A 112,613-nucleotide genomic window follows, 5' to 3' on the forward strand; every position below is an offset into this window, starting at 1 on the left:
GGGTTGGTGGTGCGGGCGAAGGTGGCGCCGATGCCACCGGTCGCCAGGATCACCCGCGGGGCGCGGTGCAGCACCCAACCCTCCGGATGGCAGGCCAGCAGGCCGCAGACCCGTCCGTTGCGCAGCACGAGGTCGACGGCGAAGGCGTCGGTCTCCACCCGCACCGACGGGGTGGCGCGCAGGCGCTCGGCCAGGGCGGTGACCAGGGTGCGGCCGGTGGCGTCGCCGCCGGCATGGACGATGCGGGCGGCGCCGTGGGCGGCCTCGCGGCCCAGCAGCGGCGAGCCGTCGGGCGCGCGGTCGAAGGGCAGGCCGTCGTCGAGCAGCCGGCGGACCAGCGCGGCGCCGTCGCGGGTCAGCAGGGCCGCCATCGCCGCATCGACCAGCCCGGCCCCGGCGGCGACGGTATCGGCGGCATGGTCCTCCGGCCGGTCGCCGGGACCGACGGCGGCGGCGATGCCGCCCTGGGCATAGAGGCTGGAGCCGCCGGGCAGGTTGGCGGTCTTGGTGATGAGCGTGACGGCGCGGGGTGCCAGTTGCAGGGCCGCGGTCATCCCGGCAAGGCCGGAACCGACGACGATCACCTCGGCATCGCGGACATCGTAAGGCGTGCTGGAGGTCATGGGGGGACTCCTACACAACGCAATCAGATCCCTTCTCCCCCCTGGGGAGAAGGTTAGGATGAGGGGGTTCGGCGCAGCCGAAGAGATCCTCGAAGCGGGTCCCCCTCACCCCGACCCTCTCCCCGGGGGGGAGAGGGGGGTTACTTCGGCTTCACCGCCAGCATGCGTTCCACCGAGCGGCGGGCGCGGGCGGCCAGCGCGTCGGGGATCTCCACGCGCGGTTCCAGGGTCTGCAGCGACTCCAGGATGCTGGACAGCGTCACCGTCTTCATGTGAGGGCAGAGGTTGCAGGGCCGCACGAACTCCGTCTCGGGCGAGGCGGCGGCGACGTTGTCGCTCATCGAGCATTCGGTGACCATCAGCACCCGCGGCGGCTTTTCCGAGCCGACAAAGTCGATCATCCGGGCGGTGGAGCCGACGAAATCGGCCGCCTTCAGCACGTCGGGCGGGCATTCGGGGTGGGCGATCACGGTCAGCCGGTCGAAACGGCGGCGGAAATCCTCGATCTCGGCGCCGGTGAAGCGCTCGTGCACCTCGCAATGGCCCTTCCAGGCGATGATCTCGACCTTGGTCTGGGTGGCGACGTATTTCGCCAGATACTCGTCGGGCAGGAAGATCACTCGGTCGACGCCCAGCGATTCCACCACCTCCACCGCGTTGCCGGAGGTGCAGCAGATGTCGACCTCCGCCTTCACCTCGGCCGAGGTGTTGACATAGGCGACCACCGGCACGCCGGGGTGCGCTTCGCGCAGGAGCCGGACATCGGCGGCGTTGATGCTGTCGGCCAGCGAGCAGCCGGCGTTGCGGCTGGGGATCAGCACCGTCTTGGCCGGATTCAACAGCTTCGCCGTCTCCGCCATGAAATGCACGCCGGCCAGCACGATGACATCGGCGTCGGTCTGGGTCGCCTTGGCGGCCAGCGCCAGGCTGTCGCCGACGATGTCGGCCACGCCGTGGAAGATCTCCGGCGTCTGGTAGTTGTGCGCCAGGATGACGGCGTTGCGCTCGCGCTTCAGCTCGTTGATGGCGTGGACCAGCGGCGCGTGAAAGGGCCATTCGATGGCCGGGACGACGCGCTTCATGCGGTCGTAGATCGGCGCGGTCGCCGCGGCGACGGCGGGGGTGTAGGCGAGTTCGGCGACCTCGGGCATCATGTGCTCCGCTCTATGCTCGTTCTGAGCAAAACCATATGTGCTCGATTGGAGCATATCAAGCGGAAAAGATCGGAGGGAAACATTCCGGCTCGGGCAGCGTTGTGGGTGGCGTGGGCGGAGCCGGCAGCGCGGCTTCGTTCCGGTCAGCGCTGTCCGGAGATTTGCCGATGAAAGCCTTCCTCGCCGCGCTTGTCGCCATCCTCGTCCTGGCGGGTGGCGCCTGGGCGATCCTGCCGAGCCTGTTCGCCCGCAGCGCCGACGAGACCTACGCCTCGGTGGGCGCGCGGGTGGGGGAGGAGGCGTCGGTCGAACACCGAAACCTCTCCGGCCGTCCGCAGGCCGACCATAAGGAGTGAACTCTTCCCCGAAAAATGGGATGACCCCAGCAGGATAACCCCGACCGGGTAAGGCAACCTTTGGTCTTGCCCGGCGTTGTCCATGTTCGGGCAAGTCATGGCTTTCGACCGGTCATGGCTTTTGAAGAGAGTTCCGGAGCGGCTTGCGGGAGTGTGATGACGGTTCATGATCCGGAAAGCGGCGCGGATGGATTGCGCGCCGACGTCTACCGGCTGCTGGCGCTGACTCTGGCCGCCCCGCCGGGCGCCGATCTGCTGGCGCTGCTGGGCGGCCTCACCGGCGATGCGACGCCGATCGGCCGCGCCTTCGACGATCTGGCCGCCCGCGCCCGCGCCACCGACGCCCAAGCGGCGGAACGCGAGTTCAACGCGCTGTTCATCGGCGTCGTCCAGGGCGAGCTGGTCCCCTACGCCTCCTATTACCGCACCGGCTTCCTGACCGACCGTCCGCTGTCGGCCCTGCGCGCCGACCTGCAGGCGCTGGGGCTGGAGCGCGCGCCCGACGTTTCGGAGCCGGAGGACCATATCGCCGCACTCTGCGACGTGATGGCGGTGCTGATCCGCGAGGGGGCCGACCCGGCGGTGCAGCGCCACATGCTGGACAGCCACCTGACGCCCTGGGCGGACCGCTTCTTCGCCGACCTGGAAGGGGCGGAGGCGGCTGGCCTCTACCGCCCGGTCGGCACCATCGGCCGCCTGTTCCTGGAGATCGAACGGGAAGCACTCAACCGACAGACCGACTGGCGACAGACCGACCAGCTGGAGGAGGCCGACATATGAAGACGCCGCGAGAACCCGCGCGCAATCCCCTGCAGCGCCGCGACATCCTGAAGACGCTGGGCCTGGGTGCGGCCGGCGCCGCCGCGGCCACAATGCTGCCGGCGGGAGACGAGGCGCGGGCGGAGGAAGCGCCGCAGGAGCAGGTGAAGACCCGCTACCGCGAAACCGAACACGTCAAGCGCTTCTACGCGCTGAACCGCCTGTAGGGCGATCCGGAGGGTGTCCATGCTGGTCAAACGCAGCTCGGCGAAAACGACAGGCAACAAGCGCACCGGTCTGGTCGCCGCGCTGGCCGACAGCCTGGAGTCGGGCGTCAGCCGCCGCGGCTTCCTGCGCCGCTCCGGCCTTGCCGCGGGCGGCATCGCCGCCGTCGGCGCGCTGCCGGGCGCGATGATCCGCAAGGCCGAAGCCGGCCCGATCCTGCCGAATGTCGAGGTGGTGACGCGCAAGAACGTCTGCACCCACTGCTCGGTCGGCTGCACGGTGATCGCCGAGGTGCAGAACGGCGTCTGGGTCGGGCAGGAGCCGGGCTGGGAAAGCCCGATCAACCAGGGCACCCACTGCGCCAAGGGCGCCTCGGTGCGCGAACTGACCAAGGGCACCCGCCGGGTCAAATACCCCCTCAAGCTGGTGGACGGCGTTTGGCAGCGCATCGGCTGGGACCAGGCGATCGACGAGATCGGCAACCAGTTGCTGGACATCCGCAAGGCGTCCGGCCCCGACGCGGTGTTCTGGCTGGGCTCGGCGAAATTCTCCAACGAGGGCGCTTATCTCTACCGCAAGCTGGCGGCCTTCTGGGGCACCAACAACGTCGATCATCAGGCGCGCATCTGCCACTCCACCACGGTCGCCGGCGTGGCGAACACGTGGGGCTACGGCGCCATGACCAACAGCTACAACGACATCCAGAACTCCAAGGCGCTGCTGATCGTCGGCGGCAACCCGGCGGAGGCGCACCCGGTGTCGATGCAGCACATGCTGCGCGGCAAGGAGCACAACCGCGCGCCCTTCATCGTCATCGACCCGCGCTTCACCCGCACCGCCGCGCACGCCACCGAATATGTCCGCATCCGTCCCGGCACCGACATCCCGATCGCCTGGGGCCTGCTGTGGCACATCTTCGAGAACGGCTGGGAGGACAAGGAGTATATCCGCCAGCGCGTCTACGGCATGGACGAGATCCGGGCCGAGGTGAAGAAGTGGACGCCCGAGGAGGTCGAGCGGGTGACCGGCGTTCCCGGCCCCCAGCTGCGCCGGGTGGCGGAGGTGATGGCGAAGAACAAGCCCAGCACGGTGATCTGGTGCATGGGCGTTACCCAGCACACGGTCGGCACGGCCAACGTCCGCGCGCTGTCGATCCTGCAGCTGGCGCTGGGCAACATCGGCGTGGCCGGCGGCGGCGCCAACATCTATCGCGGCCACTGCAACGTGCAGGGCGCCACCGACTTCGGCCTCGACGTCAGCACGCTGCCCGCCTATTACGGGCTGGCCGAAGGAGCGTGGAAGCATTTCTCGCGCGCCTGGGACGTCGAATACGACTACATGAAGAGCCGGTTCGCCTCCAAGGAGCTGATGGAGACGAAGGGCATCCCGACCACCCGCTGGTTCGACGCGGTGCTGGCCAAGCCGGGCGACATCGACCAGCCCAGCCCCCTGCGCGCCATGATGTGCTTCGGCCATGGCGGCAACACCGTCACCCGCATGCCGGACATGGTGAAGGGGCTGGAGAAGCTGAGCCTTCTGGTCATCGCCGACCCGCACCCGACCACCTTCGCCGCGATCAAGCAACGGCGCAACGGCACCTATATCCTGCCGGCCTGCACCCAGTTCGAGACCGACGGGTCGCGCACCTGCTCCAACCGCTCGATGCAGTGGGGGGAGAAGGTGGTGGAGCCGATCTTCGAATCGAAGGACGACTACACCATCATGTACAAGCTGGCGCGCAAGCTGGGCTTCGCCGACCAGATGTTCAAGCACATCACGGTGGAGGAAGACCGGCCGGTGCCGGAGGACATCCTGCGCGAGATGAACCGCAGCTGCCTGTCCATCGGCGCCACCGGCCAGTCGCCGGAACGGCTGAAGATGCACATGAAGCATCAGGCCGATTTCGACAAGATCAGCATGCGGGCCTCCTCCGGCCCCTGTGCCGGCGATTATTACGGCCTGCCCTGGCCGGTCTGGGGCCATCCGGAGATCAAGCATCCGGGATCGGCGGTGCTCTATGATACCTCCCGCCATGTGATGGACGGCGGCGGCGTCTTCCGCGCCCGCTTCGGGGTGGAGCGCAACGGCGTCTCGCTGCTGGCCGATGGCTCCTATTCGAAGGGGTCGGAGATCGAGGACGGCTATCCCGAATTCACCATGGCCGTGCTGAAGAAGCTGGGCTGGGACAAGGACCTGACGCCCGACGAGATGCGCGTCATCCAGGCCATCGGCGGCGCCAACGTCGACAGCGTCAGCTGGCAGACCGACCTGTCGATGGGCATCATCCGCGTGGCGCTGAAGCATGGCTGCGTGCCGCACGGCAACGCCAAGGCGCGCGCCGTCGCCTGGAACCTGCCCGACCCGGTGCCGATCCACCGCGAGCCGATCTATTCCCCGCGCCCCGATCTGGTGAAGACCTTCCCGGCCATCGAGGACCGGCGCGACTTCCGTCTGGTCCAGCTTGCCCGCTCGCTCCAGTTCAAGGTGGCGGACAGCGACCTGCGCCAGCGCTTCCCGATGATCCTCACCTCCGGCCGGCTGGTCGAGTATGAGGGCGGCGGCGAGGAAACCCGGTCCAACCCCTGGCTGGCCGAACTGCAGCAGTCGATGTTCGCGGAGATCAACACCAAGGACGCCGAAGGGCTGGGCATCCGGGACGGATCCTGGATCTGGGTCCATGGACCGGAGGACGGCAGCAAGGCCAAGGTGCGGGCGCTGGTCACCGACCGCATCGGCAGCGGCACGGTGTTCCTGCCCTTCCACTTCTCCGGTTTCTGGCAAGGCGAGTCCCTGCGCGGCAACTACCCGCCCGATACCGACCCGATCGTGCTGGGCGAGCCGGCCAACGGGGTGACGACCTACGGCTACGACCCCGTCACCTTCATGCAGGAAACCAAGGTCACCCTCTGCCGGGTCGAACCGGCATGACGTGCGGGAGCTGATCAGACATGGCCCGGATGAAGTTCCTGTGCGATTCGGAACGCTGCATCGAATGCAACGCCTGCGTCACCGCCTGCAAGAACGAGCATGAGATCCCCTGGGGCATCAACCGCCGCCGGCTGGTCACGCTGAACGACGGCAAGCCGGGCGAGCGGTCGATCTCCATGGCCTGCATGCACTGCAACGACCCGCCCTGCGCCGCGGTGTGCCCGGTCGACTGCTTCCTGCAGACGGAGGATGGGGTGGTTCTGCACAGCAAGGACCTGTGCATCGGCTGCGGCTACTGCTTCTACGCCTGCCCGTTCGGCGCGCCGCAATACCCGCGCACCACCGACTTCGGCAGCCGCGGCAAGATGGACAAATGCACCTTCTGCGCCGGTGGCCCCGAACCGGACGGCAGCGTCGAGGAGTACCAGAAATACGGCGCCAACCGGCTGGCCGAGGGCAAGCTGCCGCTCTGCGCGGAGATGTGCTCCACCCGCGCGCTGATGGCCGGCGACGGGGCGATCCTGGCCGACATCTATCAGGAACGGTCGGTGCGGCGTGGCTACGGCTCCGGTGCGCCGGGCTGGTCCACCGCCTATGGGCGGAATGAGCGCGGCTCCCCCTATGCGCCCGGCGGGCCGGGGACGGGAGGGGCGTGAGAGGTCCTGAGCGAGTGCGACGTTAGACCCCCACCTAACCTCCCCCACTGGGTGGGGGAGGGACTGCCGCCACTCTCCCGCACAAGCACTCGCTCCCTCCCCCGCCCAGCGGGGGAGGGTTGGGGTGGGGGCAAGTAAGGCGCCAATTCGTCAATTGGGAGACCACCATGCGCCCCCTGCACGCCCTGCTGCTGATCGCCCTGCTGGCCGTTTCCGGTCTGGCCGCTCCGACTTTCGCACAAGCGCAGCTCACCCAGGTGCCCGGCCCCAACTCGCCGACCACCAAGGAGCAGGTGCCGCTCTATGTCCCGCAGGACGACAAGGTCGTCGGCCGCGTCAGCATCCCGGACGAGAAGCTGGCGGTTCTGGTCCAGCCGGAAGGGCGGGAGTGGCGGGAATGGCGCACCCACACGCTGCGGCTGGCCATCGGCGGGCTGGCCGTCGGCATGATCGTCGTGCTGGCGGGCTTCTTCCTCTATCGCGGTACGATCCGCATCCATGGCGGCAAGTCGGGGCGGCTGGTGCTGCGATTCAACGAACTGGACCGCTTCGCCCATTGGACGACGGCGGTCAGCTTCCTGACCATGGCGCTGACCGGGGTGATCATGACCTTCGGCCGGCCGCTGCTGATCCCGCTGATCGGCCATCAGGCCTTCACACCGTTGGCGGAATATTCCAAGTCGATCCACAACTTCGTCAGCGTGCCCTTCGTCGTCGGGCTGGTGATGATCGTCGCGCTTTGGCTGCGCGACAACATCCCGGAGAAGGCCGACTGGACCTGGATCAGGACGGCCGGCGGACTCTTCTCCAAGGCCGGCGGCCATCATCCGGAAGCCGGACGCTTCAATGCCGGGCAGAAGCTGGTGTTCTGGAGCATCGTGCTTGGCGGCGTCGCAATGGCGGCCACCGGCTATCTGCTGATGGTGCCCTTCGCCGTCACCGGGATCGGCGGGATGCAGACCATCCACGTCATCCACGGGCTGGTGGCGGCGGCGCTGATCGCCGCGGTGATCGGTCACATCTACATCGGCACCATCGGCATGGAAGGCGCCTTCGACGCCATGGGCTCCGGCGAGGTCGACGAGAACTGGGCGATGGAGCACCACCGCCGCTGGTATCAGGAGCAACTGCGCAAGGGCTATGTCGAAGGGCGTCAGCCGGCGGAGTGAAGCGCCCGGGAGATCCTGTCATTGGGTGAACCGTCATTGGGTGGGACACGAACAATCCCACCCCCGCACCGTCTCCTTCCATAGTACAATTTACCCTGCACCTCTCAGAGTGGCTGAATGGCCCCGACAAACGCGTTGGACCGGAGACCTGACCGGTTCACCACACTGAGAGGAACGGCCCAAATGCTCCACCAGGCTCTCGAAACGCTCCAGAAGCAGATCGCGCTCCGCCCCCGCTACGACAACTTTATCGGCGGCCAGTGGGTGGCGCCGGTGGACGGCCAATACTTCACCAACCTGACCCCGATTACCGGCAAGCCGCTGTGCGAGATCGCCCGTTCCCAGGCCGCCGACGTGGAGCTGGCGCTGGACGCCGCCCACAAGGCCAAGGACGCCTGGGGCCGCACCTCGCCGACCGAGCGCTCGAACATCCTGCTGAAGATCGCCGACCGCATGGAAGAGCGGCTGGAGATCATCGCGCTGGCCGAGACGCTGGACAACGGCAAGCCGATCCGCGAGACCCGCGCCGCCGACGTTCCGCTGGCCATCGACCACTTCCGCTATTACGCCGGCTGCATCCGCGCCCAGGAAGGCTCGATCGCCGAGATCGACCACACCACCTACGCCTACCACTTCCATGAGCCGCTGGGCGTCGTCGGCCAGATCATTCCCTGGAACTTCCCGCTGCTGATGGCCGCCTGGAAGCTGGCCCCGGCGCTGGCCGCCGGCAACTGCATCGTGCTGAAGCCGGCCGAGCAGACCCCGATGGCGATCATGGTCCTGATGGAGATGATCGGCGATCTGCTGCCGCCGGGCGTCATCAACGTCGTCAACGGCTTCGGCATCGAGGCCGGCAAGCCGCTCGCCACCAACAAGCGCATCTCGAAGATCGCCTTCACCGGCGAGACCTCGACCGGCCGCCTGATCCTGCAGTACGCCTCCGAGAACATCATCCCGTCGACCGTCGAGCTGGGCGGCAAGTCGCCGAACATCTTCTTCGAAGACGTGATGGCGTCCGACGACGAGTTCCTGGACAAGGCGCTGGAAGGCTTCGCGATGTTCGCGCTGAACCAGGGCGAGGTCTGCACCTGCCCGAGCCGCGTCCTGATCCAGAAGTCGATCTATGACCGCTTCATCAAGCTGGCGGTGGAACGCGTCAACAAGATCGCCCAGGGCCATCCGCTGGACGGCGGCACGATGATCGGTGCCCAGGCGTCGCAGGAGCAGATGGAGAAGATCCTCTCCTACATCGAGATCGGCAAGGCCGAGGGCGCCAAGGTTCTGGCCGGTGGCGGCCGTGCCCATCTGGGCGGCGAGCTGGAGGGCGGCTACTACGTCCAGCCGACCATCCTGGAAGGCCACAATAAGATGCGCATCTTCCAGGAGGAGATCTTCGGCCCGGTCGTCGCCGTGACGACCTTCGAGACCGAGGAAGAGGCGCTGGCCATCGCCAACGACAGCGAGTTCGGCCTTGGCGCCGGTGTCTGGACCCGCGACGGCAACCGCGCCTTCCGCATGGGCCGCGGCATCCAGGCCGGCCGCGTGTGGACCAACTGCTACCACCTGTACCCGGCGCACGCCGCCTTCGGTGGTTACAAGAAGTCCGGCATCGGCCGCGAGACGCACAAGATGATGCTCGACCACTACCAGCAGACCAAGAACCTGCTGGTCAGCTACAGCCCGAAAGCGCTCGGCTTCTTCTGAGCCCTGCTCCTCCCTATCGGGCAAACCTGGGCCGGGGGCGCGTCCCCCGGCCTTTTTTCTTTCCCCGCGTGGTTCCGTGATAAAGGAACGTCCCATGCCCACCGCCCCCGCGCCGACAGGCCGCGTTGCAGCCACCCCCGAAGCCATCGCCCTGCTGGACCGCCTTGCCGCGAAGCACGGGCCGCTGATGCTGCATCTGTCGGGCGGCTGCTGCGACGGGTCGGCGCCGCTCTGCCTGCCGAAGGGGGAGTTCCGCATGGGCGGGCGCGACATCTGCATCGGCCGGATTGGCGACACGCCTTTCTGCATGTCCGACGATACCTTTCAATGGTGGCGCAACACCCAGGTCATCCTGGACGTTATCCAGGCGCGCGGCGGCGGTTTTTCCATCGAGGCGCCGGACGGCGTCCGCTTTACCGCCAAGGCCCGTCTGTTCACCGACGAGGAACTGGCGGGCTTGCCGGAGCCGCAGCCGGCTGAGACTGTCTAGGCCGAGCATCTTCAGGAGCCGCCCCGCATCATGTCCTCCTTCACCGGTCCGCGGATTGGTCTTGCCCGCCGCCATCCCTGGAGTACCCTTGCCGGATCGCATCCGCGCACCGAGAGGGAGGCGCAGGCGGCATCGATGTCCACAGGCGAGATCTCCGCAGACAACCCCTCCGCAAACGGCCCGGTGACGACCGCGTCCGGCGACGGCATGCCGCGCGCCGTGACCCATGCCGAACGCCCCGAAGAGGCGGCGCGGGAGTTGCGCGCCGGACTGGGCGAGGCGGCGCTGGAGCTGGTGGTGGTGTTCTGCGCCCCCAGCTACGACCGCGACGCCCTGGCCGACGCGCTGGCGCGCGAGTTCGGCATGGTGCCGGTCATCGGCTGCACCACGGCGGGGGAGATCGGTCCCGGCGGCTACACCACCAACGCCCTGGTGGCGGTGGGCTTCCCAAGCGAGGATTTCTGCATCGTCACCGCGCTGGTCGACCATGTCGACCGCTTCGAGATCGCCGACAGCACCGCCATCGCGCGCTCGCTGCTGTCGCGCCGCGACCGGGCGATGGCGAGCCGGCCGGTGCCGCTGGGCGAGGATGCCCGCAGCTTCGCCATGCTGCTGATCGACGGCCTGTCGATGAGCGAGGAGACGGTGGTCAGCGCGCTGCACAACGCGCTGATCGACATCCCGCTGTTCGGCGCCTCGGCCGGCGACGACCTGCATTTCGAGCGCACCTTCGTCCTGCACGAAGGCGCCTTCCATCCCAATGCGGCGGTGGTGACGCTGTTCACCACCAACCGGCCCTTCACCGTCTTCCGCACCCAGCATTTCGTCAGCTCCGACCGCAAGATGGTGGTCACCGGCGCCGACCCGCAGCACCGCATCGTCCACGAGATCAATGCCGAGCCGGCCGGCCGCGAGTACGCCCGGCTGGTCGGTCTGGAGGGCGAGCCGCTGACCCCGATGATCTTCGCCTCCCACCCGGTCGTGGTGCGGGTCGGCGGCCAGTATCATGTCCGCTCGATCCAGAAAGTGAATGACGACGAGAGCCTGACCTTCTTCTGCGCCATCGACGAGGGCATCGTCCTGACGGTGGCGGAGGGGGTCGATCCGGTCTCCAACTTCGACGGGCTGATCGCGGGCATCGAGGAGGAGGTCGGCGCTCCCGACCTGATCCTCGGCTGCGACTGCATCCTGCGCCGGCTGGAGATGGAGCAGCGGCAATTGAATGCCGTCATGTCGGAACGGCTGGCGCGCAACCGGGTTGTCGGATTCTGCGCCTACGGCGAACAGGTGAACGGCATGCACGTCAACCAGACCTTCACGGGCGTCGCCATCGGAGGGCGCTAAGCCATGGCCGGCATCCAAACCCGCAGCTGGACTCTCGATCCCGCCGACCGCATCGCCGAGCTTGAGCGCGAGAACGCCAAGCTGCAGCGCATCAACAAGGTGCTGATGGACCGGGTCGAGCGGTCGATGGACTTCCAGGGCGGCGCCTTCTCGCTGTTCCAGACCGCCATCGTGCTGGAGCAGAAGATCCGCGAGCGCACGCTGGAGCTGGAACGTGCCCTGCACAAGCTGGAGGACAGCAACCGCGACCTCGCCCGCGCCAAGGAACTGGCGGACACCATGCGGACTCGGCTGTTCGAGGCCATCGAGTCGGTGAACGAGGGCTTCGCCCTGTTCGACTCGTCCGACCGGCTGGTGCTGTGCAACCGCAAATACCTGTCCTACTGGCCGTCGGTGGCGGGGCGCATCCAGGCCGGCATCCGCTTCAACGATCTGGTGGCGATGGTCGCCGCCGCCGGTGCGGTCAGCGAACCGCCGCCCGACGTCTGGCTGCGCGAGCGGATGGAACACCGCCACGACCTGAAGGGCGTATTCCTGAACCGGCTGTCGGACGGCCGATGGATCCAGGTGAACGAGCGGCGGACCCGCGACGGCGGCATCGTCGGCGTTTACACAGACATCACCGTCATCAAGCATGAGGAGGAGCGGCGGCGCGAATCCGAGCAGGCGGAGAAATCCGCGCTGATGACGCTGAACGACCAGCTTCAGCAGGCGAAATCCCAGGCCGATCAGGCCAATCTGTCGAAGACCCGCTTCATCGCCGCCGCCAGTCACGATCTGCTGCAGCCCTTGAACGCCGCGCGCCTGTTCGTCTCGGCGCTGGCCGACCTGGAGCAGCCGGCCGGCAATGCCGAGCTGGTGGACAACATCGACGTCGCGCTGGCGTCGGTCGAGGATCTGCTGTCGGCGCTGCTCGACATTTCCAAGCTCGACGCCGGGGCGGTGACGCCGGAGGTCAGCGACTTCCCGCTGCGCGGCATCCTGGCGCCGCTCGCCACCGAATATGCCGCGGTGGCGGCGGAGCGCGGCATCGATTTGAAGGTGGTGGGATCGGGGGCGGTGGTGCGCAGCGACATGCGGCTGCTGCGCCGGATCGTGCAGAATTTCCTGTCCAACGCGTTGCGCTATGTCCAGGGCGGCCGGGTGGTGGTCGGCTGCCGCCGGACCGGCGACGGCAGCATCCGGATCGAGGTGTGGGACAACGGTCCCGGCATTCCGCGCGACAAGATCACCGAGATCTTCCAGGAGTTTCGCCGCCTCGACACCCCCGTCACCAAGGGGCGCGACCGCGGCATGGGGCTTGGCCTCGCCATCGTCGACCGCGTCGCGCGGATGCTGGGCCACCCGATCACCGTGCGGTCGGAGCCGGGCAAGGGTTCGGTCTTCGCCGTCACCGTGCCGCGCGGGACCGAACGCCGCGCGGCGCGCCCGGCCAGCATCGCCGCCCGGCCGATGACCAACCGGCTGGCCGGCACCTCGGTGCTGGTGCTGGACAACGAGCCGGCGGTGGTGGCGGGGATGGAGGCGCTGCTGCGCGGCTGGGCCTGCGACGTGGTGTCGGCCACCAACGGCGACGAGGCGCTGGCCCTGCTGTCCGGCATGCCGCAGCCGCCGGACCTGCTGATCGCCGACTATCACCTCGACGACGGGGCGCTGGGCGTCAACGAGGTGGCGCGGCTGCGCGCCGCCTGCGGCCGCATCCTGCCCGCCGTGATCGTCACCGCCAACCGCACGCCGGAACTGGCGGACGAGGCCAAGGCGGCCGGCTGTCTGGTGCTGAACAAGCCGGTGAAGCCGGCGCAGCTGCGCGCGGTGATGTCGGGGCTGGTGGGGTAGGGCGGAGCCTGATGATTTACCGGTAACGCCTTACCGGTTCGGCTGTTGTCGGTTCTCATGACCGACCCCGCTGCGTTGCGCGACAAGGCGCTCGAAATCCACCGGCTGCTGTGCACCGTCTATGGCTGCCCGGTCGCCTATTTCCACAGCCTCGACCCGCTGAGCGAGCTGGTGTCGTCGCTGCTGTCGCACCGCACCCGCAATGCCGCCTCGGGCGCCGCCTTCAAGGCGCTGCGGCGGCGCTGGCCGGATTGGGAAGCGGTACGCGACGCCCCGGTCGCGGAGGTGGAGGCGACCATCGCCGGCGTCACCTGGCCGGAGCAGAAGGCCCCGCGCATCCAGGCCATCCTGCGCCGCATCACCGAACGGGTCGGCAGCCTGTCGCTCGACCTGCTGTCCGGCATGACCGTGCCGGAGGCGCGTTCGTGGCTGGAGGAACTGCCGGGGGTGGGGCCGAAGACCAGTGCGGCGGTGCTGAGCTTCTCCACCCTGCGGCAGGCGGCCTTGCCGGTGGACAGCCATCACCACCGCGTCGCCGTGCGCACCGGCCTGATCCCCGCCAGCCTCGCCGTCGGCCCGTCGCATGCGGTTCTGTCAGCGCAGCTGCCGGCGGACTGGGACGCCCAGCAGGTCTACGACAACCACGAGGTCATGATGCTGCATGGCCAGCGCTGCTGTTACCATCAGGCGCCGGCCTGCGACCGCTGCGTGCTGCTGCGGCTGTGTCCGACGGGACAGGCTCTGCGTCCGTCGGAGGATGAGCGGGAGAGGGCGTGAGGGTGGGACGGCCGGGCGGTGAGGATGCCGGATTGACCTGATCCTGCTATAATGTACCGTCGTCAGGTACATGTTGCCGAAAGAGAGGTCGCCATGGGCTATGCTGAGCTGATCAAGAAGCTGCAGGCTTTGCCCGAAGACAAGCAGGCCGAAGTTTTTGATTTCGTCGAATTCCTGGCTGCCCGCTTCGCTGCTTCCAAGGATGCAGGAAGGGACGAGTGGTCCGGTAATCAATTCGCAGAGTTCAGCATGGAACAGGCGATGCGGGGGATGGAGGATGACCCCGTTACCTACAGCCGTGGCGATCTGCGGGAAGTCTGGCGATGAAACAGGCTGGTCAGATTGCGTTGGTGCCGTTCCCGTTCACGGATCTGAACGGGAGCAAGCTGCGGCCGGTATTGATGATCCGACAGGCATCGTCCCAGTTCGATGATTGGCTTGTCTGTATGGTTTCATCACAGGTCCGGCAAGCTGAACCCGATCTTGATGAAATTCTCACTCCCGAAGATCCCGATTTCAATGACACAGGCCTGAAGGTGACCAGCGTAGTGCGGTTGGGTCGGCTCGCTGTGATCGATGGAGCGCTGTTGAGCGGTCGAATTGGGGAGATTGGCACTGAGCGATTGGTTCGCCTACGCCATCGACTGGCCGCATGGTTGACCGATGCGCCGAAATCTCCGGATTGACGGAGCCACCTGCGTCGTTTTGTGCATTGCAACACGCAGCCATTCCCAGAATGCAGGACCGATCACCGGCAGCCGGGCGCATATAAGATCGTGAGGGCGACGAAGACGCCGCTCCGATCTTCATAAGACGAGGCCTGAGGTGATACACAAGATTCTGGACGCGATCGATGCCATCGTCGCGGAAAAACGTCAGAACGGTCAGCTTGAGGACTGGCTCAAGAGCGGGGCCGCAAAGCGTTTCTGCGAGAAGATTTCGTCCGAGCGCAAGCACTATTATCCCGCCTTGCTTCTCTACTTGGAGCGCAATGGCGGACAGCATGTCTGACCGGTACAGGTAACGGGAACGGGCCGCGGCATTCCGCGGCCCGCCCGTTTTTGAGGGCCCCTATCCGGCCGCCAGCGGCGTCGGCATCATGCTGCCGGTCTGCTGGAAGCGGGTGTGCCAGGCGAAGGCTTCCTCCAGCAGGTGGGGGGTGTGGCCGCCGCGCTGGAGCGCCCGGCGCTGATAGTCCGTCGCCAACTCGCGGTAGCTGGGATGGACGCAGTTGCGGATGATGGTCTCCGCCCGCTCGCGCGGTGCCAGACCGCGCAGGTCGGCCAGACCGACCTCGGTCACCAGGACGTCGACGTCATGTTCGTTGTGGTCGACATGGGTGACCATCGGCACGACGCTGGAGATGGCGCCGCCCTTGGCCAGCGACTTGGTGACGAAGATGGCGAGGTGGCTGTTGCGGGCGAAGTCGCCGGAGCCGCCGATGCCGTTCATCATCTGCGTGCCGTTGACGTGGGTGGAGTTGACGTTGCCATAGATGTCGCACTCCAGTGCCGTGTTGATGCCGATGACGCCAAGGCGGCGGATCACCTCCGGATGGTTGGAGATCTCCTGCGGACGCAGCAGCAGCCGGCCCTTGTAGGAGCCGATCTTCGGCAGCACTTCGGCATATTTGCCGGCGCTGAGCGTGATCGATGAGCCCGACGCGAAGTTCAGCTTGCCGGCGTCGAACAGCTCGAAGGTGCTGTCCTGCAACACCTCGCTGTACATGGTCAGGTCGTGGAACGGCCCGTCGATCAGCCCGTGCAGCACCGCGTTGGCGATGGTGCCGATGCCGGCCTGCAGCGGCGCCAGCGAGCGGCCCATCCGGCCCAGCTTCACCTCGCGGCCGAGGAACTCGATCAGGTGGCCGGCGATGGCGTTGGTCTCGTCGTCCGGCGGCAGGATGCTGGCGGAGCTGTCCTGTTTGCGGGTCACCACGATGGCGGCGATCTTCGACGGGTCGATCGGGATATAGGGCAGGCCGGCGCGGCTTTCCGCCGTCACCACCGGGATCGGCTCGCGGAAGGGGCGGCGGGTCGGAATGTAGACGTCGTGCATCCCCTCCAGATCCAGCGGCTGGGTCAGGTTCAGCTCGATGATGATCTTCTCGGCCAGGATGGCGAAGGTCGCCGAGTTGCCGATGGAGGTGGTCGGCACGATCCCGCCGTTTTCGGTGATGGCGCAGGCCTCGATCACCGCGACATCGACCGGCCCCATCTGGCGCGAGCGCAGCAGTTCCACCGTTTCCGAGAGATGCTGGTCGACGAACATCACCTCGCCGCGGTTGATTGCCTTGCGCAGAACCGGGTCGGCCTGGAAGGGCAGGCGGCGCGACAGCACCCCCGCCTCGGTCAGGATGCGGTCCACGTCGTTGCCCAGCGAGGCGCCGGTCATCAGCGTGATCTTCAGCTTTTCCGACGCGGCGCGCTCGGCCAGCGCCAGCGGAACCGCCTTGGCGTCGCCGGCGCGGGTGAAGCCGCTCATGCCCACGGTCATGCCGTCCTTGATGAGGAAGGCGGCCTCTTCCGCCGGAACCACCTTGCCCCACAGGGATTTCAGGCGGATGCGATCTCGGTACATCGGGCGTTCCTTTTATGAGTGCTTTTCGGCGAATGGCGAACGATCCGTGCCTTGGCGGTCGTATTTCTTGTTTGAAAATACTCATAAGGAGGCGCTGTCCGGCGCCGCAATTGTTCGTCCGGAATATCAGGCAACGCTCAAGTGAATGGGTGGGCGAATATCGGCTGACCGGTGCGCACTGCGGACGTCGACTTGGAGCGATGCCGTGGTAATTTACTGAAACTCAGTTTCGCGTTCTGGTATTTGTGGCGGCCGGCCGGTCCCGCACCTGTGCGCAGCTGTGTCTGTACGCGCCGGGGAGGAGGGCGTAGCATCGGCCCACCGAACCAACAGCAGGAGTCCGCCGGCGTGGCGTCCCCGCATCGGCCGACCGTCAGCACCCGCAGTTACGACGGGCATGAACGGCGGCACGCCCATGACCATCACCAGATCGTGCTGCCGGTCGCCGGGACCCTCGACATGGAGGTCGGCGGCGCCTGCGGGCGGGTGGGCGACGGGCGCGGGGTGCTGGTGGCCGACGGCGTGCCGCACAGCTTCCGCAGCGGCGGGACCAACCGCTTCGTCGTGCTGGACGTGCCGGCCGCCGGGTTGGTGCCGGAGGCGGCTGTCCGCGCCTGCGACGCCTTCTTCGCCATCGACAGCGCGCTGGACGGGCTGGTGCGCTATCTGGCGGCGGAGGCAGCCGACCGGCCGCTCGACCCGGTGCTGGCCCATCATGCGGCGGGGCTTCTGCTGCGCGCACTGGAGGCCCGTCAGCCGACGCCGGTATCGAGCGATCCCATCGACCGGGCCCTTGCCCTGATGGCGGAACGCTGCGGCGAGCCGCTTACCGTGGCGGAACTGGCCGAGGCGGCCGGTCTGGCGCCCAGCCGCTTCCATGAGCGCTTCCGTGCCCGCACCGGCAGCACCCCCGCCGCCATGCTGGCCGACCTGCGGCTGGACCGGGCGGAGGCGCTGCTGCGGGAGGGCCGGCTGCCGCTGGCCGAGGTGGCGCTGGCGGTGGGCTTCTCCGACCAGAGCGCCCTGACCCGCAGCCTGCGCCACCGCCGCGGCACCACGCCGGGGGCGGTGCGGAGGTCTAGATAGCGCGGGCCGCTTCGACGATCACCGCCGCCACCGCGTCCGGGCGCGACAGGTGGGGGGCGTGGCCGCTGTCGACCTCCACCGTCCGGGCGCCGATGCGCGACGCGGTGGCGCGCAGGAAGTCCGGCGGCAGCATGCGGTCGTTGGTGGCGACGACATACCAGGAGGGCCTGGTCTTCCAGGCGGCGGCGCTGACCTTGGTCGCGAAGCAGGTGGCGGCGACCGGCCCCTGGGTCGCGGCCAGCAGGGCGGCATCCTCCGCCGGCAGATCCTGGGCGAAGTTGCGGGCCATGCCCTCCGGCTTCAGGGTCAGGAAACGGTCCTTGTCCACCGACACGCCGGACAGGCCGGCCGAGGGCGGGAAGGGCTTCAGCGTGTCGTTCGGCGACTGCCCGGCGTCGGGAGCGAAGGCGGCGACGTAGACCAGCGATTTCACCCGTTCCTGATCGCCGATCTGGGTGATGACGGCCCCGCCCCAGGAATGGCCGACCAGCACCACCGGCCCCTTGGTCCGGTCGATGGCGCGCTGGACATGGGCGACATCGTCGTCGAGCGAGACCAGCGGGTTCTGCACCGCGACCGCCGCGAACCCTTCCGCCTGCAGGCGGGGAATCACCCGGCCCCAGGAGGAGCCGTCGGCGAAGGCGCCATGGACGAGGATGATGGTGGGGGTGGAACTCATGAGAAGGCGCTCCCGCTGGCGGTCGGATCGGCCAGTCAGAGCATGGCCGCGCCGCCGCCGTCCAGCCGGGGCTGGGAGCTTTTTCTCAGGATGGAAAAGGGTTTGTCCCTCAGTTTATTAAGGTATGATGAAAATCGCATGAAAACGGTGCGACTTACCAGCATGCAAAATGCAAATAACTTCCCGTATCGCATGAAATAGTTATCATCTAATTTTCTTTAATACAACCACACCATTCTTATTGCTCTCTACTTTATAGCCGCTATACAGAGTTTTGAGAATGCCGACCCCACCTGCGGCAACAGCAAGGCTGATTGCGAAGGCCGTTGTGGACGCACCAAGTATACTAACAGCAGCTCCTCCACCGATTGCGCTGGCAGCAAAATTTGCACCGCCAGTTACTGGAGCGGTGGCGGGCGCACTAATCAGCGCATAAGCAGACAGTCCAATGGCGCCAATTGCCACTAACCAAGCAACCTTTCCTGTTGCTTTTATTTTTAAAATCTTTTTTGCCAAGTCTCCTTCAATGGATATTGTGTCTTGTCCCTTATTAATTGCATCTTTCAATTCGGAATTTGACGATATAGGCATTGGTGGGCAATCTCCGGTTCAGTTTGGAAAGTTTTTGATTTGAATACAAATGTAACGCTAATCTATTCTATTAGAACTGACAGAAGTTATCAAATAAAAATACCACGGCTATTCTGCCGGCTGCCCACCCATTCGCCGGCCGAAAGTCGCGACGCGGTAGACGTACCAGATGGCGATGCCGGCGGCGACGATGTTGGACACCGGGTTCAGCCAGCCGGCGACCTGCTGATAGCGGTCCTCCAGCAGATAGCCGGCGCTGGCGAGGAAGGTCGTCCAGATCGCCGTGCCGACCGTGGTGTAGAGCAGGAACGGGGCCAGCGGCATCTCCGACACCCCGGCGGGAATCGAGATGAGCGTGCGCACCGCCGGGATCATCCGGCCGATCAGCACCGAGCGGCCGCCATGCTCGCGGAAGCGGACGGCGGCCTGATCGACCTCCTCCGGCGCGATGGTCAGCCAGCGGCCATGGCGCCCGGCCCAGCGCTTCAGCCGGCGGCAGCCGACCCAGCGGCCGATCAGATACCAGAACAGCGCCCCCAGCACGGCGCCGCCCGTGCCCGAGACGATGACCATCACCAGCCCCAGCTCGCCGCGCGCGGCGGTGAAGCCGGCCAGCGGCAGGATCAGCTCCGACGGGATGGGGGGAAACAGGTTCTCGGCGAACATCAGCAGAGCGACGCCGACATAGCCGGTGTGCTCCACCATACCGACGATCCAATCGAACACGACCATTCTCCCACACTTGGCGCCCAACCCCACCGTCGGACCAACACCGGGAAGGGTGGATTGGTTGCATGGAGGGGCTCGCACCGGCGGGCGGCTCTGCTTATGTTTGCAGATGTAACGATTGGATGGACGGAGGAGGGGGAAGACGCAGATGGCGGCGATCAAGCTCGACCGGCATGAGAAGGGCATCCTGACGGCCCTGCAGGAGAACGCCCGCCTGACCATGCAGGAGCTGGGCGACACCGTCGGCCTGTCGGCCTCGCCCTGCTGGCGCCGGGTGCGGTCGATGGAGGACATCGGCGTCATCCGCCGCTACACGGTGCAGCTCGACCCGCGCAAGCTGGGGCTCGGCGAATGCGTCTTCGCCCATGTCACGCTGGAACGCCACAAGGAGAATGCGGTCGAACAGTTCGAGACCGCCATCGCCGACATGCCGGAAGTGCTGGAATGCTTCGCCGTCACCGGCGACGCCGATTACCTGCTGCGCATCGTCGTGCCGACGACGGAGGATTACGGCCGCTTCCTCAGCGAACGCATCTTCTCCATCCCGGCGGTGTCGCACGTCAAATCGAGCGTGACCCTGAAGGAGGTCAAATTCGAGACCCGGCTGCCGCTGGATCATCTGGAGTGAGGGGGTCGGCGCCACAGCATCGCGAAGACCTGAGTCGGCCGTCATTCCCGCGAAGGCGGGAATCCAACCACATCAGGAGCTTATGCGCGGAGCTTCCTGGATCCCCGCCTTCGCGGGGATGACGGTTGAATGAGGCACCTTTCAGCTCCGGTCGAACTCATGCCCCGCCTGTTGCAGCTCCGCCGCCAAGGCCGGCGCCAGATCGCCGCCGCCGGTCATCGTTACCCGCTCCAGCCCCAGCCAGCCGGCCAGACGGCGCAGTTCCGCCGCAAGAGGAGGGGCGACGGCTTCGTGGCTGGCGTGGGATTCGGTGTGGGCGGCTTGGACCAGCAGGGCGGAGGCCTTGCGGTCGGACTTCAGGTCGACGCGGGCGGCGATGCGCTCGTCCATCAGGAAGGGCAGGACGTAATAGCCATGCTCCCGCTTGTGGGCGGGGGTGTAGATCTCCAGCCGGATGCGGGCGCCGAACAGACGTTCGGTGCGCTGCCGCTCCCAGATCAGCGAATCGAAGGGGGAGAGCAGGGCGCGGGCCGGGGCCTTGCGCGGAATGCGCAGGTCGGGGGTGACGTAGGCGGCACGCTCCCAACCCTCCACCGTCACCGGGATCAAGTCGCCGGCCTCCACCAACTCGGCGATGCGCAGGCGGGCGTCGGCGACCTCCAGCCGGTGATAGTCGCGCAGGTCGCGTTCGGTCGCCACGCCATGGGCGCGGGCGGCGATGCGCAGGAGGGCGCGCTGGGCTTCGTCCTCGTCCGGGGTGGGGGTGTCCAGGACGGTGGATGGCAGTACCCGCTCCGGCAGGTCGTAGAGACGCTCGAAACCGCGGCGGCCGGCGGTGGTGACCAGACCGGCCCAGAACAGGAACTCCACGGCCCGCTTGCCGTCGCTCCACCCCCACCAGCCGCCGGCCCCGCGCCCGGCCTCGGACAGTTCCGAGGCGCCCAGCGGCCCGCGCGCCGCCACTTCGGCCAGGACCGAGTCGATGTACGGGCGGCGCTCGGCGGCGAAGCGCGCCAACTCGCCATAGATGCCCTCGCCGCGTTCGGCCCGCGCCATGCGCCAGCGGAACAGCGGCTGCTGTTCAACCGGGATCAGCGACGCCTCGTGGCCCCAATATTCGAACAGCGCCCGCCGCTTGCCGCCATAGGCCAGCCGGTCGAGCAGCGCCGCCTCGTACGGCCCCAGCCGCGAGAACAGCGGCAGGTAATGGGAGCGCACCAGCACATTGACCGAATCGATCTGCACCAGCCCCAACCGCCCGATCAGGCGCCGGGCATGGCGAGCCTCGACCGGATCGGCGTCGGGGGGCGTGTTGGGGAAGCCATTTGGGAAGCCTTGCGCCGCGATGGCGACGCGGCGGGCCTCGTGCAGGGACAGGCTGTCGGGACGGGGCATGGACCTGAAAGGAAAGGAAGCGGGGGAGCAGCTTGCGAATGCGTTTGATTTTCGTCAAGGCGGCACGGGGGCGGGGGGCGCAGGCTGACGGTCAATCCTGCACTGCAGCACCCGTTTTGCGGAGTCCCCCTTCATGTCCTCCCCCAGTCTTGCCGGCCGCGACGACGGCCCCGCCATCCCGATCCTGTTCCAGTATGGCTTCCGATTCTTCTTCCTGTTCAGCGGCGTGGCCGCCGTCGGGCTGCTCGGCGCTTGGCTGGGCGTGCTGGTGACCGGGGAATGGCCGGAGCATGCGGTGGGCGCCAGCGCCTGGCATGCCCATGAGATGCTGTTCGGCACGGTGGTGGCCGCCGTCGCCGGCTTCCTGCTGACCGCGGTGCCGAGCTGGACCGGAACCAAGGCGGTGTCCGGCGCGCCGCTGATGGCGCTCGCGGCCTTGTGGATCGCCGGCCGCGTCGCCGTCTTCCCCTGGACCGGCATGCCGGAGCCGGTGGCGGCGGTGATCGACATCGCCTTCCTGCCGGGCCTGGGGCTGGCGCTCGCCCGGCCGCTGGTGGCGGCGGGCAAGTGGCGGAACAGCGCCTTCCTGATCCTGATCGGGCTGCTGACGGCGGCCAACCTGCTGATCCATCTGGACTGGCTGGAGATGCTGGACGGCGGGGCGGATGCCGGCTTCGCGCTGGGCCTGGGCGTCGTGCTGATGATGGTGACGGTGCTCGGCGGGCGCATCCTGCCGGCCTTCACGCGCAACGGGCTGGGCAAGGCGGGGATCGGCGTGCGGTCCTGGCCGATGGTGGAGCGGCCGGTGCTGGTGCTGACGCTGGCGCTGATCCCGGCGGCGATGGTGGCGCCGGACTCCATGGTCACCGGGCTGATCGCGCTCGCCGCCGCGCTGGCCCATGCGGTGCGGCTGGCCGGCTGGCAGGGCTGGAAAGCCTGGCGCTCGCCGATCCTGTGGATCCTGCATGTGGGGTATCTGTGGGTGCCGGTGGCGCTGGGCTTGCGCGGGCTGCATGCCCTGGCCGGACTGCCCGCGGCGGCGGGGACCCATGCGATGACGGTCGGCGCCTTCGCCACCCTGATCCTGGCGGTGATGAGCCGCGCCTCGCTCGGCCACACCGGCCGGCCGCTGGTGGTGTCGCGGCCGACTGTCGCCGCCTATGTGCTGCTGACGGTCGCGGCGGTCGCCCGCACCGCCTCGCCGATCCTGCCGGTCGAGTGGGTCTGGGCGGCGCTGCAATGGTCGGGCTATGCCTGGGTCGCGGCCTTCGCCCTGTACCTCGCCGCCTATGCCCCGGTCCTGCTGTCTCCGCGCGTCGACGGGCGGCCGGGCTGATTGATGTCAGGCCGCGCCGCGGAAATAGCGGTCGATGGCGTCGGTCATCTCGACCTCGCGGAAGGGCTTGGTCAGGACAGGGCGGTCCTGATGGCTCTGCGGCAGGCCGGCGGCGCCATGGCCGGTGGTGAAGACGAAGGGGATGCCCCGGGCGCTCAGAGCGTCGGCGACGCTGTCGACGCGCTCCCCGCGCAGGGTGACGTCCAGCAGGGCGGCGTCGATGCCGCCCTTGGCGATCAGCTCCAGCGCCTCCGCCACCGTACCGGCGGGGCCGACGACGCCGACATTCTGGACTTCCAGCGAATCCTCGATGGCCATGGCCACCAGCGGCTCGTCCTCGACGAGCAGGATGCGCAAGGGCTTCGATCGGTCGGCTTCCATGGACAATCGGCTCGCTGCTGGTCGGGTCTGTCGTCGGCCGTCAGATGGGGGGCTTGATCCCATATGACAACTGGCGTGAGCTTTTCCGTTCAGCCGTCCGTTTGTCCACTCCGACCTTGGTCATCGCCCATTGGGCCATCCGCGAGCTATGGCTTGACTATCACCCCAGATCATCAAGCGCCTGTTGGAGGGACGGATAAAGCGCCTCCACCAACGACCCGTCCGGCCGCACCGGCGACGGCAGGGTGTCGGCCCCTTCCAGCGCCCGGAACAGCGGCAGGCCGCCGACCTCGACGAAGCCGCCGCGTTCGCCATACTGGCCGACGATCCAATCCTTGACCGCCGGGTCGCCGTCCAGCGCGTTGTTGTGCGAAATCAATGCATGGGTGCCGTCGTCGGACCGGCGATACCAGGCACGGCAGCCGTCGCCGAGATCCATCGGCGTGAAGCCGGCCTCGGCCATCGCCCGCCGCACTGCCGGGCGCACCCGGTCGGTCCGCAAGCCGTTCCGTTGGTCGGTCCGGTGTTCGAGATCGTCCGCAAGGTCGGTCATTTCGCCTCTCTGGTCATGGTCCTGAAGGGACAACGCATCAGGGAGGCTTTTGTGCCGGGCGGGCCTGTCCGAATGTGGAGGGAGCGGCTGCCTGTTGGTGGCTGTCGGGCCGCCGCCTATCCGTTCAGACGTTTAGCGGCTTGCGGGTGCGGAGTGCGGCAAGGGAGCGGTCGAGCAGGTCGCGCAACCGGTCCTCCTGCTCCAGAACCGCCGAGGATGGGGCATGTTCCAGCTCCTTCGCCAATCGGCCGAGGGCGGCGGCGCCGAGATTCAGCGAGGTGCCCTTCAGCGTGTGGGCGGTGCGGTTGTGCGGCTCCCCGGCGCGGGCCTGGGCGACCATGCCGTCGATGGTCTTCTGCCCGTTGTCGGTGAATCCGGCGACGGAGGCGGTCCAGTCGTCGGCCGTCAGCACCTCCAGCAGCAAGGACACCTGCTCCTCATCCAGCAGGTCGGAGTCCGCAGCGGCAGGCGGATCGGCTGGCAGAACGGTCATGACGGCCTCCGGATCGGCGGGTACGGGTGCGGGGGGCGCAGCAACGTCATTGCCCAGCACGGATGCCATTTCGGCAAAGAGCAGGGCGGCACGCAAGGGCTTGGTGACGAAGCCGTTCATCCCCGCCGACAGACATTCCGGCCGCGAGCTGCCCGACGCATGGGCGGTCAGTGCCAGGATGGGGACGTTGCCCGTCGGGCCGGGCAGTTCGCGGACGCGGCGGGTGGCGGTCAAACCATCCATGCCCGGCATCTGGATGTCCATCAGCACGAGGTCGAAGGGCTGGTCGCGCACCATGCGCACCGCCTCCCCGCCGCTGGCGGCCAGCGCCACGCTGTGGCCGGCGCGTTCCAGGATGCCGCGGACGATGTCGCGGTTCACCTCGATGTCGTCGACCGCCAGCACGCGCAGCGGCGGCAAGGCCGCGGCGCGCGCCGCCTCGCCGACGCTGGTGCCGTGACCGTGCTCGATGCGGCGCAGGGCCGACGGGTCGCCGGGGCGGGCGACGACGGTGAAGCGGAAGACGCTGCCGCGGCCGGGGGCGGTGTCCACCGCGATGCTGCCGCCCATCAGCAGGCAGAGGTCGCGGCAGATCGCCAGCCCCAGACCGGTGCCGCCATAGCGCCGGGTGATGGAGCTGTCGGCCTGGGTGAAGCGGTCGAACAGGGTCGCCACCGAACCCGGCGCGATGCCGATGCCGGTGTCCTCGACCTCGAATTCCAGCAGGAAGGAGTCGGGGTGGCCATAGCCGATGAGGTCGGCGGGGGCGCGGTCCAGCCGGCGCACCCGCACGGCGACATGGCCCTCCTCGGTGAACTTCACCGCGTTGCCGACCAGATTGAACAGGATCTGGCGCAGGCGGGCCGGGTCGGTGACGATCACCTCCGGCACCGACGGCATCAGCCGGGCCGACAGCTCCAACCCCTTGTCGGTGGCGTTCGGGCGCAGCACCTCCAGCACGCCGTCGATCAGCTGGGGCAGGGCGCAGTCCGCCTCCTCCAGGTCGATGCGGCGGGCCTCCAGCTTCGACAGGTCGAGGATGTCGTCCAGCAGCCGCAGCAGCGTCTCGGCCGAGCGGCGGGCGACGTCGGCCAGCCGCTTTTCCTCCATCGGCAGGGAGGCGTCGGCCAGCAGGGTCAGGTTGCCCAGCACGCCGTTCATCGGGGTGCGCAGCTCGTGGCTGACGGTCGCCAGGAACTCGGTCTTCGACCGGCTGGCGGCCTCCGCCTTCTCCTTCGCCTGAAGGAGCTGCTCGGCCGCCTGTCGCGGCTCGGTCACGTCGATGCACAGCCACAGCTTGCCGATGGCGGATCCCGCCGCGTTGCGCACCGGCACATTGTGCCAGCTGACGATGCGGCCGTCGGTCAGCGTCATCTCGCGCCGCTCGTCGCCGTCTATCGCCGACAGCAGGGTGTAGTCGGTATCGCGCGGGGCGTTGCCGGCATTGGCCAGCGTCTCGTCCAGCCGGTCGCCGACCGGCGCCCCGGCGATCTCGAACAGGGCGGAGAAGGCCGGGTTGGCGTAGGCGATGCGCCCGTCGCCGCCGACGAACAGCACGCCGAAATCCATCGCCGACAGCAGTGCGGACAGGCGCGCGCGTTCCTGCTCCACGTCGCGGGCCAGCGCCTCCTGTTCGTCGAGCGCGACGGTCAACTGGTCGACGCGCTCCTTGATGGCGTGGGACATGGTGTTGAAGGCGGCACCCAGCCGGCCGATGTCGTCGTCGCCCTCCGCCAGTTCGGGCGGGCTGTAGTCGCCGGCCGCCACCCGTTCGCTGGCCCGCGCCAGCGCCGCCAGATGGCGGGTCAGCCACAGGCCAAGCAGGGTCAAGAGGCCGGCCGACAGCAGGATCTCCGACAGGGCGATTGCGATGCCCTGGGTCAGCAGGTCGCGCCGCGCCTGGACGATGTGCAGCAGGTCGAGACCGAACTGCACCGCGCCCAGCTTCTGCCCGGCCAGCGACACCGGCACCGCCACGTCGTAGCGGGCGATGCCGTCCTTGGCGTCCAGCGTCAGGGCGGGGTCCGGATCAGGCAGCGCGCGGTCCTGCGGCCAGCCGCTGGTCGCGACCAGCCGGCCGCTGCTGTCGCTGACGGCGAGATAGACGACCCCGCCGGTGGAGCGGCTTTCGTCCAGCACCGCCTGCAGCGTCGCATAGTCGCGCTGGGCCAGCGGCGCCACCAGCGCGGCGTTCAGCACCGGCGCTACCTGCCCGGCATGCAGCCTTGCCTGCTCGGCGAGGCTGCCATAGAGCAGGCGCACGCTGTTGGCGACCAGCAGGGTCAGCATGATCGCCTCGACCGCCATTGCGGCCACCAGCATGCGCCCGCGCAGGGTCTTCCAGGGCGCCAGACGCCGGAGGATCATTTGCCGGCCTTCAGGACGTTCCGGACCTCGTCGGACAGCGGCTCCATCGCCTCCAGCTCCTCATCGGTGACGAGGCGGTAGCCGTCGAGCTGGTTGGCCTCGAAATAGGTCTTGCCCTCCGCCGTCTCGCCGAAGGCGAACAAGGCCTTTCGCAGCGGCTCAGCCAGGGCTGCCTGCCTGCCGTTCAGCATATAGACGCGGCCGGCCATCGGTCGGCTTTCGGCAATGGTGGACAGCTGGGCCTGCACCTCCGGCGCCAGCTTGGCGCGGTTGGCGAGCGACATGAAACCGGCCGACGCATCGCCGGCCAGGATCAACTGGGCCACGCTGTCGGCGGCGCTGACATAGCGGATCTGGATGCCGGGCAGCTTCTGGCCGGCGAGCCAGTGCTGGCCCCACAGCGTCACCAGCGAGGACGGGCTGAGCCCCAGGACGGTGGTGCCGGCGAGCGACGCCGCCGTCTGGTGCGGTCCTTTGGCGGCGGTCACCACCACGGCGCGGAAGTCGGCCTTGTAGGTCAGCAGCGGCAGATAGCCGGCATCCTTGCGCAGCATCTCCGCCTGATGGCCGGTGGTAACGGCGATGTCGTATTCCTGGTCCATCGCCCGGCGGGCGAAGGCGGTAAAGTCTGGGGCCGTCACGATCTCCACCGGCCGGCCCAGCGCCGCCTCCACCGCGCGGCGGACGGGCTGGTACTGTTCGATGATGACGCGGGCGCTGGTGTGCGGGGCGATGCCGATGCGGAACGCCTGCTCCGCCGCGAGGGCCTGAGCGGGAGTCGCCAGCCCGCACAGCAGGGCGGAGCAGAGCGCGGCAAGGCCGGCCAACAGACGCTTTGTCATGGGTTTCGGATCCCTACGTTGTGCAGGCGTGAAATGCCGGCGCATGAACGGACAGCATTCGTGACGGCGACGGCCCAGCCAGGATGTAGGACGAAAGATATAACATTCGATAAATGCCGCAGGTAGGGACAAGAGCGCGCAGGGAGGCCCGTTTCGCGTACGTCACGGCCGGTTTCGCGCGATCCGGAAAGTCCGTGGAACTTTGACCATTCCTGTTCGCATCAATCTGCCGGCCTTGCGCAACTTTGAAACGGGAGTTGGGAAGGATTCGGTGGCCGTCCAAGAAAGATCACGCTTTGGTTGCGGGGTGGTCCGTTATGTGTCGGGCGTGCCCTATCGCCGCAAAGGACCTTCACAGTGCCGGAACGAGCCCGCAACCCGCAGTCCTCCACCTGCCGCGCCATCCGCCTGCTGCGCGACCACAGTCGTGGCTGCGACAGCATCGAAACCCGGCGCCTGCTGATCCACACCGAACGCTGGCTGGTCTGGATGCTCCGCCGCGAAGAGGGCGAGGACCTGCCGGCGCCGGCGGAACTGGCGGGGTGATCCGGCCCAAACGAAAACAGGCCCCCTCCCGGTCGGGAAGGGGCCTGTTTCGTCTACGGTTCCCGACGCGGCGTCAGGTCGTGCTGCGCATCTGCTCCGCGCGGCTGGAGCGGGAGGCCGCATAGTGGTCCGTCGCCAGCAGGGTGTAGACCGCCGGCAGGACGAACAGCGTGAACAGCGTGCCGATCAGCATGCCGGACACGATCACCAGGCCGATGGAGAAGCGGCTGGCCGCACCGGCCCCCGCCGCGGTCAGCAGCGGCAGCAGGCCGACCACCATCGCCGCGGTGGTCATCAGGATCGGGCGCAGGCGGACGCGGGCCGCGTGCTCGATCGCGGTGCGGCGGTCCACGCCTTCGTTGATCTGCATCTCGCGGGCGAATTCCACCAGCAGGATGCCGTGCTTGGAGATCAGGCCGATCAGGGTCACCAGACCGACCTGGGTGTAGATGTTCATGGTGGCGGCGCCGAAGAACAGCGGCAGCAGCGCGCCGCAGATCGACATCGGCACCGACACCAGGATCACCAGCGGGTCGCGCAGCGATTCGAACTGCGCCGCCAGCACCAGATAAATCACGATCAGCGCGAAGGCGAAGGTGACCATCAGCTGGTTGCCCTCCGTCACGAACTGGCGCGATTCCGACAGGTAGGCGTGGTTGAAGCCGGCCGGCAGCTGGGTGCGCGCCTGCTCCTCAAGGAAGTCGACGACCTGCCCCATCGAGACGCCCGGCATCGGCACGGCGGAGAAGGTGGCCGAGGGAAGCTGGTTGTACTTGTTCAGCGCGTTCGGCTCCACCGCCGTATCCACCGACACCACGGTGGACAGCGGGATCTGGGCGCCCGATCCGGAGGTGACGTAATAGTTCGTCAGCGATTCCGGCGTCAGGCGGTCGGCCCGCGGCACCTGGGGAATGACCTCGTAGGAGCGGCCGTTCAGGTTGAAGCGGTTGACGTAGTTGCCGCCGACCAGCACCGCCAGCGTGTCGCCCACCGACTTCATCGACAGGCCGAGGTCGGCCGCCTTGGCGCGGTCGATCTTCAGCCGGACGACCGGGCTGTCATATTGCAGGTCGGTGTCGGTGACGATGAACATTCCGCTCTTGGTGGCGGCGTCCTTGATCCGCTCGATGGCGTCGAAGATGGTGCGGTAATCGCCGGGGCTGGAGATCACCATCTGCACCGGCAGGCCGCCGGTGGAGCCGGGCAGGGCCGGCGGCGACACCAGGAACACGTTGATGCCCGTCACCTTGCCCAACTCCGCCTGGGCCAGCGGCTGCAGTTCCTTGGCCGACCGCTTGCGTTCGTCCCAGGGCTTCAGGATCATGCCGGCGAAACCCTGGTTCAGGGTCGGCATGCCGGTCAGCACGAAGCGGGTGTCGGTCTCCGGAAACTTGGCGAAGGTGTCGTCGATCTGCTTTCCGAAGCTGTCGATATAGTCGAGGTTGGCGTATTGCGGCGCCTTGGAGATGCCGAACAGGATGCCCTGATCCTCTTCCGGCGCCAGTTCCGACATGGTGTTGGCGAACAGGTAGCCGACCGACAGCAGGATCCCCAGCGCGAACAGCAGCGTCGCGGCGCGATAGTCCAGCATGCCGTCCAGCCGCCGCTCGTACCAGCCGGCCAGCCGTTCGAACTGGCGGTCGAGGAAGGCGGCGAAACGGCCCGGCTTTCCCTCCTTCAGGATGACGGAGCACATCATCGGCGACAGCGTCAGCGCCACGACGCCCGACACGATCACCGACGCGGCCAGCGTGAAGGCGAATTCGCGGAACAGCGCGCCGGTCAGGCCGCCCAGCAGGCCGATCGGGGCATAGACCGCCGCCAGCGTGATGGTCATCGAGATGACCGGCCCGATGATCTCGCGCGCACCGATCAGCGACGCCGCGACCGCCGATTTTCCGTGCTCTATGTGCCGGTGGATGTTCTCCACCACCACGATGGCATCGTCCACCACCAGACCGATGGCGAGCACCATCGCCAGCAGCGTCAGCAGGTTCAGCGAGAATCCCAGCGCCAGCATGAAGGTGGCCGCACCCACGATGGACAGTGGGATGGTGACCACCGGGATCAGCACCGACCGGAGGGATCCCAGGAACAGGAAGATGACGACGATGACGATGGCCACCGCCTCGAGCAGCGTCTTCACCACCTCGTCGATGGAGGCCTGGATGAAGCGGGTGCTGTCATAGACGATCTCCATCTTCATGCCGGGCGGCAGGTTGCGCCGCAGCTCCGGCTCCATCTTGCGGATGTCCTCGACGATGTTCAGCGGGTTGCCGGTCGGGGTGGAATCGACGCCGATGAAGACCGCCTGCTGCCCGTTCATCGACACGCTGGCGTTGAAGCTCTTGGAGCTGAGTTCGACGGTGGCGATGTCGCGCATCCGCACCAGCGCCCCGTCCTTCGCCTTCACCACCATGTCGCGGAACTGCTCCACGTCGGTCAGGCCGGTGTTGGCTGTGACGTTGGAGATGACGAAGACGCCCTTGGTCTGGCCGGGAGCCGACTGGTAGTTGTTGGCGGCGATGGCCGCCGACACGTCGGCCGGCGAGATGTTGCGCGCCGCCATCTTCGTCGGGTCCAGCCACAGCCGCATGGCGAAGGTCTGGCCGCCCAGGATCTGGGCCTGCGCAACGCCGTTCACGGTGGACAGCACCGGCTGCACCACGCGCGTCAGGTAATCGGAGATCGCGGCTTCCGACAGGTCGGGGCTGGAGAAGCCCATATAGAGGATCGACGTCGTCTCGCCGGTCGATTTCAGGATGACCGGGTCGTTGGCCTCGCGCGGGAGCTGGTATTTGACCTGCTGCACCTTGGCCATCACGTCGGTCATCGCGACGTTCGGGTCGAAGTTCAGCCGGACATAGGCGGTGACGACGCTCTGCCCCTGGGTGGAGGAGGAGGTGAGATAGTCGAGACCCTCGGCCGTCGCCACCGCCTGTTCGATCGGCGTCGCGATGAAGCCCTGCATCAGCTCCGGCGAGGCGCCCGGATAGCTGGTGGTGACGGTGATGACCGTGTTCTGCAACTGCGGATACTGCCGGATCGGCAGCTCCAGCATCGAGCGGAGGCCGACCAGCAGGATCAGCAGGCTGACCACGACCGACAGAACGGGCCGGCGGATGAAGATGTCGGTGAAACTGCCCATGGCATCGGCCTCAGTTCTGCGGCAGGGTCTGCGGCGGCGTGAGCGGATTGCTCTGCGCCTCGACGACCGCGGCGCCGTTGTCCAGCTTCAGCTGGCCGGACACCACGACGCGGTCGCCGGGATTAAGGCCGCTGCGGATCTCGACCCGGTTGGCGAGGCGGTCGCCGGTCTTCACCGCCTTGCGCTCCACCACCATCTGCTCCTTGCCGTCCTCGGTCTTCTTCTGCGTCGCGACGAAGACGGAATCGCCGTAGACCGTGTAGTCGACCGCGGTTTCCGGCACCGTCAGCGTGTTGGGCTGCGGCGGCAGGACGACGCGGACGCTGGCGAACATGCCCGGCCGCAGCTGGCGTTCGCGGTTGTCCATGGTCGCCTGCACCTTCACCGCGCGGGTGTCGGCGCTGACCTGCGGTTCGATGGTGGTGATCTTCGCCTCGAAATCGCGGCCGGGCAGGGCGTCGACGTTGATCAGCACGCCCTGGCCGACCGACAGCTTCGGCAGCGCCTGCTCGGGCAAAGTGAAGTTGATGTAGAGCTGCGACAGGTCGGTCAGGGTGACGATGGTGGCGCCGGGATTGACGTAGTCGCCGACATTGACCTGCCGGATGCCGAGTTCGCCGTCGAACGGCGCCTTGATCAGCTTCTGGCCGATCAGCGCCGTCGTGCGCTTCATGTTCGCGTTGATCTCGTCGAGCTGCGCCTGATACTGGTCGACGTTGCTCTGGGGCGTGGCCTGGCTGCGGCGCAGGTCGCGGTAGCGCTCCAGGTTCAGCTCGGCCAGACGCGCCTGGGCGCGCTGGGCCAGCAGGTCGGCCTGCTCGGTGGCGTCGTTCAGCTGCACCAGCGGGTCGCCGGCCTTGACGCGGGACCCCGATTCGAAGGGGATGCGCTCCACCCGGCCGGCGACCTCGGGGGCCACCGTGACCTGACGGGCCGCCTGCAGCGTGCCGATGGCCGGCAGATATTTCGGGATGGTCTGCACCGTCGCCTCGGCCAGAGCCACCGGGGTGGGCGGCGGCTTGTTGTTGGCGAAGAAGTCGGCGATGGCCTTGGCGCGGAAGCTGTTGAAGCCGTACAGCCCGGCCCCCAGCAGTCCGAGGATCACCAGCGTGATGACGATGCGCAGGGTCAGCCGCCCGCGCGTCACCGGCTTGCGCGGCGGCGGAGGGGGAGGCGTCCCGCGGCCCGGCTCGGACGCCGGGTGGCCGAATGACGTCTCGGTCTTTGGCGAATGGTCCAGGGTCACGATCGGCTACTCCGGTCTCTCGGGTGTGGGGTTGTCGTTCTTGGAGCCGCACTCGCGGGCGGCAATGATGTCGTCGCGCAGGCCGAGGCCGCGCAGGATGAACCAGACGGTCTGGCGGGCAAGCTCCGGCCGGCCGCAGGGATAGGGCACCACCGTCCCGCCGGACAGGCAGACGGTCGCCATCATTCCGCACAGATGCTCGGCGAGCCAGAGCCCGTTCTCCGCATCGATCGGCCCCGGCGCAAGGTCGCCGCAGGCGACGGCGGCGGCGATGGATGCGGCGAAACAGGGCAGGAAGCGGCTGCGGATGCCCTCATAGACCTGCCGCATGAACTCGCCGTCCTCAAGCAGGCTGATGATCGACAGACGGTGGCGCGCCCGCTCGTCGGGATCGGACGGCACCTCGATCACGAAGTAGTTCACCAGCCCCTGGATCATCTGCACCAGCGTGCCGGTGCCCGGCGGCAGGGCGACCAGCCGCTCATATTCCGGGTCGCCGTCGATGCAGCTGAGGAAGATCGCTTCGTACAGCGAGGCCTTGGACGGGAAATGCTTGAAGATCAGCGCCTCCGACACGCCGGCGGCCTGCGCGATCTCGCGTGTGGTGGTCGCGGCGAAGCCCTTGCGCGCGAACAGCGGCAAGGCGGCGTCGAGGATCGCCCGCTTGCGGGCGCCGCTGTCCAGGCGTGGGGCCATCGGGGGCTTTGAATCAGTCGCTAGTGATAAGTGAGTGCTTACTCACCTTTGCTGGCGGAGGTATAGCTTGGGTGCGGCATTCTGTCCATGGGGTTTGGTAGGACCAGCGCGGGTCTCCTGCCACTTCCCCTGCCAACCTCCGATCTTTCGTCATTTTTTGAAGCTGTTGGGACGGACGAATGGTTTTCCGCACCCGCACACTCGCCGTACAGTCAAGCCATCGATCTCGACCGGAAGGAGCGTGCGCGCGATGGAGCCCATCCTGTGGGAATGGATCAACGCCCTGGCGCGGTGGCTGCACGTCATCACCGCCATCGCCTGGATCGGATCGTCCTTCTACTTCATCCATCTCGACGCCTCGCTGCGCAAGCGGACCGGGGCGCCGGCCGGGACGGCGGGGGATGCCTGGCAAATCCACGGCGGCGGCTTCTACCACATGACCAAATACATGGTCGCGCCGCCGCAGCTGCCGGAGGATCTCACCTGGTTCAAGTGGGAATCCTACGCGACGTGGCTCAGCGGCTTCTTCCTGATGTGCGTGCTGTATTACCGCGGCGCCGACCTGTTCCTGATCGACCAGGACGTGATGGCGCTCAGTCACTGGCAGGCGGTGGCGATCAGCGTCGGGGCGCTGGTGGCGGGCTGGGTCGCCTATGACCTGATGTGCAAGTCGCCGCTGGGCCGCAACGACGGGGCGTTGGCGATTGCCGGGTTCGTGATGCTGGTGGCGACGGCCTGGGCGATGACCAGGGTCTTCAGCGGGCGCGGCGCCATGCTGCAGGTCGGCGCCCTGATGGCGACGATGATGGCCTGCAACGTCTTCATGCTGATCATCCCCAACCAGCGCAAGACGGTGGCCGCCATGCTGCGCGGCGAGACGCCGGACCCGTCGCTGGGCAAGAAGGCGAAGCAGCGGTCGCTGCACAACAACTACCTGACCCTGCCGGTCGTTTTCCTGATGCTGTCCAACCATTATCCGCTGGTCAGCTCCACCCGCTACAACTGGGTGATGGTGGCGCTGGTTCTGGTGGTCGGCACGGCGATCCGCCACTTCTTCAACAGCCGCCATGCCGGCAAGCCGACGCCCTGGTGGACCTGGGGAGTGGCCGCCGCCGGCATGCTGGCCTGTGCGTGGCTCAGCACCATGGGCCCGGCGAATGGCGATACGGCTGCGGCTGTGCCGGTCAAGGTCGGCTTCAATCAGGTCGAGGAGATCGTCTCCACCCGCTGCAGCATGTGCCATGCCGCCCAACCGGTGTGGGAGGGCATCGCCACCCCGCCGCGCGGCGTCGTGCTGGAGGGCGACGGCATCCGCCGCCATGCCGAGCAGATACGCCTTCAGGCCGGCTTCAGCAGCGCAATGCCGCCCGCCAACGTCACCGGAATCACCCCGCAGGAACGCGCGGTGTTGGCGGCGTGGTCGGGCGACATTAAGTAACCGCCCGCTCCAACCCTCTCCCGGGGCGGGAGAGGGTATGTGTTGTCCCTAACTGAACCGGATCTCCATGCCCGATCACCCCATTTCCGCCGCCATCCGTGGGCGCCTTCTCAGTTTCCATCGCGCGCCGGCCGGGCCGGGGGACTTCGATTGCCTGACCTATCACGAGGATGGGCTGCTGCTGGTCGGGGCCGACGGGCGGATTCTGGAGGTCGGAGACTGGGCCGATCTGCGCGGCCGGGTGCCGGAGGGGGTGGCGGTCGACGATCATAGCGGCAAGCTGGTGCTGCCGGGCTTCATCGACACCCACATCCATTTCCCGCAGACCCAGGTGATCGCCTCCTATGGCGCCCAGCTGCTCGACTGGCTGGAGAAATACACCTTCATCGAGGAGCAGCGCTTCGCCGATCCGGCCCACGCTGCCGCCAATGCCGCCTTCTTCATGGACGAGCTGCTGCGCAACGGCACGACGACGGCGGTGGTCTATGGTTCGGTCCATCCGCAGTCGGTCGACGCCCTGTTCGCGGAGGCCGAGGCGCGCGGCGCCGGGATGATCGCCGGCAAGGTGATGATGGACCGCCACGCTCCCGCCGCCCTGACCGACACCGCCGACAGCAGCTATCGCGACAGCAAGGATCTGATCGGCCGCTGGCACGGCACCGGGCGCCAGCGCTACGCGGTGACGCCGCGCTTCGCCATCACCTCGACCGAGGCGCAGCTGGAGGCGGCCGGCGCGCTGCTGCGCGAGCACCCCGGCGTCCATATGCAGACCCACCTGTCGGAAAACACCGACGAGATCGCCGAGGTGGGTCGCCTGTTCCCCGGTGCCCGCGACTATACCGACGTCTATGACCGCTTCGGGCTGCTGGGGCCGACCTCGCTGTTCGGCCACTGCATCCACCTGTCGGAGGCGGAGATGGAACGGCTGTCAGAAAGCGGGTCGGTCGCCGTCTTCTGCCCGACCAGCAACCTGTTCATCGGCAGCGGCCTGTTCGACCTCGACGCCCTGTCGAAGCCGGAACGGCCGGTGCGCACCGCCATCGCCACCGATGTCGGCGGCGGCACCAGCTATTCCATGCTGCGCACGGCGGCGGAGGCCTACAAGGTGCTGCAGTTGCGGCGCCAGAACCTGCCGGCGCTCGCCGCCCTGCATTGGATGACCCGCGGCAATGCCGAGGCGCTGGGCATGGCGGACGAGATCGGCAGCCTGGAGCCCGGCCGCTGGGCCGACCTCGTCGTGCTCGACCCCGCCGCCACGCCGGCTATGCGACATCGCATGAAGGCGGTGGATGGGGATCTGGAGGAAGAGCTGTTCATCCAGGTGACGCTGGGCGACGACCGTTCGGTGGCCGCCACCTATCTGCGCGGGCGCAATTCGCACCTGCGGCAATCGGGCGCTTGACCCAAGCCCCTAGTCCTTGTAGGAGTTCCCCCGTCATTGGGGAGTAGCCACCCGCCGGCGGTGATCCGGTGGGGTTCGCGTCAACAGACTTGGACGGTTCCGGCCTCCGGCCGCTACCGCCATGGCGCGCACGGCGGCCAGAGGGCCGACCCGGCGAGACCAGTGGATCGGGCATCTCCGCGGCCAGCCGGAGTCCGTCCGATTCCACTGTGTTGTCTGGCCCGGGAATAGCCATGATCGCCACGTCCCTAGCGCTCGCCTTCAGCCTTTCGATGGATAGCTTCGCCGCCGCTCTCGGCCGCGGGGCCTGCTCGCGCCGGTCCGGCCTGCCCGAGGCGGTGCGCGTGGGCGCGGCCTTCGGCGCCTGCCAGTTCGCCATGCCGCTGGTCGGCTGGGGCGTCGGCATCGCCTTCGCCAGCCTCGTGGAATCGGTCGATCACTGGATCGCCTTCGGCCTGCTGCTGGCGGTCGGCGGCGCGATGCTGCGGAACGCCATCATGGACGGCGAGGAGGAGGGCGAGGAGGATTGCGGCCCGGTGCGCAGCGTGCGGGCCGAATGGCTGGCCCTGCTGACCACCGCCGTCGCCACCAGCATCGACGCCGCCGCCGTCGGCGCGGGTCTGGCGCTGGTCGACGTGGACATGGTCACGACCTCGGCACTGATCGGCGTGGTGACCTTCGCGGTGGCCTTCGGCGGCGTGCTGATCGGCAAGGCCGCGGGCAACCATCTGGGCCGCTGGGCGGAAATGGCCGGCGGCGTGGTGCTGATCGGCCTGGGCGCGAAGATCCTGCTGGAGCATACGCTGGGGTGAGTGCTACGGCGTTTGCAGATCACCACGCGACGCCAAGTCTCTGGAATCAAAGCTGCCTCCCGTCATCCCCGCGGAGGCGGGGATCCAGAGCTTCCCCTGTAAGGGCTTGTAAAGGCTGGATTCCCGCCTTCGCGGGAATGACGGTCAGGGGGAAGCGCCAGCATACATCAAGAGCCGGGGCGACGCATCGCCCCGGCTCTTTCAGTTATTACTCCGCCGCGATGGTCTCGCGTACGGGTTCCTCGGCCGGGACCGTGCGGATCAGGTGGTCGAAGGCGGCGAGCGCCGCTTTGGCCCCTTCACCCATGGCGATGACGATCTGCTTGAAGGGCACCGTCGTCGCGTCGCCGGCGGCGAACACGCCGGGCAGCGAGGTCTGGCCGCGGTTGTCCACCTCGATCTCGCCGCGCGGGGTCAGCGCCAGCGTGCCCTTCAGCCATTCGGTGTTCGGCACCAGACCGATCTGCACGAAGATGCCTTCCAGATCGACCCGCTTCAGTTCGCCGCCGTTCCGGTCCTTGTAGGACAGGCCGACGACCTTGTTGCCGTCGCCATGCACCTCGGTGGTCTGGGCCGACAGGAGAACGGTGACGTTGGGCAGGCTGTGCAGCTTGCGCTGCAGCACCGCGTCGGCGCGCAGCTGGCTGTCGAACTCGATCAGCGTGACGTGCGAGACGATGCCGGCGAGGTCGATGGCCGCTTCCACACCGGAATTGCCGCCGCCGATCACCGCCACGCGCTTGCCCTTGAACAGCGGGCCGTCGCAGTGCGGGCAATAGGCGACGCCCTTGTTGCGGTATTCCGCCTCGCCCGGAACATTCATCGAGCGCCAGCGGGCGCCGGTCGACAGCACCACCGTGCGGGACTTCAGCGAGGCGCCGCTGGCCAGCTTCACCTCGATCAGCCCGCCTTCCTGCGCGGCCGGCACCAGGGCGGTGGCGGTCTGCAGGTTCATCACGTCGACCTCATAGTCCTTGACGTGCTGCTCCAGCGCCGCGGCCAGCTTCGGTCCCTCGGTGTGCGAGACCGAGATGAAGTTCTCGATCGCCATGGTGTCGAGCACCTGACCGCCGAACCGCTCGGCCGCCACGCCGGTGCGGATGCCCTTGCGGGCGGCGTAGATGGCCGCCGCGGCGCCGGCGGGGCCGCCGCCGATCACCAGCACCTCGAACGGGGCCTTGGCCTTGATCTTCTCGGCGGCGCGGGCGACGGCGCCGGTGTCGAGCTTGGCGACGATCTGCGCCACGTCCATGCGGCCCTGGGCGAAGGGCTCGCCGTTCAGGAAGACGGTGGGAACCGCCATCACCTGCCGCTGCTCGACCTCCTGCTGGAACAGCGCGCCGTCGATGGCGACATGCTTGATCCGCGGGTTCAGCGCGCTCATCAGGTTCAGCGCCTGCACCACGTCCGGGCAGTTCTGGCAGGACAGCGAGAAATAGGTCTCGAAGCGGAAATCGCCGTCAAGATTGCGGATCTGCTCCAGCAGTTCCTCCGACTCCTTGGACGGATGGCCGCCGACCTGCAGCAGGGCCAGGACCAGCGAGTTGAATTCGTGACCCATCGGCAGGCCGGCGAAGGTGACGCCGATGTCGGTGCCGTCGCGCTTGATGGCGAAGGAAGGCCGGCGCTCGTCGGCGCCGCTGCGGTCCAGCGTGATCTTGTCCGACAGCGAGGCGATGTCTTCCAGCAGGCCGAGCATTTCCTGCGACTTCGCACCGTCGTCCAGCGACGCCACCAGCGTGATCGGATTGGTGATGCGCTCCAGATAGGCCTTCAACTGCGTCTTCAGATTGGCGTCCAGCATGGCTTTCGTTCCCAACGTTTCGTGTCCGGGCCGGATCGCCTGCGCGTAATCGCGGCGGTCCGGGCGGAGAAAATGGTGGCCCTAGGCGGAAGAGCCGGTCGGGCGGGCGGTCTGGTTTTGAAACAGTGAAGAGGTCGGAATGTCATCGTCCTCCCCGCGCAGGCGGGGATCCAGGCTTTGAAAGGACTGCGACAAAACGCGCGCCTGGGTTCCTGCCTTCGCGGGGATGGGGAAACCGATGACGGACCTGATGGCGGGGAGGCTTCGAAAGCCGGCCCGCAAAAACATGCCCTAGCGACCGACGGGCCGATCAAGGGTACTGGTGCTCATTCCCGCCGGAGCGGGGTGGGAGCCGGCCGAAGCCGGCCCCCGATCCTTAGGATTTCCCTTTACAGGGAAACCTTAGATCTTGCCGACGAGGTCGAGCGACGGGGCGAGGGTCTTCTCGCCTTCCTGCCACTTGGCCGGGCAGACCTCGCCCGGGTGGGCGGCGACGTACTGGACGGCCTTGACCTTGCGCAGCAGTTCCTTGGCGTCACGGCCGACGCCGCCGGCGGTGATCTCGACGATCTGGATCTTGCCGTCCGGATCGACGACGAAGGTGCCGCGGTCGGCCAGACCGACTTCCTCGATCAGGACCTCGAAGTTGCGGCTGATCGCCAGCGTCGGGTCGCCGATCATGGTGTACTGGATCTTGCCGATGGCCGGCGAGGTGTCGTGCCAGGCCTTGTGGCAGAAGTGGGTGTCGGTCGAGACGCTGTAGATCTCGACGCCCAGCTTCTGGAACTCGGCGTAGTTGTCGGCCAGATCCTCCAGCTCCGTCGGGCAGACGAAGGTGAAATCGGCCGGATAGAAGAACACGACCGACCACTTGCCCTTCAGGTCGGCGTCGGTCACGTCGATGAACTTGCCGTTCTTGAACGCGGTCGCCTTGAAGGGCTTAATCTCGCTGTTGATCAAAGACATTTGTGTTCTCCGATGGATGCGATGAATGGTTGTCGCCTCGATCTCCGGCCGGAGGCCGTGACCTGCCCGACTTAGTGCGGCGCACCGGGTCGAACAAGAGGGCCTGCCTTGTGGCCAGGGGAGGGGGCGATGTTCCCGTGTCCCGTTGACCCGTGGAGGAATACGGGAAATCTGTTATCAAGAGAAGTAGAAAATACCAATTGGATTGATCGATAAAACCGATTATATAACCCGGCATGAAACCGCTCCCCACCCTGCGCCAGCTCCGCTATCTCGTCGCCGTCGTCGACCGCTGCCATTTCGGGCAGGCGGCGGAGGCCTGCCTCGTCAGCCAGTCGACGCTGAGCGCCGGCTTGCAGGAGCTGGAGGATCTGCTGGGCGCCACGCTGGTGGAGCGCACGCGCCGCTCCGTCCTGCCGACGCCGCTCGGCCGCGAGATCGCGGAGCGGGCGCGGCAACTGCTGAAGGGGGCGGAGGAGCTGGTGGACATCACCCGCTCGGCCGCCGATCCGATGTCGGGCGCGCTGCATCTGGGAGTGATTCCGACCATCGGCCCCTTCCTGATCCCCCGCGTGATGCCGGCCCTGCGCGAGGCCTTCCCGCGCCTGCGTCTCTATCTGCGGGAGGATCAGACGGCGCGGCTTCTGGAGCAGCTGAATGCCGGAAAGCTGGATGCGGCGCTGCTGGCCTTGCCCTATCCGATGGGCGATCTGGAGACGGAGGACATCGCGGAGGACCGCTTCTCCTTCGTCTGCCCGACCGGCCACCGGCTGAACGCCGGCGATCCGGCCGAGCCGGTGACGGTTCCGTCGGAGGATCTGCTGCTGCTGGAGGACGGCCACTGCCTGCGCGACCATGCCATGGCCGCGTGCGCGCTGGACGCCACGCCGCACAACACCGCCTTCGAGGGCACCAGCCTGCACACGCTGGTGCAGATGGTGGCGAACGGGCTGGGCGTGACGCTGCTGCCGCAGATGGCGGTCGATTCGGGCATCCTGCGCGGGCTGGATCTGGCGGTGCGCCCGCTGGCCGGCGGCCGGCCGGGGCGGCGGATCGCGCTGGCCTGGCGCCGCACGTCCGGCCGGAAGGAGACCTTCCAGCGGCTGGCCGAAGCGCTGCGGGCGGAGATGACGCGGAAGGACGGCTGAGGGCGACGGCTTAGGAGAGGGCCGCGCTCAAAGTATCGCTTGGTCCGGCGGGCGCGAGGTGGTTTAAACGGGACGGTTTTTCGCCCGTTCACTCCGCTTTCGGGACACCCCGCGTCATGTCCATCACCGACACCGTTCCCGCTCCTGGCCCCCTGTTCGACCGCGTCGCCATCATCGGCATCGGTCTGATCGGCTCCTCCCTGGCACGGGCGCTGGCGGAGTATGGGATCGCGCGGCAGGTGGTCTGCACCGACCGCAGCGCCGGGGCCTGCGCCAAGGCGCTGGAGCTTGGTATCGTGGCGGAGGCCTCCACCGATCCGGCCGTGGCGCTTGCCGGTGCCGATCTGGTGATTCTGTCGACACCGGTCGGCAGCTATGCCGCGGTGGCCGAGGCCATCGGGCCGCTTCTGCAGCGCGGGACCATCGTCACCGACGTCGGTTCGGTCAAGCAGGCGACCCTGCGCGACGTCGGGCCGCATCTGCCGGACGGCGTCCATCTGATTCCCGGCCACCCGGTGGCGGGCACCGAGCATTCGGGACCGGAGGCCGGCTTCGCCACCCTGTTCCAGGGCCGCTGGTGCATCCTGACCCCGCCGTCCGGAGCCGACCGCAACGCGCTTGAGCGGGTGACGGAGCTGTGGCGCCGCGTCGGCTCCACGGTGGAGATCATGGAGGCCAGCCACCATGACCGCGTGCTGGCCATCACCTCGCACCTGCCGCACCTGATCGCCTACACCATCGTCGGCACCGCGTCGGACCTGGAGGAGGACACCAAGTCCGAGGTCATCAAGTTCTCGGCCGGCGGCTTCCGCGACTTCACCCGGATCGCCGCCAGCGATCCGGTGATGTGGCGCGACGTGTTCCTGAACAACCGCGAGGCGGTGCTGGAGATCCTGCAGCGCTTCACCGAGGACCTGACGGCGCTGCAGCGCGCCATCCGCTGGGGCGAGGGGCAGCAGTTGCAGGACCACTTCACCAAGACCCGCGCCGTGCGCCGGGGGATCATCGACGCCAAGCAGGCGTAAAGGCGTGGGGCGGCCGGCGGCTTGAGCCGGTTTGCATCGAACCCAATCCCGAGCCCCCTTCGGCCGTCATTCCCGCGAAGGCGGGAATCCAGACCTTAAAAGCACTTGCACTGGGAACTCTGGATCCCCGCCTTCGCGGGGATGACGGTGGAGAGTCGTTTCCAGAAGCTCGCAGTCTCTCACTCCATCGGCAGCCCCACGTAATTCTCCGCCAGCGCCGTCATGGCGGCGCGGGAGTGGACCAGATAGTCCAGCTCGGCCAGATGCACGCGCTGCTCGAAGGGCGACTCCGCATCGTTCCGGTGCAGCATGGTGGTCATGGACCAGGAGAAGCGCTCCGCCTTCCAGATCCGGCGCAGGCAGGTGGCGCTGTAGCCGTCCAGCCCCGCGGTCGTGCCGGATTTGTAATAGGCGGTCAGGGCGCGCGACAGCACCACCACATCGGCGACCGCGAGGTTCAGGCCCTTGGCGCCGGTCGGCGGCACGATGTGGGCGGCGTCGCCGGCGATGAACAGCCGGCCATGCTGCATCGGGTCGCAGACGAAGCTGCGCATGGCGATGATGCCCTTCTGGAAGACCGGCCCCTCGGTCAGCGTCCAGCCGTTCCCGTCCTCCAACCGGCGGTGCAGTTCGGACCAGATGCGGTCGTCGGACCAGTTGGCGATGTCGTCCTTGGGATCGACCTGGATGTAGAGCCGCTGTACCTCCGGCGAGCGGGTGCTGAGCAGGGCGAAGCCGCGCTCGTGGTTGGCGTAGATCAGTTCGGGATGCGACGGCGGCGCCTCGGTCAGGATGCCGAGCCAGCCGAAGGGATAGACCATCTGGTATTCGGTGCGCATGGCGGCGGGGATCGCCTGCCGGCTCGGCCCGTGGAAGCCGTCGCAGCCGGCGACGAAGTCGCAGCGCAGCTCCTCCGGTGGGCCATCCGCGCCACGGCGGAACCGCACGCGCGGCGCCTTGCCGTCGAGGTCGTGGAACTGCACGTCGGACACGCCGAACAGGATGGAGCCGCCATCCTCCAGACGGGCGGAAACGAGGTCGCGGATCACCTCGTGCTGGGCATAGACGGTGACGCGCTTGCCGCCGGTCAGTTCGGCCATGTCGATGTGGTGGCTGCGGCGGTCGAAGCGCAGCGTGATGCCGGAATGGAAATGGGCCTCGCGCATCATGCGCCCGCCCAACCCCATGTCGTTCATCAGGTCGACCACCCATTGCTCCAGCACGCCGGCGCGGATGGTGCCCTTGATCTCCTCGCGGCTGCGGTGCTCCAGGATCACCGACTCGATGCCCTGGCGGTGCAGCAGATGGGACAGGAACAGGCCGGCCGGGCCGGCGCCGACGATGGCGACCTGGGTGCGTGTGGACTTCGTGGGGTGCATGTCTCTCGCCCTCCTGAAGGACATGGGCAGGCGCGCTTTTGCTGATTGTTGTGCGATCCAATCATTTGCACTCATGCTATTCCCGGAAGCGGAGGGCCGGACATAGACGAACCGGCGAAAGACTTGTACTTTTCATCGCAAGCCTGCCGGAGCCCGTGCGATGTCCGCCCACGCTGCCCATTCTGGCCACAGCGCCGAACCCATTCCCCGCTATTGGCTGTACGGTGAACCGCCGGCGATGCCGGAGCTGCGCTTCGTCCACATCGAGACGATTCCGGAGCGGATGCGCTTGTACAATTGGGAGGTCCGTCCCCACCGCCACGACGGGCTGAGCCATGCCCTGCTGGTCACGGACGGCGGCGGACGGCTGACCGCCGACGGGGTGGAGGTGGCCTTCCGCGCCCCGGCGCTGATCACCGTGCCGGCGCAGGTGGTGCATGGCTTCCGCTTCGATCCCGGCACCGACGGCCATGTGCTGACCATGTCGGAGGGGTTCCTGGCCGGTGTGTTGGCCGCCGCGCCGGAGGTTGAACTGCGCGAGGCGCCGGCCCTGCCGATGGCCTGGGATCTGGATGCCGGATCGGATGCGGCAGCGGCGCTCGACCGCTGTTTCGCCGAAATCAGGCGGGAGTTCCGCGCCCACCATGTCGGCCGGGCCAGCGTCATTTCGGCGCAGGTGATGCTTCTGCTGGTCGCCGTCGCGCGGCTGGCGGCCGACAGGCGGCGGGACGAGGCCGGGCGCGACGGGCAGGGACTGTCACCCGATCTGCGGCTGCTCGCCCGGCTGCGGCCGATGATCGACGAGCGGTTCAGCCGGCATTGGCCGGTGGAGCGCTATGCCGCCGCGCTGGGCGTCACCCCCGGCCGACTGAATGCCGCCTGCCGCCGGGTCACCGGCCTGTCGACCCTGCAGTTGGTCCATGCCCGGCTGATGCTGGAGGCCCGCCGCTCGCTGATCTACACCAGCCACGGCATGGCGGAGATCGGCTATGCCCTGGGCTTCGAGGACCCGGCCTATTTCTCGCGCTTCTTCACCAAGCGCGAGGGGCGGTCGCCGCAGGCCTTCCGCCGGGCGCATGGCGACGGCGGAACGGGAGGCAGCCTTGACGGCAACGGCCTTGACCGGACCGGGGGCGGCTCACCACAGTAACAGCCTTGTTTTCGGAAGAGGGTGATGGCGATGGACAGCCTGGACGTCACGATGCGGGAGGCGGCCGAGACGGTCGAACAGTCGCTGTGGCGCCGCCTGCGCGCCGACGCCGCCCGCGTGGCGGAGGAGGAAAGCGGCCTCGCCCCCTTCCTGTATGACGCGGTGCTGGCGCGCGACGGCTTCGGCCCGGCGCTGGCCGCCCTGCTGGTGCGCAAGCTGGCCGACCGCGCCATGCCGGAGGACCGGCTGGCCGCCGTGGTGCGCGACGCGATGGACTCCGACCCGGCCATCGTCGAGGCCGCCGCCGCCGACCTTGCCGCCATCCTGGCGCGCGACCCGGCCGCCGACGGCTGTCTGACGCCTTTCCTCTATTTCAAGGGCTTCCACGCCCTGCAATGGCATCGCGTCGCCAACTGGCTGTGGAAAGGCCAGCGGCACGACCTCGCGCATTTCCTGCAAAGCCGGGTGTCGGAGGCCTTCGCCGTCGACATCCACCCGGCGGTGCCGGTCGGGCGCGGCGTGTTCATCGACCATGGCACCGGCGTGGTGATCGGCGAGACGGCGGTGATCGGCAACGACGTGTCGATCCTGCAGAACGTCACGCTGGGCGGCACCGGCAAGGAGCATGGCGACCGTCATCCCAAGGTGCGCGACGGCGTGCTGCTGTCGGCCGGGGCCAAGGTGCTGGGCAACATCACCATCGGCGCCCATGCCAAGGTCGGCGCCGGCAGCGTCGTGCTGAAGGATGTCCCAGGGTGCGCCACCGTTGCCGGCGTGCCCGCCAAGGTCGTCGGCTGGTGCCGCGACGAGCCGGCGCCGGCGCTGACCATGGACCAGAGCCTGCAGCAGGGCGATTACAGCATCTGAGCGGCCGTCCCTTTTACGCTGTCCCTCCGCTGTCACCGGAAATCCGCCCTCTCAGTGACTACATGGAAGGCCGGCGGTAATAGGGCGTGAGGGCCGTGAGGGTGCTGCTGGCATTTCTGTTGACGCTGGTCCTGCTGCTGGCCGGGCCGGTGTTCCTGCTTGCCTCCGGAACGGTGCCGACGGCCGTCGACTGGAGCCGCATAGACCGCAGCCCGGTCGGCCTCGCCCCCGACGCGGCAACGACGCCGGAAGCGGTGGTCCAGGTCTATGCCGCCCGCGTGCTGTCCTGGCGCGGCGCCTTCGGCGTGCATCCCTGGTTCGCGGTGAAGCCGGCCGGCGCCCGCAGCTATACGGTCTATGAGGTGATCGGCTGGCGCGCCTACCGCGGCCTGTCGGTGGTCTCCGTCAGCCACCGTGACCCCGACGGTCGCTGGTTCGGCGCCCAGCCCATCCTGTTGGGCGAGCTGCGCGGCCCTGCCGCCGAAGCCGCCATCCCCAAGATCGCCGAGGCAGCATCCAGCTATCCCTATGCCGGCGAGTACCGCGTCTGGCCCGGCCCCAACAGCAACACCTTCGCCGCCTGGGTCGCCCGCGCCGTACCGGAGCTGCGGCTCGACCTGCCATCGACCGCGCTGGGCAAGGATTACCTGGGGCGTGGGGTGTTCGCGCGGGCACCGAGCGGCACCGGCTGGCAGATCAGCCTGTTCGGCGTCGCCGGCCTGCTGCTGGCGTGGGAGGAGGGGCTGGAGGTGAATCTGCTGGGGCTGACATTGGGGATCGACCCGTTGGACCTTGCAGTGAAACTGCCGGGGATCGGAAGAGTGGGGTGGTCGGAGTCCGAGCCGCTTTGAGAGCAGCGGGAGAGCTTGCAGAGACTTGGGAAGAGTAGGTCAGTTGGCTTGACCGGAACACACCATCCAAACCTTGAACTTCGAAGGGAGGATGGTGCCCAGGGACGGAGTCGAACCGCCGACACGGGGATTTTCAGTCCCCTGCTCTACCAACTGAGCTACCTGGGCATCTCGGCGCCGCTTGGTGGGTGACCGTTTCGGTCGGTGCGGCGCGTCGTGTGGGGCGCTTTTTAGAGAGGTTCGGACGGGCTGTCCAGAGGAAAATTCAAAAAAATTCAGACCCGTCTCACAGCGCCTCATCGGGCTCGGATCCACCGGGCGCGGCGGGGGTTTCCGGGCTCTCGATGCGGTAGACGCCACCCAGCCAGCGCGACAGATCCACGTCGGCGCAGCGCTTGGAACAGAAGGGGCGGGTGGCCGGTTCGGTCGGCCGGCCGCAGATCGGGCAGTTGGTGCCTGTCTTGGCGCCAAGGGTTTGGGGATCGGACAAGGAAGGCCTCCGTAACGGATAACAGCGGTCAGGGCCGCAGCAGGGCTGCCAATGGCGTGCCGCGGCGGGCGCGGGTCAGTTCGACCAGGCCCAGTTTGGACATGCCGTAAACTTGGGTCTGCACCGGGTCGCTTTCCACCGCCTGCGACAGGGCGGCCAACACGCGCTCGGCATCGCCGCGGCTGCGCATGTTGACGAAATCCACCACCACGATGCCGCCGACATTGCGCAGGCGAAGCTGGCGGCCGATCTCCGCCGCGGCGTCGAGGTTGACGTCCAGCGGGTTGCCGCGCTCCCCGGCGTTCACGTCGACCACCGTCAATGCCTCCGTGCGCTCGATCACCAGCGAACCGCCGAGCGGCAGAGGAACCCGGACGTCGAGAAGCTCGGCAATCGCGGAGTCGAGGTCGCGCAGGTCGAACAGGCGCTGGGCGTCCCCATGGGCGTCCTTATGGACGCTGAGGCGCGGCAGCAGGTCGGGGGCATGGCGGTCGCACCAGTTGCGCAATCCCGACAGCAGCGGCCCGTCGCCCATCCTGATCCCGCCGGCCGAGGCCTGGTCGTCGACCAGGATGGCGGCGGGCGCGGCGGCTCCCTGCTCGATCAGGGCGCGGGTGGGAGCGTCGGGGCCGGGATGCAGCAGGCGGGGGGCGGAGCCGGCGCGGGCGTCGTCGCGGATGGCGCGCCATTGCAGGTGCAGTGCTTCCGATTCGGCGGCCAGCAGATCGTCGGAGACCTGGGCGGCGCCGGCGCGCACGATCCAGCCGGCGCCGGTGGCGAGCTGTTCGATGCGGCGGGCCAGCGCGGCACGCTCCGGACCGGTGCCGAGGCGCTTCGACACCGCGATGTCGCGGCCGAGCGGCGCGTGCACCAGGAAACGGCCGGGCAGGGTGATGTCCATCGTCAGCGACGGACCCTTCGACCCGACGGCGTCGGCCTTCACCTGCACCAACACCGGCTGGCCTGTGCGCAGCAGCGCGCCGATGGGGGCCGGCTTGGCGCCCGGCCGGTTCGGGCGTGGTTGCGGAGAATCGTCGTCGAGGACGGGGCGGCGCACGTCGGCGGCCGGCAGCAGGCCGGACAGGCCATTCCCGAGGTCGACGAAGGCGCCGTTCAGGCCGGTGGCGATGCGCTCCACCCGGCCCAGGATGATGGCGCCGAGCAGCGACGGGCGGCCGGCATGGTCGATGTGCAGATCGGTCAGGCGGCCGTCGGTCAGCACCGCCGCCCGCGTCAGCGGGCCGTCGCGGTCGACCAGCAGCTCAAGCCTGCTCATTGTTCAGGAGATGTCGGGGGAGGAAGCGGGTAGCCGGCGCCATGCAGCATGCCGGCAACTTCGTGCAGGGACAGACCGACGACGTTGCTGTAGGAGCCGCCGATCCAGCGTACCAGCGCCCCCGCCCGGCCCTGGATGGCATAGCCGCCGGCCTTGCCCTTCCATTCGCCGGACGCGATGTAGGCGTTGGTTTCCGCCCGGTCGAGCACCTTGAAGGTGACGTCTGTGCGGACCAGCCGGTCGATTCGGCGATGGCCTTCCGTCCCTGGAATCAGCAGGACGATGCCGCCGATCACCCGGTGCCGCCGGCCGGACAGCAGGGACAGGCAGCGTCGCGCCTCCTCCTCCCGTTCGGCCTTGGGCAGGATGCGGCGGCCGCAGGCCACCACGGTGTCGGCGGCGAGAATCCACGAATCGGGATGGCGCGCGGCGACGCACGACGCCTTCTCCGCCGCCAGACGCAGGGCGTGCTGGGGCGGGAGTTCGTCGCGCAACGGCGTTTCGTCGAGATCGGCGGGATCGACCGCGTCGGGCACGATGCCGATCTGGCGCAGCAGGTCGAGCCGGCGGGGCGAGGCCGAAGCCAGCACCAGCCGGGGCGCCTTGGACGGGATCGTCACGGGGAACCGCGATGCAGCAAGGATGCTACTTGAACCGGAAGGTGATGCGGCCCTTGGTCAGGTCGTACGGCGTCATTTCCACATTGACGCGGTCGCCCGCCAGGACGCGAATCCGGTTCTTACGCATCTTGCCGGAGGTGTGCGCCAGAACCTCGTGATCGTTGTCGAGCTTCACCCGGAACATCGCGTTCGGAAGCAATTCGACGACGGTCCCGGAAAACTCGATCAGATCTTCCTTTGCCATAGGCCCTTATGTCCGTCCTAAAAGTTTCGCGGCAATAACTGACCTTCCAAGGCCGCCGGGTCAAGGGGGATTCCCACCGCCGATGCGTTCGGCCGCAGCCATCCGCGCGGGGCAGCCCCGCGTTGTGTGGCGAAAATACCCTGTAACCCCTGCCGCGTCAGACCGACTGATAGGGGTTGAGCGGCGATGCGCCGCCTTCTTCCAGGCGGCGGGGCTGTTCCAGCGCCTTGCCGATTGCCGCGAACATCTCGCGCTGGTCGATCTCCATGCGGCGGGTCAGGCGGCCCACCGTTTCCGCCGCGGTCAGGGCGCGGCCGGTGGAGCGGTCGTGGAACAGGTTGTGATTCGCCTTCGCCGCGCTGGGCAACAGGTCGGCGGCGACGGCGCCGGGGCTCGATTCGGCGGCGCGAATCAGCTTCGCCGCCCCGCCGGAGCCCAGAACATAGGCCATGCGGCTTTCCGATTCGCTGGCCGGCCGGCCCAGCCGCTTCTCCAGCGCCTCCCGCCCCTCGGACAGATAGCGGGCGGCCATGCCGGCCGACAGGTCGACGTCGTGGCGCAGTTCCAGGATCTGGCGGCGGATCGCCGGATCCTTGACGCTGGACACGCCGTTGCGGACCTGGATGTGCGAAGCCAGCTCACCCTGGCCATAGGCGGCGCCATGGCGGCGGAACAGGTCGAGCCATGTCGATTCGAGGAACTGGAACGGGCCGGCGGCGGAGCTGTGCCTGTTCTTGGCGCCGGGGTCCAGGCCGCTTTCCTGGGTGGCCTGGGCTAGGATCGCGGTGAAGTTGTGGCCCGACAGGCCGGCGACCTGCTGCGAGGCGACCAGCACCCGCGTGGCGGTCGGATCGTCGGAGTTCACCGCCCTGACCGTCTCCGCCACCTTCTTCGAGCTTGGAGTCGGGCCTTGCGCCGCCGGCACCGCCGGCTTCAGGCCGGGCAGGGGCGCACGCGGTGCCGCGGCCTCGCCGTCCGCCAGCAGGACCGGCGCCTCCGGTTTCACGGCCGGGAGCGGCACCGCCGTGCCGTCGGCCAGACGGATGGGGGTGACCGGTTTGGCCGCCGGGAAGGGAACCTGGGTGCCGTCGGCCAGCAGGATCGGAGCCGGCGGCTTGGCGGCCGGCAGGGGCGGCGCCTTCTGGCCGTTCTGGAGCCTGCCGGACGTATTGGTCTGGACCAGCGCGTCACGGAAGGACAAGGCGCCGCTATCGGCCAGCGACGGGGGACTGTCGGGCTTGCGCTCCGGTACGGGGGCGAGAGGGGGCTGCGCAACCTTCATGGCACACACTTCACTGCAGACCGGCCGAGCCTGCCGGGACGGGTGCTGCCACTATAGCACCGACTCGTCAGCTGTGTGCGATCAACTGCGGACGCGGGGAGTCATCCTGTCCATCCTCCGGCGGTTCATCATCCGCCGATCCATGATCCGCGTGCCCGACGCGAACCCAGCGGCCGATCGCGGCCAGCAGCTTGGTCTTCTCCAGCGGCTTGGCCAGATGGGCGTTCATGCCCGCCTGCAAGCAGCGCTCAACCTCCACCTGCAGGACGCCGGCAGACAGGGCCAGGATCGGAATGCGGCCCACCGGGCCGGGCAGGGCACGGATGCGGCGGGTGGCTTCCAGCCCGTCCATCACCGGCATCTGCACGTCCATCAGCACGAGGTCGTAGGTCTGTTCCTGCACCGCGGCGACCGCGGCGGCGCCGTCGTCCACGGCATCGACATGGTGGCCGGCCTTGGTCAGCATGGTCACCGCCAGATCGCGGTTCATCGCCAGATCCTCGGCCAGCAGGATGCGGGCGCCGGGGCTGCCGGGCTCGCTTCCGGCCATGGGGGCACCGTCGCGCTGGATCGCGGCGCTGCCGGCGGGCAGCAGCGGCAGCGAGAACCAGAAGGTGCTGCCGCTGCCGGGCTGGCTTTCCATGCCGATCTCGCCGCCCATCAACTCCACCAGCCGGCGGCAGATGGCCAGTCCCAGGCCGGTGCCGCCGCGCCCGCGCTCCAGCTGGGTGAAGCGCTGGAACAGGTCGCGTTGCCGTTCGGGCGCGATGCCGATCCCGGTGTCGGTGACGGTGAAGGTGCAGACGCGGCCGCCGCCGCCCTTGCCGCTGCTGCCGCTGTCGTCGACAGCCTTGACCGTCAGCCGGACCGAGCCGCGGTCGGTGAACTTCACCGCGTTGCTCAGCAGGTTCAGCAGGATCTGGCGCAGCCGGTCGGGGTCGCCCATGACGAAGCCGCGGGCGGTGGCGGAAATGCTGGTCTGCAGATCCAGCCCCTTCTGTTCGGCGGCCAGACGGACGATGGCGACGCAGCGGTCGGCCAGATCGTCCAGCCGGAAGGGCACGCTGACCAGATCGAGCCGCCCCGCCTCCAGCTTCGACAGGTCGAGCACGTCGTTGATGACGGTCAGCAGCGACCGCCCGGCATCGCGCACCTGCGAGGCATAGCGCCGCTGCTCGGCCGTCAGCGGGGTTTCCAGCAGCATCTCCGCGAATCCGATCACGCCGTTCATCGGCGTGCGGATCTCGTGGCTCATGGTGGCGAGGAATTCCTCCTTGGCGCGGCTGCCGGCCCGCGCCTCCTCCATGGCGGAGCGCAGCTCCTGCTCGCGCTGCTTCAGGCGGCGCGACATGTTGTTGAAGGCGTGGGAGACGACGCGGAATTCATGGGGGGCGCGTTCCGCCTCGATCACGGTGCCGCCGCCGCCATCGCCGATCCGGGTGGCCGCGCTGCCCAATTCCCACACCCAGCGCAGGACGGAGGCGCGCAGCAGGACCCACAGCGCGGTGACGCTGACCAGCGCCGCGATGCCCAGCAGCCCCAGGCTCTGCCACAGGTCGCGCCGCGCCTCCGCGATGATCGGGCCGGTCGGCATGCCGACGGCGAAGATCGTGTCGGTCTCGTCGGAATGGCGGAAGGCCCACAGCCGGTCGCGCCCGTCAGCGCTTTCGGAATCCAGGAAGCCGTCCCGCTCCTTCAGCATCTGCTGGACATGCCGCAGCTGGCCGACATTGCGGTTCAGCCAGCCTTCCGGATCGGGCTGCCGGGCGACGATCACGCCGTTGTGGTCCAGCACCATCACGCGGGCGTCCGGCTGCTTCAGCACCTTCACCAGATCGGTCAGCCAGGTCAGGTCGACGGCGACGCCCATCACGCGGACGATCCGGCCATCCTCGATGATCGGGCTGGCGACGATGATCAGCGGCTTCAGCGAGCGCTTGCCGATGATGAAATCGCTGACCACCCAGCTTTTGGTGTCGAGGACCCGCTGGAAATATTCGCGTTCGCGCAGCGAGATGCCGGCGCCCGGGCCGGTGGTGTCGCAGATGATGTTGCCGTCGGCGTCGGTCAGCCAGACGCCGGTGGTCCAGCGGTGCTGGCGCGGCATCGGCGCCAGGGTGGCGACGCAGGCGTCGGTGTCGGTCGGCGTGGCGTTGCGGATCGCCGGCACCAGCGACAGCACACCCAGCAGGTTGCGCGCCTCGCCGATCAGGTCATGCTGGCGCTGCACCCCGTCGTCGGCCAGATGCAGGGCCAGTTCACGCGCGGCGCCGATATGGTCGTCGAGCTGCTGGTCGGCGAGATAGAGCGCGCCAACCAGCGGCAGCGCCAGCGAGGCCAGCACCACGCCCATCAGGCGCGCGCGCAGGCTGCGCGGGCTGAAGGCGCGGAGCAGGCGGGGCATCGGACCGGCGGGCATGGATGGACGGCTCTCCGCACGAATGTTCGTCGACGCTTCCGAGCCTAAGGCGGCGCGCGACGCGTTGCGATGACACAGCTCAATAACATTGGCGGGGATGCACTGTGAACCGCCCGCAGCGCAAAAAGTTGAAGAATGCCAAAATTATTACCGACCATGCCGTGTGTGGCGGCAGGCCGGCAGGCTCTCAGACCGTCGGCCCGCGGGTCAGGGGGAAGCGCTGCTTCACCTTGGCCAGCAGGCCGTCGCGGACCTGCCGGTAGGCTTCCAGCATGGCGTCGCGGGTGCCGTCGACCAGGGTCGGGTCGAAGGTGTTCCAGAACTCCACGTCGCAGGCCATGGTGCGCGTCATCTCGATGGCACGGTGCTGCGCCTCGGGCGACAGCGAGACGATCAGGTCGAAGTTGGTGTCTTCCAGATCCTCGAAGGTGCGGCAGCGGTGCTTGGACAGGTCGATGCCGATCTCCTCCATCACCGCGACGGCGAAGGGATCGACCTCGTCGCCCTCGCGGACGCCGACCGAATCCACATAGACGCGGGTGCCGTGATAATGGCGCATCATCGCCGCCGCCATCGGCGAACGGATCATGTTGTAGGTACAGGCGAACAATACGCTCGTGACCGGCAGGGATGTGAGGACCGGGGTCGCCGCCATGGCCATGCGCCGCCCGTGCCCGTCAGCCGCGAATGTGCAGAACGCAGATCAGCGTGAACAGCCGGCGCGCGGTCTGCAGGTCCATCTCCACCTTGCCGGCCAGACGTTCGCGCAGCATCTCGGACCCCTCGTTGTGCAGGCCGCGGCGGCCCATGTCGATGGCCTCGATCTGCGAGGGCGTCGACCGCTTGATGGCGGCGTAATAGCTCTCGCAGATCAGGAAATAGTCCCGCACGATCGAGCGGAATCCGGTGATCGGCAGCATCAGCCGGTCGAGCACGCTGTCGTCCTCGCGCCGGATGTCGAAGACCAGCCGGTTGTCCTCGATCGACAGGTGCAGGTGGTACGGCCCGTCCTCCGCGAAGTCGCAGGGGCAGAACTCGTTGTCCTCCAGCAGGTCGAAGATGGCGACGGCGCGCTCATGCTCGACCTCCGGCTTGTGGCGGACGACACTCCGCTCGTCGAGCGTCACATGGGTGATGCGCCGCTTGCTTTTGGTCGTCACGCCCCGCCTCCCCCGCTGTCGTTAGTCTTTATAGAACTTAGTCTTTATAGTTTGGCAGCCGCTGGGCGACGGAGCGCGCATGCGCCTCCAGCCCCTCGGCCATCGCCAGCGTCACCGCCGCCGGGCCGATGGCCCGCAGGCTGTCGGCGTCGCAGGCGACGAAGGTCGTCCGCTTCATGAAGTCCAGCACGTTGAGGCCGGAGGAGAAGCGGGCGCTGCGCGCCGTCGGCAGCACATGGTTGGGACCTGCGACGTAATCGCCGATGGCCTCCGGCGTGTAGCGGCCGAGGAAGATGGCGCCGGCATTGCGGATCTTCGCCGCCAGCGCGTCCGGATCCTCGACGGCCAGTTCCAGATGCTCCGGCGCCAGCCGGTCGACCAGGGCCGGCGAATCGGCCGTCAGGTCGCCGACCAGCACGATGGCGCCATGCTCGCGCCAGCTTTCGCCGGCAATCGCGGTGCGCGGCAGGGTTTCCAGATGCTTCTCCACCGCCGCCGCGACCGCGTCGGCGAAGGCGGCATCGTCGGTGATCAGGATCGACTGGGCCGAGGTGTCGTGTTCGGCCTGCGACAGCAGGTCCATGGCGATCCAGGCCGGATCGTTCTTTCCATCGGCGACCACCAGGATTTCCGACGGGCCGGCGATGCTGTCGATGCCGACGAGGCCGTAGACCTGCCGCTTGGCGGCGGCGACGAAGGCGTTGCCGGGGCCGACGATCTTGTCGACCGGCCGGATCGTCGCCGTGCCGTGGGCCAGGGCCGCGACCGCCTGGGCGCCGCCGATGCGGTAGATCTCGTCGATGCCGCAGCGCTTGGCGGCGGCCAGCACCAGCGGATTGATCGCCCCGTCCGGCGTCGGCACCACCATGACGACGCGCTCGACACCCGCGACCTTGGCGGGCAGGGCGTTCATCAGCACCGACGACGGGTAGGAGGCCGTGCCGCCCGGCACATAGAGGCCGACGGCGCCGACCGGCGTCCAGCGCGCCCCCAGCCGCACCCCGGCGGCGTCGCGGTAGTCGGTGACCTCCGGGATCTGGCGGCGGTGGAACTCCTCGATCCGCGCGGCGGCGAGGTCCAGCGCCTCCAGCGTCTCGGTCGAGCATTTGGCGGTGGCGGCGTCGATCTCGTCCCGGCCGATGCGCAGGGTGTCGGCCGTCAGGGTCTGGCGGTCCCAGCGGGCGGTGTAGTCGATGAGCGCGGCGTCGCCGCGCGTGCGCACCTGCTCGATGACGCCGGCGACCAGCGTCTGGACATCCTCGCTGGCCTCGCGCTTGGCGTGCAGCAGCGCCTCGAACCCGGCGGCGAAGTCCGCGTCGCGAATATCAAGCCTGACGGGCATTCACCGCCTCCCGGAACTTGTCGATCCACTGAGAAATCTCGGCCGTCCGCGTCTTGAAGGCCGCGCGGTTGACGATCAGCCGCGAGGTGACGTCGGCGATATGCTCCACCTCCACCAGTCCGTTGGCCTTCAGCGTCGAACCGGTGGAGACCAGATCGACGATGCGGCGGCACAGGCCCAGCGTCGGCGCCAGTTCCATCGCGCCGTTCAGCTTGACGCATTCGGCCTGGACGCCGCGCGCGGCGAAGTGACGCTTGGTCACCTCCGGATATTTGGTGGCGACCCGCACATGGCTCCAGCGCGACGGATCGTCGCCCTCCATCATCTCCACCGGTTCGGCGACCGACAGGCGGCAGGCGCCGATGCCGAGGTCGAGCGGGGCGTAGATCTCCGGATAGTCGAACTCCATCAGCACGTCGTTGCCCGCCACGCCCAGATGGGCGGCGCCGAAGGCGACGAAGGTCGCCACGTCGAAGGAGCGGACGCGGATGATGCTGAGGTTCGGCACATTGGTGGCGAAGCGCAGAAGCCGGCTCTTGTCGTCGTCGAAGGCCGGCTCCGGATGGATGCCGGCATGGGACAGCAGCGGGCGCAGCTCCTTCAGGATACGGCCCTTGGGCAGGGCCAGCACCAGCTGGTCGTCAACCGGTGTGGCCGTCATCGCGGCGGCAGTCACCCCTTGGGCGCTGGGATCGGCGGACAAAACACTCTCCTCGCATCGCTCGCCGGGGCGATGTGCATGCCCCGGATGAACCATCGACGCGATAGATAGCACATTCCACGCGCCCGTCACCTGTCGCTGTCGCGCCGCATCAATTCAACGGCGAAAATCCGTGCAACTTTTTATTTCACACAAATCTCAGAATTGCGGTTGACAATACTCCATGGAATAGATAGATAAATATCCATCGGACGCCCCGCCGGGGCATCCCGCGGCAATTTGACTTTGCAGCTTGCGCCGCGTCACCAAACGCTAAAGCGCCACGATACCGGTCGTGGACCTCTTCAAGAAGGAGAGACCGGAATGACATCGCGAGTTTCCACTCCCCCATCCGTGCTTCGGACCATCTCCCCGGCCTGCATGATGCGTTCGGGCCTGTGTTGCCGCTGACCTCGCGGCCCAGAAACACAGCGCCCATCCCGCACATCCGCCAGTCCTGAACGCATTTGCGCCGTCCGCCCCGTACCCATCGTGGGCCGGCCGCGCCGGGGGAATCCTTCGCCATGTCCCACGCCAACGCCTATGCCATCGAAGTCCAGGGCCGCTCCGCCGGCATCGTCGTCGCCGAACGCGGCGGCTTCACCTTCTTCGTGTCCGATTGGGCATTCCGCGATCTCGACCGCCGCGTCTTCCGCAATGTCGGACAGGCGCAACGCGCCGCTCACCAGCATCTGAACCGCCTGCCCGACCGCCGGCGCTGAGTTCAGGTGGGGTACATTCCATCTGCGCGGACCGCATGGAAGCCAGACCGGTGCGGCGGAACCATACCGCTGTATTGCCGGACCGAACTGCGGCACTTTGGGGCTCCGCGATTTCGACCATGACCAGAATGCGCCGGGCCCGGCCTTGCCCCTGCTCTCCCGTAGAGCGGGGCAGGGCAGGAAAACTCCGCAAGCCAGACTTCGAAGAATGATGATAACGCTAACAAACATTCACAAGACCTACCCGGCCCGCGGCGGCGGCGCTTCGGTCCAGGCTCTGGCCGATGTCGACATCACGGTCGGCCGCGGCGAGATCTTCGGCATCATCGGCCGGTCCGGTGCCGGGAAATCCACCCTGCTGCGGACGGTCAACCTGCTGGAAAGCCCGAGTTCCGGCAGCGTCATGGTGGACGGGGTGGAGATGACCGCCCTGTCGGCGGCGGAGCTGCGCCGGGCGCGGCATTCCATCGGCATGATCTTCCAGCATTTCAACCTGCTGTCCTCGCGCACCGTCTTCGACAATGTGGCGCTGCCGCTGGAACTGGCCGGCACGCCGCGTGCGGAGATCCGCAAGGCGGTGGAGCCGCTGCTCGACCTCGTCGGGCTGGCCGACAAGCGCGACCGCTACCCGGCGGAGCTGTCGGGCGGGCAGAAGCAGCGCGTCGGCATCGCCCGCGCGCTCGCCAGCAAGCCGAAGGTCCTGCTGTCGGACGAGGCGACCTCCGCCCTCGATCCGGAGACGACGACCCAGATCCTGCATCTGCTGGCCGACATCAACCGGCGGCTGGGGCTGACCATCGTCCTCATCACCCACGAGATCGCCGTCATCAAGGAGATCTGCCACAAGGTGGCGGTGATGGAGGGCGGCCGGGTGATCGAGCAAGGGCCGGTCTTCGACATCTTCGCCCACCCGAAGCACCCGACCACCCGCAGCTTCGTCGATCCCGTCATCAACCGCGGCATCCCCGACAGCCTGCGCGACCGGCTGTCGCCCCGGCCCGGCTTGGGGAGCAACCCGGTGCTGCGCATCACCTTCACCGGCGAGAAGGCGACCACCCCGGTCATCAGCGCCATCAGCCGCCGGCTGGATCTGGACCTGAACATCTGGCACGGCCAGATCGACGAGATCCAGGGCGCGCCCTTCGGCACGCTGGTGGTGGAGGCGCTGGGCGACGCGGCGAAGGTCGAGGCCGCCATGGCGCTGGTGAAAGAGAACAATCTGGGTGTCGAGGTGTTGGGCCATGCTCTCCCCGCAAATCATTGACCTGCTGATCAAGGGGCTGCTCGACACGCTGCACATGGTGGCGGTGTCGGGCGCCATCGGGACGCTGATCGGGCTGCCGATCGGCGTGCTGCTGGCCGTCACCGGCCGGGGCGAGCTGCTGCAGAACTTCGCCTTCAACAAGGTGATGGGGGCGGTGGTCAACATGACCCGATCCACCCCCTTCATCATCCTGGTGGTGGCGATCATCCCCTTCACCCGGCTGATCGCCGGCACCTCCATCGGCACCACCGCCGCCATCGTGCCGCTGACCGTCGCCGCCGCCCCCTTCATCGCCCGCGTCGTCGAGAACGCGGTGCGCGAGGTGGACCGCGGGCTGGTCGAGGCGGCGCAGGCGATGGGCGCCACGCCCTTCCAGATCATCCGCAAGGTGCTGCTGCCGGAAGCCCTGCCGGGCATCGTCGCCGGCCTCACCCTGTCGGCGGTCAGCCTCGTCGGCTATTCGGCCATGGTGGGCGCGGTCGGCGGCGGCGGGCTTGGCGACCTCGGCATCCGCTACGGCTATCAGCGCTTCCTGCCGGAGGTGATGCTGGCGGTGGTGATCGTGCTGATCGTGCTGGTGCAGATCGTCCAATCGACGGGCGACTGGATCGCCCGCCGCGTCAACAAACGCAATCTGAAATCCTGATCCCGAAATCCTGAACCAAGAAACCCGAGGAGTGTTCGAGATGCTGCGCTTCCGTTCGCTGGCTTCGCTGCTGGCCGGTGCCGCCACCCTGGCCGTCGCCTTCGGTGCGACTCTCAATCCTGTGGCCGCCGAAACCATCAAGGTCGGCGTCACTGCCGGTCCGCACGCCCAGATCCTGGAGGCGGTGAAGCCCATCGCCGCCAAGGACGGGCTGGACATCCAGATCATCGAGTTCACCGACTACGTCATCCCGAACCAGGCGCTGGCCGGCGGCGATCTGGACGCCAACAGCTTCCAGCACCAGCCCTATCTGGACAATCAGGTGAAGGACCGCGGCTTCGATCTGGTCAGCGTCGGCAAGACGGTGGTCTACCCGATCGGCATCTATTCCAAGAAGGTCAAGAGCCTGGACGAGCTGCAGTCCGGGGCCAAGGTCGCCATCCCCAACGATCCGACCAACGGCGGCCGCGTCCTGCTGCTGCTGCAGGCCAAGGGTTTGATCAAGCTGAAGGACGGCGGCAATCTGAAGGCCTCGCCGATCGACATCGTCGAGAATCCGAAGAAGCTGGAGATCGTCGAGCTGGACGCCGCCCAGCTTCCGCGCTCGCTGGATGACGTGACCGTCGCCGCCATCAACACCAACTTCGCGCTGGAGGCCGGCATCGATCCGGTCAAGGACGCCATTGCCCGCGAAGCGGCGGACAGCCCCTATGCCAACGTTATCGCCGTCCGCAAGGCCGACAAGGACAAGCCCTGGGTCGCCAAGCTGGTGAAGTCCTACCAGAGCCCGGAGGTGAAGGAGTTCATCCTCACCAAGTTCAAGAACGCCGTGGTTCCGGCATTCTGAGTGCGTTGAGAGCACGCCCGGCGGCGCCCAGCGCGTCGCCGAGCGTTTCTCCCGGTCGCGGCCCGAACAGCCGCATCGACGGATACCAGGGCCGGCAGCCGGTGCCGAGCGCCGTCCAGTCCCCCGCCGGCCCGATCCGCCACACCGGAACGCCGAGCGCCCCGGCCATCTCCGCCACCGATGTGCCGGCGGAGATCACCAGATCCAGCGCCGCCGTCAGGGCCGCCGCGCCGTCGAGATCGTTCTTCAGATCCAGCGGCGGACGGTGGATGGCGATGCCGAAGCGCTGTTCGGCGTCGGCGAGTTCGGCTTCGCACTCGTCGTATTGCAGGTTGACCAGACGCAGGCCGGGCAGGGTGAGGATCGGCGCCCAGTCGGCCAGCGGGGCGTAGTTGGCATCGCGGAGCGTGCTGCGAAGGCTGCTGCGCCAGCAAAGGCCGATGGTTAGGGCGGAGTTAGACCCCCACCTAACCTCCCCCGCTGGGCGGGGGAGGGACTGCCGCCGAACGCCGACAAAGCTCCTATCCCCTCCCCCGCCCAGCGGGGGAGGGTCAGGGAGGGGGCAATGGTTTGTCGAAAGACCACCCACCCACCCCCGCCACCACTTCACCGCCGCCCCGTCCGCCCGCAGCCACCCACCCCGCGCCGGAAAGCCGCCCAATCCCCAGCCCAGCAGCAAGGGCAGCGACCCCGCCGGGACGTGGCAGTCGGCGTCCACCGGATCCGCCGTCGCCGCGCGGACCACCGCCTGCGGGAAGGAGCGCGCGAACAGGTCCACCAGCCGCGGCTCGCATTCCAGGATCACGCGGCCGGCGCGTGCGATCAGGTCGGCGTAGCAGGCGCTGAACATCAGTTCGTCGCCCACCCCCTGCTCCCGCCAGACCAGCACCGTACGTCCCGCCAACTCGCCGCCGTCCCAGGCGGGAATGCGGAAACGGCGGTCGGGCAGTGCCTGCCCGGCGGCGAAGCGCGCCTCCAGCCCGGCCCAGCCCTCGGCGATCTCCCCCCGCGCCAGCGCCGCATAGCCACGGTTGAAGGCGGCGAGCGTCAGGGTCGGGTCGTCCTCCACCGCCCGGCGATAGGCCGCGTCCGCCTCGGCGGGACGGCCGGCGGCGTGCAGGGCATTGCCGAGATTGTAGCGCCAGTCGGCCCGCGCCGGCTCCAGCGCCAGGGCGCGGCCCCAACCCTTCAGCGCGGCGTCGAGCCGGCCCTGCCGCTGCCGCAGGTCCGCCAGCCCGGCCCAGCCGGCGCCGGTTCCGGGGGCGAACAGGATCACCCGCCACCAGGCCAGCCCGGCAGCGGTGCCGTCGCCCGCCCGCTCCAGCGCCAGTGCGAGATTGCCGAGCGTGCCGAGGTCGCCGGGACGGCCCTGCAGCGCCAGCCGCAGATGCGCCACCGCCTCGGCGGGACGGTCGAGCGCCAGGGCCGCCAGTCCCATGTTGCTGGTCGCCGCCGGGTCACCGGGACGCAGGCGCAAGGCCCGGCCGGCGGCACGTTCCGCCGCGGCGGCATGGTCGGAGTCACGCAAGGCATCGGCCGACAGGGCGGTCCAGGCCTCCACCAAAGCCGGATCGAGGGCGAGCGCCCGCCGAAAGAAGGGCAGCCCGTCCTTGCCCATCGTCTGCCGCGCCAGCCCGGCATTGGCCCACAGCCCGGCATGGAAGAGGGCGAGGCTGAGGGCCGCGTCGGTCGCCTCCGCCGCCTCGGCCCCCGCGCCGCGGGACAGGCGCAGGGCACCGAGATTGCCGAGCGCCTCGACGTCATCGGGGGCTAGCGTTGCTGCGGCCAGCCAGTCGGCCTCGGCGTCGGCCAGGGCGCCCATTTCCTGATGGGCGAGCGCGCGACGCTTGTGGCGGTCGGCGGTCGGCTCCACCGCGATGGCGCGGGTCAGCAGGGTGGCGGCGATGTCGGGACGGCCGGCCTGATGGCCGAGCAGCGCGTAGCCCTCCAGCGCCGCCGGCACCTCGCCGCCGCCCTCGCTGCCCAGGTCGAGGATGCGCTGATAAGCCTTCTCCGCCTCGGGCCAGAGGCCTGACTCGTGGAGCGCGCGCGCTTCGGCCAGCCACGAGTCAATAGGCGGGGCGGGGACCAGCCGGCGCAGATCCGCCGCCATGCGGACCAGAATGTCGGCCAACCCCTCGCCGGGGCGTGTGCTCCACAGCCGCATCGACGGGAACCACGGGCGCACGCAGCTGCCCAGCGCCGTCCAATCGCCGGCAGGGCCGAAGCGCCAGACCGGCACCCCCAGCGCGCCGGCCATCTCGCCGACCGAACTCGCCACCGTCACCACGAGATCGAGGTTGGCGATCAGCGCGGCGACGCCCTCCAGGTCGTTCTTCAGGTCGGTGTCCGGCCAGCGCAGGATGCGGATGCCCAGCCGCGTTTCGACTTCGGCGATCTCCGCCTCGCGCCCGTCATATTGCAGGGTGACCGGGATCAGGCCGGGCAAGGTCAGCAGCGGCGCCCAATCGGCCAGCGCGGTGTAGGAGGCCTTGCGCTCCCCCAGCATGTTCTGGCTGCCCCAGCAGATGCCGACGCGCAAACCCGGCCCCAATTCCGCCAATCGCTCGGCCCATTCCATTGCGCGCGCCGGATCCGGCGCAAGCCAGGACGGACGCGCCGGAAAATCGGCCAGGGTCGGGCGCAGCAGACGCGGCAGCGATCCCATCGGCAGATGGGCCTCGGCGTCGGTCGGGTCGGTCGTCTCCGCCCGCACCGTGACGCCGGGCAGGGCGCGGCTGACCAGCCCGGTCAGGCGGGCATCGACCTCCACCACCAGCGCCGCCGGACCCAGCCTTGCGGCGAGGTCGGGCAGGGCGGTGCCGAACATCAGCTCGTCGCCCAGCCCCTGTTCGCGCCAGACCAGCACGCGCCGGCCGGCCGCGCCGTCCCAGGCCGGCAGGGCGAGGCTGCGCCCGGCGGACACGCGGCGGGAGGCGAAGCGGGCCTCATACTCGTCCCACCCCTCCGCCAGCCGGCCACGGCCGAGCAGCCGCAGGGCGAGGTTCCAGCGCGCCAGCGCGAAGCCGGGGGCATGGACGAGGGCGTTGCGATAGAGCGCCTCCGCCTCCTCGCCGCGCCCCTGCGCCTCGCGCAGCAGGGCGAGGTTCACCATCGTCTCGGCATCGCCGGGGGCGAGGCGCAGCGCTTCCAGATGCGCCGCCTCGGCCTCGCCGGTGCGGCCGGTCTCCTTCAGCACGACGCCGAGGTTGGTCAGGGCGGTGGCATGGCCGGGGTCGAGCTGCAGGGCATGGCGCAGCGCCGCTTCCGCCTCCGCATAGTCATCCTGCGCCCGCAGCAGCGTACCGAGATTGGCCCAGGCCTCGGCATAGCCGGCGTCGAGGTCGAGCGCCCGGCGGTAATGGCTTGCGGCCTCCGCCAGCCGGTCCTGCTCCTGCAGGGCGCTGCCCAGGCTGTTGTGCGCCTCCGCATAGGCCTCGCGCAGGGCGAGCGCCCGGCGGTACTCCGCCTCCGCCTCCGCCAGCCGGCCCAACGCGTGGAGGGCAAGGCCGAGGTTGGCATGCTGTTCCGCCATCTTCGGGCGCCGGGCGATGGCCTGCCCGATCAGGCGGACGGCGTCGGCATCCCGCCCGCGCTGGTGGTGCAGCACGCCCAGCAGATGCAGCGCGTCGGCGTTCGCGCCGTCGGCCGCCAGCATGGCGCGATAGGCGCGCTCCGCCCCGTCCAGATCGCCGGCGCGGTGGTGGGCCAGCGCCTCACGCAGGAGGGCGGCCAATCTGGCGGGGGCTGCGGGTGGCGGCATGAGCGAGGGGTGCCAAAGGATGGAACGGGCCATTTCGATAGCATGAGTCGGCCGGGTGGCGCGCACCCAAAATCCCGAACGCAATTAAGGGGACTGGCGCGCCACTTTTCATCCTGTATACTTGCGCACAATTCGGCCCAGGGCCAACATCGTCGGTCGATATCCATCCAAAGGGCGTATATCTTGAGTAAGACTGCAATCATCGTCGACGACAGCAAGCTTTCGCGCATGCATGTGCGGGCCATGGTCTTGCGCAACAAGCCCGACTGGTCGGTGGTCGAGGCGGCGAACGGCGACGAACTCTTCAGGACGTTGCAGGACACGCCGGTCGATGTCGCGATCATCGACTACAACATGCCCGGCGACAACGGCGTGGACACCGCGGCCAAGCTGCGCAGCAGCCACCCCGGCGTCCACATCGCCATCATCACCGCCAACGCCCAGGACGCGGTGGTCTCGGGCATCCGCGCGGTCGGCGCCGCCTTCATGCCGAAGCCGCTGGAGGAGGAGCAGGTCGTCCGCTTCCTGAACTCCACCGCCCTGCCGCCGCGCTGGCCCACCCAGGCCCCGCAGGAGTGATCGCAGCCCCGATGCTGAGCGAGCTGGAGCGCGATGCGCTGGCCGAACTGGGCAACATCGGCATCGGCCGGGCATCGACGGCGCTCGGCCGCATGCTGGGCGGGCTGGTCACCCTGTCGGTCCCGTCGGTGGAGATGGTGCCGCTGGCCGACGTGGCCGGGCTGCTGGACCGGGCGCTGACGCCGCCGCTGGTGGGCATCTCCGAAACGCTGGGCGGCCTGTTCGCCGGATGCGCCCTGCTGGTCTTCCCCCAGGCCGGCAGCCTGTGCCTGGTGCGCGCCGCCCTGCCGCCCGACGTGCCGGCGGAGGATGTGCCGGAACTGGAGGACGAGGTTCTGGCGGAGCTGGGCAACGTCGTGCTGAACAGCGCGCTGGCCCTGGTCGCCAACCTGCTGGGCGAACCGGTGGAGACCGGCCTGCCGGCAGTGTTCCGCGGCGGTGCGGCGGAGATCCTGCTGGGGTGTTCGGGGACGCCGCCGACCGCGGACGGCGCCGCGGTGCTGTTCCACATCGACCTGCGCACGACCCTGCCGGGCGGCGACGGGGCGGTGGTGGGGGGACGGGTGGTCCTGCTGCTCGACGCCGGCTCCGCCGGGACGCTGCAGGCGACGCTCGGCCGCTATATCGGGCGGCTGGTGGCGTGACGGCAACAAGAAGAACCGGCTGAAAGGGCGGACAAGGACCATGGCACTCATCAAGAAGACCAGGATCGACACGGCGCACACCGCGCGGAGCAAATCCGGCGCCGCCGGCGATCCGGATCGGTCCACCGCCGGACATCAGGCCGCCGGGAACGAAACCGCCACGACCGAAGCGACGCCGTCGGCCGCCACGCCCGGCGCGCCGCAGCGCCGCCGGGCGCGCGCCGATTCGCGCCGCCGGCAGGCCGCCAGCGGCATCGCCGCCGCCGCCACCGAACTGGCGAGCGGCGTCACCCAGGCGGCCTCGGCGGCGGAGGAACTGCGCCGGGCGATGGAGCAGATCGCCGCCGGGGCGGAGGAATCGGCCAGCGCCACCCAGCAGTCCCAGCGCATGATCGGCCGCGCGTCGGAGCTGCTGACCCGGTCGCGCAGCACGGCGGAGCAGGCGGTGCTGCGGGTGGAGGCGCTGCAGGCCACGCTGAAGGACGTCAGCGGCCAGATCCTGTCCTCCATCGACGGCATCGTCCGCGCCGCCGAGCGGCAGGAGGCGTCGGTGCGGCTGGTGCGCGACTTGGAAGTCCGTGCTCAGGAGATCGGCACCATCGTCCAGAGCGTCGCCGCCATCGCCGACCAGACCAACCTGCTGGCGCTGAACGCCGCCATCGAGGCGGCGCGGGCGGGGGAAGCCGGCAAGGGCTTCGCCGTCGTCGCCGACGAGGTGCAGGCGCTGGCGGAGCGGTCGGAACGCAGTGCCAACGACATCCAGGCGATGGTCGCGGAAATCCAGGAGGCGGTGGCCGCCATCGCCGCCGGCATCGTCGCCTCCGCCGACGCCGCCAAGGCGGAGGTGGAGCGCGGGCGCAAGATCGTCCAGCAACTGGAAGGCGTGCGGTCGGACATGTCGACCATCGTGCAGGGAGCGCAGGATACCATCCGCGCCGCGGTGGAGGCCGATCAGGCCGCCCGCGAAGCCCTGCGCGGGGCGGAGACCATCGCCGCCAGCGCCGAGGAACAGTCCGCCGCCGCCGAGGAGGCGCTGCGGACGGCGGGTGAGCAGGCGCTGGCATTGACCCAGAGCCAGCGCGCCGCCGGGCAGCTGTCGGAACTGGCCGAGGATCTGGAGGGCACCGCCGATCTCGCCGCCACCGCCGACGAGCTGGCGTCGGCCGCCGAGGAGCTGTCGGCCGCCATCGAGGAGATCAACCGCGGCGCCGCCCAGATCATGACCGCCATCGGCCAGATCTCCGGCGGGGCGCAGGCCCAGAGCGCCGCCACCCACCAGCTGGCGTCGGCGATCGCGGAGATCGACGCCGCCGCGACGCTGGCCGCGGGCCGGTCGGGCGAGTCGGTCGATCGCTGCACCTCGATGGAAGGTCTGCTGAGCGAAACCCGCGACACCATCGGAAAGCTGGCCGACGGCATGCTGGAGGCGGTGGACTCCTCCCGCCGGGCCGGCGAGCGGCTGGACGCGCTGGAGCGGATCGGCCGGCGCATCGACAAGGTGGTGGACGCCATCGCCACCGTCGCCATCCAGACCGGCATGCTGGCGGTCAGCGGCTCCATCGAAGCGGCGCGGGCGGGGGAGTTCGGCCGCGGCTTCACCGTGGTCAGCGGCGACATCCGCAAGCTGGCCGGCGACAGCGCGGACAGCGCGGAGCGGGTGAAGGACATCGTCCGCGACATCCAGGACCAGATGCTGCGCGTGCGCCGCGACGTGGATGAGGTATCCGCGACGGCGGTGACGGAGATCGCGCGCCACCGCGCCTTCGGCGTCACCCTGACCGCCGGTGCCCAGGAACTGCGGGTGGTCACCGCCGGCGGACGCGAGATCCTGGACGCCGCCAAAGAGACCACCGCCGCCCTGCGCGAGACCCGCGTCGGCGTGGAGCAGGTGGCCGCCGCCGCCGCCGCCGCGAACCTCTCCGGCTCCGAGGCGGCGAAGGCCGCGCGCGAACAGGCGAAGGGGGCCGAGGAGCTGGCGTCGGCGATCGAGGAGATCGCGGCGATGGCCGACAGCCTGCTGGGCGCGGTTTGACCGCCGTGGCCCAGGACGTGGCCGCCAGGGAAGCCGACGACGCCCTTGCCTTCGTCACGGTGGCGGTCGGCGACCTGCGCCTTGCCTTGCCGCTGGCGGCGGTTCGCGCGGTGATCCGGCTGCCGGAGCTGGTGCGCATTCCGCTGGGGCCGCCCAGCCTCGACGGGCTGGCGCAGTGGCATGGCGAGGCGGTGCCGGTTCTGGACCTTGCCGGGGCGTTGGGTCGGCCGGCGGCGGTTCCGGCCGGTGCGCAGGCCGCGCGGGAGACGCGTGTGGTGCTGGTCGGGCATCGCGGCCAGCCGGTGGGGCTGCGGGTGGATGCGATGGCCGGCATCCTGCGCAGCGATCCCGACCGCATCGATCCGGTGACGCAGGAGGAGGGCGGGCTCGATCCCGCCATGCTGGACGGCCTGCTGCGCGACGGCCCGGCCACCATCCTGAAGCTGGACGCGCTGATCGACCGCCAGTTCGGCGACCGGACGGAGGCGGAACGGCCGGGCCGGGGCACCGGCGGGTTCGGACGTGTGACGGCGGGCGAGGCCGGGGCCGGGAAAGCGGCGGCCGGACCCGATCACCAGGCTCTGCTGGTCTTCGAAGTCGCCGGTCAGGAATTCTCCCTGCCGGTGGACCGGGTGCGCGAGGTTCTGCCGGCGCCGCGCGAGATCGCCCGCATGGCGCGGGCCAAGGCGCATCTGCTGGGCGTGATGGCGGTGCGCGACCGGCTGCTGCCGCTGGTGGGGTTGCGCGCCCTGTTCGGCCTGGACGGCACCGGTGGACAGGAGACCGGACGCCGCGTCGTCGTGGTGCGGGCGGGGGCCGGGCAAGCGCCGGTCGGCGTGCTGGTGGACGAGGTGCGCGAGATCCTGCGGCTCGACCCCGCGCAGATCGACCCGGTGCCGCCGCTGCTGGCCCGCGAGCCGGAGTTCGAGGATTTGGACGGCATCGCCAGAGCCGAGGGCGGGCGGCGGCTGGTGTCGGTGCTGTCGGCGGAGCGGCTGTTCCGCCATGGCGCGGCACTGGCGGACAAGGCCGGCGCGGAAGCGGGCGGAAAGGGACACGGGATGGAACCGGCACGGCCTGCGGAGGGAAGCGGAAACGCGGAACGCTTCGTCGTCTTCCGTCTCGCCGGGGCGGAATATGGCCTGCCGGTCGCCGCAGTGCGCGAAGTGCTGCGCCGGCCCGACAGCATCACGCCGCTTCCCAACGCGCCCGACTTCGTCGCCGGTGTGCTGACCCTGCGCGGCGAGGTTCTGCCGCTGATCGACCAGCGCCGGCTGCTGAACCTGCCTGCCGCGGACTCCGCCGGGAAACCGACCGCCGGGCTTGAGCGCGGGCGGGTGGTGGTGGTCGGGCGCGACGGGCTGCTGGTCGGGCTGCTGGTGGACGGGCTGTCCGGCCTGCTGACGGTTCCGGCGGACGGGATCGGTCCGGCACCGGCGGTGTCGGCGGCGCAACGCCGGCTGATCCGCCGGGTCGCCACGCTGGATCCGGCCGGGGATATGGCCGGCGGCGCCCGCCTGATCCTGCTTATGGACGCGGACAGCCTGCTCGACATGGACCGGTTGGCCGACCTGCCCGTTATCCCGCAGTGACGGCTGGAGTGGGGGACGGCGTGCTGACGGTGCTGGTGGTGGACGATTCCGCATTGATGCGCCGGCGCATCGCGGATCTGTTGAGCGAGGCCGGATTCCGGGTGGAGACCGCCGCGACGGGGGAGGAAGCCCTGGCGCGCCTGCCGGTCGTCGATCCGGACGTGGTGACGCTGGATGTCACCATGCCCGGCATGGACGGGCTGACCTGCCTTGCCCGCATCATGGTGGAGCATCCCAAGCCGGTCGTCATGGTCTCCGCCCTCACCGGCGCGGGGGCGGAGGAGACGCTGGAGGCGCTTCGGCTCGGCGCGGTGGAGGCGGTGCAGAAGCCGGCCGCCGGCTCCATCGGCCGCATCGGGGAGGAGCTGGTGGAGACGGTGCGCGCCGCCGCATCCTCCCGCCCGCGCCGGGTCCGCGGCCTGCGCGAACGGCTGCGGCTGGCCCGCGCCCGCATCGCCGGGGAGGATTTCGTGGCGCCCGAGGGGATGCCGCCTGCGGTACCGCCCACTGTTCCTCTCACGATACCGTCGTCCACAGCGGCGGCGGGCGGCGAGGGCGAGGGGGTGGTGCTGGTCGGCGTCTCCACCGGCGGACCCAGCACGCTGGAGGACATCCTGCCGCTGCTGCCGGCCGGCTTCCCCTGGCCGGTGGTGGTGGCGCAGCATATGCCGGCCGCCTTCACCGCGACGCTGGCGCGCCGGCTGGACGAGTTGTGCGCGCTGAAGGTGGTGGAGGTGGAGCGGGCGACGGTGCTGGCACCGGGCATGGTCTGCATCGCCCGCGGCAGTGCCGACGTCGAGCTGGCGCGGCGCGGCGGTCGGCTTCAGGCGGTCTGCGTGCCGGCCTCGCCCGACCGGCCCTGGCACCCCAATGCCGACCGGCTGGTGACCAGCGCCCTGCGGCTGCTGCCGCCGGAGCGGCTGGTGGGGGTGCTGCTGACCGGCATGGGCAATGACGGGGCGGCGTCGATGGCCGAGATTCACGCCCGCGGCGGCCGCACCATCGCAGAGTCGGAGGACAGCGCCGTCGTCTTCGGCATGCCGCAGGACCTGATCCGGCGCGGCGGCGCCGGCGTCGTGCTGCCGTCGGGCCGCATCGCCGGCCAGCTTACCCGCTGGCTGATGCCTGCCGGCCGGCGCACCGGGATCGATTGAGGAGTGACGCCATGGGACTGGTGAAGAAGAAGGCCGCTCCGGAACTGGCCCCGGATTTGGCCCCGGTATTGGCCCCGGCCGCGACCGGCGCCCGGCCCAACGTGCTGGCTGCGCTCGAGGATGCCGACGCCGCGGTACGCCGAGACGCCGCCCATGCGCTGGGCCATGCGTCGCTGCCGGGTGCCGAGGCGGCGCTCGCCCACCGGCTTCAGTCGGAGGGGGATGCCGGTGTGCGCGAGGCCATCCTGACCGCGCTCGCCCGCATCGCCACGCCCGACGCGGCGGCGGCGCTGATCCCCTTCCTCGACCGCGAGGATGCGGCGTTGCGCAACGCGGCGCTGGAAAGCCTGCAGCAGATGCCGGCGGAGGTCGCCGCCCCGGCGCTGCTGCCGCTGCTCGACCATGCCGACGCCGATTTGCGCATCTTCGCGGTTCAGGGGCTGGGCAGCCTCGCCCATCCCGGCCGCGCCGACTGGCTGGCAGGGGTGATGGAGCGCGACGCCGACGTGAATGTCTGCCTCGCCGCGGTGGAGGCGCTGGCCGAGGCCGGCAGTCCGGAGGCGCTGTCCAGCCTGGAGACGCTGGCCCGCCGCTTCCCCGGCGACGCCTTCGTCGCCTTCGCCGTCGACGCCGCCCGGTCCAGCTTCCTCGGCGGGTGAACGGAGTGACCGACGCCGAGCCGGAAGGCCTGTCCCAGGAGGATTATGCGACGCTCTGCGGCTTCCTGCGGGACCGCACCGGCCTGTCCTTCACCGAGGCCAAGCGCTATTTCGTCGACCGCCGCGTCGCCGCCCGCATGCAGGCGGTCGGCGCGACGGGCCTGCGCGCCTATATGAACCTGCTGCGCTTCCAAGCGTCGGGGGAAGAGCTTCAGCGGCTCGTCAACCTGATGACGGTGAACGAGACCTATTTCTTCCGCGAGAAGTACCAGCTCGACTGTCTGGTGAATTCCGTGCTGGACGAGCTGGTGCGCGGACGGCCGAAGGGGTCGCGGCTGCGCATCTGGTCGGCCGGCTGCGCCACCGGCGAGGAACCCTATTCCATCGCGATCATGCTGCTGGAAAACTGGCGCCGGGTGGATGATTACGAGATCGAGCTGCTGGCGTCGGACATCGACAGCGCGGTTCTGGAACGCGCGCGCGAGGGCATCTATGACGAGCGCGCCCTGCAGGGGCTGCCGGCCCATCTGCGCGCCAAATATTTCCAGCCCCTGCGCGGTGCGGCCGAGACCGGAGGGCCGCGCTGGCAGATCGTCGAGGATCTGCGGGAGTCGGTCGATTTCTCGCTGGTCAACATCGCCGACCCGCAGCAGGTGCGGGGGTTTCGCGGGATCGACGTGATCTTCTGCCGCAACCTGCTGATCTATTTCGACGATCTGGGCCGACGGGAGGCGGCGAGCATGTTCCACGATGCCCTTGCGCCGGGCGGCTTCGTCTGCCTCGGCCATTCGGAAAGCATGAGCCGCATGTCCTCGCTGTTCGTCCCGCGCCGTTTCCCCGACGCCATCCTCTACCAGAAGCCGGCCGACGGAGGCGGAGCGTGAGCGGGCCGCGCATCCTGGTGGTGGACGACGCCGTGACCGTGCGCGCCTTCAGCCGCCGCGTGCTGGAAGCCGACGGCTTCGTGGTGGACGAGGCGGTGAACGGCATCGAGGGGCTGGAGCGGGCGATGGCCGCGCCGCCGGATCTGGTGATCGTCGACGTCAACATGCGCAAGATGGACGGCTACACCATGTTGCGCGTCCTGCGCCGCGACCCGAGCCTGCGTGACGTGCCCGCCATCATGATCAGCACGGAATCGAAGGACAGCGACCGCGAGCAGGCGCTGCTGGCCGGCGCCAACTGGTACATCGTCAAGCCGCCGCGGCCGGAAATGCTGGTGGAGGCGGCACGGCTGCTGACCGGACGGCCGCCCGACACGGAGGACGCGCCATGAGCGAGCTGTTCGACCAGTTCGTCGTCGAGGCGCAGGAGTTGCTGGAGACCGCCGGCGCCGCCCTGCTGGCGCTGGAGCGCGACCCGGCCGACCGCGCGTCGGTCGACGAGCTGTTCCGTGCCTTCCACACGCTGAAGGGGGCGAGCGGCCTGTTCGACATGCCGCCCTTCACCCGGCTGGTCCATGCCGGGGAGGACACGCTGTCGCTGCTGCGCGACGGCCGCCGGGCAATGACGCCAGAGTTGGCCGACCGGCTGTTCCGCGCGCTCGACCAGTGCGCCCGCTGGGTGGCGGCGCTGGAAGAGGCCGGCGCACTGCCCGCCGATGCGGCGGAGACCGCGGAGACGCTGGTCCGCGGGCTGGCCGGCAGCGAAGCGACGGCTGGGACGGCGGCTTCCGCTGGAGAGGCGGACGCTTTCCCCTGGGTGGCTACGCTGACGGACGCGGAGCGCGCCGCCGTGGGCGAGGGTGCGCTGAGCGCCATCGACTACACGCCCGATCCTGAATGCTTCTTCACCGGCGACGATCCGCTGGCGCTGTTCCGCCGGGTTCCCGACCTGCGGCTGCTGCGGATCGAGCCGTCGGAGCCGCTGCCGCCTTTGGCGCAGATGGACCCCTACCGCTGCCTCCTGCGCTTCCGCGCGCTCAGCGGCGCCGGGGTGGAGGCGGTCACGCCGGCCTTCCGCAGCGTGCCCGATCAGGTGCGGATCGGCAGCGTCACGCTGGCGCCGGTGTTTGTTCCGTCCGCGGCACCGCCGGAGTCGCTGGCTGCGGCGATGCTGGAGGAGCAGGCGCGCATCCTCGACCTTCCCGGCAACGCCGCCGAGCGCGACTCCCGCCGCGCCGCGGTGGCGCGGGCGGTCGCCGCGATCCTGACGGCGCTGGGGCAGCCGACGGAGCGCACCAGCGTGGAGGCCGCCTGCGCCGATGCCGCGACGCTGCGCCGGTTTCTGGCCGATGGACCTGCGGAAATGCCGGCCATGGCCGAGCCCCGTCCCGCCACCGCCGCGCCGCGCCGCGCCCTGCGGGTGGAGCCGGAGCGGATGGACGCGCTGATGGCGCTGGTCGGCGAGCTGTCGGTGGTGAAGGGGCAGTTGGGGCCGCTGGTCCGCCGCGCCGGGGATGGGGAGATGGCCCGCGACCTGAAGAGCTTCGAAGCCCGGCTGGACAGTCTGGTCGGCGACCTGCGCCATGCGGCGTTGCGGCTTCGGCTGCTGCCGCTGGCGCGCGTGTTCGATCCGCTGCCCCGGCTGGTGCGCGACACCGCCCGCCGGCTGGACAAGACGGTCGAGCTGGTGCTGGAAGGGGCGGAGACGGAGGCCGACAAGGACATCCTCGACGTGCTGGGCGAGCCGCTGCTGCATCTGGTGCGCAACGCGCTGGACCATGGCATCGAGGCGCCGGAACGGCGGGCGGCGGCGGGCAAGCCGGCGGGCGGCACGCTGCGGGTCCGCGCCTATCAGGACAAGGGCGGTGTCGTGGTGGAGGTGTCGGACGACGGCGCCGGCATCGACCCGGCGGCGATGCGCCGCGCCGCCGCCGCCAAGGGGCTGATGGAGCCCGACGCCGCCGCGGCGCTCAGCGATGACGACGCGGTGCGGCTGGTCTTCGCCCCCGGTTTCAGCACCGCCGGCAGTGTCTCCGACCTGTCCGGCCGCGGCGTCGGCATGGATGCGGTGCGGGCGGCGGTGGAGCGGGCCGGCGGCCGGGTGGAGATCGCCTCGACCCCCGGCAGCGGGACCCGCGTGCGCCTTTCGCTGCCGCTGACGCTCAGCATCACCCGTGTGGTGGTGGTGGAGGCGGCGGGATCGCTCTACGGCATCCCGGTGGCGCTGGTCGGCGGTGTCCAGCGGGTACCGCGAACAGAGATCCGTGCGGTGAAGCGGGCGGAAAGCGTCGTCCTGCGCGACCGGGTGATGCCGCTGGTCCGCCTGCGCCGTCTGCTGGGCCAGCCTGACGACGATCGGGTACGCGAGGCCGATTGCGTGGTGCTGGCCGAACTGGGCGACGGGCCGGTCGCGGTGGCGGTGGACGATGTCGGCGAGCGCGCCGACGTGGTGCTGCGTCCGATGACCGGTGTTTTGCGGGGTCTGCGCGGCTATGCCGGTACGGCGGTGCTGGGCGACGGCCGGCTGATCCTGGTGCTCGATCTGCGGGAGCTGTTGTGATGCCGATCCGCTATGACGCCGATCTTGCCCGTTTCGAGGCTTCCTGCACGGTGGAGGATGCCCTGCCGCTCGCCGAATGGCTGGAGGCGACCGCCGCGCCGCGGGTAGACCTGTCCGCCTGTACGGACCTGCACACGGCGCTGCTGCAATTGCTGATGGCGGCCAAGCCGGCGGTGGTGGCGGGGCCGGAGGATGCGTTTTTGGGGCGCTGGGTGGGGCCGGTGCTGCGAGTGGAGTGATCCGCGCCTAGAAGCCCCGTTCTCGGCCGTCATTCCCGCGAAGGCGGGAATCCAGGCAGATCAGGCGCTTGAGCTGGAAAGCTGGATCCCCGCCTTCGCGGGGATGACGGTCGCATCAAGTGGGTGTTGGCTCCGATTAACCTGTCCCCTCCGCCTCCTCCCACCGATCCCTGAACACCAGATCCTCCAGCGGCAGGCGCTTGCGCCAGCCCTTGGTTTCCAGTTCCGGCGTCGCTTCGAAATGGGTGACGTGGCCCAGGCAGAGATAGGCGATCGGCACGATCCGCTCCGGGATGCCGAGCGCGGCCTTCAGCGCGTCCTCGTGCAGGATGCTGACCCAGCCGACACCCAGCCCTTCCGCCCTTGCGGCCAGCCACAGATTCTGCACGGCACAGACGCAGCTGTAGAGGTCCATCGCCGGCATGTGGGTGCGGCCCAGCACCACCGGGCCGGAGCGCTCGCGGTCGCAGGTGATGCACAGGTTCACCGGCGCCTCGCGGATGCCTTCCAGTTTCAGGCGGCTGTAGAGGCTGCGGCGCTCGCCTTCGAACATCGCCGCCGCTTCTTCGGTGGCGCGGGCGAAGTCGGCGTGGATGCGCGACTTCACGGCCGGGTCGGTGATGACGATGAAGTTCCACGGCTGCATGAAGCCGACCGACGGCGCGTGGTGGGCGGCCAGCAGGACGCGGTTCAGAACCTCGTCGGGCACCGGGTCGGGACGGAACTGCCCGCGCACGTCGCGGCGGGAGAAGATCGCCTTGTAGAGCGCGTCGCGTTCCGCCGGGGTGAAGTCCTCATCCATGCGCCGTCATCCCCGCGCGATCAGGTGGACGAAGGACCCCAATGCCAGCCCGCGCCGGCTGCCGAGATCGCCGAGGTCGCTGCCGTCCGCCGCCGTGGCCTGCAGCAGCGGCGCGTCCTCGCCGCGCGACAGCGTCGAGGCATAGTGGAACTCGTGACCCATCAGCGGGGATCCAGCCGGTCCCAGCGGCCCGTCGGCCAGCAGGGCCGCCCGGCGATAGCCCAGATGCAGCCGCCGCTTGGCGAAGGAGGTGCGCACGCCCAGCAGCCCGGTCATCGGGTGGGTGACGCCGTCGGCATCCTCCAGCGTTTCGCCCATCACCATGTAGCCGCCGCACTCGCCATAGACCGGCACCCGCTCCGCCGCCGCGCGCAGGCCGTCGCGGAAGACGTGGTTGGCGGCGAGGCGGCCGGCATGCAGTTCCGGATATCCGCCGGGCAGATAGACGGCGTCCGCGTCCTGTGGCGGCGCCTCGTCCGCCAGCGGGGAGAAGAAGCGCAGTTCCGCCCCGGCGGCCTGCCAGCCGGCAGTCAGGTGCGGGTAGACGAAGGTGAAGGCGGGATCCTGTGCGATGGCGATGCGCTGCCCCAGCGGCGGCAGGGCGGGAGCGTCGCTGCCGCGTCCGGCCCGTGACGGCTTGGCCAGCGCGACGACGCGATCGAGATCGACATGCTCGGCGACGAAGCGGCCGAGTGCGGCCAGCCGGTCGGCCAGCCCCTCCGTCTCGTCGGCCTGGACGAGGCCGAGATGACGCTCGGGCAGGCTGAGGTCGGGGGCGCGGGGCAGGGCGCCCAGCAGGGGGATGCCCAGCGCCTCGATGGCGGTGCCGGCAAGGGCGGTGTGGCGCGGGCTGCCGACATTGTTCAGCACGACGCCGCCAATGGTCACGTCGTCGCGGTAGGTGGCGAAGCCCTTGACCAGGGCCGCGGCCGACTGCGACTGGCCCTTGGCGTTCACCACCAGCAGGACCGGCCAGCCGGTGCGCGCCGCGATCTCCGCCGTCGAACCGGTGCCGGTGGCACCGACCCCGGCGACGCCGTCGAACAGGCCCATCAGCGCTTCGCAGACCAGCAGCTCGGCGCCCTCGGCGGCGCGGGCGGCCAGCCCGTCCAGCAGATCCGGCCCCATCGCCCATGTATCGAGGTTGACGCTCGGCCGGCCGGTGGCGGCGCGGTGGAAAGCCGGGTCGATGTAGTCCGGCCCCGACTTCACCGCCCCCACCGCCACGCCGCGGGCGCGCAGCGCCGCCAGCAGCCCCAGCGTCAGCGTCGTCTTGCCGGTGCCCGAGGCCGGGGCGGCGATGATGAGACCATCAGCCATGTTGCAGCGCCATTTGGCCCGGCAGCCATTCCAGCGCCGGGCGCAGCCGCACCACCTCGCCGATCACGATGATGGCCGGCGGTTCCAGATCGCTCGCCGCCAGATCGGCGACGCAGGTGCCGAGGCTGGTGACGAGGCTTTTCTGGTTGGCGGTCGTCGCCTCCGTCACCACGCCGACGGGGGTGTCGGCGGACAGGCCGCCGGCCATCAGCTCCGTCGCAATGGTCGGCAACGCCTTCCAGCCCATATAGAGGATCAGCGGCGCCTTGGTGGCGGCCAGCGCCCGCCAGTCCGGCCCGCCGCCCAGCGAATGGCCGGTCGCCAGGATCACCGCCTGGTTGGTGTCGCGGTGGGTCGCCGGGATGCCGGCATAGGCCGGGCCGGCGATGCCGGACGTGATGCCGGGTACGATGCGGAAGGGAATGCCCTCTGCCGCCAGCGCCTGCGCCTCCTCGCCGCCGCGGCCGAAGACGAAGGGGTCGCCGCCCTTCAGGCGCAGAACGCGATGTCCCTCCTTCGCCAGCTCGATCAGGCGGTTGGTGATGTCGTCCTGATGGGCGGAGGGACGGCCGCCGCGCTTTCCGGCGAACTCCAGCCTTGCCGACGGGCTGGCGAGCGCCATGATCCGTTCGCCGACCAGCGCGTCATGGACGATGACGTCGGCTTGCCTTAGACCTTGCAGGGCCAGCAGGGTGAGCAGGCCGGGGTCGCCGGGGCCGGACCCGGCCAGCCAGACGCTGCCGGGGGCGAAGGGGACCAGGACGCTTTCGGGAATGGACGACTCAAACGACATGAACGCGGACTCGGGCTCGGAGAAGACGGAAGGCGGCGTGGCGGATGCCGGAGACGGCATGCCGGAGCATGCTACACCCTTGCGCCGCGGCTGGACGACGGGAACCTGCGCCACCGCCGCGGCGCGGGCGGCGGCTGAGGCTCTGTTCGGCGGGGAGTTCCCCGACCCGGTGACCGTGACCCTGCCCGGCGGCCAGACCCCTGCCTTCGCCCTGGCGGTGACGGAGCGGGGAGAGGGGCCGGACGGCATCCCGGACGGTCCCTGGACCATGGCCGGCGTGGTCAAGGATGCCGGCGACGATCCCGACGTTACCCATGGCGCGCTGGTGCGGGCGCGGGTCTGGCGCGGCGCGCCCGGCAGCGGCGTGACATTCCGCGCCGGTCCCGGCGTCGGCACTGTGACCCTGCCCGGCCTGCCGCTGGCCGTCGGCGAGCCTGCCATCAACCCGGTGCCGCGCAGCATGATCGCGCAGGCGGTGAGGGAGGCTGCGGCCGAGGCGGGCCAGCCTGCGGATCTGGTGGTCGAGGTCGGGGTGGAGAATGGCGAGCAGCTCGCCAGGCGCACGATGAACGGGCGGCTCGGCATTCTGGGCGGGCTGTCGATCCTGGGAACCACGGGCATCGTCGTACCCTATTCCTGCGCGGCCTGGATCGCCTCGATCCAGCGCGGCATCGACGTGGCGCGGGCCGCCGGGCTGACCCATGTCGCGGCCTGCACCGGCGACCTGTCGGAAAAGGCGGTGGTCGCGCGCTACGGCCTGTCGGAACAGGCGCTGCTCGACATGGGCGATTTCGTCGGCGGCACGCTGAAGTACCTGCGCCGGCACCCGATTCCACGCCTGACGCTGTGCGGCGGATTCGCGAAGTTCGGCAAGCTGGCGCGCGGGCTGATGGACCTGCACAGCAAGCGCAACAGCGTCGACTTCGACTGGCTGGCCGAACGGCTGGCGGAACTGGGCGCCGGGACGGATCTGATCGCGCAAGCGCGCGGCGCCAACACCGCGGCGCAGGTGCTGGGCATGGCGGACGCCGCCGGCTTGGCCCTGGCCGATCATGTCGCCGAACTGGCCCGCCGCGCCGCGCAGAATGTGCTGGAGGATGCGCCGGTCGCGGTCGAGGTGCTGGTCACCGACCGGCAGGGGCGCATCGTGGGGTGTGCTCCCTCTCCCGCGCCCATGAACCCTCTCCCCCCCGGGGAGAAGGAGATTGGTGCTGGCTTGGGCAAGCCTCACTCCCCCAGCCCCCGGTAACGCCGCACATGGCTGCCGTCATAGAGCGCGCTGCAGCGGAACTCCTCATGACCCAGCGCCGGGCCAACCAGGATCAGCGCGGTGCGCTCCATCGGTGACGCCGCGACCTGTTCCGCGATGTCGGCCAGCGTGCCGCGCAGCACCCGCTCGTCCGGCCAGGTGGCGCGATAGACCACCGCCGCCGGGCAGTCGGCGCCGTAGAGCGGGGTCAGCCGCTCCACCACCCGGTCGATGACGTGGATCGACAGGTGGATCGCCAGCGTGGCAGCGGACGCGCCCAGCACCTCCAGCGTTTCGTTCGCCGGCATCGCCGAGGCGCGACCCTCGGTGCGGGTCAGGATCAGCGTCTGGCTGACCTCCGGCAGGGTCAGTTCCCGCCCCAGCGCGGCCGACGCGGCGGCGAAGGCCGGCACGCCTGGGGTGATGGTGTAGGGGATGCCGAGTTCCCGCAGCGCGCGGGTCTGTTCACCAAGCGCGCTGTAGACCGACAGGTCGCCGGAATGCAGCCGGGCGACGTCCTTGCCGGCGGTGTGGGCGGCCTGGAACTCGGCGACGATCTCCTCCAGCGTCAGCGGCGCGGTGTCGACGATCCGCGCATCGGCGGGGGCATGGGCGATGATCTCCTTCGGGACCAGCGACCCGGCATAGAGGCAGACCGGGCAGCGCGCGATCAGGTCGCGGCCGCGCAGGGTCAGCAGGTCGGGAGCGCCCGGTCCGGCACCGATGAAATGGACGGTCATGAACGGGTCTCCAAAAGAGCGACGGCCGGCAGGGCGAGCGCCACGGTGGCGCGGGGGGTGGAGCGGCGCGGCAGCAGCAGGCGCGATCCCGGCCCGGCGGCGGCCAGCGCCGCGGCCTCCGCGACCGACGCCAGCCCGACCGCGGCCAACACGGTGGCGGAGCGGGTGTGGACGCGGTCCTGCGCGGCCAGCAGCGCGTCCTCCTCGATGAAGCGCAGCGGCAGGCCGAGCGCGCGGGCGGCCTCCGCCAATCCGGCCTCGTCGGCCTTCATCGCCGGGGCGGCGAGGGCCGCCAACTGGCGCGCTGCATCGGGCAGGGCTGCTTCGTCGAAGGCGGCGGCGACCAGACCGGCGATCTCCTCCCAGCCGCAGCCACGGCGGCAGCCCAGCCCGACGAAGACTGGGCCGAACAGCAGGGCTTCGGACGTCATGCGGTCCATGCGCCCTCCGCATACGGCTTCTCGGCCCGCCACAGTGTGACCGGCATCGCCGCCCGCCAGCCGCGGAAACCGCCGACCGCCGAGGCGCGCGCCACCGAAATCTGGGTCAGGTCGCCGCCCAACCGCTTGTGCGCGTCGAACAGCACCGCTTCGCTTTCCAGCGTCACCGCGTTGGCGGCGATCCGGCCGCCGGGGGGAAGGGCGTCCCAGCAGGCCGCCAGCACGCCATCCGCAGTCAGCCCGCCGCCGATGAAGATGGCGTCCGGCCGCTCCAGCCCATCCAATGCCACGGGGGCCTTGCCGCGCACCAGCGTCAGGCCGGGCACGCCAAAGGTCGCGGCGTTGGCGAGGATGCGGGCGATGCGCTCCGGGTGATGCTCGACGGCGATGGCGCGGTTGGCGGGGTCGCGCAGCATCCATTCGATGCCGATGGAGCCCGACCCGGCGCCGACATCCCACAGCAGTTCGCCCCGGCGCGGCGCCAGGAAGGACAGGGTGACGGCGCGCACCTCGCGCTTGGTGATCTGGCCGTCATGCTCGAACCAATCGTCGGGCAGGCCGGGCGCCAGCGGCAGGATTCGGGCGCCGGGTGCGGCGACGCAGTCGAGCGCGATGGTGTTGAGATCGGCGACCCGTTCCGCGCTCCAGGCGTCTGCGGTGGCCTCCAGCTGGGCCTCGCGCGGGCCGCCCATCGCCTCCAGCACCGTCAGGCGCGAAGCGCCGAAGCCGCGGGCGCGCAGCAGGGCGGCCAGCTTGGCCGGAGTCGTTCCGTCCCAGGAAAGAAGCAGCAGCTTGGCATTCGGTTGCAGATGCGGAACGACCTGCTCCAGCGGGCGGCCATGGATGGTCAGGCAGCGGCAGTCCTGCAAGGGCCAACCCAGCCGGGATGCCGCGAGGCTGAAGGCGGAGGCCGCCGGGATCACGGTCGTTTCCGCAGCCGGAACGAGTCGCGACAACGTGGCGCCGACGCCGTACCAGGACGGATCGCCACTCGCCAGCACGCAGATCCGCTGTCCGCGCCGGGCAATCAGTCCGGGGAAGGCGTCGGTCATCGGCGAGGGCCAGGACAGCCGTTCCTGTCCCGCAACGACCGGCACGAGATCGAGGTGACGGGCGCCGCCATAGAGGATGGTCGCGCCTTCCACCGCCGCGCGGGCGGCAGGCGACAAACCGTCCCAGCCATCCTCGCCGATGCCGACGATGCTGAGCCAGCGGGGCGTTCCCATGCTATCCATGGCGCCGATCCTGAGGGGTGGGGAGGGGGAATTGGTCAAGGTCCTGATCCTGGGCGGCACGACGGAGGCGACGGCGCTGGCAAAGCGTCTGGCCGGCCATCCGCGCATCGACGCCCGCGTGTCGCTGGCCGGCCGCACGAAGAATCCGGTGCTGCCGCCGCTGCCGACCCGTATCGGCGGTTTCGGCGGGATGGGGGGCTTGATCGATTACCTGCGCACCGAGGGCATCGAGGTGGTGATCGACGCGACGCATCCCTTCGCGGATCAGATCTCCGCCAACGCCGCCGCGGCCTGCGCGCGGGCGGGTATGCCGTTGCGAGTCCTGACCCGGCCTGCCTGGGTGGCGGGGCCGGGCGACCGCTGGATCGCCGTGCCGGACATGGCTGCTGCGGCACTGGCTTTGCGCGACCTGGGCGACACCGTGTTCCTGACCATCGGCCGGCAGGAGGTCGCGGCTTTCGAGGCGATGCCCGACAAGCGCTACCTGATCCGCGCGGTGGACCCGCCGGAACCGATGCCGGCCCTGCCGCGCATGAGCCTGATTCTCGACCGTGGCCCCTTCACCCTGGAGGGCGAACTGGCGTTGATGCGCGGGGAGCGGGTGGAGGTGGTCGTCAGCAAGAACAGCGGCGGACGCGCCACCGACGCGAAGCTGCAGGCCGCGCGGGAGTTGGGCCTGCCGGTGGTGATGGTGGAACGGCCGGCGGGCAACGGTGTGGCGGAACTGCACGGGGTGGAGGACGCGGTGGGGTGGCTGGAGAGGATGTGAGGCCCCTACCCGCAGAATCTCCCTCTCTCCCCCGGGGAGAGGGTCGGGGTGAGGGGATGCACCGCGTGCCTTCCGGAGAATCCTCGCCGCGCGTCCCCTCACCCAGCCCTCTCCCCGGGGGAGAGGGTTACTCGCGGTGGGTTGTTCGTCACACCCATCCTCACCCCCGATAGTGCCGGGGCGTATACACCCAGCGCCCGCCGTCCGCCCGCGCGACAAAGCGGGTGTGCGAGGCGCCGATGATGACCAGCGTGCGCATGTCGGCCTGCTCCGCCCGCACCTCTCCCAGCGTGGTCACCGTCAGCTCCTCGTCCGGGCGGCCGACGGCGCGGCCCAGGACGATGGGGGCCTCAGGCGCGCGGATGTCGCGCAGCGCGTCGAAGGCGGCGCCAAGCTGCCAGGGCCGGGCGCGGGAGATCGGGTTGTAGAGCGCGATGACGAAATCCGCCTCCGCCGCCAGACGCAGGCGCCGCAGCACCACCTCCACGGCTTCAGATTGTCGGACAGCGAAATGGCGCAGAAATCATGACCCAGCGGCGCCCCGGCCCGCGCGGCTGCCGCCTGCATGGCGGAGACGCCGGGGTCGACGGACAGCGGAACAGCACGCCACGCCTCGGGGCGTCCGGATCATCCAGCGCCTCGAAGACGGCGGCGGCCATGGCGAAGATGCCGGGGTCGCCGCCCCGAAACCACCGCCACCCGCCGGCCCTGCGCCGCAAGATCCAGCGCGAAGCGGGCGCGGTCCAGTTCCACCCGGTTGTCGGAGGCATGGCGTACCTGATTCCCCGGCGGCACGCGGTCGACGGGGAAATAGCCGACAAGGTCGGTCGCCTCGGCCAGATCGCGCCGGGCCTCGGGCGTCAGCCAATCCTCGGGGCCGGGGCCCAATCCCACGACTTTCAGCCAACCAGTCATCCCCGCTTGCCCTCGCCCGGAATGACGATCTGGGAGAAGTAGGGGCGACGTCCGGCGCCTCCAGGAAGGGCATGAAACGCTGTTCGTCCATGCTGGCGCGCTCCACGTACCAGGCCCGCTCGGCCAGCCCGGCGGCGGCGATGGCGCGGCGGACCTTCGGCAAATTCTGGCCCAGCTTCATCACCACGCAGGCATCGGCGGCGGTCAGGGCACGGACCAGCGACTCCTCGTCCAGCGTGCCGGGGATCACCGACAGCACGTCGTCGCGCAGCATCAGCGGGCGCGGCAGCAGGGACGCGCTGCACACCATGCTGGTGACGCCGGGGATGACCTCCGTCGCGAACCGGCCGGACAGCCGCAGGAACAGGTGCATGAAGGAGCCGTAGAAGAACGGATCCCCCTCGTTCAGCGCGCGGCGACGGAGCGGCCGGCGGCCAGATGGGCGGCGATGCGCTCGGCGGACTCGTCGAAGAAGGCCTCGATCTGACGGCCATAGTCCGGGTGGGTCGGCGGCAGTTCCACCGTCACCGGATAGACCATCGGCAGCTCGATCTGGTCGGACCTGATAGCCTGATCGGCGATGCGGCGGGCCTGCCCCCTCGTGCCGCGCTTGCAGAAATAGGCGACGACCGGACAGGCGCCGATGGTGCGCACCGCCTTCAGCGTCATCAGTTCCGGGTCGCCGGGGCCGACGCCGACGCCGAACAGGGTGCCCAGGGAGGGGGATTGGGGGTGGGGATTTCGCCGCTCATTCCACGTCGCTCGCCAGGGCGTTGACGGCGGCGGCGGCCATGGCGCTGCCGCCGCGCCGGCCGCGGATCGCCAGATAGGGCACGCCGAAGGGGTTCTCTGCCAGCGCCTCCTTGCTTTCCATCGCGCCGACGAAGCCGACGGGAAGCCCAGGATCGCCGCCGGCTTCGGCGCACCCGCGGCCAGCATTTCCAGCAGATAGAACAGCGCCGTCGGCGCATTGCCGATGGCGACCACCGAGCCGCCCAGCCGGTCGCCCCACAGGTCGAGCGCGGCGGCGGAGCGGGTGTTGCCGATGCTCTTGGCCAGATCGGGCACGTTGGGATCGCGGAGCGTGCAGACCACCGCGTTGTCGGCCGGCAGGCGGGCGCGGGTCACGCCGTGGGCGACCATCTCACTGTCGCAGAGGATCGGCGCGCCGGATCGAAGAGCCGTCCGGGCGGCGGCACCGACGTCGGTGGAGAACAGCAGGTCCTGCGCCGCATCGACCATGCCGCAGGCGTGGATGACGCGCACCGCCACCGGCTTCAGGTCGTCGGGGATGGCGGACAGGTCGGCCTCCGCCCGAATGGTGGCGAAGGACTGGCGGTAGATGGCCGCTCCGTCGCGGATATAGTCGTAGAGCGGCTCAGGCACCGGTGGACTCCTCGGTCAACAGATCCGCGACGCGGGCCACGGCGTCGGCGGGGACAGGCCGGTGTGCCCTTGCATATCGCTGGCGGCGTCACCGGGTTTTGCGTTCAGGGCGACGTCATACACGCCGTCGCGGGCGGTCAGGGTGACATCGGCGATGGCGGGATGGGCGCAGCCCTTGGCGCAGCCCGACACATGCACCATTCGCACCGCGTCCAGCAAGTGGCCAGCGCGGTCGGCGATGGCGAGCGCGGTAGCATGGGTGTCGGTGGTGCCGACATCGCAACCGCCGGCCCGCTGCAGGCCGTCAGCTTCAGCCGGCGGTCGGTGTGCGACAGGATGGCGCTGTGGGCTTTGGCAATGCCTTCGGCGTCGGCGGCAGGGGCGACGGAGGAGGAGGCGCGCCAGGGGGGTGATGCGGATCTCGGTGCAGGCGGAGGCGAGCGCGGCGAGGGTGCCGGCGGTGAGGCGGCCGAAGGGGAAAGCGATGGTGAGGAAGGCCGGCGCTACCCCAACGCGGCATCCCTTCTCCCCCGGGAGAAGGTTAGGATGAGGGGTTCGGCATCGCCGAGATCCATGAGATGCGTCACCCTCACCGATCCTCTCCCGCTTTCTGCGGACCAGAGGTCCGCCTGTCGCGTCAGCGCAAACGAAGTTTGCGCGTGAACGGGGGAGAGGAGAAGTCAGGGGGAGAGGCGCTTGCCGATCTCTTCAATTCCAATCGCCGCGACCAGTCCTGCCATGCGGCGCGGCGGCTCCGGCAGCGACGCGCGCAACTCCAGAAAGGCCCGCCCCAGCGCCGACGCCACGTCCGCCACATCCTCGGCCCGGCACAAGCCCAGCAGCGCGGCCTTCGCCAGCGTCCCGCCCAGCGACACCCGGAACCGCTCGGCATCCACCGCATCGAACCGTACATCCGTGCTGCTGTCCGCCAGATGCCCGAACCCGCCGCCGCAGACCAGCCAGCCGAACTTCGGCGGCAGGCCGTGCAGCACCGTATCCTCCGCAAGCCGCGCGTCGAGCGTACGTGCCACTCCCTCCCCGTACGTCCATCGCCGCTGTGGGGTCCAGCCCGGCGGTGGGCGAGCACAGGACGTTGCGCACCGCCTCGCTCGCCTCGTCGCTCGAGACGTAGCCCATGGCACGCAAGGCGTCGGTCACCGGTTCCAGCGCGTCGTCGGCGATGCCGCGGAGTTGCAGGTTGCCGCGATGGCTGAGGTCGATCAAACCGTTGCCGTAACGATCACCCAGTTCCGCAATGCGGCGGGCATGCCCGGCAGGCAGCACGCCGGCAGGGACGCGGACGCGCAGCAGGAACCCGTCGCCGACCCGCATTGGCGCCAGCACGCCGGGGCAGGTGCCGCGGCGTCTCGGCTGGTTGGCGACAGGGTTGGTCATGCGGCGGTCTCCCGGAGGCGCTGCAGATCCTCCGCGGTGGAGTTGCGGCGGGGATGCCACAAGCCGCGGTCGAGCGCCTCGCTCATGCGCGCCAGAATGTGCCGGGCGGCGGCCGGATTGGCATGCGACAGGAAGTCCACACCTCCGCATCCTCGACGTACGCGTCATACAGCTGGTCGAAATGGGCGGGACGTACGGCATCGGTGGTGGCGGCGAAGGCGAACAGCGTGTCGACGCCGGCCGCCAGCTCCGCCGCCCCGCGATAGCCGTGTCGCATCATGCCCCGGATCCAGCGCGGGTTGGCGGCCCGGCCGCGCAAGGTGCGGGCGATCTCCTCCGCCAGGGTGCGGACGGCGAGCTTTTCCGGATCGGCGCTGTCGAGATGATAGAGCGCCGGTTCGGAGTCCTCCAGCGCGGCGGCGGCGGCGATCCGCCTTCGAACTGCATGAAGCCGTCGGTGGACAGAACGTCGTGCTCGCGCTGGTCCTGATGGTGGACCAGCGCGTCGGCCCCGCCGACCCGGCGACGGAACAAAGCGGCAGGGGTACCCCTCCAGCCCGGCACCATAGGCGTGGCAGCCGCCCTCCAGATAGGCGGCGCCGAAATCGGCCCGCGCCGTCCAATCGCCGCGCGCGATCATGCCGGACAGCGCCGTGCCGTAAATGCCGGGCGCGGCGCCGAAGATGCGGGCGGTGGCCCAGCGGCGGGCGTCCTCGGCAGCGGTGCCGGATGCGGCGAGGCGCCGTTCCGCGGCCCGCGCGGTGGCGGCCAGCGGGTTGGTGTCGTCCGGCTCGTCCAGCCCGGCGACGGCGCGCACCGCCTGGTCGAACAGGGCGATCTGCTGCGGAAAGACGTCGCGGAACAGGCCGGAGATGCGCAGCGTCACATCCACCCGCGGGCGGCCGAGCACGCCGGCCGGCATGATCTCGTAGCCGGTGACGCGGCCGGAACCGTTCTCCCAGATCGGGCGGACGCCCAGCAGGGCCAGCGCCTGGGCCAGTTCGTCGCCGCCGGTGCGCATCGCCGGGGTGCCCCAGCAATCCACCACCAGCCGGCGCGGCCAGTCGCCATGATCCTGGAGATGGCGGGTGATCAGCGCGTCCGCCGCCTGCCAGCCGAGCGTCCAGGCGGTCGGCGTCGGCACCCCGCGCGGGTCGAGCGCATAGAGGTTGCGGCCGGTCGGCAGCGTGTCCGCGCGCCCGCGCGCCGGGGAGCCGCCAGGGCCCGGACGCACGAAACGGCCGTCCAGCCCCTCGAGCAACGCCCGCATCTCCGCCTCGCCGCAGGCATCGACAGCGGTGGCGACGGCGAGCGGATCGGCGGTGCGGGCAACGGCGGCGGTCAGGCGGTCGCGGCGGTCGCCGGTCGGGCTGTGGCCGAAGACGTGCAGGCCGTCGCGGATCTGCAGCTCCTTGATATCGCAGAGATGGGCGTCCAGCCGCGACAGGATGGCGTCGGGATCGTCGTCAGGGCGTAGGTTGCAGTCGGCGGCGACGCCGGATTTCCAGGCAAGGTCGAGGATCGTCTCGCGCAGCATGCCAAGTCGCCGCGGATCGAGCCCGGTCGCCTGCGAATACTCGTCGATGGCGGTTTCCAGGGCGGCAAGCTCGCCGTAGAGACCGGATTCGACCGGCGGCGGGGTCAGGTGGCCGATCAGCACGGCGCCGAGGCGGCGGCGGGCCTGCACGCCCTCGCCGGGATTGTTGACGATGAAGGGATAGAGGGTCGGCAGGGCGCCGCCGACGATCTCCGGCCAACAGTCTGCCGACAGCGCCACCGCCTTGCCCGGCAGCCATTCCAGCGTGCCGTGGGCGCCGATCTGCACCAGGGCATGGATGCCGACGGCATGGCGCAGCCACAGGTGGAAGGCGAGATAGCCGTGGCTGGGAGGCGTATCGGGATCGTGGTGCTGGGAGGTTGTCGGGGCCCGTGGCCGCGGCTGGGCTGCACCGCCACCACGGCATTGCCGCAGGGCAGGATGCGGAAGGCGAAGGTGCCGTCGCGGCAGGCCGGGTCGGCGGCGGCTCACCCCAGGTTTCGGCGATGCGGGCGCGGATGTCCGGCGGGGCAAGGCGCTGGTAATCGGCCAGCGACAGCGTCGGGGTGGGCGTGGCGGTGAGGGCCGCCATCAACGCCGCGCCGCTGTCCGGAATGGCGGACATGCCGTAGCCCTCGGCGGACAGGCGGCGGAGCATCGCGATGGTGCTCGCCGGGCTGTCGAGGCCCACCGCATGGCCGATGCCGCCGCCGGGTCCGGGATAATCGGACAGGACCAGCGCCAAGCGGCGCTCCGCCCGCGCGGTGCGGGACAGGCGGACCCAGCTGGCCGCGAGGTCGGCGGTGAAGGCCACGCGGTCTGGGATCGGGCGCAGGGCAGGCGCGGCGAATTGCAGGTCGGGGTCGGGGTCGCCCGCCGCCTTGAAGGCGATGGCGCGGGCGATGATGCGGCCGTCCATCTCCGGCAGCACGACGTTCATGGCGAGGTCGGACGGACCCAGCCCGCGCGAAGACGCCTGCCAGCCGGCTTCCGGCGTGGTGGAGAGGATGGCCTGCAGCACCGGGCTGCCGTTGGCCTCCAGCGGCGAGCCGTCGTCGCGCGCCGCGGAAAAGGCGGTGGTGTTGACGACCACGGCGGCGTTCCGGGCGATCAGGCTGGCGCGCATCCAGGCGGCGCAGTCCGGCTCCTTCAGGCTGGCGACGAACAACGGGCGGGGCTGAGTCCACGCTCGGCCAGCGCGTCGCACAGCGCGTGGACCGGGGCGAGGTCGCCGGCCAGCAGGTGGGAGCGGTAGAAGACCACCGCGGCGACCGGGGCATCGGCGCGAATGGGACCGCTCCAGCCCTCGTATCGCGCACCGAAGCGCGGGACCGGGGCGGGCTCGTCATGGGGCAGGGGCGTGCCGGCCAGCGTCGCGGCGCAGGCCAGCAGATGGGCCATATTGGCCGGGCCGCCCTCGGTGAAATGGGCGCCAGAGGCGGTCGGCGGTCTCGGACGGGATGGTGCCGTAAGCGGTGAGATTGGGGTCGGGCTGCGCCTCTCCCGGCAGAACGGCCAGCGGGATGCCGCGCTCGCGGCAGAGGGCGGAGAGGCGGTCCAGGCCGTAGCGCCAGTAACCGCTGCCGCCGAGCAGGCGCAGGACCACCAGTTTCGCCTTGGCAACGATGTTCTCGGCGTAAAGGTCGACCGACGGGGATGGCCCAGCCGGTTGAGGTTGGCGAGGCGGAAGCTGGGCAAGCGGTCGCGCCCGCCCGCCACGCGGCGGCGAGCGCGGTCAGGTCGCTGTCGGAGAAGGACAGCATCACGAGGTCGGCCGGCGTCTGTCCCAGATCTTCCGCCTGGGGGCCGGCGTCCAGTTCATCCTGGCGGGCGGCGAGCAGGTGCATGGTTTGATGTCCAGGGAGCGGAGACGCTTGCCCCCACCCTAACCCTCCCCCGCTGGGCGGGGAGGGGACTAAGCGCTTGTGCAGATGAGTAGCGGCAGTCCCTCCCCGCCCAGCGGGGAGGTTAGGTGGGGTCTAACGCTGCAAGACGCGACGACCAATCCAGCTCCTACCCAACAACGCGCCCTGGTCACCGCATCGCGGTCCAGCCCGGTCTCGCCGATCACCACCAGACGGCTGCGGCGCTCCTCGCCGGGCTTCCACAGGCGGTCGTAATGGGTCTGGATGCGGGTGCCGACGCCCTGGACCAGCAGGCGCATCGGTTGCCGGGCACGTCGATGAAGCCCTTCAGACGCAGCACGCCATGCAGACCGGCGACCTGTTCCAGCGTCATCGCCAGACGGGCGGGGTCGGGCTGCGACGGCAGTTCCACCACGAAGCTGGTGAAGTCGTCGTGGTCGTGGCCCTCTTCGTCGTCATGGTGGCTGGGACGGTTGGCGAGGTCGTCCTCCACCGCCGCGCCGACGCCGAGCAGGACCAGCGGATCGACGGCGCCCTGCGACGCGCGGACCAGCTTGGCGTCGCGGCCGACCGCATGGCTCAGCGCGCTGCGGATCAGCTCCTCGACGCGGGCGAGGTCGCCGGCGGCGACCAGATCGGTCTTGTTGACGACGATCAGGTCGGCGCAGAGCAGCTGGTCCTCGAACACCTCTTCGATCGGCGTTTCGTGATCGACTGTGCCGGCGGCGTCGCGCTGGGCCTCCAGCGCGGCGGGATCGGGGGCGCGCGGCCCTCCGCCGCCGCGGCGGCATCCACCACGGCGATGACGCCGTCGACGGTGACCCGCGTCTTGATCGCCGGCCAGTGGAAGGCCTGGACCAGCGGCTTGGGCAGGGCGAGACCACTGGTCTCGATCACGATGTGCTCGGGCGGTTCCGGCCGGGCCAGCAGCTTCTCGATGGCCGGCACGAAATCGTCGGCGACGGTGCAGCACAGGCAGCCGTTCGCCAGCTCGATCACATCGTCTTCGGTGCAGGTCGGGTTGCCGCAGGCGCGCAGGATGTCGCCGTCGATGCCGACATCGCCGAACTCGTTGATGATCAGCGCAAGCCGGCGGCCGTCGGCCTTTTCCAGCAGGCCACGGATCAGCGTGGTCTTGCCGGCGCCGAGGAAGCCGGTGATGACCGTCGCCGGAACCTTGCCGGCGGCCGTTTTCGCAACTGCGGACATGGGCTTCCTTCCTTAACGCGCGCCGGGCTGGACCCGCAGGGCCGGGCGGGACTCGCTCTCGCGGACCAGACCGCTCATCAGCCAGCCGCAGGCCGAGCCCAGGATCGCCCAGAACAGGGCGGCCCCGCCGAGAGAGGCGGTGACGAAGCGGGCGGCCAGTTCCGGCGGAACCGCACCTTCGGCGCTTTCCGGATGGGGGCGCCGATCAGATGGGGCAAGGCTGCGACCAGGATGGCGGCGGCGATGACCAGACGGTTGCGGGCGAAGGCGAGCGCAGCCAGGCCGGCACCTGCCCCGGCGGCTGCGGACAGCCACCAGAGCTGCCGCAGTTCAAGCTCCGCCCCGGCCATGCCCGGCAATTCCGGGGCCAAGCCGAAGGAGGGCGCCAGCGAGACGGCGACGAAGCCGCCCATGCCCCAAACCAGCCCGCGCCGGGCATCGACCGGCCGGCCGGCCAGCAGGATCGCCGCACCCAGCAGCAAGGCATAGGCGACGCCGGTCAGCAGGTTGGCGACGATGGTCAGGCCGATGCGCTGTATCGCCTCGTCCAGCGTGGTCGGCACGCCTTCGCCGATCTCGCGCACGGGGCCGTGCTGATGCGACGATTCGGGCGATCCGGCGGGTGGGGTCACCACCTCGTATTTCTCGGCTTCGAGGATCAGCGGGACGGTCGTCGCCTGCTGACGGACGCGGCCGTGCCGGAGAGCACGCCCGCGACCAAAGCGGCTGTGAACAGCCGCCGGATCAGATCCATGACCCGCTGCTTAGTGGCAGGGGAACGCGAAGGAATGACGGGCGTCGTGGGCCGCGTCGTGGATCTGCTGCGGCTGGGCGAAGCCGACGCCGTACAGCAGGAAGCTGCCGAGCAGGATCGCGGCAAAGGCAGCGACCGCGGCCTGGGCGGCGCTATAGGTAGCGGCGCTGCGGGTCGCGGAGCCGGCGGCAACGGTGTTGATCGAACGGGTGGTCATCGAAGACATCCTTGCTCTCCCGCCACACCCGGCGGGGTTGGAAAGGTTGAAACATCCGCCGGCAGGTTTCCTGGCTCGCGGGTCGCCGCATCGCCGTCCGCCTTCCCGGCCCGCGAAAGGCCAGTGGCATGATGGACGGGACGCTCGCCGCTTACAGTTGCGGGGGCAGCCGCGGCATTGGCGCTTCCAGGAAGCACCGCACCGCATTCCCTATTATCCCCGCCGTCCGTCAGGACGGCAGGGGCACCGTCGGACGGCCACCATCGCAGTGCCGCGCACGTTTGGCAAGCCCACAATAAGGCGTCTGTCGCACGGACGATCTTGCACGCCGACATTTTGAATGCTGTCATGTTTGGCGGACAGAGTGTCCGGAAATCCGACACTTTCCGGTGCTAGGGTGAGCGAGTGGACGGAGGACGCCGCAGCGAAACCGGTGGAGAAACAAAGGGGCCGACGGCCCGACCGAAGCGAACCCGGCCGTGGCACGCTTCGTGCGTACAACAATCGGTGAAACGTCCCGCCGCATGGCGGCTCCCGGGGAGGCCCGGTCATAAGCGCCGGGCGTAAGCCCGGAAATAAGGACGAACGGGAGGAGAATTCGCGACCGATGAACGCCGCACCGAACGACGACATCATCCTGGAAGCGCGCAACCTGACGAAGGAGTTCAAGGGGTTCGTGGCGGTGAAGGAGGTAAACCTGCAAGTGAAGCGGGGCACCATCCACGCGCTGATCGGCCCGAACGGCGCCGGCAAGAGCACGGTGTTCAACCTGCTGACCAAGTTCCTGACGCCGACGCGCGGTCAGATCCTCTACAAGGGCCGCGACATCACCCGCACCAAACCGGCCGACATCGCGCTGATGGGGCTGGTCCGCTCCTTCCAGATCTCGGCCGTCTTCCCGCATCTCAGCGTGCTGGAGAATGTCCGCGTCGCCCTGCAGCGGCCGCTCGGCACCAGCTTCCATTTCTGGAAGTCCGAGATCGTCGCTCTACGACCTGCACGACCGGGCGCTGGAGCTGATCGAGGCGGTCAACCTCACCCCTGGGCCGGTCACACCGCCGCCGAGCTGCCCTATGGCCGCAAGCGCGCGCTGGAGATCGCCACCACGCTCGCGCTCGACCCCGAGGTGATGCTGCTCGACGAGCCGCTGGCCGGCATGGGCCATGAGGACATCGAGGGCACGGCGGCGCTGATCAAGCGCGTCGCCGCCGACCGCACCGTGCTGATGGTGGAGCACAACCTGTCGGTCGTCGCCCACCTGTCGGACACCATCACCGTTCTGCGCCGCGGCGAGATCCTGGCGGAGGGGCCGTACGAGGTCGTCTCAAGAACCCGCAGGTGATGGAAGCTTATATGGGGACCGGACATGCCTGACGGCGCGATGACCAAAACGGCGATGCTGGAGATCGCCGACCTGCACGGCTATTACGGCGAGAGCCATGTGCTGCACGGCGTCAGCCTGGAGGTGCGGCAGGGCGAGGTGGTGACGCTGCTCGGCCGCAACGGCGCCGGCAAGACCTCCACCATGCGCGCCATCATGGGCATCATGGGCAAGCGCACCGGCTCCATCCGTTTCCAGGGCCAGGAGCTGATCGGCATGGCCCAGCACAAGATCCCGCGGCTCGGCATCGGTTATGTGCCGGAGGAGCGCGGGATCTTCTCCAGCCTCAGCGTGGACGAGAACCTGACCCTGCCGCCGGTGGTCAAGGAGGGCGGGATGACGGTCCCGCAGATTTACGACCTGTTCCCCAACCTGAAGGGCCGCGGCTCGACGCAGGGCACGCGCCTGTCGGGCGGCGAGCAGCAGATGCTGGCGATCGCCCGCATCCTGCGCACCGGCGCCACCCTGATCCTGCTGGACGAGCCGACCGAGGGTCTGGCCCCGGTCATCATCGAGCAGATCGGCGTCGCCGTGCGTGCCTTGAAACAGCGCGGCTTCACCATCGTGCTGGTGGAGCAGAACTTCCGCTTCGCCGCCACCATCGCCGACCGCCATTACGTGATGGAGGAGGGCCATGTGGTGGACATGATCCCCAACGACCAGCTCGACGCCAACATGGACAAGCTCCACACCTATCTCGGCGTGTAGGGCGTCCAGCCATCTGACATCGCCGGCATGAACGTCGCCTTGGCCCGCAATTCGGGGCCGGGGCGGCGAACTGCCGCAGCTTGTCCGATTACGGCCACAGGGACCCGCGAAGGGAACCGGCCGACAATAAAACCAAGAGGGAGAGACCTTCTGATGCGCACGCTTCTTCTCGCCGGCACCGCCCTGCTGACGCTCGCCGGAACCGCGATTCCGGCTTCTGCCCAGGTGTCGGACAACGTCATCCGCATCGGTGTGCTGAACGACCGTTCCGGCATCTACGCCGATCTCGCCGGCGAAGGCTCCGCCATCGCCGCCCGGATGGCGGCGGAGGAGTTCGGCAACAAGGTCGCCGGCGCCCCGGTCGAGATCGTCGTCGCCGACCACCAGAACAAGGCCGACATCGCCGCGTCGAAGGCGCGCGAGTGGGTGGACACCGGCGGCGTCGACGTCATCGCCGACGTGCCGAACTCCGCCGCCGCCCTGGCGGTGCAGGGCATCGCCAAGGACAAGAAGCGCATCTTCCTGATGTCCGGTCCCGGCGCCACCGCGCTGAGCGGCGCGCAGTGCAGCCCCTACGGCTTCCAGTGGACCTACGACAACTATGCCATGGCCGCCGGCACCGGCCGCGCCCTGTACGAGCAGGGCAAGAAGAAGTGGTTCTTCGTGACCGCTGACTACGCCTTCGGCCAGTCGCTGGAGGAGGAGACCTCCAAGATGGTGAAGTCGCTGGGCGGCACCATCGTCGGGTCGGTGCGCCATCCGCTCGGCACCTCCGACTTCTCGTCCTTCCTGCTGCAGGCGCAGGGGTCGGGCGCCGACGTGATCGGTCTGGCCAATGCCGGCGGCGACACCGTCAACGCCGTCAAGCAGGCGTCCGAATTCGGCATCACCCAGGCGGGCCAGAGCCTGGCCGGCCTGCTGATGTTTATCACCGACGTGAATGCGCTGGGTCTGCAGTCGGCGCAGGGGCTGATGCTGACGACCGGCTTCTACTGGGACACCGACGACCAGACCCGCGAATGGTCGAAGAAGTTCGAAGCCAAGGCCGGCAAGAAGCCGACCATGGTGCAGGCCGGCGTCTACCGGCGGTGAAGCATTATCTGAAGGCTGTGGAAGCCGCCAAGACGGACGACGCCGACAAGGTCGCCGCCAAGATGCGCGAACTGCCGGTCGAGGACATGTTCGCCAAGAAGGGCAAGATCGCCGCCAACGGCCGCATGTTCCACGACATGTATCTGGCCCAGGTGAAAACCCCGGCCGAGTCGAAGGGTCCCTGGGACTATTACAAGATCGTCAAGACCATTCCGGCCGACACCGCCTTCATGGACCCGAAGCAGAGCGGCTGCCCGCTGGTGAAGTGAGGGGAGTCGGAGTTAGACCCCACCCTGACCCTCCCCGCTAACGCAGGGGAGGGGATTGGTGCTGTACGCCGACAAGGTCCTGTCCCCCTCCCCCGCCCAGCGGGGAGGGTCGGGGTGGGGGCAATCAACGACCACTCACCCCAAGAACAACAACCAACACCAACGAACCGGGAGAAATGCGGAGATGGTCAGCCTGCTGGGAATCCCGCCCCAAGTGCTGTTCGGGCAGCTTCTGCTCGGCCTGATCAATGGGTCCTTCTATGCGCGCTGCTCAGCCTCGGGCTGGCGGTGATCTTCGGCATGTTGAACGTCATCAACTTCGCCCATGGCGCGCTCTACATGGTCGGCGCCTTCGTGGCGTGGCTGCTGCTGACCTATGCCGGCATCGGCTATTGGGGCGCGCTGGTGATCGCGCCGGTGGTGGTCGGGCTGCTCGGCATCCTGCTGGAAAAGACGATGCTGTCGCGGCTCTACAAGCTGGACCATCTCTATGGGCTGCTGCTGACCTTCGGGCTGGCGCTGATCCTGGAGGGTGCGTTCCGCCACCAGTACGGCGTGTCGGGCCAGCCCTATCCCATCCCCACAGCCCTCCAGGGCGGGCAGAATCTGGGCTTCATGTTCCTGCCGAATTATCGCGGCTGGGTCGTCGTCGCCTCGCTGATCGTCTGCTTCGGCACCTGGTTCGCCATCGAGCGGACGAAGCTGGGCGCCTATCTGCGCGCGGCGACCGAGAACCCGACGCTGGTCCAGGCATTCGGCATCAACGTGCCGGTGATGGTGTCGCTGACCTACGGCTTCGGCGTGGCGCTGGCCGGGCTGGCCGGCGTGCTGGCGGCGCCGATCTATCAAGTGTCGCCGCTGATGGGCACCAACCTGATCATCATCGTCTTCGCGGTGGTGGTGATCGGCGGCATGGGGTCGATCCTGGGCGCCATCGTCACCGGCCTCGGGCTGGGGCTGCTGGAGGGGTTGACCAAGGTCTTCTATCCCGAAGCGTCCAACATCGTCGTGTTCGTCGTGATGGCGATCGTCCTTCTCATCAAGCCCGCGGGCCTCTTCGGACGGGAGCGTTGATCCAATGACCGTCGCCAGCAATTCCACCCGCGTCGCTGTCCGGGGGCCGGCCATCGGCACGATGCTGATCGCCGCCGTCCTGCTGCTGCTCGCGCTCGCGGCACCCTTCGTGCTGTATCCCGTCTTCCTGATGAAGGTGCTGTGCTTCGCGCTGTTCGCCTGCGCCTTCAACCTGCTGATCGGTTTCGCCGGCCTGCTCAGCTTCGGCCATGCCGCCTTCTTCGGATCGGCGGCCTACATCGCTGCCCACACCGTGAAGGAATGGGGCTGGGCGCCGGAGGCAGGTCTGCTCGCCGCCACAATCGTCGCCGGGCTGATGGGGCTGGTCTTCGGCCTGATCGCCATCCGCCGGCAGGGCATCTATTTCGCCATGATCACCCTGGCGCTGAGCCAGATGGTGTTCTTCCTGGCGCTGCAGCTGCCCTTCACCCACGGCGAGGACGGCATCCAGGGCGTGCCGCGCGGCCTGCTGTTCGGGCTGTTCGACCTCAGCCAGCCGCTGACCATGTACTACACCGTGCTGGCGATCTTCGTCGCCGGCTTCGCCCTGATCTGGCGCACGGTGCATTCACCCTTCGGTCAGGTGCTGAAGGCGATCCGCGAGAACGAGCCGCGCGCGGTGTCGCTCGGCTACCGCACCGACCGCTACAAGCTGGTCGCCTTCGTGCTGTCGGCCTCGCTGGCCGGGCTCGCCGGCGGAACCAAGGCCATCGTGTTCCAGCTCGCCAGCCTGACCGACGTGACGTGGCAGATGTCGGGCGAGGTGGTGCTGATGACGCTGCTGGGCGGCATGGGCACGCTGTTCGGGCCGGTGGTCGGTGCCGGGCTGGTGGTGACGCTGGAAAGCTACCTCGCCTCCACCAGCCTGCCGGTGCCGGTGGTCATCGGCTGCATCTTCGTCGTCTGCGTCCTGCTCTTCCGCCGCGGCATCGTCGGCGAGCTGATGGCCCGCCTGCCCAAGCGGGGACACTGAGTCCGCGGTCTTCTCCGTAACTCCCCAGGGGGACCGGAAGGTCCCCCTCTTTTCCCCACCCCTACCCGTCCGGGTTGAAAGACCCAAAAGGAAACGGGGTTATGGCGGAGGATGTAGAGAACTCGTCCGGCTTGCCTTTCTAAAAAGCGGCCCGGACCGGCACGCGGCAAAGCTTTGATCTGATGAACGGGTGCGGATCGACCCCGCGCACCCGACCGGATCTGTGCGCCTTCCTTTTAATCCGACGGATGGGCTACTATGTTGACCTCTGATATTGTTGGCAAATTGCGTTGCAATGCAGCAGGCCCCAAGGCCGGCGCCGCAATGGGCCTCGACACCGGGACGACAAAGATCGGTCCCGTTTGGGAGGTGACGTGGGCGACACCGTCGATTTCGAAGCGTTGCGCCAGCGGGCGGTCCATTCCCTGTTCGAGCATCTGGAATCCATGTGCGTCGGTGCCGTCGCCGTCGACCACACCGGCCGCATCGCCTGGATGGACGAGAAGTACAAGGCGCTGCTGGGCGTTCCCGGCGACCCGCGCGGCCGGCAGGTGGAGGACGTCATCCCCAACAGCCAGTTGCGCCGGGTGATCGACAGCGGCCAGCCGCAGCCGCTGGACATCATGGAATTCGACGACCGCTCCTTCGTGGTGACGCGGATGCCGCTGTTCGGCATCGACGGCTCGATCATCGGCGCCATCGGCTTCGTGCTGTTCGACCGCGCCGAATATCTGCGCCCGCTGGTCCGCAAATACGAGAAGATGCAGGAGGAGCTTGCCCGTACCCAACAGGAGCTGGCGCACGAGCGGCGGGCCAAATACTCCTTCTCGCAGTTCCTCGGCGCCAGCGAGTCGATCCGCGAGATCAAGCGGCTGGGCCGCCGCGCCGCGCAGATGGACAGTACCGTCCTGCTGCTGGGCGAAACCGGGACGGGGAAGGAGCTGCTGGCCCAGGCCATCCATTCCGCCAGCCCGCGTGCGTCCAAGCCCTTCGTCGGCGTCAACGTCGCCGCCATCCCGGAAACCCTGCTGGAAGCGGAGTTCTTCGGCGTCGCCCCCGGCGCCTACACCGGCGCCGACCGCCGTCACCGCGAAGGCAAGTTCCAGCTCGCCAACGGCGGTACCCTGTTCCTCGACGAGATCGGCGACATGCCGCTGCCGGTCCAGGCCAAGCTGCTGCGCGCGTGCTGCAGGAGCGCGAGATCGAGCCGCTCGGTTCCAACAAGGTGGTGCGGGTCGATGTGCGCATCATCGCCGCCACCAGCCGCGACCTGCACGCCCTGGTGCGCGAAGCAGTTCCGCGCCGACCTCTATTACCGCTTGAACGTGGTGCCGATCACCCTGCCGCCGCTGCGCGACCGGCCGGAGGACATCGAGAGCATCGCCGACCGCATCCTGGAACAGTTGGCGATCCAGCAGGGCACCCCGCCGCGCGAGCTGCTGGAATCGGCGGTGCAGGTGCTGCGCGACTATGACTGGCCCGGCAATGTGCGCGAGCTTTACAACACGCTGGAGCGGGTGGTGGCGCTGACCGACGCGCCGATCCTGACCGCGCCGCACATCCGCAGCGTGCTTCCCGGCATGCAGCATCCGGCCGGCGCCTCCGCCCTGCCGCTGGCGGCGGGCGCGCGGCCGTTGCAGGAGGTGCTGCACGCCGCCGAACGCCATGCCATCGCCGCCGCGCTGGAGGAGGCGAATGGCGTCAAGGCGCGGGCGGCGAAGCTGCTGGGCATTTCGCGCGCGTCGCTGTACGAACGCATGATGACGCTGGGGCTGGGGCGACGCAGTGATGCGGGAGTAAGCCGCAGGCCGTAAATTCCGCATCGCGAAACCTTGTTCCATTGACGTGCTGCCCATCCGCTGGCAGGATCGTTCCGCGATCTTTGCGGGAGGGTTCGAGCATGCGCAGGCGGAAGAGGCTCTGGTCGCCGACGATCTGGCGGACGACGAGAAGGACCCGCGCTTCGTCACGGCACTGGCCCGTGGGCTGGAACTGCTGCGCGCCTTCCGCCGCAACGAATCGATGCTCGGCAATCTGGAATTGGCGCAGCGCACCGGCCTGCCCAAGCCGACGGTGTCGCGGCTGACCTACACGCTGTCGAAGCTGGGCTATCTCGCCTACGACCAGAACACCGGGAAATACCGGCTCGGCACCTCGGTGCTGGCGCCGCGCCGCCTGTCGGGCATGGGCATCCGGCAGGTCGCCCGGCCGCTGATGCAGGAGTTGGCCGACCAGACCGGGCTTGCGGTGGCGCTGGGCGGGCGTGACCGGCTGAGCATGATCTATCTGGAATGCTGCAAGGCGACCGGGCCGATCACGCCTGTCGCTCGACGTCGGCTCCCACATCAAGCTGTCGACCACCGGCATGGGCCGCGCCTATCTGGCCGCCTTGCCGGAGGCGGAGCGCGCACCGCTGATGGCGAAGCTGGAGGAGCATGAGGGGGAGCGCTGGCCGGAGATCCGCGACGGCATCCTCCAGGCCATCGGCGGATTACCGGACGCGCGGCTGTGCCGCTCCATCGGCGCCTGGAAGTCGGAGGTGCATGCCGTCGGCGTCCCCTTCGTGCCGCGCGACGGGTCGCAGGTGCTGGCCTTCAACTGCGGCGGCCCGGCCTTCATGGTCGATCTGAAGAAGCTGGAGGAGGAGTTCGCGCCGCGGCTGGTGGCGATGGTCCGGCGGATCGACGCGGCGCTGTTCAACGGGTGACCGGTTTCTCCGCGTGCCCCCACCCTAACCCTCCCCGCCCTCGGCCGGCCAAAGGCCGGTCCGATCGCGGAGAGGGAACTCCGCCGCACTCCCGCAAAGCTCCTACCCCCCTCTCCCTCGAAGAGGGGAGGGATGGGAGGGGGCATTAGAAGCCGACTCCAAACCGACACGGGAACCCCCAACCACAGCGGACCGTTTTCCCGATACGGGTCATCTCGACCGGTGGGGAAGGACGGAACGGCATGGATGGTGGGTTGACGGACTGGTTGGTGCAGGTGATGCACCATCTTCACTATATCGGGATCTTCCTGCTGGTGGCGCTGGCGCGGGTGTTCCCGCCGCTCCCCGCCGAGTCGGTCATCCGCTGGCGGGCATCGGGGCGGCGACGGGCGAGTTCTCGCTGGTCGGGATCGCCGTTGCCGGCGGGCTTGGCTCGCTCGCCGGCCAGTTGGTCTGGTTCCTGCCGAGCCGGCTGATGGGCCGTGAGCGGCTCGAGGCGTTCCTGAAGAAATACGGCCCCTGGCTGACCATCGACCCGAAGAAGGTTCGGCGGAGCACCGACTGGTTCGCCAAGCGCGGCGGGCTGGCCGTGCTGTTCTCGCAGCCGGTGCCGGGGTGCGGACGCTGATCTCCATCCCGGCCGGCGCCTGCAAGATGTCGATCCTGAACTATTCGCTGGCGTCGGGCATCGGCTCGGTGCTGTGGACGCTGCTGCTGGCCTGGACCGGCCCATGCTGTCGACCTGGCCCTTCGCCCACCGGCTGGTCGGCTATTTCACCGTCGGGCTGCTGGTGGTGCTGGTGGGCCTGTATCTGTGGCGGCTGGCCACGCACCTGCACCTGCTGCGCAAGGACCGTGCGGCCGGGAAGGCGGCATCCGCCACGCCCTCCGCCGGGAAGGCGCAACCGTCAGGCCGTGGCCATGCCGACGATGCCGGTGGCGGCCATCCCCAGCGCCCACAGGCCGAAGACGCCCAGCGCCACGCCGGTGCAGTGGTTCAGCATGGTCAGCCCGCGGTCGGAGATGCGGTGGCGCACGGCGGCGACCCCCATCGCCAGCGTCATCCACCACAGCGACGACCCGATGAAGACGCCCAGCACCAGGGTCGACGCCTCCAGCCGGTCCAGCGTGCCGCCCAGCCCGAAGCCGGCGAAGATGGCGATGAAGGCCATGATGGTCGCCGGGTTGGTCAGGGTCAGCGACAAGCCGGTCATGAAGCCGGTGAACCAGGATTTGCTGTCGGGGGCGGAGGCCGCCTCGCGCTCCTCCGCTTCGGGCTGCTGGCGGAAGGTGCGGATCGCCACCACCAGCAGGAAGATGCCGCCGATCAGCTGGAAGGCGATCTCGTGCCCGCGCGGAAGCTGAGCGCCGCCGATACGCCGAAGGCGGCGATGGCGCCATAGAAGGTGTCCGCCACCGCGGCGCCGAATCCGGTGAAGAAGCCCATCAGGGGGCCGTGCTGCAGGGTGCGGCGGATGCACAGCAGACCGATCGGCCCGACGGGTGCGGCGATGGCGAATCCGAGAACGATTCCCTGCAAAAGCACCCAGACTTCGTCCACCGAGCGTCGTCCCCGAATTCCTGTGGCCGGTCGTGCCGGTTTCCCGCGACCAGTTCGTCGCAAAGACCATCGGCGGGGTGATAAACGCCCCCGCCCCTGTCGTCAACCGGGGGCGCCGCGATCGCTGCACCGTATCAGGCGCTTTCCTGTTGTGCGGAATGATGGCGCGGTTATCCTTTGGGTCAAGTTTCCGCAGTCGGGAGTGGGTGGGACATGAAGACGCGTATTCTTGCCGGCATGCTGGCGATGACGGCGATCACGGCGGCCGGCGTTCCGGCCCTGGCCGACGATTTCTCGCCCGCGGTGGTGTTCGACCAGGGCGGCAAGTTCGACAAGTCCTTCAACGAGGCGGCCTATAACGGCGCCGAGCGGTTCAAGAAAACCGGCATCCCCTACCGCGAGTTCGAGATCACCAATGAAGGCCAGCGCGAGCGGCGATGCGCACGCTGGTCCGCCGCGGCGCCTCGGTGATCGTCGCCGTCGGCTTCTCGCAGACCGCGGCGGTGGACAAGGTGGCGAAGGAGTCGCCCAAGACCAAATTCTGCCTGATCGACGACAAGCTGGACGCCCCCAACGTCCAGTCCGTGACCTTCAAGGAGGAAGAGGGGTCCTATCTGGTCGGCATGGCGGCGGCGCTCGCCTCGAAGACCGGCAAGGTCGGCTTCGTCGGCGGCATGGACATCCCGCTGATCCGCAACTTCCTGACCGGCTACGAGCAGGGCGTGAAGCATGTCGCGGCGAACGACGAGGTGTTCGTCAACATGACCGGCACCACGCCGGCCGCCTGGAACGACCCCGGCCGCGGGGCGGAGCTGGCCAAGAGCCAGTTCTCGCGCGGGGCCGACGTGGTCTTCGCCGCGGCGGGCGCCACCGGTCTCGGCGTGCTGCAGGCGGCGGCCGATGCCGGCAAGCTGTCGATCGGCGTCGACAGCAACCAGAACCATGTCCATCCCGGCAGCGTCCTGACCTCCATGGTCAAGCGGGTGGACGTCGTCGTCTATGACTGCATGAAGGCGGCGAAGGACGGCAGCTGGAAGCCCGGCCACCGCGCGTCGGGCTGAAGGAGGACGCGCGTCGGCTATGCGTTGGACGACAACAACCGCAAGCTGATCACGCCGGAGATGGAAGCGAAGCTGGAAGAGGCGAAGAAGCAGATCATCGCGGCTCGCTGGCGGTCAAGCCGTACCAGCCGTAAGGCGTGGACTGAACGGCTCCCTTCACTGCACACGTGGTTTCCCGTCATCCCCGCGAAGGCGGGATCAGAGCTTCCAAAGCGACCCCTGTGGAAACGCCTGGATTCCCGCCGCCGCGGGAATGACGGAAAGGGATGGTTTCCGACTTTCGATGCCCCTCTCGAACGGTCCTTGATGACGCAGGCAAACGCGCAGATCGCCCTGGAAACGGTGGCGATCAACAAGTGGTTCGGCGCCAGCCATGCCAACCGCGACGTGTCGCTGGCGGTGCCGGCCGGGACGATCCACGGGGTGATCGGCGAGAACGGCGCCGGCAAGTCGACGATCGCGAGCATCGTCTACGGCTATCTGCGCGCCGACAGCGGGGAAATCCGGGTGAACGGCAATCCTGCCGCCATCCGGACCCCGCGCGACGCGCTGGCGGCCGGCATCGGCATGGTCCACCAGCACTTCATGCTGGTCGATCCCTTCAGCGTGCTGGAGAACGTGCTGCTGGGGGCGGAAGGCGGGGTCACCCTGGCCGGCGGCCTTGCCCGCGCACGCACGGACCTGACCCGGCTGGCCCGCGACTATGGGCTGGAGGTCGACCTCGACAGCCCGGTCGGCGATCTGCCGGTCGGCGCCCAGCAGCGGGTGGAGATCCTGAAGGCGCTCTACCGCGGCGCCGACATCCTGATCCTCGACGAGCCCACCGGCGTGCTGACCCCGCAGGAGGCCGACCATCTGTTCCGCATCCTGCGGGCGCTGCGCCAGCAGGGCAAGACGGTCATCATCATCACCCACAAGCTCCGCGAGATCATGGAGTTGACCGACAACGTCACGGTGATGCGGCGCGGGCGGTGGTCGCCAACGTCGCCACCGGAGACACCAGCCGGGAACAGCTGGCGGAATTGATGGTCGGCCGAAAGGTCCTGCTGCGCGTCGACAAGACGCCGGCCGAGCCGGCGCGGAGGTGTTGCGGGTCGAGGGGTTGCGGGTGCGCGATCCGTCGGGCGTGGAGCGGGTGAAGGGGGTCGGCCTGTCGGTGCGGGCCGGCGAGATCGTCGGAATCGCCGGGGTGTCCGGCAACGGCCAGTCCGAACTGCTGGAGGCGCTGGCCGGCATGCGGCCCATCGCCGGCGGCTCCGTCCGCCTGCGCGGGGAGGAGCTTGCCGGGCATCCCGAGCGCTTCAACGCCCGCGCGCTGCGCGGCGCTGGGTGTCGGCCATGTGCCGGAGGACCGGCAGAAGGTGGGGCTCGTCACCAGCTTCTCGGCGGAGGAATGCTCGATCCTGGGCTTCCAGGACGATCCGGCCTGGAGCGGCCGGGTGCTGATGGACCGCGAGGCCATCGCCGCCGACTGCGCCCGCCGGATGGAGGAATACGACACCCGCCCACGCGACGGGTCGCTGGCGGCGGCGAATTTCTCCGGCGGCAATCAGCAGAAGATCGTGCTGGCCCGCGAGATCGAGCGCAACCCCGACCTGCTGCTGGTCGGCCAGCCCACCCGCGGCGTCGACATCGGCGCCATCGAGTTCATCCACCGCCGGCTGGTGGCCCTGCGCGACCAGGGCAAGGCGATCCTGCTGGTGTCGGTGGAACTGGACGAGATCCGCGCCCTGTCCGACCGCATCGTGGTGATGTTCGACGGCCACATCGTCGGCGAGGTTATGCCGGACCAGGCGGACGAGAAGACGCTGGGGCTGATGATGGCGGGTGTGGGTGAGGGAGGTGCTGACTGACGAATGCCCCCACCCTAGGGCGTGTCGTCAGTTGAGCCAGATGACAGCCGACACGAGGTAAACAGCCGCCAAAAAGTGCTGGCAAGCTTGTCGTATCGAGTGGCAATGGCTCGGAAGCCCTTCATCTTGTTGAAGAATCGCTCGACGAGATTACGTTCGCGGTACAAGGCGAAATCGGTATCGCGGGCGATCAGCCGATTCGCCTTGGACGGGATGACGGGGACGATGTCGCGCTCCTTCAAGGCGTCGATCAAGGCGTCGCCATCATAGGCCTTGTCGGCGATGAGGGCCTGCGGCTCGACCGCGTCGAGCAGAGGGCGGCTTGGCTGAAGTCAGAGGCCTGACCGGGGGTCAGGGAGATCGCCACCGGGTTGCCCAAGGCGTCCACGATGGCATGGATCTTCGTCGTCAGCCCCCCTCGTGATCGGCCGATGGCTTGGCAGGCGCCCCCTTTTTCGCGCCCCGGCGCTGTGCTGGTGGGCGCGGACGATGGTCGCGTCGAGCATCATGTACTCGTTGTCGCCATCCTCGGCCAGGGCCTTGAAAAGGCGCTCGAACACCCCGCTCTCGCACCAGCGGCGGTAGCGGCGGTGGGTGTTCTTCCAATCCCCGAACCGGGTGGGCAGGTCGCGCCAGGGAATGCCAGCCCGGTAACGGTACAGCACCGCCTCGACAAACAGCCGGTTGTCCTTCGCCGTCCCCCGACATGGCCCGCCCGCCCCGGCAGAAAAGCCTGGACCCGATCCCACTGGTCGTCGCGCAAAGCATAGCGTCGCATCCGTCGGCCCTCCCGTCAGCCGACCTTCTATGAATCACGCATTCCTACCGCTGGGAATCCCATAACTGACGACACGCCCTAACCCTCCCCCGCTGGGCGGGGGAGGGGATAAGTGCTTGATTGTAAGAGCGGCGGCAGTCCCTCCCCCGCCCAGCTCTCGCACAAAGCTACGCTTTGTGCTGACGCGGCAGGCGGACCGTAGGTCCGCTGAGAGCGGGGGAGGATAGGTGGGGGTCTAACGCCGCAAGGAACCAGCTCCCCTCACTTCGCGAACAGCTGCGACATGTCCGCGAAGGCTTTGAACTCCAGCGCATTGCCGGCGGGGTCGAGGAAGAACATGGTGGACTGCTCGCCCACCTGACCCTTGAAGCGGGTGTAGGGCTCGATCACGAACTTCACGCCGGCGGCCTTCAGCTTCTCGGCCAGCGCGTCCCAATCGGCGGGCTGCAGCACGACGCCGAAATGCGGGACCGGCACGTCGTGGCCGTCCACCGGGTTGTGATGGGCCGGGGCGGCGTTCGGGTCGCGCGGCTTCAGGTGGGCGACGATCTGATGGCCGAACAGGTCGAAATCGATCCACTCGTCGCTGCTGCGCCCCTCCGGACAGCCCAGGACGGTGCCGTAGAACTGGCGGGCGGCGGCGAGGTCGTCGACCGGAAAGGCGATGTGGAAGGGCGTCAGCGTGGTCATCGGAGGGTGGCCTTCGGGGATGGCTGTTGGTGGACCCAGCAGAGCGTATCGCCGCGGACTTGACAAACGAGTTCTCGGGCAGAGATTTATGAGTTCAACTCATGATTCGGTTCATCCATGCCCGAACGCTCTCTCCCGTCGCTCAACGCCGTCCGCAGCTTCGTCGCGGTGGCCCGCCATCTCAGCTTCACCCGGGCGGCCGACGAGCTGGCGGTGACCCAGGGGGCGGTCAGCCGCATGATGCAGACCCTGCAGGCGGATCTGGGCGTCGAATTGATCCGCCGCGTCGGCCGCGGGATCGAGCTGACGCCGACCGGCGCCGCTTTCTATGGCGAGGCGTCGGCGGCGCTCGACCGCATCGCGGCGGCGGCGCGGGCGGCCCGCGCGCAGGAGGGCGGGGTGCTGCGGGTCAGCGCGCTGCCGACCCTGACCCAGCGCTGGCTGATCCCGCGGCTGAAGCGCTTCCAGGCGGACAATCCGGAAATTCAGGTCGAGGTGAGCATCGGCGAACATCGCGTCGATTTCGCCAAGGAGCGCATCGACGTCGCCATCCGCTATGGCGTGGAGGACTGGCCGGGGGCCGAGACGGCGACGCTGATGCCGGAGACGATGGGCGTCTTCTGCGCTCCGGCGCTGCTGGAGCAGGGGCCGCCGCTGCGCCATCCCGCCGATCTGGCGCAGCACCGGCTGTTGCAGCACACCACCCGGCCCGATTCCTGGCGCGTCTATCTCGGCGCCTTCGGCCTGCCGCTGCCGGACTCGGCGCTGTCGCTGGCCTTCGAACATTTCTTCATGATCATCGAGGCGGCGTCGGCCGGCATGGGGGTGGCCCTGCTGCCGGTCTTTCTGGTGCGGGAGGATGTGGCGTCGGGCCGGCTGGTCCAGCCGATGCCCGAGACCCTGCGCCCGCGCGGCTGCTACCTGATCGCCCACGCGCCGGGGGCCGAGCGGGCGCGGCGGGTGCGCCGCTTTAAGGACTGGCTGCTGACCGAGGTGGAGTAGGGTTTCACGCCCTCAGGCGGGGTCCTTCTCCCAGGACGGCGTCGGCAGCGTCATGCCGTGGTTGCCGCGATAGGCCGCGACCTCCGGCGACGACCAGCCCGCCAACTGCGCCGGGTCCAGCCGGTAGACCTCGACCCCCAGCGGGCGGCAGACCTCCAGCGGGTCGCGGGCGTCCGGACCCCACAGCGGCACGCTGAGGTCGCCGCCGGGGCAGGTCGACAGGGCGCAGAGCAGGTCGATCTCCGCGAAGAACTCCAGGAAATCGCCCTTCTTTGCCGGGCAGGCCTTCATGAAATACTTGTCCTCGGCGTTCAGCCCGGTGACCTGGAAGACGTTCAGCACGTCATGCACGTCGAATTCGGTCAGGCCGTAGGGGGCGACGGCGCGGGTCAGGTTGGAATGGCAGTGGTGGTGGAAATCCTCGCCCGTCAGCATGCGGTTTACGTAGGGATCGCAGCGGGTGCCCAGCAGGTCATGGACCCGGCCGCCATACTCGTCGATGCCGTAATCGGCCAGCGTGTCGTTGGTGATCGTCGCCAGCGGCCGCAGATAGGGCAGGGTCGACCATAGCCGGTCGAAGGTGCTGACATGTGCCTGCTGAAGCTGCCGCGTGCGCGAGGCCCAGAACCGTTCGCGCGGGTTGTGGCGGTTCCAGATGTTCAGGTCGGCGACCTGCGGCCCCTCGATTGTGACGATGCGGAAGACGTGGCCGGCCGGCACGGTCCAGGCGCGGCCGGAGCGGATCGGCACGACGAAGCTGTCCACCAGCTCCCGCCCGCCCGTCTCCGACCCGATACGCCCGTAGAAGTCGCGGTCGACGTCGAGCGCCGAGCCTTTGCTGGCCTGATAGGCGGCGGGATAGCTGGGCATCGCGGACTCCTGACAGGTTTCCGGGCTGGGAGACTGCCCCGGCTCAGGCCGCCATGGCGGCGGCCAGGACGCGGGTCTGGCGGGCGACCTTCTCGAAGGCCTTTTCCTCGATCTGGCGGATGCGCTCGCGGCTGACGCCATAGCGGACCGACAGGTCTTCCAGGGTCAGCGGGCTGTCGGACAGGCGGCGGCTGGTCAGGATGTCGCGCTCGCGGTCGTTCAGCACGCCCATCGCCTCGTGCAGCAGGGCGCTGCGCTGCCGGGCCTCGCCCCGCTCGACCAGCGACTCTTCCACCGACGGACGCTCGTCGGCCAGCAGGTCCTGCCATTCGCCGGAATCGCCGTCGGCGCTCATCGGCGCGTTCAGCGAGGCCACCGGCGCCGACAGGCGGCGGTTCATGGCGACCACGTCCTCTTCCGGCACCGACAGGTCGTTGGCGATGCTGGTGACGCTGTCGGGCTGCAGGTCGCCGCTGCCGTATTCGCCCAGCTTCCGCTTCAGGCGGCCCAGGCTGAAGAACAGCTTCTTCTGCGCGGCGGTGGTGCCGATCTTCACGAGGCTCCAGGACCGCAGGATGTAATCCTGGATCGAGGCCTTGATCCACCACATCGCGTAGGTGGACAGGCGGAAGCCGCGTTCGGGTTCGAATTTCTTGACGGCGGTCATCAGGCCGAGATTGCCCTCGGCGATCAGGTCGGACAGCGGCAGGCCGTAGCCGCGGTAACCGCCGGCGATCTTGACGACGAGACGGAGATGGCTGGTGACCAGCTTGTGCGCCGCATCGACGTCGCCATGCTCGGTCCAGGCCTTGGCCAGCATGTATTCGTCCTCGGCCGTCAGGACCGGGTAACGATGTGTGTCGTTGATGTAGCGGGACAGCGATTCGCCGGAATCGGGCGAACGGAGGGCGATGGCGGTGCTCATGTCACATCCTCGTGCAAAGCGATATGACGGATGCAGGACCCCCGGATGGCAGGCCCAGGCCTCTCCGGCGGAGCAGGCGTGGATATAGTACAAAATCGGTGCTGAAAGTCAAGCGTGGCGGTCGGGTTTAGCGAACGCGCCGGCCGGCGCTTATTCTGTTGCCCGGCGGGGGTGGGGCGCTTACGGTCGCATATCGTACCATATCAAAGCTTTCCTCCACCGCTCCCGTTGCCCAGATGCCGCGCCCCGTGATCCGCCGCCTGATCGATGCCGTGCCGACCGCCGTCCTGCCGATGGCGGCGGGGGTGGGACTGTCGGCGCTGGTGGCGCCGCAGCCGGATGCCGCCATGGCGTTGCTGCGCGGGCTGGCCGTCACGCTTCTGCTGACCCTGCCGTCGCTGGCGGTCGGCACCGCGTTGGGGACGCTGGCGGGTTCCTGGGCGGCGGTGGCGCCGCGGTCCGCCGGCGGGCTGGTCGGGCGGCTGCTGGCCGGGGCTGGGCCGCTGCTGCCGGGCTTCCTGCTGGCTGCGGTCGCGGCACTCGCGGTGCGGGCGGGGGCGTCGGCGCTGCCGCTGGCATTGACCGCCCTGTCGATTCCCGCCGCCTGTCAGGCTGCCCGGCTGGCGCGCCCGGCGATGGGCCTCGCCCTGGGCTCCGGGCCTGAGGGCGGGGCGGTGCGCATGGCGCGCGGGCTGGGGCTGGACGAGCGCACCGTGCTGCGCCACCACGCCCTGCCGCAGGCGGTCGCCCCGGTGATGGGCGGCCTGCGCGCCGCGGTGCTGGCGGCGATGGTCGGGGCGGTGGCTCTGGAAAGTCTGCTGGACCTGCCGGGGGCCGGGGTGCTGATGATCGATGCCGCCCGTGCCGGCTCGGCCGCCGGGGCGGTGCCGGCCCTGCTGGCGCTGGGCGGACTGACCGCATTGCTGAACGCGCTGGGCCTTGGGGTGCGCGACTGGATCGACCCGGCCAACCACAGCTCCACGCCCTATGAGGGGGCGTGACCGCCGCGAAGGACCCTGATGGCCGAATTCGACCAATCGCCGCTTTCCCACCCGGTGCCGCCGGAGCCGCCACGCGCCGGCTTCGCCCGCCAGCTGTCCGGTGCCGCCGTGCTTGCCGCCCTGGCGCTCGCCTGCGCCGCGGCGCCGCTGATGGCGGACGGCAGCGCGGTCCACCGGCTGGACGCCGATCCGGTCGCCGCAGCGCTGTTCGACGGGCGGGGCAGCCTGTCCTTCGCGCTGCTGGCCGCGGTGCTGGGCGGGGCGCTGGGCATCGGCTGGGCGCTGCTGGCCGGGGTTCTCGGCAATCTGGTCGGCAACCGGGTGGAGCGGCGCCTCATCGCCGCCGCCCACCGCATGGCCGGCTGGCCGCTCGCCCTGCTGGTTCCGCTGGCCGGCGGGCTGATGGGGAAGGTCTGGCTGCTGGCGCTGGTCACCGCCCTGACCGCCGCCCCGGCGGTCGCGGCGCTTGCCCATGCCGAGCTGTCGGCCCTGATGCGGGCGGAGTTCCTGACCGCCGCCCGCGCCGCCGGCCTGCCGGAGGGAGAGGTGCTGCGCCGGCACCTGATCCCCAACCTGACGCGCCCGCTGCTGGCTGCCGGAACGCTGGCCCTGCCGCGCGTGCTGGCGGCGGAGAGTTTCGCCAGCCTGCTCGGTCTCGGCCTGCCGCCCGCGTTGGGCAGCTGGGGCGCCTCGGTCGGGCTGGCGGCGCGGCTGGGCGATCCGGTGGCCTTCGCCCCGCCGGCCCTTCTGCTGGCGCTCGCCCTCTGGGCCGCCTGCGCCATCGCCGACGGAATGGCGGCCGGAAACCGGAAGTCATGAACCACATCTCCGCAAAGCCCGCGCCGGTGGAGACCGAGGCGCTGACCCTGATGCTGGGCGACCGCGTCCTGCTCGACCGCGCGAACCTGCGGGTGGAGCGGGGGGAGGTGCTGGCGCTCACCGGCGGGGCCGGCAGCGGCAAGACCGCCTTGCTGGCGGCGCTCGCCGGCAAGCCTCCGGCGGGGGTCGACGTGGCCGGCGGCATCCGCGTCGACGGGCATCTGCTGATCGCCCAGGGCGGCCGGCTGGCGCCGCGCCGGCCGCTGGCCCTGCAGGTGGCGGAGGTCGTCGGCCACCATCTCGGTCTGGATCTGCGCTCTGCGCTGCGCCGGACGGCCGACGGGCTGGACCGCATGGGCGTGCCCGCCGCCGCCCGCCGCTTCGACCTGCCGCCGGAACAGCTGCCGGATTCCCTGCGCTGGGCCTGCCTGTTCGCCATGGCGGTGGCCGTGGGTCCGGCGGTGCTGCTGGCTGACGCGCCGGCCACCGGGCTGGATCCGACGGTGCGGCTGCGGCTGCTCCACCGGCTGGCCGACTGGGCGCGGGCCGACGGGGTGGCGCTGATCCTCGCCGGCCGGCCGGAGGACGGGGTGGCCGGTCCCGCCGACCATGTGCTTGCGCTCCGCCGCGGCCGTCTGCTGCCGCCGAGGACTCCGCGTACTGCCCCGCTGGCGCCGCTGGAGCCGCCGGGCACCGCCCGCCTGCATGCCCGCGGCGTCGGCATGTCCTATCCTCTTTCCCCCGGTCCCAAGGGGGAGCCGCGGACGCTGGCCGTCCTGCATGGCGTCGACCTGGATCTGCGGACGGGGGAGACGCTGGCCCTGCTGGGCGAGACCGGCAGCGCCAAGGCGACGCTCGCCCGCGCGCTGCTCTGCCTGCCGCCGCCGACGGCGGGGGCGGTGGTGTGGATGGGACGCGACCTGATGGCCGCCTCGGCGCCATCGGCGGCAGGCGAGGACCCCGACAACAGCGGGCTGCGCCGCGCCCGCCGCGACCTGCAGCCGCTGTTCCCCGACCCGGCCGCGTCCTTCGACCCGGCCATGACCATCGGCGCCCAGTTCGACCTCGCGCTGGAGAGTCTCCGCCCCGACATCGCCGCCGACCGCCGCGACCACCGCATCGACGAGGCGCTGGAGGAGGCCGGTCTGCGTCCCGAGGCGGCGTTGCGCTGGCCATCGGCGCTGACGGTGGCGGAGGCCGCCCATGCCGGCCTCGCCCGCGCCATCCTGCCGGAGCCGCGGGTGCTGATCGCCGACGAACCGGCCGCCAGCCTGTCGGCGGAGGAGCGCGACAGCTTCCTCGACACGCTGATGGCGGTGCGCGACCGCCGCGGCCTGTCGCTGGTGCTGGCGACCGACCGCTATGACGAGGGGCTGCGCGACGCCCATCGCGGCATCGTGATGCTGGCCGGCCGGGTGGTGGAGAGCGCCGACGCCGAGACCCTGCGCACCGCGCCGCTGCATCCCTACAGCCGCGCAATGCTGGCGGCAGCCCAAGGCGAGCGCCCGGCGCTGGAGGGCGATGCGCCGTCCGCCTTCGGCCAACCGACCGGCTGCCCGCTGCGCCGCCGCTGCCCCCTGGCGCGGGAATTCTGCGCCCAGGCGGTCCCGGCGCTGGAGGAGGTGGCGCCCGGCCATCATGTCGCCTGCCATTACTGGGACACGCCGGCGGACGAATGAACGGCGGGGCCTCAACGGCTGGCTGTTTTCATGCCATCGTGCTACCTTTCCAGGACGTGACAGATCCCTGTCCGGAACGCCTGCCGCCGGGGAGCCGATGCCGTCCCTGTCCGCCACGAAGCCCGCCCTGCCGGATCTGACTCTGCTGACCGGCCTTGCCACGCCGTTGTGGCTGGTGCGGGCGGAGGATGGCCGCGTGGTCTGGCTGAACCGGGCGGCCCGCAGGCTGCTCGACCCTGAGTCCGTGGGCGGAACTCTGTGCCTGTCGCCTGCCGGACCAGCGCCGGCGCCGGCCACCGAACGCGCGGTGACCATCCGCGGCACCGGCGGTGAAGCGCTGGCGCTGACCGTCCGCATCGGCCCCGTTCCGGGGTGCGATCTCGTGCTGGTGGAGGCGCCGGCCGATCTTGCCGCCCGGCAGGAGGTGGCGCGGCTGAACGAACAGCTTGTCGCCCTGTCCTACGCCTATCCCGACCTGCGGTTCGAGTTGCGGCGCGACGGCAGCATCCTGGACTTCGCCGCCGGCAGCCCCGCCGACCTCGGCATCCCGACACAGCGCTTCCTGAACGGCCGCATCCAGGAGGTCCTGCCCGAGGCCGCCGCCGGACCGCTGATGGCGGCGCTGGAACGGGTGGCGGTGGGCGCTACCACCGTGAGCGTCGACATCCGCCTGCCCGTCGACAGGGCAACCGGCGGCGAAACCGGCGGAGAGGGCGACGCTGTGTTCGAGGCCCGGCTGGTCGCCCTTTCCGACGACGGCGACCGCATCCTCTGCATCCTGCGCAACATCACCGGCCGGGCCCGGGCGGAGCAACGGGCGGAGCGGGCGCACCGTCTGCTGCTGGATGCGATCGACAGCATCGGCGAGGGCTTCGTTCTCTATGATGCCGACGACCGGCTGGTGCTGTTCAACCGGCGCTACCGCGACCTGAAGATCTCCGATCCCGATCTGGCGCGGCCGGGCACGCCGTTCGAGACACTGCTGCGTGACGGGATGCGGCGCGGCCTCTACCTGATTCCGCCGGAACAGGCGCAGGAGTGGATGGCCAAGCGGCTGGACCTGCATCGCCATGGCGGCCCGCCGATGGAGGTGCAACTGGCCGACGGCCGCTGGCTGCGGATCGAGGAGCGGCGGACCTCCGACGGCGGGACCGTCGGCCTGCGCACCGACATCACCGACCTGAAGGCGCGGGCGTTGGAGCTGGCCGCCGCCAACCGCCGCAAGTCCGACTATGTCCACCACCTGAGCCACGAGCTGCGCACGCCGCTGACCGCGGTGATGGGCTTTGCCGAAATCCTGCGCGACCAGCTGCTGGGACCGCCGGGCAGCCCGCGCTACGGCGAGGCGGCGGCGCAGATCGTCGCGGCCGGCGACTATATGCTGGAGCTGATCAACAACCTGCTCGACCTCGCCCGCATCGAGGCCGGGCGGCTGGAGCTGCATGAGGAGGATTGCCCGCCCGCCCTGATCGTCGACGCCACCCTGTCGATGATGGCGGCGCGGGCCGATCAGGCGGGTGTGACACTCTCCGCCAGCCTGCCGGCCGACCTGCCGGTGCTGTGGGCCGATCCGTCGCTGGTCCGGCAGATGCTGACCAACCTCGTCGGCAACGCCCTGAAGTTCACCGATCCCGGCGGCCATGTGACGGTGTCGGCGGAGCGCGACGCGGCCGGCGGCCTGAACCTGGCGGTCGCCGACGACGGCCGCGGCATGCCGCCGGAGCGCATCCCGCAGGCGCTGACCGCCTTCGCCCAAATCCATGACCCGACCCGCGACCGCATGACGGCGACGCAGCACGGCTCCGGCCTCGGCCTGCCGCTGACCGCCGCGCTGGTGGAGCTGCATGGCGGCGGAATCGCCGTAGACAGCGCGCCGGGGCGCGGCACCATTGTGCGGCTGCGCTTCCCGCCGGAGCGGGTGATGGGGTAGGCGCCCACACACCCAAGAAAATGCCCAAGAAAAAACCCCCGCTCCGGGTGGAGCGGGGGTTTTCTCACATCACAACGACCGATGAGAGATCAGGCCATCTCGATGCGCTGAGCCTCGGGACCCTTGGCGCCCTGGCGGATGGTGACGCGGACCTGCGCACCGTCGTCCAGACCGCTGATGCCCGACCGCTCCAGCGCACGGATGTGCACGAAGATGTCCTTGCCGCCGGTGGACGGGGCGATGAAGCCGAAGCCCTTCGACACGTTGAACCACTTCACCGTGCCGTCGACGGTCTCGCCGCCGTCCGAATCGCCGTAGTTGTCGTAACCGCCGCGGC

The 112,613-nt window shown here is 69.3% G+C and carries 108 protein-coding genes, 1 tRNA gene, 9 pseudogenes and 2 riboswitches (2 of these 120 cut by a window edge); of the genes and pseudogenes, 62 read left to right on the top strand and 56 right to left on the bottom strand.

Features of this window, described 5'->3' with window-relative positions:
* Positions 1-623: the start of an L-aspartate oxidase gene (locus PWS46_RS23755; RefSeq protein ID WP_434624013.1), read on the bottom strand. The gene continues 1,027 nt to the left of window position 1, outside the view; only the first 623 of its 1,650 coding nucleotides appear in the window; it begins with the start codon at positions 621-623; its stop codon lies off the left edge, out of view.
* A gap of 140 nt (positions 624-763) precedes the next feature.
* On the bottom strand, positions 764-1,774 hold the full coding sequence (gene nadA / locus PWS46_RS23760) for a quinolinate synthase NadA (protein ID WP_434624422.1): 1,011 nt from the start codon (positions 1,772-1,774) through the stop codon (positions 764-766).
* A 170-nt stretch (positions 1,775-1,944) separates the two neighbouring features.
* Between nadA and PWS46_RS23765 the strand changes: the two genes are divergently transcribed.
* The 14 genes from PWS46_RS23765 (at position 1,945) to PWS46_RS23830 (ending at position 15,032) form a co-directional block, all read left to right on the top strand.
* Complete coding sequence (locus tag PWS46_RS23765) at positions 1,945-2,133, top strand: hypothetical protein (protein WP_434624015.1); 189 nt, start codon at positions 1,945-1,947, stop codon at positions 2,131-2,133.
* 156 nt (positions 2,134-2,289) lie between these two features.
* On the top strand, positions 2,290-2,913 hold the full coding sequence (locus PWS46_RS23770) for a TorD/DmsD family molecular chaperone (RefSeq protein WP_434624017.1): 624 nt from the start codon (positions 2,290-2,292) through the stop codon (positions 2,911-2,913).
* Complete coding sequence (locus tag PWS46_RS23775; protein WP_434624019.1) at positions 2,910-3,119, top strand: twin-arginine translocation signal domain-containing protein; 210 nt, start codon at positions 2,910-2,912, stop codon at positions 3,117-3,119. Before PWS46_RS23770 ends, PWS46_RS23775 begins: the two co-directional genes overlap by 4 nt.
* Before the next feature lie 19 nt (positions 3,120-3,138).
* Positions 3,139-6,045: a formate dehydrogenase subunit alpha gene (locus PWS46_RS23780; RefSeq protein ID WP_434624021.1), complete on the top strand. Its 2,907-nt coding sequence runs from the start codon at positions 3,139-3,141 to the stop codon at positions 6,043-6,045.
* Between the two features lie 20 nt (positions 6,046-6,065).
* Positions 6,066-6,701 (top strand): formate dehydrogenase FDH3 subunit beta, encoded by a 636-nt coding sequence (gene fdh3B, locus PWS46_RS23785; protein ID WP_434624023.1) that lies wholly within the window; start codon positions 6,066-6,068, stop codon positions 6,699-6,701.
* A gap of 167 nt (positions 6,702-6,868) precedes the next feature.
* Positions 6,869-7,870, top strand: a complete 1,002-nt coding sequence (locus PWS46_RS23790; RefSeq protein ID WP_434624025.1) for a formate dehydrogenase subunit gamma — start codon at positions 6,869-6,871, stop codon at positions 7,868-7,870.
* 183 nt (positions 7,871-8,053) lie between these two features.
* Positions 8,054-9,574 carry an aldehyde dehydrogenase gene (adh, locus tag PWS46_RS23795; protein ID WP_136701205.1) on the top strand — a complete coding sequence of 507 codons (1,521 nt, stop codon included), beginning with the start codon at positions 8,054-8,056 and terminating at the stop codon, positions 9,572-9,574.
* Positions 9,575-9,668: 94 nt separating this feature from the next.
* Entirely contained in the window at positions 9,669-10,064 is a 396-nt protein-coding gene (locus tag PWS46_RS23800) for a DUF779 domain-containing protein (protein WP_434624027.1), read from the top strand.
* Positions 10,065-10,247: 183 nt separating this feature from the next.
* Complete coding sequence (nosP, locus tag PWS46_RS23805; protein WP_434624030.1) at positions 10,248-11,408, top strand: nitric oxide-sensing protein NosP; 1,161 nt, start codon at positions 10,248-10,250, stop codon at positions 11,406-11,408.
* A 3-nt stretch (positions 11,409-11,411) separates the two neighbouring features.
* Positions 11,412-13,244 carry an ATP-binding response regulator gene (locus PWS46_RS23810; RefSeq protein ID WP_434624032.1) on the top strand — a complete coding sequence of 611 codons (1,833 nt, stop codon included), beginning with the start codon at positions 11,412-11,414 and terminating at the stop codon, positions 13,242-13,244.
* A 57-nt stretch (positions 13,245-13,301) separates the two neighbouring features.
* The gene (locus PWS46_RS23815) at positions 13,302-14,021 is read left to right on the top strand and encodes an endonuclease III domain-containing protein (protein ID WP_434624035.1); all 720 of its coding nucleotides are present in this window, start codon (positions 13,302-13,304) and stop codon (positions 14,019-14,021) included.
* Positions 14,022-14,114: 93 nt separating this feature from the next.
* The gene (locus PWS46_RS23820) at positions 14,115-14,348 is read left to right on the top strand and encodes a DUF2281 domain-containing protein (RefSeq protein WP_149269270.1); all 234 of its coding nucleotides are present in this window, start codon (positions 14,115-14,117) and stop codon (positions 14,346-14,348) included.
* On the top strand, positions 14,345-14,707 hold the full coding sequence (locus PWS46_RS23825; RefSeq protein ID WP_434624037.1) for a type II toxin-antitoxin system PemK/MazF family toxin: 363 nt from the start codon (positions 14,345-14,347) through the stop codon (positions 14,705-14,707). The genes PWS46_RS23820 and PWS46_RS23825 overlap by 4 nt, the downstream gene beginning before the upstream one ends.
* Positions 14,708-14,846: 139 nt before the next feature.
* The gene (locus tag PWS46_RS23830) at positions 14,847-15,032 is read left to right on the top strand and encodes a hypothetical protein (protein WP_109156220.1); all 186 of its coding nucleotides are present in this window, start codon (positions 14,847-14,849) and stop codon (positions 15,030-15,032) included.
* Positions 15,033-15,092: 60 nt separating this feature from the next.
* Here the strand turns inward: PWS46_RS23830 and PWS46_RS23835 are convergent, their stop codons facing one another.
* Positions 15,093-16,601, bottom strand: coding sequence for an acetyl-CoA hydrolase/transferase family protein (locus PWS46_RS23835; RefSeq protein WP_434624039.1), 1,509 nt, complete (start codon positions 16,599-16,601; stop codon positions 15,093-15,095).
* A gap of 348 nt (positions 16,602-16,949) precedes the next feature.
* Between PWS46_RS23835 and PWS46_RS23840 the strand changes: the two genes are divergently transcribed.
* On the top strand, positions 16,950-17,687 hold the full coding sequence (locus PWS46_RS23840) for a helix-turn-helix domain-containing protein (protein WP_434624041.1): 738 nt from the start codon (positions 16,950-16,952) through the stop codon (positions 17,685-17,687).
* On the opposite strand, the gene PWS46_RS23845 is transcribed toward PWS46_RS23840, so the two are convergent.
* From PWS46_RS23845 to PWS46_RS23855, 3 genes are all read right to left on the bottom strand, one after another.
* The gene (locus PWS46_RS23845; protein ID WP_434624042.1) at positions 17,680-18,366 is read right to left on the bottom strand and encodes an alpha/beta fold hydrolase; all 687 of its coding nucleotides are present in this window, start codon (positions 18,364-18,366) and stop codon (positions 17,680-17,682) included. The two genes, PWS46_RS23840 and PWS46_RS23845, sit on opposite strands and share 8 nt — an antisense overlap.
* Positions 18,367-18,570: 204 nt before the next feature.
* Positions 18,571-18,957: a hypothetical protein gene (locus PWS46_RS23850; protein ID WP_434624044.1), complete on the bottom strand. Its 387-nt coding sequence runs from the start codon at positions 18,955-18,957 to the stop codon at positions 18,571-18,573.
* 108 nt (positions 18,958-19,065) lie between these two features.
* Positions 19,066-19,689: a DedA family protein gene (locus tag PWS46_RS23855; RefSeq protein WP_434624046.1), complete on the bottom strand. Its 624-nt coding sequence runs from the start codon at positions 19,687-19,689 to the stop codon at positions 19,066-19,068.
* 145 nt (positions 19,690-19,834) lie between these two features.
* On the opposite strand from PWS46_RS23855, the gene PWS46_RS23860 reads away from it, so the two are divergent.
* Entirely contained in the window at positions 19,835-20,314 is a 480-nt protein-coding gene (locus PWS46_RS23860) for an Lrp/AsnC family transcriptional regulator (RefSeq protein ID WP_109152757.1), read from the top strand.
* Positions 20,315-20,455: 141 nt separating this feature from the next.
* Here PWS46_RS23860 and PWS46_RS23865 read toward each other — a convergent pair whose 3' ends face one another.
* Positions 20,456-21,709, bottom strand: a complete 1,254-nt coding sequence (locus tag PWS46_RS23865) for a winged helix-turn-helix domain-containing protein (protein ID WP_434624048.1) — start codon at positions 21,707-21,709, stop codon at positions 20,456-20,458.
* Positions 21,710-21,842: 133 nt separating this feature from the next.
* Between PWS46_RS23865 and PWS46_RS23870 the strand changes: the two genes are divergently transcribed.
* Positions 21,843-23,045, top strand: coding sequence for an NnrS family protein (locus PWS46_RS23870; protein ID WP_434624049.1), 1,203 nt, complete (start codon positions 21,843-21,845; stop codon positions 23,043-23,045).
* Between the two features lie 6 nt (positions 23,046-23,051).
* On the opposite strand, the gene PWS46_RS23875 is transcribed toward PWS46_RS23870, so the two are convergent.
* The 4 genes from PWS46_RS23875 to PWS46_RS23890 all read right to left on the bottom strand — a co-directional run bounded on the left by PWS46_RS23875 (position 23,052) and on the right by PWS46_RS23890 (position 27,681).
* Entirely contained in the window at positions 23,052-23,426 is a 375-nt protein-coding gene (locus tag PWS46_RS23875; protein WP_085092257.1) for a response regulator, read from the bottom strand.
* Positions 23,427-23,586: 160 nt separating this feature from the next.
* Positions 23,587-23,979 carry a hypothetical protein gene (locus PWS46_RS23880; protein ID WP_434624056.1) on the bottom strand — a complete coding sequence of 131 codons (393 nt, stop codon included), beginning with the start codon at positions 23,977-23,979 and terminating at the stop codon, positions 23,587-23,589.
* A 124-nt stretch (positions 23,980-24,103) separates the two neighbouring features.
* Positions 24,104-26,839 carry a response regulator gene (locus PWS46_RS23885; RefSeq protein WP_434624058.1) on the bottom strand — a complete coding sequence of 912 codons (2,736 nt, stop codon included), beginning with the start codon at positions 26,837-26,839 and terminating at the stop codon, positions 24,104-24,106.
* A complete protein-coding gene (locus tag PWS46_RS23890) occupies positions 26,836-27,681 on the bottom strand; it encodes a phosphate/phosphite/phosphonate ABC transporter substrate-binding protein (protein ID WP_434624060.1) in 846 nt (281 codons plus the stop codon). Before PWS46_RS23890 ends, PWS46_RS23885 begins: the two co-directional genes overlap by 4 nt.
* A gap of 357 nt (positions 27,682-28,038) precedes the next feature.
* Between PWS46_RS23890 and PWS46_RS23895 the strand changes: the two genes are divergently transcribed.
* Complete coding sequence (locus PWS46_RS23895; protein WP_434624062.1) at positions 28,039-28,227, top strand: hypothetical protein; 189 nt, start codon at positions 28,039-28,041, stop codon at positions 28,225-28,227.
* A gap of 73 nt (positions 28,228-28,300) precedes the next feature.
* Here the strand turns inward: PWS46_RS23895 and PWS46_RS23900 are convergent, their stop codons facing one another.
* The 3 genes from PWS46_RS23900 to PWS46_RS23910 are packed head-to-tail and all read right to left on the bottom strand — an operon-like array spanning position 28,301 to position 33,317.
* The gene (locus PWS46_RS23900; protein WP_434624064.1) at positions 28,301-31,375 is read right to left on the bottom strand and encodes a multidrug efflux RND transporter permease subunit; all 3,075 of its coding nucleotides are present in this window, start codon (positions 31,373-31,375) and stop codon (positions 28,301-28,303) included.
* A gap of 10 nt (positions 31,376-31,385) precedes the next feature.
* Positions 31,386-32,621: an efflux RND transporter periplasmic adaptor subunit gene (locus PWS46_RS23905; RefSeq protein WP_434624066.1), complete on the bottom strand. Its 1,236-nt coding sequence runs from the start codon at positions 32,619-32,621 to the stop codon at positions 31,386-31,388.
* Positions 32,622-32,627: 6 nt separating this feature from the next.
* Entirely contained in the window at positions 32,628-33,317 is a 690-nt protein-coding gene (locus tag PWS46_RS23910; RefSeq protein ID WP_434624068.1) for a TetR/AcrR family transcriptional regulator, read from the bottom strand.
* Between the two features lie 250 nt (positions 33,318-33,567).
* Here PWS46_RS23910 and PWS46_RS23915 point away from each other — a divergent pair, with 250 nt between their 5' ends.
* From PWS46_RS23915 to PWS46_RS23925, 3 genes are all read left to right on the top strand, one after another.
* Positions 33,568-34,755 carry a urate hydroxylase PuuD gene (locus tag PWS46_RS23915; protein WP_434624070.1) on the top strand — a complete coding sequence of 396 codons (1,188 nt, stop codon included), beginning with the start codon at positions 33,568-33,570 and terminating at the stop codon, positions 34,753-34,755.
* Between the two features lie 67 nt (positions 34,756-34,822).
* Positions 34,823-36,157: a guanine deaminase gene (guaD, locus tag PWS46_RS23920; protein ID WP_434624072.1), complete on the top strand. Its 1,335-nt coding sequence runs from the start codon at positions 34,823-34,825 to the stop codon at positions 36,155-36,157.
* A gap of 26 nt (positions 36,158-36,183) precedes the next feature.
* Positions 36,184-36,308, top strand: a riboswitch (yybP-ykoY riboswitch).
* A gap of 82 nt (positions 36,309-36,390) precedes the next feature.
* Positions 36,391-36,969: a manganese efflux pump MntP gene (locus PWS46_RS23925; RefSeq protein ID WP_434624074.1), complete on the top strand. Its 579-nt coding sequence runs from the start codon at positions 36,391-36,393 to the stop codon at positions 36,967-36,969.
* A gap of 208 nt (positions 36,970-37,177) precedes the next feature.
* Here the strand turns inward: PWS46_RS23925 and ahpF are convergent, their stop codons facing one another.
* Together ahpF and ahpC are read right to left on the bottom strand one after the other, a co-directional pair.
* Entirely contained in the window at positions 37,178-38,773 is a 1,596-nt protein-coding gene (gene ahpF, locus PWS46_RS23930) for an alkyl hydroperoxide reductase subunit F (protein WP_434624076.1), read from the bottom strand.
* Between the two features lie 402 nt (positions 38,774-39,175).
* Complete coding sequence (gene ahpC, locus PWS46_RS23935) at positions 39,176-39,739, bottom strand: alkyl hydroperoxide reductase subunit C (protein WP_434624078.1); 564 nt, start codon at positions 39,737-39,739, stop codon at positions 39,176-39,178.
* Positions 39,740-39,975: 236 nt separating this feature from the next.
* On the opposite strand from ahpC, the gene PWS46_RS23940 reads away from it, so the two are divergent.
* Positions 39,976-40,887 (top strand): hydrogen peroxide-inducible genes activator, encoded by a 912-nt coding sequence (locus tag PWS46_RS23940; protein WP_434624080.1) that lies wholly within the window; start codon positions 39,976-39,978, stop codon positions 40,885-40,887.
* 116 nt (positions 40,888-41,003) lie between these two features.
* Entirely contained in the window at positions 41,004-41,912 is a 909-nt protein-coding gene (locus PWS46_RS23945) for a prephenate/arogenate dehydrogenase family protein (RefSeq protein ID WP_434624081.1), read from the top strand.
* 179 nt (positions 41,913-42,091) lie between these two features.
* Here PWS46_RS23945 and pobA read toward each other — a convergent pair whose 3' ends face one another.
* On the bottom strand, positions 42,092-43,291 hold the full coding sequence (gene pobA / locus PWS46_RS23950; protein WP_434624083.1) for a 4-hydroxybenzoate 3-monooxygenase: 1,200 nt from the start codon (positions 43,289-43,291) through the stop codon (positions 42,092-42,094).
* A gap of 160 nt (positions 43,292-43,451) precedes the next feature.
* On the opposite strand from pobA, the gene PWS46_RS23955 reads away from it, so the two are divergent.
* The 3 genes from PWS46_RS23955 to PWS46_RS23965 all read left to right on the top strand — a co-directional run bounded on the left by PWS46_RS23955 (position 43,452) and on the right by PWS46_RS23965 (position 46,159).
* On the top strand, positions 43,452-44,441 hold the full coding sequence (locus tag PWS46_RS23955) for a helix-turn-helix domain-containing protein (RefSeq protein ID WP_434624085.1): 990 nt from the start codon (positions 43,452-43,454) through the stop codon (positions 44,439-44,441).
* A 24-nt stretch (positions 44,442-44,465) separates the two neighbouring features.
* Entirely contained in the window at positions 44,466-45,308 is an 843-nt protein-coding gene (cysE, locus tag PWS46_RS23960) for a serine O-acetyltransferase (protein WP_434624087.1), read from the top strand.
* Positions 45,309-45,409: 101 nt separating this feature from the next.
* Positions 45,410-46,159 (top strand): DUF3750 domain-containing protein, encoded by a 750-nt coding sequence (locus PWS46_RS23965; protein ID WP_434624089.1) that lies wholly within the window; start codon positions 45,410-45,412, stop codon positions 46,157-46,159.
* Between the two features lie 92 nt (positions 46,160-46,251).
* On the opposite strand, the gene PWS46_RS23970 is transcribed toward PWS46_RS23965, so the two are convergent.
* From PWS46_RS23970 to hisG, 11 genes are all read right to left on the bottom strand, one after another.
* Positions 46,252-46,327: transfer RNA gene (locus PWS46_RS23970), tRNA-Phe, on the bottom strand.
* Positions 46,328-46,445: 118 nt separating this feature from the next.
* Positions 46,446-46,649, bottom strand: a complete 204-nt coding sequence (locus tag PWS46_RS23975; protein WP_434624091.1) for a DNA gyrase inhibitor YacG — start codon at positions 46,647-46,649, stop codon at positions 46,446-46,448.
* 28 nt (positions 46,650-46,677) lie between these two features.
* The gene (locus tag PWS46_RS23980) at positions 46,678-47,925 is read right to left on the bottom strand and encodes a ribonuclease E/G (RefSeq protein ID WP_434624093.1); all 1,248 of its coding nucleotides are present in this window, start codon (positions 47,923-47,925) and stop codon (positions 46,678-46,680) included.
* Entirely contained in the window at positions 47,922-48,545 is a 624-nt protein-coding gene (locus PWS46_RS23985; RefSeq protein WP_434624095.1) for a Maf family protein, read from the bottom strand. The genes PWS46_RS23980 and PWS46_RS23985 overlap by 4 nt, the downstream gene beginning before the upstream one ends.
* Before the next feature lie 25 nt (positions 48,546-48,570).
* The gene (infA, locus tag PWS46_RS23990; protein ID WP_012977999.1) at positions 48,571-48,789 is read right to left on the bottom strand and encodes a translation initiation factor IF-1; all 219 of its coding nucleotides are present in this window, start codon (positions 48,787-48,789) and stop codon (positions 48,571-48,573) included.
* A 157-nt stretch (positions 48,790-48,946) separates the two neighbouring features.
* Positions 48,947-50,071 (bottom strand): lytic transglycosylase domain-containing protein, encoded by a 1,125-nt coding sequence (locus PWS46_RS23995; RefSeq protein ID WP_434624097.1) that lies wholly within the window; start codon positions 50,069-50,071, stop codon positions 48,947-48,949.
* Between the two features lie 67 nt (positions 50,072-50,138).
* Positions 50,139-52,490: an ATP-binding protein gene (locus tag PWS46_RS24000; protein ID WP_434624099.1), complete on the bottom strand. Its 2,352-nt coding sequence runs from the start codon at positions 52,488-52,490 to the stop codon at positions 50,139-50,141.
* Between the two features lie 187 nt (positions 52,491-52,677).
* The gene (locus PWS46_RS24005) at positions 52,678-53,151 is read right to left on the bottom strand and encodes a low molecular weight phosphatase family protein (protein WP_085092230.1); all 474 of its coding nucleotides are present in this window, start codon (positions 53,149-53,151) and stop codon (positions 52,678-52,680) included.
* Positions 53,152-53,167: 16 nt separating this feature from the next.
* Positions 53,168-53,650, bottom strand: coding sequence for a UPF0262 family protein (locus PWS46_RS24010; RefSeq protein ID WP_085092229.1), 483 nt, complete (start codon positions 53,648-53,650; stop codon positions 53,168-53,170).
* Positions 53,651-53,687: 37 nt separating this feature from the next.
* Positions 53,688-54,992, bottom strand: coding sequence for a histidinol dehydrogenase (hisD, locus tag PWS46_RS24015; RefSeq protein ID WP_434624102.1), 1,305 nt, complete (start codon positions 54,990-54,992; stop codon positions 53,688-53,690).
* Positions 54,976-55,653, bottom strand: coding sequence for an ATP phosphoribosyltransferase (hisG, locus tag PWS46_RS24020; protein WP_109073237.1), 678 nt, complete (start codon positions 55,651-55,653; stop codon positions 54,976-54,978). Before hisG ends, hisD begins: the two co-directional genes overlap by 17 nt.
* A 563-nt stretch (positions 55,654-56,216) precedes the next feature.
* Here hisG and PWS46_RS24025 point away from each other — a divergent pair.
* The 4 genes from PWS46_RS24025 (at position 56,217) to PWS46_RS24040 (ending at position 59,171) form a co-directional block, all read left to right on the top strand.
* Positions 56,217-56,414 (top strand): hypothetical protein, encoded by a 198-nt coding sequence (locus tag PWS46_RS24025; RefSeq protein ID WP_014189751.1) that lies wholly within the window; start codon positions 56,217-56,219, stop codon positions 56,412-56,414.
* A 211-nt stretch (positions 56,415-56,625) separates the two neighbouring features.
* Positions 56,626-57,678 carry a methionine ABC transporter ATP-binding protein gene (locus tag PWS46_RS24030; protein WP_434624398.1) on the top strand — a complete coding sequence of 351 codons (1,053 nt, stop codon included), beginning with the start codon at positions 56,626-56,628 and terminating at the stop codon, positions 57,676-57,678.
* Positions 57,656-58,324, top strand: coding sequence for a methionine ABC transporter permease (locus PWS46_RS24035; protein WP_434624104.1), 669 nt, complete (start codon positions 57,656-57,658; stop codon positions 58,322-58,324). The genes PWS46_RS24030 and PWS46_RS24035 overlap by 23 nt, the downstream gene beginning before the upstream one ends.
* 40 nt (positions 58,325-58,364) lie before the next feature.
* Complete coding sequence (locus PWS46_RS24040; protein ID WP_434624106.1) at positions 58,365-59,171, top strand: MetQ/NlpA family ABC transporter substrate-binding protein; 807 nt, start codon at positions 58,365-58,367, stop codon at positions 59,169-59,171.
* Here the strand turns inward: PWS46_RS24040 and PWS46_RS24045 are convergent.
* Positions 59,143-62,907: a tetratricopeptide repeat protein gene (locus PWS46_RS24045; protein ID WP_434624108.1), complete on the bottom strand. Its 3,765-nt coding sequence runs from the start codon at positions 62,905-62,907 to the stop codon at positions 59,143-59,145. The genes PWS46_RS24040 and PWS46_RS24045 overlap by 29 nt on opposite strands.
* Before the next feature lie 210 nt (positions 62,908-63,117).
* Between PWS46_RS24045 and PWS46_RS24050 the strand changes: the two genes are divergently transcribed.
* Genes PWS46_RS24050 through PWS46_RS24095 form a run of 10 tightly spaced genes read left to right on the top strand, consistent with a single transcriptional unit; the run spans position 63,118 to position 73,277 of the window.
* Positions 63,118-63,513: a response regulator gene (locus PWS46_RS24050; RefSeq protein ID WP_434624110.1), complete on the top strand. Its 396-nt coding sequence runs from the start codon at positions 63,118-63,120 to the stop codon at positions 63,511-63,513.
* A gap of 11 nt (positions 63,514-63,524) precedes the next feature.
* The gene (locus PWS46_RS24055) at positions 63,525-64,157 is read left to right on the top strand and encodes a chemotaxis protein CheC (RefSeq protein ID WP_434624112.1); all 633 of its coding nucleotides are present in this window, start codon (positions 63,525-63,527) and stop codon (positions 64,155-64,157) included.
* Between the two features lie 40 nt (positions 64,158-64,197).
* Positions 64,198-66,189, top strand: a complete 1,992-nt coding sequence (locus PWS46_RS24060) for a methyl-accepting chemotaxis protein (protein ID WP_434624114.1) — start codon at positions 64,198-64,200, stop codon at positions 66,187-66,189.
* Positions 66,190-66,194: 5 nt separating this feature from the next.
* On the top strand, positions 66,195-67,781 hold the full coding sequence (locus tag PWS46_RS24065; protein ID WP_434624116.1) for a chemotaxis protein CheW: 1,587 nt from the start codon (positions 66,195-66,197) through the stop codon (positions 67,779-67,781).
* 20 nt (positions 67,782-67,801) lie between these two features.
* Positions 67,802-68,935, top strand: coding sequence for a chemotaxis-specific protein-glutamate methyltransferase CheB (gene cheB, locus PWS46_RS24070; protein ID WP_434624118.1), 1,134 nt, complete (start codon positions 67,802-67,804; stop codon positions 68,933-68,935).
* An 11-nt stretch (positions 68,936-68,946) separates the two neighbouring features.
* Positions 68,947-69,594: a HEAT repeat domain-containing protein gene (locus tag PWS46_RS24075; RefSeq protein WP_434624120.1), complete on the top strand. Its 648-nt coding sequence runs from the start codon at positions 68,947-68,949 to the stop codon at positions 69,592-69,594.
* Between the two features lie 5 nt (positions 69,595-69,599).
* Entirely contained in the window at positions 69,600-70,478 is an 879-nt protein-coding gene (locus PWS46_RS24080) for a CheR family methyltransferase (protein ID WP_434624121.1), read from the top strand.
* Positions 70,475-70,870, top strand: coding sequence for a response regulator (locus tag PWS46_RS24085; RefSeq protein WP_434624123.1), 396 nt, complete (start codon positions 70,475-70,477; stop codon positions 70,868-70,870). The genes PWS46_RS24080 and PWS46_RS24085 overlap by 4 nt, the downstream gene beginning before the upstream one ends.
* On the top strand, positions 70,867-73,038 hold the full coding sequence (locus tag PWS46_RS24090) for a chemotaxis protein CheA (protein WP_434624125.1): 2,172 nt from the start codon (positions 70,867-70,869) through the stop codon (positions 73,036-73,038). Before PWS46_RS24085 ends, PWS46_RS24090 begins: the two co-directional genes overlap by 4 nt.
* On the top strand, positions 73,038-73,277 hold the full coding sequence (locus PWS46_RS24095; RefSeq protein ID WP_434624127.1) for a hypothetical protein: 240 nt from the start codon (positions 73,038-73,040) through the stop codon (positions 73,275-73,277). The genes PWS46_RS24090 and PWS46_RS24095 overlap by 1 nt, the downstream gene beginning before the upstream one ends.
* A gap of 136 nt (positions 73,278-73,413) precedes the next feature.
* Here the strand turns inward: PWS46_RS24095 and bluB are convergent, their stop codons facing one another.
* From bluB to cobA, 3 genes are read right to left on the bottom strand one after another with little or no spacing between them, the layout of a single operon-like run.
* Complete coding sequence (gene bluB / locus PWS46_RS24100; RefSeq protein WP_434624129.1) at positions 73,414-74,079, bottom strand: 5,6-dimethylbenzimidazole synthase; 666 nt, start codon at positions 74,077-74,079, stop codon at positions 73,414-73,416.
* Between the two features lie 6 nt (positions 74,080-74,085).
* Positions 74,086-75,399, bottom strand: coding sequence for a cobyrinate a,c-diamide synthase (locus PWS46_RS24105; RefSeq protein WP_434624131.1), 1,314 nt, complete (start codon positions 75,397-75,399; stop codon positions 74,086-74,088).
* Complete coding sequence (gene cobA, locus PWS46_RS24110; protein WP_434624133.1) at positions 75,392-76,192, bottom strand: uroporphyrinogen-III C-methyltransferase; 801 nt, start codon at positions 76,190-76,192, stop codon at positions 75,392-75,394. The genes PWS46_RS24105 and cobA overlap by 8 nt, the downstream gene beginning before the upstream one ends.
* 58 nt (positions 76,193-76,250) lie before the next feature.
* On the opposite strand from cobA, the gene PWS46_RS24115 reads away from it, so the two are divergent.
* Complete coding sequence (locus tag PWS46_RS24115; RefSeq protein ID WP_434624400.1) at positions 76,251-77,441, top strand: cobalt-precorrin-5B (C(1))-methyltransferase; 1,191 nt, start codon at positions 76,251-76,253, stop codon at positions 77,439-77,441.
* Here the strand turns inward: PWS46_RS24115 and cobM are convergent.
* The 3 genes from cobM to cbiE are packed head-to-tail and all read right to left on the bottom strand — an operon-like array spanning position 77,420 to position 79,847.
* Positions 77,420-78,181, bottom strand: coding sequence for a precorrin-4 C(11)-methyltransferase (gene cobM, locus PWS46_RS24120; RefSeq protein WP_434624135.1), 762 nt, complete (start codon positions 78,179-78,181; stop codon positions 77,420-77,422). The genes PWS46_RS24115 and cobM overlap by 22 nt on opposite strands.
* On the bottom strand, positions 78,178-78,621 hold the full coding sequence (locus PWS46_RS24125) for a cobalamin biosynthesis protein (RefSeq protein WP_434624137.1): 444 nt from the start codon (positions 78,619-78,621) through the stop codon (positions 78,178-78,180). The genes cobM and PWS46_RS24125 overlap by 4 nt, the downstream gene beginning before the upstream one ends.
* A complete protein-coding gene (cbiE, locus tag PWS46_RS24130) occupies positions 78,609-79,847 on the bottom strand; it encodes a precorrin-6y C5,15-methyltransferase (decarboxylating) subunit CbiE (RefSeq protein ID WP_434624402.1) in 1,239 nt (412 codons plus the stop codon). Before cbiE ends, PWS46_RS24125 begins: the two co-directional genes overlap by 13 nt.
* 40 nt (positions 79,848-79,887) lie before the next feature.
* Here cbiE and PWS46_RS24135 point away from each other — a divergent pair, with 40 nt between their 5' ends.
* On the top strand, positions 79,888-80,625 hold the full coding sequence (locus PWS46_RS24135; protein WP_434624139.1) for a cobalt-precorrin-6A reductase: 738 nt from the start codon (positions 79,888-79,890) through the stop codon (positions 80,623-80,625).
* A gap of 160 nt (positions 80,626-80,785) precedes the next feature.
* On the opposite strand, the gene PWS46_RS24140 is transcribed toward PWS46_RS24135, so the two are convergent.
* From PWS46_RS24140 to PWS46_RS24205, 14 genes and pseudogenes are all read right to left on the bottom strand, one after another.
* Positions 80,786-81,106, bottom strand: coding sequence for a hypothetical protein (locus PWS46_RS24140; protein WP_434624426.1), 321 nt, complete (start codon positions 81,104-81,106; stop codon positions 80,786-80,788).
* 146 nt (positions 81,107-81,252) lie between these two features.
* Positions 81,253-81,540 (bottom strand): hypothetical protein, encoded by a 288-nt coding sequence (locus PWS46_RS24145; RefSeq protein ID WP_434624428.1) that lies wholly within the window; start codon positions 81,538-81,540, stop codon positions 81,253-81,255.
* Between the two features lie 130 nt (positions 81,541-81,670).
* A pseudogene (locus tag PWS46_RS24150) lies at positions 81,671-81,913 on the bottom strand (SAM-dependent methyltransferase); the annotation flags it as partial.
* Between the two features lie 32 nt (positions 81,914-81,945).
* Positions 81,946-82,209, bottom strand: coding sequence for a hypothetical protein (locus PWS46_RS24155; protein ID WP_434624141.1), 264 nt, complete (start codon positions 82,207-82,209; stop codon positions 81,946-81,948).
* 79 nt (positions 82,210-82,288) lie between these two features.
* Positions 82,289-82,926: pseudogene (locus PWS46_RS24160) on the bottom strand (precorrin-8X methylmutase).
* Between the two features lie 15 nt (positions 82,927-82,941).
* Complete coding sequence (locus PWS46_RS24165) at positions 82,942-83,127, bottom strand: hypothetical protein (protein ID WP_434624143.1); 186 nt, start codon at positions 83,125-83,127, stop codon at positions 82,942-82,944.
* Positions 83,128-83,606: 479 nt separating this feature from the next.
* A complete protein-coding gene (locus tag PWS46_RS24170; protein WP_434624430.1) occupies positions 83,607-83,957 on the bottom strand; it encodes a hypothetical protein in 351 nt (116 codons plus the stop codon).
* A gap of 166 nt (positions 83,958-84,123) precedes the next feature.
* Positions 84,124-84,321, bottom strand: a pseudogene (locus tag PWS46_RS24175) (precorrin-3B synthase); the annotation flags it as partial.
* On the bottom strand, positions 84,318-84,461 hold the full coding sequence (locus tag PWS46_RS24180) for a cobaltochelatase subunit CobN (protein ID WP_434624145.1): 144 nt from the start codon (positions 84,459-84,461) through the stop codon (positions 84,318-84,320). The pseudogene PWS46_RS24175 and the gene PWS46_RS24180, both read right to left, overlap by 4 nt.
* Entirely contained in the window at positions 84,404-86,350 is a 1,947-nt protein-coding gene (locus PWS46_RS24185; protein ID WP_434624147.1) for a cobaltochelatase subunit CobN, read from the bottom strand. Before PWS46_RS24185 ends, PWS46_RS24180 begins: the two co-directional genes overlap by 58 nt.
* 46 nt (positions 86,351-86,396) lie before the next feature.
* A pseudogene (locus tag PWS46_RS24190) lies at positions 86,397-87,259 on the bottom strand (cobaltochelatase subunit CobN); the annotation flags it as partial.
* A gap of 625 nt (positions 87,260-87,884) precedes the next feature.
* Positions 87,885-88,932: pseudogene (gene cobW / locus PWS46_RS24195) on the bottom strand (cobalamin biosynthesis protein CobW); the annotation flags it as partial.
* Between the two features lie 77 nt (positions 88,933-89,009).
* Complete coding sequence (locus tag PWS46_RS24200) at positions 89,010-89,567, bottom strand: CbtA family protein (protein ID WP_434624149.1); 558 nt, start codon at positions 89,565-89,567, stop codon at positions 89,010-89,012.
* 129 nt (positions 89,568-89,696) lie between these two features.
* Positions 89,697-89,903: a CbtB domain-containing protein gene (locus PWS46_RS24205; RefSeq protein WP_434624151.1), complete on the bottom strand. Its 207-nt coding sequence runs from the start codon at positions 89,901-89,903 to the stop codon at positions 89,697-89,699.
* Positions 89,904-89,946: 43 nt separating this feature from the next.
* Positions 89,947-90,169: riboswitch (cobalamin riboswitch) on the bottom strand.
* Between the two features lie 341 nt (positions 90,170-90,510).
* Here PWS46_RS24205 and PWS46_RS24210 point away from each other — a divergent pair.
* From PWS46_RS24210 to PWS46_RS24260, 11 genes and pseudogenes are all read left to right on the top strand, one after another.
* Positions 90,511-91,245 carry an ABC transporter ATP-binding protein gene (locus tag PWS46_RS24210; RefSeq protein ID WP_434624153.1) on the top strand — a complete coding sequence of 245 codons (735 nt, stop codon included), beginning with the start codon at positions 90,511-90,513 and terminating at the stop codon, positions 91,243-91,245.
* A 24-nt stretch (positions 91,246-91,269) separates the two neighbouring features.
* Entirely contained in the window at positions 91,270-91,992 is a 723-nt protein-coding gene (locus tag PWS46_RS24215; protein ID WP_434624156.1) for an ABC transporter ATP-binding protein, read from the top strand.
* A gap of 153 nt (positions 91,993-92,145) precedes the next feature.
* A pseudogene (locus PWS46_RS24220) lies at positions 92,146-93,353 on the top strand (ABC transporter substrate-binding protein).
* 184 nt (positions 93,354-93,537) lie between these two features.
* A pseudogene (locus tag PWS46_RS24225) lies at positions 93,538-94,427 on the top strand (branched-chain amino acid ABC transporter permease).
* 61 nt (positions 94,428-94,488) lie between these two features.
* The gene (locus tag PWS46_RS24230; protein WP_434624405.1) at positions 94,489-95,400 is read left to right on the top strand and encodes a branched-chain amino acid ABC transporter permease; all 912 of its coding nucleotides are present in this window, start codon (positions 94,489-94,491) and stop codon (positions 95,398-95,400) included.
* Between the two features lie 893 nt (positions 95,401-96,293).
* A pseudogene (locus tag PWS46_RS24235) lies at positions 96,294-96,692 on the top strand (sigma 54-interacting transcriptional regulator); the annotation flags it as partial.
* Positions 96,629-96,874 carry a hypothetical protein gene (locus PWS46_RS24240; RefSeq protein ID WP_434624407.1) on the top strand — a complete coding sequence of 82 codons (246 nt, stop codon included), beginning with the start codon at positions 96,629-96,631 and terminating at the stop codon, positions 96,872-96,874. The pseudogene PWS46_RS24235 and the gene PWS46_RS24240, both read left to right, overlap by 64 nt.
* A 106-nt stretch (positions 96,875-96,980) precedes the next feature.
* Positions 96,981-97,214: a helix-turn-helix domain-containing protein gene (locus PWS46_RS24245; protein WP_434624409.1), complete on the top strand. Its 234-nt coding sequence runs from the start codon at positions 96,981-96,983 to the stop codon at positions 97,212-97,214.
* 31 nt (positions 97,215-97,245) lie between these two features.
* On the top strand, positions 97,246-97,839 hold the full coding sequence (locus tag PWS46_RS24250; RefSeq protein WP_434624158.1) for an IclR family transcriptional regulator: 594 nt from the start codon (positions 97,246-97,248) through the stop codon (positions 97,837-97,839).
* On the top strand, positions 97,817-98,107 hold the full coding sequence (locus PWS46_RS24255) for a hypothetical protein (protein WP_434624160.1): 291 nt from the start codon (positions 97,817-97,819) through the stop codon (positions 98,105-98,107). Before PWS46_RS24250 ends, PWS46_RS24255 begins: the two co-directional genes overlap by 23 nt.
* Before the next feature lie 475 nt (positions 98,108-98,582).
* Complete coding sequence (locus PWS46_RS24260) at positions 98,583-98,735, top strand: hypothetical protein (protein ID WP_434624162.1); 153 nt, start codon at positions 98,583-98,585, stop codon at positions 98,733-98,735.
* 280 nt (positions 98,736-99,015) lie between these two features.
* Here the strand turns inward: PWS46_RS24260 and PWS46_RS24265 are convergent, their stop codons facing one another.
* Together PWS46_RS24265 and PWS46_RS24270 are read right to left on the bottom strand one after the other, a co-directional pair.
* Positions 99,016-99,414: a LysE family transporter gene (locus PWS46_RS24265; RefSeq protein WP_434624164.1), complete on the bottom strand. Its 399-nt coding sequence runs from the start codon at positions 99,412-99,414 to the stop codon at positions 99,016-99,018.
* 20 nt (positions 99,415-99,434) lie between these two features.
* Complete coding sequence (locus tag PWS46_RS24270) at positions 99,435-99,668, bottom strand: hypothetical protein (protein ID WP_434624166.1); 234 nt, start codon at positions 99,666-99,668, stop codon at positions 99,435-99,437.
* A 213-nt stretch (positions 99,669-99,881) separates the two neighbouring features.
* Here PWS46_RS24270 and PWS46_RS24275 point away from each other — a divergent pair, with 213 nt between their 5' ends.
* The 4 genes from PWS46_RS24275 to PWS46_RS24290 all read left to right on the top strand — a co-directional run bounded on the left by PWS46_RS24275 (position 99,882) and on the right by PWS46_RS24290 (position 102,582).
* Entirely contained in the window at positions 99,882-100,139 is a 258-nt protein-coding gene (locus PWS46_RS24275; protein WP_434624167.1) for a hypothetical protein, read from the top strand.
* Positions 100,106-100,729, top strand: a complete 624-nt coding sequence (locus tag PWS46_RS24280; RefSeq protein ID WP_434624169.1) for a BMP family lipoprotein — start codon at positions 100,106-100,108, stop codon at positions 100,727-100,729. Before PWS46_RS24275 ends, PWS46_RS24280 begins: the two co-directional genes overlap by 34 nt.
* A gap of 306 nt (positions 100,730-101,035) precedes the next feature.
* Positions 101,036-101,755: an ATP-binding cassette domain-containing protein gene (locus PWS46_RS24285; protein ID WP_434624171.1), complete on the top strand. Its 720-nt coding sequence runs from the start codon at positions 101,036-101,038 to the stop codon at positions 101,753-101,755.
* A 254-nt stretch (positions 101,756-102,009) separates the two neighbouring features.
* A complete protein-coding gene (locus PWS46_RS24290) occupies positions 102,010-102,582 on the top strand; it encodes a hypothetical protein (RefSeq protein WP_434624174.1) in 573 nt (190 codons plus the stop codon).
* A gap of 27 nt (positions 102,583-102,609) precedes the next feature.
* Here the strand turns inward: PWS46_RS24290 and PWS46_RS24295 are convergent.
* Together PWS46_RS24295 and PWS46_RS24300 are read right to left on the bottom strand one after the other, a co-directional pair.
* Positions 102,610-103,360 (bottom strand): annotated as a pseudogene (locus tag PWS46_RS24295) (IS5 family transposase).
* Positions 103,361-103,621: 261 nt separating this feature from the next.
* Positions 103,622-104,050, bottom strand: coding sequence for a VOC family protein (locus tag PWS46_RS24300; protein WP_434624176.1), 429 nt, complete (start codon positions 104,048-104,050; stop codon positions 103,622-103,624).
* Positions 104,051-104,167: 117 nt separating this feature from the next.
* Between PWS46_RS24300 and PWS46_RS24305 the strand changes: the two genes are divergently transcribed.
* Positions 104,168-105,052 (top strand): LysR substrate-binding domain-containing protein, encoded by an 885-nt coding sequence (locus PWS46_RS24305; RefSeq protein WP_434624178.1) that lies wholly within the window; start codon positions 104,168-104,170, stop codon positions 105,050-105,052.
* 12 nt (positions 105,053-105,064) lie between these two features.
* On the opposite strand, the gene PWS46_RS24310 is transcribed toward PWS46_RS24305, so the two are convergent.
* Positions 105,065-105,922 carry an urea carboxylase-associated family protein gene (locus PWS46_RS24310; protein WP_434624180.1) on the bottom strand — a complete coding sequence of 286 codons (858 nt, stop codon included), beginning with the start codon at positions 105,920-105,922 and terminating at the stop codon, positions 105,065-105,067.
* Positions 105,923-105,965: 43 nt separating this feature from the next.
* Positions 105,966-106,847: an RNA polymerase sigma factor RpoH gene (rpoH, locus tag PWS46_RS24315; RefSeq protein WP_434624182.1), complete on the bottom strand. Its 882-nt coding sequence runs from the start codon at positions 106,845-106,847 to the stop codon at positions 105,966-105,968.
* 236 nt (positions 106,848-107,083) lie between these two features.
* Between rpoH and PWS46_RS24320 the strand changes: the two genes are divergently transcribed.
* The 4 genes from PWS46_RS24320 (at position 107,084) to PWS46_RS24335 (ending at position 112,276) form a co-directional block, all read left to right on the top strand.
* The gene (locus PWS46_RS24320; RefSeq protein WP_434624184.1) at positions 107,084-107,848 is read left to right on the top strand and encodes an ABC transporter permease subunit; all 765 of its coding nucleotides are present in this window, start codon (positions 107,084-107,086) and stop codon (positions 107,846-107,848) included.
* Positions 107,849-107,866: 18 nt separating this feature from the next.
* A complete protein-coding gene (locus PWS46_RS24325; protein ID WP_434624186.1) occupies positions 107,867-108,667 on the top strand; it encodes an ABC transporter permease subunit in 801 nt (266 codons plus the stop codon).
* Positions 108,664-110,346, top strand: coding sequence for an ABC transporter ATP-binding protein (locus PWS46_RS24330; RefSeq protein ID WP_434624188.1), 1,683 nt, complete (start codon positions 108,664-108,666; stop codon positions 110,344-110,346). The genes PWS46_RS24325 and PWS46_RS24330 overlap by 4 nt, the downstream gene beginning before the upstream one ends.
* Positions 110,347-110,443: 97 nt before the next feature.
* Positions 110,444-112,276 carry an ATP-binding protein gene (locus PWS46_RS24335; RefSeq protein ID WP_434624190.1) on the top strand — a complete coding sequence of 611 codons (1,833 nt, stop codon included), beginning with the start codon at positions 110,444-110,446 and terminating at the stop codon, positions 112,274-112,276.
* Positions 112,277-112,365: 89 nt separating this feature from the next.
* Here PWS46_RS24335 and PWS46_RS24340 read toward each other — a convergent pair whose 3' ends face one another.
* Positions 112,366-112,613, bottom strand: the end of a protein-coding gene (locus tag PWS46_RS24340; RefSeq protein ID WP_434624192.1) for a cold-shock protein. Its footprint extends 358 nt past the window's final position; 248 of the gene's 606 nt are visible here — the last part of the coding sequence; its start codon lies beyond the right edge, outside the window; the stop codon is at positions 112,366-112,368.

This window comes from Azospirillum sp. B2RO_4 (assembly GCF_051124815.1).
GTDB lineage: Bacteria > Pseudomonadota > Alphaproteobacteria > Azospirillales > Azospirillaceae > Azospirillum.

Coding starts and splice junctions, on each gene's coding strand:
- nadA (WP_434624422.1), bottom strand. CDS start 1,774: ATGCCCGAGGTCGCCGAACTCGCCTACACCCCCGCCGTCGCCGCGGCG.
- PWS46_RS23765 (WP_434624015.1), top strand. CDS start 1,945: ATGAAAGCCTTCCTCGCCGCGCTTGTCGCCATCCTCGTCCTGGCGGGT.
- PWS46_RS23770 (WP_434624017.1), top strand. CDS start 2,290: ATGACGGTTCATGATCCGGAAAGCGGCGCGGATGGATTGCGCGCCGAC.
- PWS46_RS23775 (WP_434624019.1), top strand. CDS start 2,910: ATGAAGACGCCGCGAGAACCCGCGCGCAATCCCCTGCAGCGCCGCGAC.
- PWS46_RS23780 (WP_434624021.1), top strand. CDS start 3,139: ATGCTGGTCAAACGCAGCTCGGCGAAAACGACAGGCAACAAGCGCACC.
- fdh3B (WP_434624023.1), top strand. CDS start 6,066: ATGGCCCGGATGAAGTTCCTGTGCGATTCGGAACGCTGCATCGAATGC.
- PWS46_RS23790 (WP_434624025.1), top strand. CDS start 6,869: ATGCGCCCCCTGCACGCCCTGCTGCTGATCGCCCTGCTGGCCGTTTCC.
- adh (WP_136701205.1), top strand. CDS start 8,054: ATGCTCCACCAGGCTCTCGAAACGCTCCAGAAGCAGATCGCGCTCCGC.
- PWS46_RS23800 (WP_434624027.1), top strand. CDS start 9,669: ATGCCCACCGCCCCCGCGCCGACAGGCCGCGTTGCAGCCACCCCCGAA.
- PWS46_RS23810 (WP_434624032.1), top strand. CDS start 11,412: ATGGCCGGCATCCAAACCCGCAGCTGGACTCTCGATCCCGCCGACCGC.
- PWS46_RS23815 (WP_434624035.1), top strand. CDS start 13,302: ATGACCGACCCCGCTGCGTTGCGCGACAAGGCGCTCGAAATCCACCGG.
- PWS46_RS23820 (WP_149269270.1), top strand. CDS start 14,115: ATGGGCTATGCTGAGCTGATCAAGAAGCTGCAGGCTTTGCCCGAAGAC.
- PWS46_RS23825 (WP_434624037.1), top strand. CDS start 14,345: ATGAAACAGGCTGGTCAGATTGCGTTGGTGCCGTTCCCGTTCACGGAT.
- PWS46_RS23835 (WP_434624039.1), bottom strand. CDS start 16,601: ATGTACCGAGATCGCATCCGCCTGAAATCCCTGTGGGGCAAGGTGGTT.
- PWS46_RS23845 (WP_434624042.1), bottom strand. CDS start 18,366: ATGAGTTCCACCCCCACCATCATCCTCGTCCATGGCGCCTTCGCCGAC.
- PWS46_RS23850 (WP_434624044.1), bottom strand. CDS start 18,957: ATGCCTATATCGTCAAATTCCGAATTGAAAGATGCAATTAATAAGGGA.
- PWS46_RS23855 (WP_434624046.1), bottom strand. CDS start 19,689: ATGGTCGTGTTCGATTGGATCGTCGGTATGGTGGAGCACACCGGCTAT.
- PWS46_RS23860 (WP_109152757.1), top strand. CDS start 19,835: ATGGCGGCGATCAAGCTCGACCGGCATGAGAAGGGCATCCTGACGGCC.
- PWS46_RS23865 (WP_434624048.1), bottom strand. CDS start 21,709: ATGCCCCGTCCCGACAGCCTGTCCCTGCACGAGGCCCGCCGCGTCGCC.
- PWS46_RS23870 (WP_434624049.1), top strand. CDS start 21,843: ATGTCCTCCCCCAGTCTTGCCGGCCGCGACGACGGCCCCGCCATCCCG.
- PWS46_RS23875 (WP_085092257.1), bottom strand. CDS start 23,426: ATGGAAGCCGACCGATCGAAGCCCTTGCGCATCCTGCTCGTCGAGGAC.
- PWS46_RS23880 (WP_434624056.1), bottom strand. CDS start 23,979: ATGACCGACCTTGCGGACGATCTCGAACACCGGACCGACCAACGGAAC.
- PWS46_RS23885 (WP_434624058.1), bottom strand. CDS start 26,839: ATGATCCTCCGGCGTCTGGCGCCCTGGAAGACCCTGCGCGGGCGCATG.
- PWS46_RS23890 (WP_434624060.1), bottom strand. CDS start 27,681: ATGACAAAGCGTCTGTTGGCCGGCCTTGCCGCGCTCTGCTCCGCCCTG.
- PWS46_RS23900 (WP_434624064.1), bottom strand. CDS start 31,375: ATGGGCAGTTTCACCGACATCTTCATCCGCCGGCCCGTTCTGTCGGTC.
- PWS46_RS23910 (WP_434624068.1), bottom strand. CDS start 33,317: ATGGCCCCACGCCTGGACAGCGGCGCCCGCAAGCGGGCGATCCTCGAC.
- PWS46_RS23915 (WP_434624070.1), top strand. CDS start 33,568: ATGGAGCCCATCCTGTGGGAATGGATCAACGCCCTGGCGCGGTGGCTG.
- guaD (WP_434624072.1), top strand. CDS start 34,823: ATGCCCGATCACCCCATTTCCGCCGCCATCCGTGGGCGCCTTCTCAGT.
- PWS46_RS23925 (WP_434624074.1), top strand. CDS start 36,391: ATGATCGCCACGTCCCTAGCGCTCGCCTTCAGCCTTTCGATGGATAGC.
- ahpF (WP_434624076.1), bottom strand. CDS start 38,773: ATGCTGGACGCCAATCTGAAGACGCAGTTGAAGGCCTATCTGGAGCGC.
- ahpC (WP_434624078.1), bottom strand. CDS start 39,739: ATGTCTTTGATCAACAGCGAGATTAAGCCCTTCAAGGCGACCGCGTTC.
- PWS46_RS23940 (WP_434624080.1), top strand. CDS start 39,976: ATGAAACCGCTCCCCACCCTGCGCCAGCTCCGCTATCTCGTCGCCGTC.
- PWS46_RS23945 (WP_434624081.1), top strand. CDS start 41,004: ATGTCCATCACCGACACCGTTCCCGCTCCTGGCCCCCTGTTCGACCGC.
- pobA (WP_434624083.1), bottom strand. CDS start 43,291: ATGCACCCCACGAAGTCCACACGCACCCAGGTCGCCATCGTCGGCGCC.
- PWS46_RS23955 (WP_434624085.1), top strand. CDS start 43,452: ATGTCCGCCCACGCTGCCCATTCTGGCCACAGCGCCGAACCCATTCCC.
- cysE (WP_434624087.1), top strand. CDS start 44,466: ATGGCGATGGACAGCCTGGACGTCACGATGCGGGAGGCGGCCGAGACG.
- PWS46_RS23980 (WP_434624093.1), bottom strand. CDS start 47,925: ATGAGCAGGCTTGAGCTGCTGGTCGACCGCGACGGCCCGCTGACGCGG.
- infA (WP_012977999.1), bottom strand. CDS start 48,789: ATGGCAAAGGAAGATCTGATCGAGTTTTCCGGGACCGTCGTCGAATTG.
- PWS46_RS23995 (WP_434624097.1), bottom strand. CDS start 50,071: ATGAAGGTTGCGCAGCCCCCTCTCGCCCCCGTACCGGAGCGCAAGCCC.
- PWS46_RS24000 (WP_434624099.1), bottom strand. CDS start 52,490: ATGCCCGCCGGTCCGATGCCCCGCCTGCTCCGCGCCTTCAGCCCGCGC.
- PWS46_RS24005 (WP_085092230.1), bottom strand. CDS start 53,151: ATGGCCATGGCGGCGACCCCGGTCCTCACATCCCTGCCGGTCACGAGC.
- hisD (WP_434624102.1), bottom strand. CDS start 54,992: ATGCCCGTCAGGCTTGATATTCGCGACGCGGACTTCGCCGCCGGGTTC.
- hisG (WP_109073237.1), bottom strand. CDS start 55,653: ATGACGGCCACACCGGTTGACGACCAGCTGGTGCTGGCCCTGCCCAAG.
- PWS46_RS24025 (WP_014189751.1), top strand. CDS start 56,217: ATGTCCCACGCCAACGCCTATGCCATCGAAGTCCAGGGCCGCTCCGCC.
- PWS46_RS24030 (WP_434624398.1), top strand. CDS start 56,626: ATGATAACGCTAACAAACATTCACAAGACCTACCCGGCCCGCGGCGGC.
- PWS46_RS24035 (WP_434624104.1), top strand. CDS start 57,656: ATGCTCTCCCCGCAAATCATTGACCTGCTGATCAAGGGGCTGCTCGAC.
- PWS46_RS24040 (WP_434624106.1), top strand. CDS start 58,365: ATGCTGCGCTTCCGTTCGCTGGCTTCGCTGCTGGCCGGTGCCGCCACC.
- PWS46_RS24055 (WP_434624112.1), top strand. CDS start 63,525: ATGCTGAGCGAGCTGGAGCGCGATGCGCTGGCCGAACTGGGCAACATC.
- PWS46_RS24060 (WP_434624114.1), top strand. CDS start 64,198: ATGGCACTCATCAAGAAGACCAGGATCGACACGGCGCACACCGCGCGG.
- PWS46_RS24075 (WP_434624120.1), top strand. CDS start 68,947: ATGGGACTGGTGAAGAAGAAGGCCGCTCCGGAACTGGCCCCGGATTTG.
- PWS46_RS24090 (WP_434624125.1), top strand. CDS start 70,867: ATGAGCGAGCTGTTCGACCAGTTCGTCGTCGAGGCGCAGGAGTTGCTG.
- PWS46_RS24095 (WP_434624127.1), top strand. CDS start 73,038: ATGCCGATCCGCTATGACGCCGATCTTGCCCGTTTCGAGGCTTCCTGC.
- bluB (WP_434624129.1), bottom strand. CDS start 74,079: ATGGATGAGGACTTCACCCCGGCGGAACGCGACGCGCTCTACAAGGCG.
- PWS46_RS24105 (WP_434624131.1), bottom strand. CDS start 75,399: ATGGCTGATGGTCTCATCATCGCCGCCCCGGCCTCGGGCACCGGCAAG.
- cobA (WP_434624133.1), bottom strand. CDS start 76,192: ATGTCGTTTGAGTCGTCCATTCCCGAAAGCGTCCTGGTCCCCTTCGCC.
- PWS46_RS24115 (WP_434624400.1), top strand. CDS start 76,251: ATGCCGGAGCATGCTACACCCTTGCGCCGCGGCTGGACGACGGGAACC.
- cobM (WP_434624135.1), bottom strand. CDS start 78,181: ATGACCGTCCATTTCATCGGTGCCGGACCGGGCGCTCCCGACCTGCTG.
- PWS46_RS24125 (WP_434624137.1), bottom strand. CDS start 78,621: ATGGACCGCATGACGTCCGAAGCCCTGCTGTTCGGCCCAGTCTTCGTC.
- cbiE (WP_434624402.1), bottom strand. CDS start 79,847: ATGGGAACGCCCCGCTGGCTCAGCATCGTCGGCATCGGCGAGGATGGC.
- PWS46_RS24145 (WP_434624428.1), bottom strand. CDS start 81,540: ATGACTGGTTGGCTGAAAGTCGTGGGATTGGGCCCCGGCCCCGAGGAT.
- PWS46_RS24155 (WP_434624141.1), bottom strand. CDS start 82,209: ATGACGCTGAAGGCGGTGCGCACCATCGGCGCCTGTCCGGTCGTCGCC.
- PWS46_RS24165 (WP_434624143.1), bottom strand. CDS start 83,127: ATGGTGCATGTGTCGGGCTGCGCCAAGGGCTGCGCCCATCCCGCCATC.
- PWS46_RS24205 (WP_434624151.1), bottom strand. CDS start 89,903: ATGACCACCCGTTCGATCAACACCGTTGCCGCCGGCTCCGCGACCCGC.
- PWS46_RS24210 (WP_434624153.1), top strand. CDS start 90,511: ATGAACGCCGCACCGAACGACGACATCATCCTGGAAGCGCGCAACCTG.
- PWS46_RS24215 (WP_434624156.1), top strand. CDS start 91,270: ATGCCTGACGGCGCGATGACCAAAACGGCGATGCTGGAGATCGCCGAC.
- PWS46_RS24230 (WP_434624405.1), top strand. CDS start 94,489: ATGCTGATCGCCGCCGTCCTGCTGCTGCTCGCGCTCGCGGCACCCTTC.
- PWS46_RS24245 (WP_434624409.1), top strand. CDS start 96,981: ATGCAGCATCCGGCCGGCGCCTCCGCCCTGCCGCTGGCGGCGGGCGCG.
- PWS46_RS24255 (WP_434624160.1), top strand. CDS start 97,817: ATGGCGAAGCTGGAGGAGCATGAGGGGGAGCGCTGGCCGGAGATCCGC.
- PWS46_RS24260 (WP_434624162.1), top strand. CDS start 98,583: ATGGGCCGTGAGCGGCTCGAGGCGTTCCTGAAGAAATACGGCCCCTGG.
- PWS46_RS24275 (WP_434624167.1), top strand. CDS start 99,882: ATGAAGACGCGTATTCTTGCCGGCATGCTGGCGATGACGGCGATCACG.
- PWS46_RS24280 (WP_434624169.1), top strand. CDS start 100,106: ATGCGCACGCTGGTCCGCCGCGGCGCCTCGGTGATCGTCGCCGTCGGC.
- PWS46_RS24285 (WP_434624171.1), top strand. CDS start 101,036: ATGACGCAGGCAAACGCGCAGATCGCCCTGGAAACGGTGGCGATCAAC.
- PWS46_RS24300 (WP_434624176.1), bottom strand. CDS start 104,050: ATGACCACGCTGACGCCCTTCCACATCGCCTTTCCGGTCGACGACCTC.
- PWS46_RS24305 (WP_434624178.1), top strand. CDS start 104,168: ATGCCCGAACGCTCTCTCCCGTCGCTCAACGCCGTCCGCAGCTTCGTC.
- PWS46_RS24310 (WP_434624180.1), bottom strand. CDS start 105,922: ATGCCCAGCTATCCCGCCGCCTATCAGGCCAGCAAAGGCTCGGCGCTC.
- rpoH (WP_434624182.1), bottom strand. CDS start 106,847: ATGAGCACCGCCATCGCCCTCCGTTCGCCCGATTCCGGCGAATCGCTG.
- PWS46_RS24320 (WP_434624184.1), top strand. CDS start 107,084: ATGCCGCGCCCCGTGATCCGCCGCCTGATCGATGCCGTGCCGACCGCC.
- PWS46_RS24325 (WP_434624186.1), top strand. CDS start 107,867: ATGGCCGAATTCGACCAATCGCCGCTTTCCCACCCGGTGCCGCCGGAG.
- PWS46_RS24330 (WP_434624188.1), top strand. CDS start 108,664: ATGAACCACATCTCCGCAAAGCCCGCGCCGGTGGAGACCGAGGCGCTG.
- PWS46_RS24335 (WP_434624190.1), top strand. CDS start 110,444: ATGCCGTCCCTGTCCGCCACGAAGCCCGCCCTGCCGGATCTGACTCTG.